Source organism: Pantoea sp. SIMBA_079 (assembly GCF_046940275.1).
Taxonomy (GTDB): domain Bacteria; phylum Pseudomonadota; class Gammaproteobacteria; order Enterobacterales; family Enterobacteriaceae; genus Pantoea; species Pantoea borealis.
Genome location: NZ_JAWRYR010000007.1, coordinates 1 through 115,343 on the forward strand (window position 1 = coordinate 1; position 115,343 = coordinate 115,343).

Genomic DNA, 115,343 nt, shown 5'->3' on the forward strand with positions numbered 1-115,343 from the left:
GCCTGCCGCCAGCGTTCAATCTGAGCCATGATCAAACTCTTCAATTTAAAGTTTGATTTGCTTAAACAAGTTAAGCGGTGCTCTGTGAATTAAACTTCGTAATGAATTACGTGTTCACTCAGCAAAGACTTGATATTTTTTAAAGCCCGTAGGCTTGTGATATCAATCCTGCGAGTGCCCACACAGATTGTCTGATAAATTGTTAAAGAGCGGTGCGTCCAGCGCCTTAAGCGTCTGTCGCGAGGTGGCGTATATTACGCTTTCCTCCTTCGGAGTCAACCACTTTTTTCAGCGTTTTTCTCCGGCGGGGTGAATCACTTCACGCCCTGCTGAGCCCGTCTGCGTTGCCGCTTTGCCGTCTCAGTGGTGGCGCATTATAGGGAGTTCTCGCCGGGTGACAAGCACTAATTTCAACTTTTTTATCACCCGGCTAATGTTTGTGCAAAACCGGCTATTTATGCCTGTTTAATGCGCGCCGGCAGCTCTGCCAGGCTATTTAATACCCAATCTGCTGCTGCCTCACCTTCAGCTGTCACCGCCTGGCCGCTGCGCACCAGCACGCGGGTGCCCACGCCAGCGGCCTGCCCTGCCAGCATATCTTCCAGCTTGTCACCTACCATATAAGAAGCGGCCATATCGATGTTCAGTTCCTGCTGTGCAGAGAGCAGCATGCCGGGCTGAGGTTTGCGACAGTCACAGTTCTGACGATAAGCGGGCACGGCGGCATCCGGCAGATGAGGACAATAGTAGATACCATCCAGATCAATATCGCGATCGGCCAGCGACCAGTCCATCCATTCGGTCAGCTGCATAAAGGTATCTTCCGTATACATCCCGCGGGCAATACCCGACTGGTTGGTCACCAGCACCAGCGCATAGCCCATCTTTTTCAGCGCCTGCAGCGCTTCAATGGTGCCTTCTATAAACTGAAAATTGTCGATCTCATGAACATAACCGTGATCAACATTCAAGGTGCCATCACGATCGAGAAAAATAGCCGGGACTGGGTTTGCCACGTAAATACTCCTGCTGCAATTAATAGTGCTAAGTATTGCATGATTGGGCATAGCGAGAGAATGGCAGATTGCATTACGTCGATTGATTTAGACGTCTGGATGCCTTACCATCCATTCAGCTTTCGTCCAGCTTTGCTGATCGAATATTGATACACCACGGACAACGTCAGACGATAATAATTAACTAATGATTAAACTCGAAAATATCACCAAAGTGTTCCAGCAGGGTTCACGCACAATACAGGCGCTTTCCGGCGTCAGCCTGCATGTGCCGGCGGGACAGATTTATGGCGTCATTGGTTCATCAGGCGCAGGCAAGAGTACGCTGATTCGCTGCGTTAATCTGCTTGAGCGCCCTACTTCCGGTCGCGTGCTGGTTGATGGTCAGGACCTCACTGCACTCTCCTCCGGTCAGCTGACGCTGGCACGCCGTCAGATCGGCATGATTTTTCAGCACTTCAATCTGATGAACTCACGTACGGTGGCAGGCAATGTGGCGCTGCCGCTGGAACTGGGTAACCTGTCACGCGAGCAGATTAAAGCACGCGTCAGCGAGCTGCTGGAACTGGTTGGTCTGAATGATAAGCATGACAGCTGGCCGGCTAACCTCTCTGGCGGGCAAAAGCAGCGCGTGGCTATTGCGCGTGCGCTGGCCAGTAACCCCAAAGTGCTGCTGTGCGACGAAGCCACCAGCGCGCTCGATCCGGCTACCACCCGTTCGATACTGGAGCTGCTGAAAGACATTAACCGCCGTCTCGGCATTACTATTCTGCTTATCACCCATGAGATGGATGTGGTTAAGCGCATCTGCGATCAGGTTGCCGTGATCAGTAATGGTGAACTGATTGAAAAAGACAGCGTCAGCGAAGTCTTTTCTCATCCGAAAACGCCGCTGGCACAACAATTTATTCAGTCGACGCTGCATCTGGATATTCCGGAAGATTATCAGGCGCGCATGCGTGCGCAGCCTGCCACGCAAACTGTGCCGCTGCTGCGCCTGGAATTCACCGGTAAATCTGTTGATGCACCGCTGCTGTCGGAAGCCGCGCGTCGCTTTAATGTAAATAACAACATTATCAGCGCGCAGATGGATTACGCAGGCGGAGTCAAGTTCGGCATCATGCTGGCAGAAATGGATGGCAGTGAAACAGATACGCAGGCCGCAATAAGCTGGCTGAAAGAACATCATGTGAAAGTAGAGGTATTAGGTTATGTCTGAAGCGATGCTGTGGTTACTGACGCGCGGCGTCTGGGAAACGCTGATGATGACCTTTGTCTCTGGCTTCTTCGGTTTTGTTATTGGCTTGCCGGTCGGTGTACTGCTGTATGTCACGCGGCCCGGCCAGATTCTGGCGAACAGTGCGCTTTACCGCGTACTCTCTGCTATCGTCAATATCTTCCGGTCAATCCCGTTCATTATATTACTGGTATGGATGATACCGTTTACCCGCGCGATTGTCGGCACCTCTATCGGACTGCAGGCAGCCATTGTCCCGCTGACCGTTGGCGCCGCGCCGTTTATTGCCCGTATGGTTGAAAACACCCTGCTGGAGCTGCCGACTGGCCTGATCGAAGCGTCCCGCGCAATGGGCGCCACGCCGCTGCAGATTGTCCGTAAGGTATTGCTGCCGGAAGCGATGCCGGGCCTGGTTAATGCAGCCACCATCACGCTCATTACGCTGGTTGGCTATTCTGCTATGGGTGGTGCCGTGGGTGCGGGTGGTCTGGGTCAGATTGGCTATCAGTATGGTTATATCGGGTATAACGCTACCGTAATGAATACTGTACTGGTGCTGCTGGTCGTGCTGGTATATCTCATTCAGTTCTGCGGCGATCGCATTGTTCGCGCGGTGTCGCATAAATAAGCCAATAACATCAATACTTCTCTATTAAGGAAAGGATATGTCTTTCACATTTAAAAAGATTGCCGCAGCAGGTGCTCTGATTGGTGCTATTGCTCTGGCCGGATGCGATCAGCAGGCGAAGGATCCCAACCATATCAAGGTGGGCGTGATTGTCGGTGCTGAACAGCAGGTTGCTGAGACTGCCGTTAAAGTGGCTAAAGATAAATATAATCTCGATGTCGAGCTGGTAACGTTCAATGATTACGTTTTACCCAATGAAGCCCTGAGCAAAGGAGACATTGACGTTAACGCTTTCCAGCATAAGCCCTATCTGGATCAGCAGATTAAAGATCGTGGCTATAAACTGGTACCGGTTGGCAACACCTTTGTTTACCCGATTGCCGGCTACTCTAAAAAGATCAAATCGCTGACCGAACTGCAGGATGGTGCGCAGATCGCCATCCCTAACGATCCGACCAACCTGGGTCGCTCTCTGCTGCTGCTGCAGAAAGCGGGCCTGATTAAGCTGAAAGAGGGTGTGGGTCTGCTGCCAACCTCACTGGATATTGTTGAAAACCCGAAGAACCTGAAAATTGTTGAGCTGGAAGCGCCACAGCTGCCGCGCTCACTTGACGATCAGCAGATTGCGCTGGCGGTTATCAACACAACGTATGCCAGCCAGATTGGTCTGACTCCGGCGAAAGATGGCATCTTTGTTGAAGATAAAGATTCTCCATACGTTAACCTGCTGGTAAGCCGTGAAGATAACAAAGACGCGGAGAACGTGAAAAAGTTTGTTGAAGCGTACCAGTCAGACGAAGTCGCTGAGTCCGCAAACAAAATCTTTAACGGCGGTGCGGTTAAAGGCTGGTAAGCCAGCGTATTTCTTCCCCTGAGGGCGGCGCTGGCCGCCCTTTCTATTTCTGCATGTGGCTGCTGACTTGTTATTTGCGGGCGTCCTTGTTTCAATAACGCCACTTTTATTACAGGAGGATGTTGCCATGCGTTTTTTACCGCTCTGCCTGTTGGCGTTGATGCTGACCGGGTGCGTTCGTGAATATCACCCGATAAGCAGTGCTCCGGTCCGTCCGCAGCAGTCATCCGCTCAGCCGCAGCGCAAGCCGGCCCCACGCCCGGCCCCGGTGAAAATCTATACCGACGCAACCGATCTGGTCAGCAATCCTTTCCGCGATCTGGGTGAAGTGTCTGGCGAAGATTGCCAGAGCAGCACGCAGGATTCGCCCCCCAACATCAATACCGCACGCAAACGTCTGCAGATTAAAGCGGCAGGCATGAAAGCCAACGCCGTGCTGCTGCACAAGTGTGAAATTGTGACCAGTACACCAGGCTGCTACCGCCAGGCGATCTGCCAGGGCTCAGCGCTGAAAGTTTCCGGTCAATGAGTGAGTTTGCCGTTACGCAGATTGGCGTGATCCGCTCTCCGTGGAAAGAGAAGTTTGCCGTGCCGCGCCAGCCAGGTCTGGTTCAGGATGGCAGCGGCGAACTGCATCTGCAGGCTCCGTATAACCAGCCGGAAGCCGTACGCGGTCTGGAAGCGTTCAGCCATATCTGGATCCTGTTTATGTTTCATCAGACGATGGCGGGTGGCTGGCGCCCCACTGTCCGTCCGCCACGCCTCGGCGGTAACGCGCGTATGGGCGTGTTTGCAACGCGATCAACATTTCGCCCTAACCCGGTGGGTATGTCACTGGTTGAGCTGAAAGGAATTCGCTGTGAGAAGTCGCAGGTTATTTTGCAGCTCGGCAGCCTTGATCTGGTAGATGGCACACCGGTCATTGATATCAAGCCCTACCTGCCGTTTGCCGAGGCGCTGCCCGACGCGCGCGCCGGTTATGCCCAGGCTGCACCTGAAGCAACCATGCCGGTGCGTTTTTCAGCAGTGGCACAGCAGCAGATTCAGCAGCAGGCGCATATGCCTCAGCTGCAGCGTTTTATCACAGACGTTCTGGCTCAGGATCCGCGTCCCGCCTATCGCAAAGGTGAATCGCTGGATCGTGAATATGCCGCCTGGCTACTCGATTTCAACGTGCGCTGGCGCATTGATGAAGCGGGTACTGAGGTCATTGCCGTGGATCCACGCTAAAACAGGCTTTTGAGCGCTGTTTCTCGCTGGTACACTAACGGCCAGCAACGATCTGCTCTTCTTCTTCCATATAACTGGAATCATAATTAATGCGTACTACTCAATATCTGCTCTCCACCCTTAAGGAGACGCCTTCCGATGCAGAAGTGATCAGCCATCAGCTGATGCTGCGTGCCGGGATGATCCGTAAACTGGCTTCCGGACTCTATACCTGGCTGCCGACCGGGGTTCGCGTGCTGCGAAAAGTTGAAAACATCGTGCGTGAAGAGATGAACAACGCCGGCGCAGTAGAAATCTCTATGCCGGTCGTTCAGCCGGCCGACCTGTGGGAAGAGAGCGGTCGCTGGGAGCAGTATGGCCCGGAGCTGCTGCGCATTAAAGATCGTCACGAACGTCCGTTTGTGCTGGGTCCGACGCACGAAGAGGTGATTACCGATCTGATCCGCAACGAGCTAAGTTCTTATAAGCAGCTGCCGCTGAATCTGTATCAGATTCAGACCAAGTTCCGCGATGAAGTGCGCCCGCGGTTTGGCGTGATGCGTTCGCGTGAATTCATCATGAAAGACGCATACTCCTTCCATACCTCGCAGGCGTCACTGCAGGAAACCTACGATGCGATGTACCGCGCCTACAGTCAGAGCTTTACCCGCATGGGTCTCGACTTCCGCGCTGTGCAGGCGGATACCGGATCTATCGGCGGCAGCGGCTCACATGAATTCCAGGTACTGGCGCAGAGCGGCGAAGATGATGTGATCTTCTCCAGCGAGTCAGACTACGCTGCGAATATTGAAAAAGCTGAAGCGCTGGCGCCGGCTGGCGAGCGTCCGGCGGCGACACAGCCGATGACGCAGTTTGCCACGCCGCATGCTAAAACCATCGCTGAACTGGTTGAGCAGCATCAGATCCCGGTTGAGAAAACCGTTAAGACGCTTATTGTGAAAGCGAGTGAAGAGAGCGGTCATCAGCTGGTCGCCCTGCTGGTGCGTGGCGATCACGAGCTGAATGAGATCAAAGCTGAACACCTTGATATCGTTGCTTCGCCGCTGGAAATGGGCAATGAAGACGCGATCCGTGCCGTAACAGGCGCAGGCTTTGGCTCTATCGGACCGGTCGGCCTGACTATTCCGGTGATTGCGGACCGTACCGTGGCCAAAATGAGCGACTTCTCAGCCGGTGCTAACATTGATGGCCAGCACTTTGCCGGCATCAACTGGGGCCGCGATCTGCCCGAAGCGCGGGTTGAGGATATTCGCAATGTGGTCGAGGGCGATCCGAGTCCGGATGGTAAAGGCGTGCTGCAGATCAAACGGGGTATCGAGGTGGGTCACATTTTCCAGCTTGGCACCAAATATTCTGATGCAATGAAAGCAGCCGTTCAGGGTGAAGATGGTCGCAACCAGATCATGACCATGGGTTGCTACGGTATCGGTATTACCCGCGTGGTGGCTGCGGCGATTGAGCAGAACCACGATGAGCGCGGCATTATCTGGCCTGCTGCCCTGGCGCCGTTTGAAGTCGCTATTCTGCCAATGAATATGCATAAATCTTTCCGGGTCCAGCAGCTGGCAGAATCGCTTTACAGCGAACTGCGCGCCCGGGGCATTGACGTTATCCTCGACGATCGTAAAGAGCGTCCGGGCGTTATGTTTGCTGATATGGAGCTGATTGGCGTGCCGCACACCATCGTGATTGGCGATCGCAATCTGGACAACGAAGAGGTTGAGTACAAGTCCCGCTCCGCAAGCGAGAAGCAGATGATCAAACAGCATGAGATCGTCAGCTTCCTGGCAAGCGCACTGAATAAGTAAAGGCAAACGCCTCCTGCGGGAGGCGTTTTTTATCGCACTTTGCCGCGCATCGCTTTTACGCTGCTGCGCCGTGATTTCCCCTCCAGCCGCCGCTCTTTTGACGCGCGCGTGGGCCGCGTCGCGCGGCGCGCTTTTTCCACTGTGGTTAACTCGCGGATCAGATTGATCAGACGCTGCAGCGCGGCCTCACGATTCATCTCCTGACTGCGATACTCCTGCGCTTTAATAATGACCACGCCTTCTGCCGTGATCAGATGATGACTGGCAGCAAGCAGCCGGGTTTTATAAAACTCCGGCAGCGATGAGGCACGGACATCAAACCGCAGATGAATGGCCGTCGAGGTTTTATTTACGTGTTGTCCCCCCGCCCCCTGGGCGCGGATAGCCGTCAGCTCTATTTCACTCTCCGGGATCTCAACCGTTCGTGACAGCATAATCATCTGCCACCTGCCGGTGCAGGTGACGTTCTGTACTGAATTTTCCTGTTCATCAACTTAACCTTTTGTGCGCCAGCCAGAGTCCGGCAGGCCGTGCCGGCCGCTGTTCTGCCGCTTTTCTTTATGTGTTTCCCCGCTTACCCCGGCTGATTTCCTGGAAACCCCTGTGTTATAGTCGCCAGGCAACCAGGGTATTTATGCTCTGCTGAGGAGGTGCATGTGCAAACGTATTGTGAGTTAGTTCGCCAGAAATATGCTGAAATCGGCAGCGGTGAGCTGGGATATGTGCCCGATGCGCTGATGTGCGCGCTGAAGGCACTCAATGATATTGCCGCTAATTCCGCGCTAAACTCTTCTGTCAGGGATCAGGCAGCCTATGCTGCTGCAAACTTATTGGTGAGCGACTATGTTGACAAATGAAGCTTATAAACCCATCAACTGCGATGACTACGACAACCTGGAACTCGCCTGTACCCGACACTGGATGCTGTCACTGCAGCTGAAAAATGGCGACCAGCTGAAGGCGAAAGCGCGGGATATGGTCTCGCGCAAAAACGTTGAGTATCTTGCGGTTGACCTCTCTGGTGAAACCCGCGAGCTGCGCCTCGATCACATTGCCAGCTTCAGCCATCCTGAACTCGGTACCGTGGTAGTCAGCGAAGACGAGTAGTCTCGTGGCGGGCGGACCCTCTCCGCCCGCGCTTCTTACGGCTTAAGACCGCTGTAGTAAGCCGCTATATCCTCAATATCGTTATCGCTCAGTCCCGCCACAAACGCTTTCATCACTTCTGCCTGACCGCCGCTGCGCTCACCTTTTTGATAAGCGCGCAGCGCATGCGCCAGATATGGCGCCTGCTGCCCGGCCAGATGAGGATAGAGCGGCACCGCGCTTTTACCCTCTGCGCCGTGACACGCCATACAGCGGGCCACTTTCTCCGCACCCGCGGCCGCATCCCCTTTAGCCCAGAGTGGCAGCGCGACAAAACATAGCACAGCCGTCAGCCAGTGCCTCATGATACCTTCTCCCCGTCAGGCTGATGCCAGATCGCCTGCCAGCCCCGATCGCTGCAGGCAGCGCCTTCATGGGTAACAAACAGACCCGGCGCACTAATCAGCGTATGGTCATAGTAGATCAATGGAATACGTTCCCGCTGCCAGGGCGGGATCGCCAGCTCCTGCCACAGTTTTTTCATTTCGCGCCCGCCCGCCCGTCCCAGCAGATGATAGTAGCCACGCGCCTGAAAGCGAACGTAGACCGTTTCATCCGCCGCGGGCAGGCGCAGCTCCGCGCGTGAGAAGTCAGCCCGCAGCTGACCCAGTCCGGCAGGCAGCAACAGCGGTCGGGTCAGCTGCGGCCAGCAGCACGTCTGATCGCGCAGCGACGGCTGTGGCGGTAACCAGTAAAGCGCGTCGCGATAACGGCGCAGCGTAAAATGTCCCAGCTGCAGCGCCGGCTGTGCATCAGCCCGGCTCGCAATAACCTCGGTATACATACGCTGCAGCGCCGCACGCGATGGCATCGCCCCGCCCTGCCCGGCGATCCAGCGCCGCAGCAGCGCATTACGCCGCGCGTCGCTCATGGTCTGCAGCGGCGGAAAATGCAGTGCACCCTGTGGGGTGATCAGCTGGCTCAGCTCCTGCTGCAGCAGCTCATCCAGCAGCTGCTCCTGCTCTGCACAGAGCGCGGCGCTGCGGGCGCTGGCAGCGCTGAAGTGCGGCCAGCGCTGATGCAGCAGTGGCAGAATCTGCTGACGCAAAAAGTTACGGTCGTAGCGGCTGTCGTGATTACTCTCATCCTCGATCCAGCTGAGCTGGTGCGCAGTCGCCCACTGCTCCAGCTGCTCACGGCTGAGGCTGAGCAGCGGACGCAGATGTTCATGCTCTCCCGCGGTACGCCGCGGTGGCATCGCCGCCAGCCCGGCCGGGCCGCTGCCGCGCTTGAGCGCCAGCAGCAGCGTTTCGCACTGATCGTCCAGATGCTGCGCGGTAAGCAGCTGTTCACCCGGCAGCAGCCGGGCGAACAGCGCCTGATAGCGCTCTCTGCGCGCTGACGCTTCCACGCCGCCCGCCCGGGCATCGACCGTCACCGGTAACACATCACAGCTTATATCCCAGCACTGACACTGCTGCTGGCAGTGTGCGGCCCACCGGTCGGCGTGCGGACTCAGTCCGTGATGCACGTGCAGCGCCCGCACGCTCAGCTGCGGATGCTGCTGCTGCCAGCAGACCAGCTGATGCAGCAGTACGGTGGAATCCAGCCCGCCGCTGAATGCCACCACATAGCGGCCAGCCGGATTCAGCAGCGCAGCAAGGTGGAAAAAAGACATAGTGCCGTTCCATCTGATGATGCCGCCTGATTGCGGCATCCTGCGGCGGCTATTTTACGCCTGGTAGAGCTCCAGCGGCAAACCATCCGGGTCAGTAAAAAAGGTGCAGGCTTTACCGGTCAGCGCATCGATACGCACGGGTTCGCAGGTCACGCCTTTCTCTGCCAGTGCCGCAACGGACTGCGCGACATCCTCTACGCAAAATGCCAGGTGGCGCAGGCCGCAGGCTTCAGGTGCGGTCACGCGCGGCGGCGGTGAGGGAAATGAGAATAGCTCGATGGTATAAACACCGTGCAGGCTGAGATCGCCTTTCCACGAATCGCGTTCAGCGCGGTAGTATTCACCCAGCAGGGAAAAGCCCAGCACATCGCAGTAGAACGCTTTGCTGCGCGGGTAGTCAGTGGCAATAATCGCAATGTGATGAATCTGTTTAATCTGCAGCATAGCGGCTCCGGAAAAATTTCTGAGCCGCCAAGCCTACGTGCCGGACGCCAGTGTGAACAGAGGCATTTATCCGAAGTTATGGCTGCGATACGTCACGCAGCACCCGTACCAGATAACGCCCATCCTCTGTCAGCGTGGCACCGTGAATATCCGTTTCAAAACCAGGGTAGTGCCGCCCGATGGTGCAGAGCATCAGCAGAAAGTCGAGCACGGCCCGGCTCTGCCCGGTAATCATCTCACCCGGCATCACCAGCGGCACGCCCGGCGGATAGGGCAGGATCATGTTGGCGGAGATGCGCCCCACCAGCTCGCGGATATCCACGGTTTCAACCTCGCCTTTCACCTGATGCTGGAATGCCTGATGCGGCGTCATCTTCATTTCAGGCAGCACATCAAAGGCCTTCAGCATCAGCCGCGGCAGATCGTGCTGCAGGATCAGCTGGTGGATCCCCTGCGCCAGCGTCTGGATCCGCATATTGCGATAGAAATCGGGATCTTCCGCATAGAGATCGGGCAGCATATTTTTCACGCGCAGATTGAGATCGTAGGCGCGCTTAAATTCGGTCAGGCCGCGCAGCAGGCTCATGGCGCGGGTTTTATCGATCCCGATACTGAACAGAAACAGAAGATTGTAAGGTCCGGTTTTCTCTACCACCACACCGCGCTGATCGAGAAATTTCGCCACCAGCGCCGCCGGGATCCCCTCTTCCGCCATCGCGCCCAGTTCGCTCATACCCGGTGTCAGGATCGTGACTTTAATGGGATCGAGATACATATGATCGCGATCGGCCTGCTGAAAGCCGTGCCACGCCTCTTCCCCCGGCTGAATCGGCCAGCATTCTGCCTCATCCACCTGCTCTGGCTGCCAGATATCAAAGAACCAGCCGTCTGACTCTTCACGCAGCCGCTGGATCTCGCGCCGGAAGTGCAGCGCGCGCTCAACCGAACGGTTGATTAACCGCTTGCCCGGATTACCGCGCAGCATCGCCGCAGCGGTTTCGATGGATGACACAATACCGTAGCTCGGCGAGGTCGTGGTGTGCATCATATAAGCTTCGTTGAACGTATCGTGGTCGTAGTCGCCTTTGATATGAATCAGCGAGGCCTGTGAAAACGCGGCCAGCAGCTTATGGGTGGATTGCGTTTCATAGATCACTTTGCCCGGGATACGTTCACCGCTCATCCCGCTTTTTCCGCTGTAGATGGGGTGGAAGTTGGTATAGGGCACCCAGGCAGAATCAAAGTGGATCGAAGGCACGTCCAGCGTCTGCTTGATATATTCGGTGTTATAGAGCAGTCCGTCATACGTTGAATTGGTGATCACCGCATGGACCGGCCAGCTGGCGCGCGGCGTGTTATCCACTTTATTCTGAATACTGTCCCGGGTAAATTCACGCTGCGGAATGCCGCCAAGAATACCCAGCGCATTGCGGGTCGGCTTGAGCCAGACAGGCACGATATCGCTCATCATCAGCAGATGGGTCAGCGATTTGTGACAGTTGCGGTCTATGAGCACCGTACTGCCTGCCGGGGCGGCATACATACCGACGATTTTATTTGAGGTTGAGGTGCCATTGGTCACCATATAGCTCTGCTCTGCCCCAAAGGTGCGGGCGATATACTCTTCGGCGTCGAGGTGCGGCCCGGTATGGTCGAGCAGCGAACCCAGTTCAGTAACAGAGATAGAGACGTCGGCTTTGAGCGTGTTGGCACCGAAAAAGTCATAAAACAGACTGCCGACCGGGCTTTTCTGGAAAGCGGTGCCGCCCATATGGCCTGGCGTGCAGAAGGTGTACTTGCCCTCTTTGACATACGTAAACAGCGCTTTGGTCAGCGGGGGTAAAATTTTATCGATGTACTCATCGGTGTACTGACGGATATGCAGTGCGATGTCATCCGCGGTGCTCAGCGCATATTCAAAAAACTGCAGCGCCATCCGCATTTCATTAACGCTGACATCCATCTGCGAATGGGTGTTGATAAAGGCGTAGAGCGGCAGTGATTCATTGAGCTGGTTGATGTCGCTGCAGAGCGCCATGCTGTATTCGTCCCAGTCAAATACGACGCCGCACACGCGCGGGTTGTGCTCAATCAGCTTCAGCAGGTCGCTGGCATTGCTGGGATAGACGGTGTGGAAGCCCTGCAGTTTCAGCGCGGCATCCAGTTCGCGGATCGGTTCATCTTTATAGAACGCGCCGTGCGGTCCCATGATCGCAATAATGTTCAATGCTCACCTCCTGTGGTCTTGTGGCACAGAGTAAGGATAGCGAAAAGTGACCGGAGAATGTTCCGGAATCGATGGGCAGACAGCGTGACCGCAAGCGGTACGCCGCCAGCAGGAAAATTCAGGTATAAAAAAAGCGGACCGGAGTCCGCTTTTTTGCTGCAGTGCTTACCTTACGCGTAACCGTAGTTCATCAGGCGCTGGTAGCGGCGATCGAGCAGCTCTTCCGTGCTCAGCCCGTCGAGATCGGCCAGATCGGCCAGCAGCTGCTGCTTCAGAGAAGCGGCCATATCGACCGGACGACGATGTGCGCCACCCAGCGGTTCAGGAACGATGGAATCAATCAGCTTCAGCTCCTGCAGACGCTCAGCAGTGATGCCCATCGCCTCTGCCGCCAGCGGCGCTTTGTCTGCGCTTTTCCACAGAATTGACGCACAGCCTTCCGGTGAGATCACCGAGTAGGTGCTGTACTGCAGCATGTTCACTTTGTCACCCACGCCAATCGCGAGTGCGCCACCGGAGCCGCCCTCACCAATCACGGTGCAGATCACCGGAATTTTCAGACCAGACATCTCACGCAGGTTACGGGCAATCGCTTCAGACTGACCGCGCTCTTCAGCGCCCACGCCCGGATAAGCACCCGGTGTGTCGATAAAGGTGATAAGTGGCATCTTAAAACGCTCTGCCATCTCCATCAGACGCAGCGCTTTACGATAGCCTTCTGGTGCAGGCATACCGAAATTACGGCGAATTTTCTCTTTGGTTTCACGTCCTTTCTGATGACCAATGATCATCACCGGACGACCATCCAGACGCGCGATACCACCGACAATCGCTTTGTCGTCTGCATAGGCGCGATCGCCTGCCAGCTCGTCAAAGTCGTCAAACGCGTTGCGCACGTAGTCCAGCGTATAAGGACGCAGCGGATGACGCGCCAGCTGCGCGACCTGCCATGCACCCAAATCGGAGAAGATTTTACGGGTCAGTTCAACGCTTTTCTCGCGAAGGCGCTGAATCTCTTCATCCAGATTAATATCGTGTTTCTCATCTGAACGGCCAATCGATTTCAGCGAATCGATCTTCGCTTCGAGTTCAGCGATCGGCTGTTCAAAATCCAGGTAATTAAGACTCATAATGTTCCTGTTTTAGTCAAACTCCAGTTCCACCTGCTCCGATCCTACTAACGACCGCAAATCGTTGAGTAAACGATCGCTGGGCGAAATACGCCACGCTGCACCAAAGCGCAGCTTCGCCCGCGCATCTGCTCTCTGATAATAGAGATGTACCGGAATGGTCCCGGAACGATGAGGTTCCAGAGACTGGCGGAGACGGTTTAAAAGCTGGTCATCAATTTGCCTGTCCGTCAGCGAGATAGCAAGTCCGCGCGCATATTTTTCCCGCGCTTCATCAATATCCATCACTTCCCTGGCGGTCATTTTAAGCCCGCCGCTGAAGTCATCAAAGCTGACCTGTCCGCTGACGATCAGGATACGGTCTTTCTCCAGCAGCTGCTGGTACTTATCTAACGCATCGGTAAATAGCATGACCTCCAGACGACCGGAACGATCGTCCAGAGTACAGATACCAATTCGGTTGCCGCGCTTGGTCACCATGACACGGGCGGCAATCACCAGCCCCGCAGCGATGGTCACCTTGCCACGTTCAGTCGGATGCATATCTTTCAGCCGCATCCCGCCGACGTAGCGCTCGATCTCTTTCAGATACTGATTAATCGGGTGCCCGGTGAGATAGAGCCCCAGCGTTTCACGTTCGCCATCCAGCTGCACCTGCTCTGGCCACGGCGTAATTGACGCATACGATTTCTCAACCTGCTCCGGCTCTTCCGCCAGCACGCCAAACATATCCGCCTGCCCAATCGCTTCTGCTTTCGCATGCTGGTCAGCGGCTTTCAGGGCATCGCCCAGGGCGCTCATCAGCGCCGCGCGATGGGGCCCGAGCCGGTCAAACGCGCCGGACATGATGAGCTTTTCCATCACCCGGCGATTGATTTTGCGCGTATCGGTACGGGCGCAGAGATCGAACAGCTCTTTAAAATAGCCGCCCTGATTACGCGCTTCCAGAATCGCTTCGATCGGGCCTTCACCGACGCCTTTAATCGCGCCAATGCCGTAGACAATTTCACCTTCATCGTTGACGTGGAACGGATAGAGGCCGGCATTGATATCAGGCGGCAATACTTTCAGCCCCATGCGCCAGCACTCATCCACCAGCCCGACCACTTTCTCGGTGTTATCCATATCGGCGGTCATCACCGCAGCCATAAACTCAGCCGGATAGTGCGCTTTCAGCCACAGCGTCTGGTAGGAGACCAGCGCATAGGCTGCGGAGTGTGATTTGTTGAAGCCGTAGCCGGCGAACTTCTCTACCAGGTCGAAGATTTTCATCGACAGTTCGCCGTTGATGCCCATGCTCTCAGCGCCATCTTTAAACACTGAGCGCTGCTTCGCCATCTCTTCTGGTTTCTTTTTACCCATCGCACGACGCAGCATGTCGGCGCCGCCGAGCGTATACCCCGCCAGCACCTGGGCGATCTGCATCACCTGTTCCTGGTAGAGAATGATGCCGTAAGTAGGCTCCAGTACCGGCTTCAGACTCTCATGCTGCCACTGGATGTCGGGATAGGAGAGCTCTTCACGGCCATGCTTACGGTCAATGAAGTTATCCACCATGCCGGACTGCAGCGGGCCGGGACGAAACAGCGCCACCAGGGCGATCATATCTTCAAAGCAGTCAGGCTTCAGGCGCTTGATCAGATCTTTCATGCCGCGCGATTCAAGCTGGAATACCGCCGTCGTCTCTGAGCGCTGCAGCATATCGAAGCTTTTTTTGTCATCCAGCGGAATCGCCGCAATGTCGATCGGCGGCAGCCCCTGCTTTTCACGGCGCGGGTTGATCATCTTCAGCGCCCAGTCGATGATGGTCAGCGTACGCAGGCCGAGGAAGTCAAACTTCACCAGCCCGGCATACTCCACATCATTTTTATCAAACTGGGTGACAGGGAACTGGCCGTTTTCGTCGCAGTAAAGCGGGGCAAAATCGGTGATTTTAGTCGGCGCAATAACCACGCCGCCGGCGTGCTTACCGGCGTTTCGTGTGACACCTTCCAGCTTGCGCGCCATGTCGATCAGCGCCCTGACCTCTTCATCAGCATCATAGATCTCAGGCAGCTGCGGCTCAGCCTGAAACGCTTTTTCCAGCGTCATGCCCGGATCGGGCGGCACCAGCTTGGAGATGCGATCGACAAAGCCATAGGGATGGCCCAGCACGCGCCCCACATCCCGGATCACCGCTTTCGCCGCCATGGTCCCGAAGGTGATGATCTGCGAAACCGCTTCCCGGCCATACATCTCGGCGACGTGATCGATCACCTGATCGCGCTTCTCCATGCAGAAGTCGACGTCAAAGTCAGGCATAGAGACACGTTCCGGATTCAGGAAGCGTTCAAACAGCAGGTCAAATTCCAGCGGATCGAGATCGGTGATCTTCAGCGCGTAGGCCACCAGCGAGCCGGCACCGGAACCGCGCCCCGGCCCGACCGGGATCCCGTTATCCTTTGACCACTGGATAAACTCCATCACGATCAGGAAGTAGCCCGGGAAGCCCATCTGGTTGATAACGTTAAGCTCAATCTCCAGACGCTCATCATACGCCGGACGCTTCTGCGCACGCAGCGCCGCATCCGGAAAAAGAAACGCGAGGCGCTCTTCAAGTCCTTCGCGTGATTTCACCACCAGAAACTCTTCGGTGGTCATCTCACCGGTCGGGAACTGCGGCAGAAAATATTCGCCGAGGCGGACGGTAACGTTACAGCGCTTAGCAATCTCTACGCTGTTTTCCAGCGCCTCCGGGATGTCCGAAAACAGCTCGCACATCTCCTCTTCACTGCGCATATATTGCTGAGGACTGTAGTGGCGCGGGCGTTTCGGATCGTCCAGCGTATAGCCGTCGTGGATCGCTACGCGGATTTCATGCGCATCGAAGTCCTCTTCATTGATGAAGCAGACTTCATTGGTTGCGACCACCGGTATCCCTTCCGCTATCGCCAGCTCAACGGCCGCATGCAGATAGCTCTCCTCATCGGCACGTCCGGTGCGGAGCAGTTCAAGATAGTAACGGTCGGGAAAGTGCTGCTGGTAAAAGCTCAGACACTGCGCCACCAGCGCGTTGTTGCCGCGCAGCAGGCTGCGCCCGACATCGCCGCGTCGTCCGCCTGACAGTACAATCAGCCCTTCGCCCAGCTCAATCAGCCAGTCGCGATCGAGGATAGGACCGGCAATGCCGTAGCCGCGCTGATAGGCGCGCGAAATCAGCAGCGTCAGATTCTGATAGCCGGTGTTATTCGCCGCCAGCAGCGTAAGCTGCGTAAGCTCATCGCCCATCAGCTCGCTGGCGACCTGAAAATCAGCGCCGATAATCGGTTTAACGCCGGCACCGTGGGCGCTGCCATAAAAGCGCACCAGCCCGCAAAGGTTGGTGTAGTCCGTGATCGCAATGGCCGGCATACCCAGCGCCGCGGCTTTTTTCACCAGCGGGCCGGTTTTCGCCAGGCCATCGACCATGGAGTAGTCGCTGTGCACGCGCAGATGTATAAAACGAGGTTCAGCCATATCGGTTTCCGGTTAAAACAGCGTCAGGCTTAATAAAGCGGCGCAGGTTGTACTGAGGCCTGCAGTTCAGCATCCAGCAACGCGTTGCGCACCGGCGCAAAACTGCGACGATGATGCGGCGTGGCACCAAACTGTTTGAGTTTCGCCATATGCAGCGCGGTAGGATAACCTTTGTGCTGCGCAAAGCCATATTGCGGAAAGAGGTGATCGAGCTCAGCCATTTCGCGATCGCGCGTCACTTTGGCAATGATCGATGCGGCGCTGATTTCCTGCACCAGACTGTCACCTTTGATCACCGCCTGCGCGGGCATCGCCAGTGCCGGACAGCGGTTGCCATCAATCAGCACAAAATCGGGCGTCAGGTGCAGTCCTGCTACTGCGCGCTGCATCGCCAGCAGGGTGGCATGCAGAATATTAAGCTGGTCGATCTCTTCTGGCTCAGCGCGGCCAAGGCTCCACGCCAGCGCCTTTTCGGTAATTTCATCATACAGCGCCAGACGGCGTTTTTCCGACAGCTTTTTTGAATCGGCCAGGCCGGCAATCGGGTTCGCAGGATCGAGGATCACCGCCGCCGTTACCACGGCACCGACCAGCGGACCGCGTCCTACTTCGTCCACGCCCGCAATACGCTGCGCATCAGGATAGATAAATTCAGCCATGGGCGATCTCCAGTACCGCATCCGCCGCCTGCTCATCGGCGTTCCAGCGGATCTGCTGATGCAGCTGAGTAAAGGTTTCCAGCAGCGCATTGCGCTCGGCACCGGCATGCAGCAGCGGCTCCAGCGCGGCGGCCAGCGTCTGCGGCTGGCACTCATCCTGCAGCAGCTCTTTAACCAGCTCACGACCCGCCAGCAGGTTAGGCAGCGAGACATAAGGCGTTTTAACCAGGCGCTTTGCCAGCCAGAACGTGAAGGGTTTCATACGATACCCCACGACCATCGGGCACTTTGCCAGCATACACTCCAGCGCCGCCGTGCCGGACGCCAGAATAGCCGCATCGCTGGCGATCATCGCCTGACGCCCTTTGCCATCCAGCAGGTGCATGGGCAGCTCAGGCGCAACCTCTGCTTTAATCTGTTCAAACTGTGCCCGCCGCTTTGCGTTAACCAGCGGAACCACAATTTCCAGCGCCGGGTAGCGCTGACGCAGCAGCTGCGCCGCACGCAGAAAATCAGCGCTCAGCATCTCAACTTCTGCTCCACGGCTGCCGGGCAGTAAACCCAGGCAGATCGCATCGTCTGCAATACCCAGCTCGCGACGTGCCGCCTGCTTGTCAGGCTGAAGCGGCATCGCATCGGCCATGGTATGGCCGATAAAACGGCACGGCACGTTAAAGCGATCGTAGAATGCTTTCTCGAATGGCAGAAACGCCAGCACCATATCGGTGTTGCGGCCAATCTTAAAGACACGTTTCTGACGCCATGCCCAGACGGAAGGGCTGACGTAGTGCACGGTACGAATACCGGCACGCTTCAGGTTGCCTTCCAGCGTGATGTTAAAGTCCGGCGCATCAATGCCCACAAACACGTCAGGACGAAGCGCGGTGAAGCGCTGCGTCAGGTCTTTGCGGATGGTCAGCAGGCGCCGCAGACGGCCCAGCACTTCGACAATGCCCATGACCGCCAGCTCTTCCATCTCATACCAGACTTCGCAGCCTTCTGCCTGCATCAGCGGGCCCGCCACGCCAACAAAGCGTGCATCAGGATGACGCGCTTTGAGCGCGCGGATCAGACCGGCACCAAGAATATCGCCGGAGGTTTCTCCGGCGACCAGGGCAATCGTTAAGGGACGCACTGACATGAATTAACGAATCAATCCACGGGTTGAACGGGCGAAGAAATCAAAGAACGGCTGGACTTCGCTGTGCTGCTGCGCCAGCGCCTCAATTTCAGGCTTTACCTCATCCAGCGTTTTACCGCTGCGATAGAGCAGCTTGTAAGCGTTGCGAATGGCATGCAGCGCCTCTTTGCTGAAGCCCCGACGCTTGAGACCTTCAATATTGACGCCAAACGGCGTGGCGTGGTTGCCCTGCGCAATAATGTATGGCGGTATATCCTGCGCCACGCCGGAACAACCGCCAACCATAACGTGAGCGCCGATAGTGCACCACTGATGCACGGCCGTCACGCCGCCGATGATCGCAAAATCATCAACGGTAACATGGCCGCCCAGCGTCACGTTGTTCGCCAGAATACAGCGGCTGCCAATTACGCAGTCGTGTGCAATGTGCGCATTCACCATCAGCAGGTTGTCGCTGCCAACTTTAGTCAGTCCGCCACCCTGCGTGGTGCCGCGATGAATGGTCACGCTCTCGCGGATCCGGTTGCGATCGCCAATTTCGGTGCGGGTAGGCTCACCCGCATATTTCAGATCCTGGTTTACCTCTCCAATAGAGACAAACTGATAGATCTGGTTCTCTTCGCCGATACGCGTATGGCCATTAACCACAACATGTGATTTCAGCACCGTACCAGCGCCAATTTCCACATCAGCACCCACGATACAGAATGGGCCGATATGAACATTTGCACCCAGTACAGCACCCTCTTCAACGATGGCGGTCGGATGGATGGTGGCGGTTGAATCAATCACTAATTATGCCTCCCGGCTACGGGCACACATCATGGTCGCTTCACAGACAATTTTACCATCCACTGTAGCAACGCCTTTAAAACGTGTCAGACCACGACGGGTTTTTTCGAAGGTGACTTCCATGATCATCTGGTCGCCTGGTACTACCGGACGCTTGAAGCGGGCTTCATCGATACCGGCGAAATAGTAGAGCTCGCCAGGTTCCAGCTTGCCGACGCTTTTAAACGCCAGAATACCGGTTGCCTGCGCCATCGCTTCTAAAATCAGAACGCCTGGGAAAATCGGTTTACCAGGGAAATGCCCCTGGAAAAACGGTTCATTAACAGAAACGTTCTTTACCGCACGCAGATATTTGTGCTCTTCAAAATCCAGCACGCGATCCACCAGCAAAAACGGATAACGGTGCGGCAGCAGTTCTAAAATCTCTTCGATTTTCAGAGTATGCGTTTCAGTAGTCAAAATACTCTTCCTGTCCTAAAAAATCTGATGGCAACAATAACACGGCCTGCACCGATCAAAATGATCTTTCGCAGGCCGCAAATCAGTTCGGTGGCGTACGCTTCCCTGCGCTACCTGCCGCCCTCTGCAAAACTGAAGGGCAAAAGCAGGCAGGCTGCATTGTTATGAAAGCGGGTCGCGCGGATGTGCTTAGCTGTTTTTATCAACTTTGCGTTCGATGGCTTTCAGGCGTTTGCTTATGTCATCGATATTCATCACCAGCGCTGCCGTTTTACGCCAGGCTTTGTTCGGTTGCAGTGGGATCCCTGAGGAGTAAACGCCCGGTTCTGTGATGGGACGCATTACCATGCCCATACCGGTTACGGTTACTTTGTCGCAGATCTCCATATGGCCGTTAATGACGCTGGCGCCGCCAATCATACAGTAACGTCCAATCTTCAGGCTACCGGCCATGATCACACCACCCGCAACGGCTGTATTGTCGCCAATTACAACGTTGTGGGCAATCTGACACTGGTTGTCTATGATAACACCATTGCCGATCAGAGTGTTATCCAGCGCACCGCGATCGATGGTAGTGCAGGCACCAATCTCTGTCCGGTCACCGATGATAACCGTACCAAGCTGAGGGATTTTTACCCAGTTACCACGATCGTTAGCATACCCGAAACCATCCGCGCCAATGACAGTGCCTGACTGAATCAGACAATCCTGACCGATCTGAATCTCATGATAAATCGTCACGTTGGCCCAGAGACGCGTGCCGCTGCCAATCCGGCTCTTTTTCCCGACAAAGCAGCCAGCGCCAATCACGACGTTATCACCCAGCTCAACGCCAGACTCAATAACCGCGTTCGCGCCTACCGAAACATTCTGTCCCAGCGAGGCGGAAGGATCGATCACCGCGCTGGGCGCGATATTCTGCGCGGGCTGCGGCGTGGTGTCCAGCAGTTGTGCCATGCGGGCATAGGTAAGATAAGGGTTTTTCACTACCAGGGCGGCAGTATTGCACCATTCCAGATCCGCTTCCGTCAGCACCACGGCTGACGCCTGAACGCTGGCGAGCTGCTCGCGGTAGCGGCTGTTGGCAAGAAAAGTGATTTGACCAGGGGTGGCGGATTGCATAGAAGCAATGCCGGAGATGACGATATCGCCATCTCCGTGCAATTCTGCATCCAACTGCTGGGCTAAATCAGCCAGTCGAATTGATGACATCAATTATTTAACCTGTTTCAGCACGTCAGCAGTAATGTCTTTCGCATTAGCGGCATACGCTACGGCGTTAGCATCAATCACGACATCGTAACCATCGCTGTCCGCCACTTTCTTCACGGCATCCTGAATGCGGCTCAGCAATTTGTTACGCTCTTCCATCTGGCGACGACGGTTATCCTGCTCGAAAGACTGGGCTTTGCTGGAGAACGCTTCGCGCTGTGACATGATGTCTTTTTCCATGCGGCTACGCTCGCTCGCCTTCATGGTAGAAGCATCACGCTGCAGTCTCTGCATTTTGGTCTGCAGATCGCGCTCCTGGCCCTGCAGCTCAGTTGCGCGGCCTTTGAACTCATTCTCAAGCTGTTTAGCAACGGTCGCACGTTGCGGTAACTGCTGGAAAATGCTGGACACGTTTACCACTGCAATTTTGTCAGCAGCCTGAACGCCAGCGGAAACCGCTAAAGCAAGACCCAGACCTGCGGCACACAACAACTTTTTCACTATAAACTCCTTACCATCAACGTTTGTGTCTGCGACACAGTGTTTGGCTTGCTTAGCGCTTACTGCGCTAAGCCATGCCGTACTTCGCTTCCGCTTCCCTGCTCAGAGCATTACCAGGTTTTACCGATGTTAAACTGGAACTGCTCTGCTTTGTCTCCCTCGACTTTCTTCACCGGCTGGGCATAGGAGAAGACCAGCGGGCCCAGTGGTGACATCCACTGCAGCGCCAGGCCTGCAGAGACGCGAATGTTGTTAGGATCGCTGTAGTCCGGAATATCTGCAGCACGTGTTGCCGCCGTGTTCTGCCAGTTGGTATCCCAGACGGTACCGGCGTCCACAAACAGTGAGGTGCGCACAGAGTTAGCGTACTTCTCACTCAGGAACGGCGTCGGCGTGATCAGCTCCAGGCTGGCAATCGCCATCGCGTTACCCCCCACCGCATCATCTGACTTACAGATCCCGTTTGGATCGGTCAGATTACATGAGGAGGAGCGATCGTTAAGATAAGCAGCTTTCGGACCAATGGTATTGGAACGGAAACCACGTACCGTGCTGGAGCCGCCGGCATAGAAGTTCTCATAGAACGGCATCTCTTTATCCCCGATGCCGTCACCATAGCCCACGCGGCCGCGACCCAGTACTACCCAGGTGCCATCACGGTTCAGCGGCACATACTGCTGGGTATCCAGCGTGGCTTTATAGAACGCGTTGTCTGAACCTGGAATCGTCACCTTACCGTTCAGGTTGGTGCGGTTACCACGCGTCGGGAAGAAGCCGCGATCCAGCGTATTGTAGGTCCAGCCATAGTTAAAGGTAAAATCATCCGCAGAGAAATCGCCTTTATTATTGAGTCCCTGAGGACGCCCGACCGAATCGAGGTAACGCCACATTGCTACCTGTGGGCGCATATTCGAAAGATCGTTATGCACGTAGCCTAAGCCGACGCGCAGTGTGTTGTTCTCATTAACCGGGAAGCCCAGCGTGCCATCAACACCGTAACTCTTGTTGGTGTAGTCTGACAGATCGGCATCGTCCGCTTTAAAGTCGTTGTAGAACAGGCGACCGCCCAGACTCACGCCGTCAACCGTGAAGTACGGATCGGTCAGTGAGAACTCAGCATAGGTCTGATAATCGTTTTTGGTACCGCTGATGCCAACGGTGTTACCGGTGCCGAGCCAGTTGTCCTGGGTAACACCCACCTGGAAGCTGACGCCGCTTTCAGTACCGTAGCCCACACCAAAGTTAAAGGTACCGGTGTTGCGCTCTTTAACTTTGTAGACCACATCAACCTGATCCGGTACGCCCGATACACGCTGCGTATCCACATCGACGGTTTCGAAATAACCGGTGCGGTTCAGACGCTCTTTACCCTGGTCAACCAGATCGCTGCCCAGCCATGCGCCTTCCATCTGACGCATTTCACGGCGCAGTACGGCATCTTTTGAAGTGTCATTGCCTTCAAAACGGACTTTACGCACGTAATAACGATTACCGGCATCAACGTTGATATGCAGCTTAACGGTTTTGTCAGCGTCGTTGATTTCCGGCTGCGTCATGACGCGCGGATAGGCATAGCCATAGCGACCCAGCAGCTTTTTGATATCATCTTCCATCTGCGTCACTTTAGTGCCGTTGTAAAGCTCACCGTTCGGGATTTTGGTCAGATGTTCAATTTCTGCTGAGTGGCCCGCCATGCTGCCGTTCACGATCACGCCAGCAATTTTATACTGGTCGCCTTCGTTGATGTTGACGGTGATGTAGATGCCTTTTTTATCCGGCGTCAGGCTGACCTGTGTAGAGTCGATGTTAAAGCGCGCATAACCGCGATCCAGATAGAAGCTGCGCAGCGTCTCAAGGTCGCCGGCCAGTTTCTGCTTCTGATATTTGCGATCGCCGACCACGTTCCACCACGGCACTTCATCACGCAGCTGGAAGCGGGAGATCAGTTCATCAGAGCTGAACGCTTTGTTGCCCACGATGTTGATCTGCTGAATTTTGGCAGAGACCCCTTCCTGGAAAACAAATTTCAGATCGACACGGTTACGCGGCAACGGTGTCGCAATCGCTTTTACGCTGGCGGTATATTTACCCACGCTGTAGTAAAAATCTTCCAGTCCCTTCTCGATTGAAGAGAGCGTGGTACGATCCAGCGCTTCACCTACGCGAATGCCTGACGCTTCGAGGTTCTGCTTCAGCTGATCCTCTTTCACCGCCTTGTTACCGGAGAAGGTGATGCTGGCAATAGTCGGACGCTCTTTCACCTGAACAATCAGGGTCGTTCCGTCACGTAAAACCTGCACATCTTCAAAATTGCCGGTGGCAAACAGTGAGCGAATAGTGTTTCTGATATCATCATCATTCACCGTATCACCGACGCGTACCGGCATGCTAAGCAGAGCCGCGCCGACGGCGACTCGCTGGAGACCTTCGAAATGAATGTCGTTCACCACGAAATCGTCTGCACCGTAAACGGTGGCGCTGCTAAACAGCAGCGACGCTATGAGCAACTTTTTCATCGCCATCGTTGTTATGCGTTTTCCTAACACATCCCGCACCTGTTTCCGTCCCAGACGTTACAGGCGAGAGAAATCATTGAAAAGTGCAAGTCCCATTAACAGCACCAGCAAAATTGAGCCGATGCGATAACTGAAGTCCTGAACTCGCTCAGACACCGGTCCCCCTTTGATCTTTTCGATCGCCAGAAAAAGCAGATGCCCACCATCTAAAACCGGTAATGGAAACAGGTTGATGATGCCCAGATTGACGCTAATCAGCGCCAGGAACATCAGATAGTAAATCACCCCGTACTCCGCTGATAAACCCGCACCCTGCGCAATCGAAATCGGGCCGCTCAGGTTATTCAGCTTTACATCACCTGTAATCAGCTTACCCAGCATTGACACCGTAAGCTTCATCAGCTGCCAGGTTTTGACCCCTGCCTCACCGATAGCGGCCACCGGTCCATACTGTTTCACCGTTTTATACGCGTCAGGCAGCGGCTGCACGCGCGGAATAACGCCTGCGAACCCCTCATCAGGCTTGCCCGGCTTCGCGGCTGGCGTCAGCGTCAGACGCTGCTGTTCACCCTTTCGCTCAACCTCAAGCTGCAGCGGTTTATCCGGATTATCCCGCACCAGGCTGGCAAAAGCCTGCCACTGCGTTAACGGCTGACCATCGACTTTAACGATCCTGTCGCCCGCTTGCAAACCGGCAGCGCTGGCGGGTGAATTAGCCTGTATTTCTGCCAGCGTGGTTTCAATCTGCGGCCCGCGTGGGCGAATGCCGAGCGCCACCACCGGATCCTGCTTATCTGGCTCAAACTGCCAGTCGCGCAGATCAACCCGCTTCTGCTGCGTGACGCTTTCGCCAAACTGAGACACTGTCAGCGTGGTACTCTCATCGCCGATTTTCCCAATCAGGGCCATGCGCACAGCATCCCAGTCAGGCGTTTCGATACCGTCAACTGCGTTAAGTTCCATGCCAGACTGAATTTGCGCTTCCGCCGCAACGGAGCCGCTCACAATTTCGCCAACCACCGGCCGTACGCCGGGCACGCCGTGCATAAAGACCAGCCAGTAAGCGAAAATAGCGAAGAGGAAATTGGCAACCGGACCTGCGGCGATGACAGCTGCACGCTGCAGCACAGTTTTGTTGTTAAACGCTTCGTGACGGCGCTCAGCGGGAACGCTCTCTACACGCTCATCCAGCATTTTGACGTAGCCGCCAAGCGGGATCAGCGCAATCACATACTCTGTCCCCTGCCGGTCAGTACGTCGCCAGAGGGCTTTACCGAAACCGATAGAAAAGCGCTCAACATAGATGCCACAGCGCCGCGCCACCCAGAAGTGGCCAAACTCATGCACGGTGATCAGCACGCCCAGTGCGACGATAAAAGCAGCAAAACTCCAGAGAATGCTTAACATAGTTGCTGCTCCTAGAGGGTATGAAACACCAGCAGCAGCAGGCAGGCAAACACCGGCACGGCTGCTGTCAGGCTATCGATACGATCGAGGATACCGCCGTGGCCGGGGATGAGATTTCCACTGTCTTTGATGCCCGCTTCACGCTTGAACATGCTTTCCGTGAGATCGCCCAGTACGGAGGCAAGCGTGGCAACAACGGCACAGGCAATCAGCGTACCCGGCGCCACCGTCAGCGGAGCCAGCAGCGCAAACAGCCAGGCGATGATAGCCGAGGAGAGCAGTCCGCCAAAGAAACCTTCCCAGGTTTTACCCGGTGAAACTTTAGGCGCCAGCTTGTTTTTGCCGAACAGACGACCAAACATATAGGCACCCGAGTCCGCGCCCCAGACCAGCAGCATAACGAACAGGAGCCACCAGGCGCCGGCAAAGTGATCGGTGTCGTAGTGATACTGGCGCAGGGCGATCATGCCCCAGAAAAACGGCACAATGGTCAGCACACCAAATAGCAGACGTAGCGGGCGCGAGCCGCGCCATAGCGCGGCAGAGGCGGGATAGAACAGCACCAGGAATAGCGCAACGATCCACCAGCCAAGTGCAGCCCAGAGCGAGCTTTCCAGCTGAGGCTGGTGCGCATCGTGTGAATAGGACGGTAAGGTAAACAGCATCGCTGACAGCAGCAGACCACAGAGCAGTGCCAGCCAGACGCGCTGCTGACGGGTAGCCATGCCAGCCAGCTGCCCCCACTCCCAGGCGGCAAGCATGCAGATAGCAATCGTGGTAATCGCGAAACCAGACAGCGGTAACCAGAATAGCGCAGCGATCACCAGCGGAATCAAAATAAACGCGGTGATCAGACGAGACTTCAGCAAAGGTTACCCCCAGGTAGCTCAGGCGCCGCCTGGTGCAGCGCCGCCATAGCGTCGCTCCCGCAGAGAGAATGCATTCAGTGCACCTTCAAAAACATGTTCATCAAAATCAGGCCAAAGAACATCGGTAAACCAGAACTCAGCATAGGCTATCTGCCACAGCAGGAAGTTGCTGATTCGATGCTCTCCCCCGGTCCTTATCACTAAATCCACCGGCGCCAGCTCCTGCATACAGAGGTAGGGAGCAAGGCTTTCTTCGGTTATCTGGTCAGGACGCAGTAGCCCTTCCTGAACCTGTTCGGCCAGTTTCCTGGCACCCTGGATAATATCCCAACGGCCACCATAGTTGGCAGCAATGTTGAGGGTCAGTCCATTATTTTGTTGAGTCAGTTCCTCGGCGCGGCGAATGCGTTCCTGAATACGACCAGAAAAACGACTGATATCACCAATAATGCGCAGACGCACATTATGTTTATGCAGGCTCTTTACTTCACTGTCGAGAGCCCAGATAAATAATTCCATCAACGCCGTCACTTCCTGCGGCGGTCGGCTCCAGTTTTCACTGCTGAACGCATAGAGCGTTAACGCTTCCAGCTTGTGACTGACCGCAAAGCTGACGGCACGGCGAACCGATTTTACCCCGGCTTTGTGGCCTGAAATACGCAGTTTGCCCTGATTTTTTGCCCAGCGACCATTACCATCCATAATGATGGCCACGTGACGTGGTGTGCAGTACGACCCGTCATCGATTGTATTGTGATTGTTGGACGACATAACGCGTAATAATTCCTTTCATCAGAAATGCTGTGTTTTCTGAATACATTGCGCCTGCGGCAAAGGCCGGCTCGTAAGCCGGATGACATCGAAACAATGTCGTGCCGTAAAACGCGAGCGACTATACCATTTTCAGCCAGAGCGAACAAATAGCGGGGCTATCAGCCAGCCAGAGAGACGCGTGACAGCAATGCCGTTGCACGCTGCCGCGCCAGCCGATCGATTTCCAGCACATCATCAATACTGGCGGGCTCCGGACAACTGAGCGTCCCCAGTACTTCGCTGTTGAGGGCGGCAATATCGGTAAAGCGAATCTGATGCTGCAGAAACGCTGCTACCGCGATTTCATTTGCTGCATTCAGCGTCGTCGTGGCCGCCTGCCCTGCAGTACACGCATCAATTGCCAGCTTCAGGCAGGGATAGCGCACGTAATCGGGTTCAGCAAACGTCAGTGCTTTCATTCGGATGAAATCAAGCGGCGTAACGCCAGCGGCGATGCGTGCAGGCCATGCCATGCTGTGAGCAATCGGTGTGCGCATATCAGGCGAGCCCAGCTGCGCCAGCACGCTGCCGTCACAATAACGCACCATAGAGTGGATCACCGACTGCGGGTGCAGGATGACCTCCATTTGCGCGTCAGTGGCGTTGAACAACCAGCGGGCTTCAATGTATTCAAGACCTTTATTCATCATAGTGGCCGAATCAACGGAGATTTTGCGCCCCATCGACCAGTTCGGATGCGCACAGGCCTGATCCGGCGACATTGTAGCCAGATCTGCCAGTGGCGTGTCACGAAAAGGACCACCCGATCCCGTAAGGAGAATCGAGTCGATCCCGTTCTCCCGCAGATCAGCGTACCCCAACTGATGCTGTATGGAAGCGGGCAAACTCTGAAAAATGGCATTATGCTCGCTATCAACCGGCAGCAGCTGCGCCTGATGCTGACGCACCGCCTCCATAAACAAGCGGCCGCATGTGACAAGTGACTCTTTGTTGGCCAGCAGTACGGTTTTCCCGGCATGAATTGCTGCCAGCGTCGGCTGCAGGCCCGATGCGCCGACAATCGCCGCCATCACCTGATCAACATCATCCAGCGCCGCCAGCTCGCAGGCTGCCTGAACGCCGGAGAGCACTTCGGTATCAACGTTGAGTGCTTTCAGTCGCTCACGCAGGTCGGCAGCGGCGGTCTCATCAGACATCGCTGCATAGCGCGGCCGGAACTGGTGACACTGCTCAGCCATCAGCGCGGCATTCTGCCCTGCTACCAGCGCAGTGACCTGATAAAGTTCAGGATTCGCGGCCACAACCGCCAGTGTACTGGTGCCAATTGAGCCGGTGGATCCCAGAAGGGTTAATCGCTTCATCATGCTATCCCTGTGAAGTCATCATGGGTGCCCGCAACGGCGCCAGGCACAATGTAAAACGCCGCCAGAGTGCATTCGGTACGAATACGGCTCTGAACGGCGTTTTATATCTGTTACAGGCAGGCAATCACCTGCCTCCAGCAGATACAGACCGGGCTGACAGACTCAGAAGTCCATCAGCTCCTTCTCTTTTTCAGCCAGCGCAGCATCAACGTGCTTGATGTGAAGGTCGGTCATTTTCTGGATTTCATCCTGTGAACGACGTTCGTCATCTTCGCTGATCTCTTTATCTTTCAGCAGCGCTTTAATCTTATCGTTGGCGTCACGGCGAACGTTACGCACGGAAACACGTCCCTGCTCTGCTTCGCCACGTACGATTTTGATCAGATCTTTACGACGCTCTTCTGTCAGCGCTGGCAGCGGAACACGGATATCGGTACCGGCTGAACTTGGATTCAGGCCGAGATCAGACGTCATGATCGCTTTTTCAACGGCCGGGCCCAGAGAGCGGTCAAACACGTTGATTTTCAGCGTACGGGAATCTTCTACCGTCACGCTGGCGAGCTGACGCAGTGGCGTAGGTGTACCATAATATTCCACCACAATGCCGTCGAGCAGTGAAGGTGAAGCACGGCCGGTACGCACTTTGCTGATGGTGCTTTTGAATGCTTCCACGCACTTATCCATGCGTGTGTCGGCATCTTTTTTAATATCGTTAATCACGTTAAAACCCTTGGATTCGGTTTGACCTGGCCATTTCCGCACGCGTCGGAACTGGTATCGATAAACATCGATCATCCTGCTACCTGCTGCTGACGCATAAGCCGCCTGCAACAGCGATTATGTCAGGTAGTGGCGCAGCGTCAGGCACTGCGCTATCAGAATATACCTTATTTTACCTTGCATCGGATATTAATGCGTAATCAGGGTGCCTTCTTTTTCACCCATCACCACGCGACGCAGTGCACCAGGCTTGTTCATATTGAAGACGCGAATCGGCAGCGCGTGGTCGCGCGCCAGCGTAAAGGCGGCCAGATCCATAACTTTAAGCTCTTTTTCCAGCACTTCAGCGTAGCTGAGCTGATCGTACAGCGTCGCGTCCGGGTTTTTAACCGGATCGGCTGAGTAGACGCCGTCTACTTTCGTCGCCTTCAATACGACGTCCGCTTCAATTTCAATGCCGCGCAGGCAGGCCGCAGAATCGGTGGTAAAGAACGGGTTGCCGGTACCCGCAGAGAAGATCACCACGCGGTTATTACGCAGCAGGCTGATCGCTTCGGCCCAGCTGTAGTTATCACAGACGCCGTTAAGCGGGATGGCAGACATCAGGCGTGCGTTCACATAGGCGCGGTGCAGCGCATCACGCATCGCCAGGCCGTTCATGACGGTCGCCAGCATGCCCATGTGGTCGCCGACTACGCGGTTCATGCCCGCCTGAGCCAGACCTGCGCCGCGGAACAGGTTGCCACCACCAATCACCACACCTACCTGGATGCCCAGCTCAACCAGCTCCTTCACCTCTTGCGCCATGCGGTCAAGCACGCTCGCGTCGATACCAAAACCTTCGGCACCCTGCAGGGCCTCGCCGCTCAGTTTCAGTAAGATACGTTGGTATACAGGTTTTGCGTTGGTCGCCATGGTCAATTCTTCCTGGAGGATAAGATGAATGAGAAGTTAAATCTGGTGAATCATCCGCTTAGCGCGTCAAAAAAGCTATTGGGATGAGACTGAAAATCACTGCGTCAAAACGCAGACAAAAAAGAACCGCCTCGCGGCGGTTCCGGTCATTCATTAAGACTGTTTGGACATTGCAGCCACTTCAGCTGCAAAGTCGGTTTCAACTTTCTCAATGCCTTCGCCCACTTCAAAGCGGATGAAGTTGATGACGTCTGCGCCTTTCTCTTTCAGCGCCTGACCAACAGTTTTGCTTGGGTCAATAACGAAAGCCTGACCAGTCAGAGAGACTTCGCCGGTGAATTTCTTCATGCGGCCTTCAACCATCTTCTCTGCGATCTCTTTTGGCTTACCAGACTGCATCGCGATATCCAGCTGTACCTGGTACTCTTTCTCAACCACGTCAGCAGAAACATCTTCTGGCTTAACGAATTCTGGCTTGCTCGCCGCAACGTGCATTGCGATCTGCTTGCTCAGCTCTTCATCAGCAGCAGTGGTAGAAACCAGAACGCCGATACGCGCGCCGTGCTGATAGCTGTTCAGCTGAGCACCTTCCAGTACTGCTACACGACGGATATTGATGTTCTCACCAATTTTAGCAACCAGTGCAACACGCTCTTCTTCGAACTGTGCTTTCAGCGCTTCAACGTCGGTGATTTTGCCGGCAGTTGCCGCATCCAGAACTTTGTCAGCAAACGCCTGGAAACCGCCATCTTTAGCAACGAAGTCAGTCTGGCAGTTAACTTCCAGAATCACGCCGTAGCCTTCAACGATTTTGGTTTTGATCACGCCATCAGCTGCAACGTTACCCGCTTTTTTCGCAGCTTTGATTGCGCCAGACTTACGCATGTTTTCAATTGCCAGCTCGATGTCGCCGTTCGCTTCAGTCAGCGCTTTTTTGCAGTCCATCATGCCTGCGCCAGTACGCTCACGCAGTTCTTTTACCAATGCAGCGGTAATTTCAGCCATTCCAGAATCCTCGGTTCGTTTCCGGGTGCGTGGGCACGCGCAGAAACCTGTTGCGGAAAATTTACTCTGCCCCGCCAGCCCGTAACAGGGAGCGCGACAGACGGAGATAAATAAAAGGGGCCTGTGCGGCCCCTTATACAGATAACATCTGATGTCTAAGGGCTCTCAGAAAGAGCAATCCTTATTAAGCGTTTTCTAAAGACGCGTCTTCAGCCTGCTCAGCCAGATCCTGTGAACGGCCTTCGCGCACGGTAGTGGCAACAGCAGTCAGGTACAGGCTTACAGCACGGATCGCATCGTCGTTACCAGGGATAACGAAATCAACGCCATCTGGATCAGAGTTGGTATCAACGATAGCAAATACCGGGATACCCAGGTTGTTTGCTTCTTTGATTGCGATGTGTTCGTGGTCAGCATCAACAACAAACAGCGCATCTGGCAGACCGCCCATGTCTTTGATACCACCCAGGCTGTTTTCCAGCTTGGCCAGCTCACGAGCACGCATCAGTGCTTCTTTCTTGGTCAGTTTGTCGAACGTGCCGTCCTGAGACTGAGTTTCCAGATCTTTCAGACGTTTGATTGACTGACGAACGGTTTTCCAGTTAGTCAGCATACCACCTAACCAGCGGTGGTTAACGAAGAACTGGTCGCAGCTCAGAGCTGACTCTTTTACCGCTTCAGCAGCAGCGCGCTTGGTACCAACGATCAGGATTTTACCTTTGCGAGAAGAGATCTTCTGCAGCTCAGCCAGAGCGTCGTTGAACATTGGTACAGTTTTCTCAAGGTTGATGATGTGAACCTTGTTACGTGCACCAAAAATGAATGGCTTCATTTTTGGGTTCCAGTAACGGGTCTGGTGACCGAAGTGAACACCAGCCTTGAGCATGTCGCGCATGGAAACAGTTGCCATGATTACCTCTAAAGTATGTTTGGGGTTGGGCCTCCATGTATCCCATACGACCGACCTCTTTCAAGGCACCCCGGCGTATGTGTCGATACATGTGTGTTTTAGTACACATAATGAGATTTATGCGCTTCCTGCCGTCTCGCATTCGTAAGGCAGCAGAGAATCGTCGGCGCGCTTTATACCATAACAGGTATAAATACGCCAGCGGTTGTTAGCGCAAAACGTGTGCGGCAATCCCGATTTGGCAGCCCATTTGCTGCCTGCTAACATGACTGCCACAGAACTCATTATTGTCGAAAATTTCGGCGATTGCGGAAAAATTCATGGCTATCTCAATTAAAACTCCTGACGAAATCGAAAAAATGCGCGTGGCGGGCCGTCTGGCCGCGGAAGTGCTGGAAATGATCGCCCCTCACGTTGTGCCGGGTGTGACCACCGGTGAGCTTGATCGCCTCTGCCACGAGCACATTACGCAGAAGCAGCAGGCGGTTTCTGCCTGTCTGGGCTATCACGGCTTCCCTAAATCGGTCTGCATCTCGGTAAACGAAGTGGTGTGCCACGGTATTCCCAGCGACGACCGCGTTCTGAAAGACGGCGATATCGTGAACGTCGATGTCACCGTCATCAAAGATGAGTATCACGGCGACACCTCAAAGATGTTTATCGTCGGCAAGCCCACTATCCTCGGCGAGCGCCTCTGCCGCGTGACGCAGGAGAGCCTCTATATCGCTCTGCGTCTCGTGAAGCCGGGCATCCGCCTGCGTGAGCTGGGACGTGCGATTCAGCAATACGTTGAGGCGCAGGATTTCTCTGTGGTGCGTGAATATTGCGGTCACGGGATCGGCAAAGGCTTTCATGAAGAGCCGCAGGTGCTGCACTATGACGCCGACGACAGCGGCGTGGTGCTGCAGGCCGGCATGACGTTTACCGTGGAGCCGATGGTCAACGCAGGCGATTACCGCATCCGCACTATGAAGGATGGCTGGACGGTGAAAACCAAAGATCGCAGCTTGTCCGCACAGTATGAGCATACTATTGTGGTGACGGAAACTGGCTGTGAGATTCTGACGCTGCGTGAGGATGACACCATTCCGGCGCGGCTGGAAAACGTATAATCCTCTCTCTGCTACACACCGAGCCGGCTTAATGCCGGCTTTTTAATGCGCGAAGGGGCATGTTGATGAGCGGTAACGTGACCGAGGCAGTACACAAAATTCTCACCGATTCACCTGCCGGCTGGGCCGACGACGCCCTGACGCGTGAGCAGCTGAAAGCCGCGCTGGAACAGTTTCAGCACGCGCTGAGCCTCGCCTTTGATGCCGGCAGCGATGTGGAGTCGCTGATCGATACGCGCACGCTATTTATCGATCGCCTGCTGCGACGACTGTGGCGTTTTTTTGGTTTCGATACGCTAAGCGATATGGCGCTGGTGGCGGTAGGCGGCTATGGCCGTGGCGAGCTGCATCCGCTGTCAGACATCGACATTCTGATCCTCAGTCGTCAGCCGCTCAATGAAGCAGCCGCGCAGCGCACCTCTGAACTGATCACGCTGATGTGGGACCTGCGGCTTGAAGTGGGACACAGCGTGCGCACGCTTGAGGAGTGCCTGCTCGAGGGGTTATCCGATCTCACCGTGGCGACCAACCTGATTGAGTCGCGTATGCTGACCGGCGACGTCGCGCTGTTTCTTGAACTGCAGAAAAATATTTTCAGCGAAGGCTTCTGGCCCTCGTCACGTTTTTTCGCCGCCAAAATTGAAGAGCAGCAGGAGCGTCATCAGCGCTACCACGGCACCAGTTACAATCTCGAACCCGATATCAAAAGCAGTCCGGGCGGCCTGCGCGATATTCATACGCTGCAGTGGGTGGCGCGTCGCCATTTTGGTGCCACCACGATGGATGAGATGATGGGCTTTGGCTTTCTGACCGAAGCGGAACGCAATGAAATCAACGAGTGTCAGGAATTTCTCTGGCGTATCCGTTTCGCGCTGCATCTGACGCTGCCGCGCTACGACAACCGCCTGCTTTTTGATCGGCAGCTGACCGTAGCGCATCGCCTCAGCTACTCCGGCGAAGGCAATGAGCCGGTTGAGCGCATGATGAAAGATTTCTACCGCGTAACGCGCCGCATCAGCGAGCTGAACCAGATGCTGCTGCAGCTGTTTGATGAAGCGATCCTTGCGCTGCCAGCGACCGAAAAGCCGCGCGCGCTGGATGATGATTTTCAGCTACGCGGCGATCTGATCGACCTGCGCGATCCGGATCTGTTTCAGCGCGAGCCGCAGGCCATTCTGCGCATGTTTTATGTCATGGTACGCAACGCCTCGATTAGCGGGATCTACTCCACCACCCTGCGCCAGCTGCGCCATGCGCGCCGCCATCTGCAGCAGCCGCTGTGCCAGATTGCTGAGGCGCGACGCACATTTATGGCGATTCTGCGCCATCCCGGCGCGGTTAAACGCGCGCTGCTGCCAATGCATCGTCATAGCGTACTCTCCGCCTATACGCCGCTATGGGGCAACGTGGTCGGGCAGATGCAGTTTGACCTGTTTCACGCCTATACGGTGGATGAGCACACGATTCGCGTGCTGCAGAAGCTGGAAAGTTTTGCCGATGAGAGCACCCGGCCAAAGCATCCGCTGTGTGTGGAACTCTGGCCCCGCCTGCCGCAGCCGGAGCTGCTGCTGATGGCAGCGCTGCTCCACGATATTGCCAAAGGCCGCAACGGCGATCACTCAATCCTGGGCGCGCAGGATGCGCTGGAGTTTGCTGAGCTGCACAACCTCAACTCCCGTGAAACCCAGTTAGTGGCCTGGCTGGTACGTCATCATCTGCTGATGTCAGTCACGGCTCAGCGCCGCGATATTCAGGACCCGACGGTGATCCAGCAGTTCGCCGAGGTAATGCAGAATGAGAACCGTCTGCGCTATCTCGTCTGCCTCACCGTCTCCGATATCTGCGCCACTAATGAGAGTTTGTGGAACAGCTGGAAGCAGAGCCTGCTGCGCGAGCTGTTTTTTGCTACCGAGAAGCAGCTGCGACGCGGCATGGAAAATAGCCCGGATCTGCGTGAGCGGGTGCGCCACCATCGTCTGCAGGCGCTGGCGCTGCTGCGCATGGAGAACCTTAATGAAGAGCGGCTGCACCATATCTGGAGCCGCTGCCGCGCCGACTATTTTCTGCGCCATACGCCTAATCAGCTGGCGTGGCATGCCCGTCATCTGATTGACCATGACCTCAGCCAGCCGCTGGTGCTGGTCAGCCCGCAGGCGACGCGCGGCGGCACGGAAATTTTTATCTGGAGCCCGGATCGCCCCTATCTGTTTGCTGCCGTAGCGGGTGAACTCGATCGCCGTAATCTGAGCGTGCACGATGCGCAGATTTTCACCAGCCGCGACGGCATGGCAATGGACACTTTTATCGTTCTTGAGCCGGATGGCAGCCCGCTGTCACCCGATCGCCACCCGCTGATTATTCAGGCATTGCAGCAGGCGATTACGCAGCAGGAGTGGGTGCCGCCGCGCACCCGACGCCAGTCTGCCCGCCTGAAACATTTCAGCGTGGATACCGAGGTGAAATTTTTGCCGACCCACACTGACCGGCGCAGTTATCTGGAGCTGATCGCGCTCGATCAGCCGGGTCTGCTGGCCCGGGTGGGCGAAGTGTTTGCCGATCTTGGCGTATCGCTGCACGGCGCGCGCATCAGCACCATTGGCGAACGGGTCGAGGATCTCTTTATCCTTGCCAACAGCGAACGGCGTGCGCTGAATGCAGAAATGCGTGATGTGTTACAACAACGGTTGACAGAGGCCCTTAATCCAAACGATAAAGTGTCCTGAATCACACTGCACAGATAAATTGAATCCTGTCCGGACACATCCGGGCATCCGTATGACAGACTCAGGAAATAGCTATGCAACAGTTACAGAGCGTTATTGAATCCGCCTTTGAGCGCCGTGCTGACATCACGCCCGCCAGCGTCGACAGTGCCACCCGTGATGCGATCAATCAGGTGATTGACCTGCTGGATAGCGGCGAGCTGCGCGTCTCTGAAAAAATCGATGGCGAATGGGTAACGCATCAGTGGCTGAAAAAAGCGGTGCTGCTGTCGTTTCGCATCAATGACAATCAGGTTATGGAAGGGGCTGAAACCCGCTTCTATGACAAAGTCCCGATGAAATTTGCCGGCTGGGATGACGCGCGTTTCAAAGCGGCAGGTTTCCGTGTAGTGCCGCCTGCGGCCGTGCGCCAGGGCGCTTATATTGCGCGTAACACCGTGCTGATGCCCTCTTACGTCAACATTGGGGCTTTTGTTGATGAAGGCACCATGGTTGATACCTGGGCCACCGTGGGCTCGTGTGCTCAGATTGGCAAAAACGTGCATCTTTCCGGCGGCGTGGGTATCGGCGGTGTGCTGGAGCCACTGCAGGCTAACCCGACCATCATTGAAGATAACTGCTTTATCGGCGCGCGCTCTGAAATCGTTGAGGGTGTGATTGTCGAAGAGGGCTCAGTGATCTCGATGGGCGTTTACATCGGGCAGAGCACTAAAATTTACGACCGTGAAACCGGTGAAGTGCACTATGGTCGCGTTCCGGCCGGTTCAGTGGTGGTCTCTGGCAACCTGCCGTCGAAAGATGGCAGCTACAGCCTCTACTGCGCGGTAATCGTGAAAAAAGTGGATGCTAAAACGCTGAGCAAAACGGGTATCAACGAACTGCTGCGTACCATCGATTAACCTCCCGGCGTTATTCTTCTTCTGATGACGGTACCGGAAACAGTACCGTCATTTTTTCTTTACAGCCTGCCTGATATAACCTGTTTTGCGCCGCAAATTAACTGGTGCGTTTACTTTTCAAACAGTTCATAATCCGCGCCAGTTAATGCCGGACGCGCACTGTCTGACCCGGTTTTTCGTCTAAAGTTTATAAGTATGCCGTAAGCGTTCCGGATCCAACCTGGAACGATTGATGACATGTCTGCGCGCTCACTCACTCTCAGAGGGAATTTAAACGCCATGTATGACAACCTGAAAAGCTTAGGTATCAGCAATCCTGAAGACATCGATCGTTACAGTCTGCGTCAGGAAGCGAACAATGACATCCTGAAAATCTATTTCCGCAAAGATAAAGGTGAGTTTTTCGCCAAGAGCGTGAAATTCAAATATCCGCGCCAGCGCAAAACCGTGGTGGCCGAGCATAACGGTCAGGGTTTCCGTGAAATTCAGGAGATCAGCCCCAACCTGCGGTATGTTATCGATGAGCTGGATCAGATTTGCCAGCGCGATCGGGTTGAAGTGGATCTGAAACGCAAGATCCTCGACGATCTGCGCCATCTGGAGAGCGTGGTTTCAAATAAGATCGCTGAAATTGAATCCGATCTCGATCAGCTGACCCGCAACAGTCGCTGATCGGTTTACTGACCGCTTTCAGGCCAGCGCAGCTGGCCTTTTTTATGCCTGTTCATCCAGCTGCAGCGCCACATACAGCAGCAGCCGATCGTCAAAATTACCGAGATCCAGCCCGGTCAGCTCTGAAATCCGGTTCAGGCGATACTCCAGCGTATTGCGATGAATAAACAGCGCGCGTGCCGTGGCGCCAGGCTGCACGTTATGGCTGAACCAGGCAAGCAGCGTTCGCCGCAATAAACCGTTGGTATCGATGCTTCTGAGTTTTTCCAGCGGGCGTGCCAGTTCACCGGCCTGCCAGCCGCCACGCAGGCTGTCGAGCAGTACCGGCAGCACCAGATCCTGATAAAAAAAACTGCGCTGCTCCGGCATACGCTGCTTACCCACTGACATAGTGGTGCGGGCTGTACGCCACGAGCGCGCAATGCCGCCCGGACCCGGAAAATAATTGCCCAGCGCAATCCGCATGCGCACCTGGCCGCTTTCTCGCATGCGCTGCAGCAGCTGGTCAACGCGCCGGCGGTGATCGTCGTGATCGTAACGGCCGTGAGCGTTCAGCGCGGGTTTCAGTACCACCATCTCCGTCAGTGATACAATGGCGATCAGGTTATCGCGATCCGGTGTGGTAAGCAGCGTTTGCAGCTGCTGCAGCTCTGACATTGCGCTGTCCACACCGAGCTGGCCGCTATCCACTTCCACCACCGCCACCACGCGTGGCTGGTTAAGATCGATGCCCAGCCGCTGCGCCCATTCGTTCAGGGTTGGCGAGAGCGTGTCACTGCGGATCAGGTTGAGCACCAGCTCTTCACGCAGGCGGCTATCCTGCGCCAGCAAATGCAGCAGCCGCGCCTGCTCCAGCATCATCTCTGCCGTCATGCAGACCAGTTCACCATAGTGCCGCAGGGCAGCAGGTTCCCCGGTCAGCCCGATAACACCCACAATACTGCCTTCAATACGCAACGGCAGGTTGATGCCAGGCCGCACGCCGTGCAGATGCTTGGCTACCGCTTCATCGATATCCACTACCCTGCCCTGCGACAGTACCAGCAGCGCGCCCTCATGCAGCTCGCCGATACGTTCACGGTCGCCGCTGCCGATGATGCGCCCGCGCGCGTCCATCACATTGACATTGCTGTCGATAATTTTCATGGTGCGCGCAACGATATCCTGCGCAAGACGCGCATCAAGATGAGAAGTTGCCATGGATCACTTCCTGAGCAAGAGGCAAACCGACAGAATACGCATCCTGATGGCTGCTGACATTGTGCAATTGCACATAGTGGCGAAGAGATTGCGGGAAATGTTACCGGGCGCACAAAAGAAAAAAGGCGAGCCGCAGCCCGCCCTGTTTATGCACCGGGAATTACTGCATCAGTAGATAAAGCGACGCGTCGCCGCGCAGAATGTTGAGCGCCAGTACAGGCGGTTTCGTGTCGAGGATTTTACGCAGTTCGCCCAGGTTGCTGATCGCCTGCTGGTTAACCCCGAGGATGATGTCACCTTTCTTCAGGCCGATACGCGCGGCCGCGCTGCCTGCTTTCACGCTGTCAACGCGCACGCCTTTATGGCCATTGCTCTCCACATTACTGAGATCGGCGCCTTCAATACCGGTGTAAATGGTCGCCGACTGTACTTTGTCTTTGGTACTCTGCTGCAGCTCAACTGTCACGCTCTGAGATTTACCCTCGCGCAGCAGACCCAGCTGCAGTTTGGTGCCCGTCGGCAGCGAGCCCACTTCGGCACGCAGGGCAGCAAAGCTGCTCAGCGGCTTGCCATTCAGTGAAACCACCACGTCGCCGGCTTTTACGCCTGCTTTTGCCGCCGCAGAACCTGGCAGTACCTGGCTGACAAAGGCGCCGCGCTGGGCATCAACCTTCATCGCTTTCGCCAGTTCTGAGTTCAGCTCGGTACCAAGGATCCCCAGCTCACCGCGTTTTACCTGACCAAACTCCACCATCTGCGCCGTCAGGTTTTTGACCATCGAGCTGGGAATAGCAAAGCCGATACCGATGTTACCGCCATCCGGTGCCAGAATAGCCGTGTTAATACCAATCAGCTCGCCGTTCAGATTAACCAGCGCGCCGCCCGAGTTACCGCGGTTAATGGCGGCGTCGGTCTGAATGAAGTTTTCATAATTTTCCACATTCAGGCCGCTGCGTCCCAGCGCAGAGACAATGCCGGAGGTCACGGTTTCACCCAGCCCATAGGGATTGCCAATGGCAACGGTGTAGTCGCCTACCCGCAGCGTATCGGAATCGGCCATTTTAATGGCGGTCAGGTTTTTAGCATCCTGCAGCTGGATCAGGGCAATATCAGACTGCGGATCTTTACCGATGATTTTAGCTTCATAGCGGCGACCATCGCTGAGCTGAACCTGAATTTTTGTGGCGTTATCCACTACGTGGTTATTGGTAACCACGTAGCCTTTTTCAGCGTTAATAATGACGCCGGAACCCAGCGCACGGAATGGCTGTTTTGGTGCATTGCCGGGTGCGCCCTCATCTGCACCGCCGCCCTGGCAGAGCGGCGATCCCTGAAACGGGGATCCATCCTGACAGAACGGTGAATTATCGCCAAAGAACTGCTGGAACTGCTGCGGCATACGCGGGGTGTTTACCGCCGTACTGCCCTCAACGTTGATGCTCACCACGGAAGGCATCACTTTTTCCAGCATGGGTGCCAGGCTTGGCAGCTGCTGACTGGAGGAGGAAGCCGTCTCAGCGGCAAACACTGCAGCAGGCGCGCACGCCATACTCAGACTCAGTGCCAGCGCACTCAGCATCAATCTGTTTTTTTTCATTCGTTTTTTCTCTCTGAAAGTTGCAGCCTGACCATTGCTGTGGCCGTCATAACGGAGATAAATTTTATACGCAAAAAAGACGATAAAGTTTTGCCTAAAGGTAAATATTTATGCGTCGTCTTTACAAAACTGGCCCTATTCTACTGCCATCATCCGGCGATATTCATCCCATGCGTAATTATCTGTCATGCCGCTGATATAATCCTGAATAAGACGAAAGCGATAATAGCGCTCCCACAACAGCCGCTGATATTTATGTTCTACAATGCGCGCACGCATCTGCTGCTGATATGCTTTTCGGTGTTTGCCGGAAAGTTTATGAAACAGGCGCGTTTCAATAGGATGATCCGCCAGATAATCGTCATTCATTAACGTAGTAAATTGCTCATAATCGAGCTGCATCAGCGACTGATAGATTTCCAGCAGACCTTTAATTACCCGGTAGCCCTGCAGCTCCAGCTGCTCTACCTCAGGATGATTGAATACCTGCTGGCGCGCCACGGTTTTAAACAGCTTCAGCAGGCGCCCTTCATCACCGTCATCTTCCAGCAGGGCGTGATTGAAATTGCCGGTAAAAATTGCCGGCAGGTTATCAACAAAGCGCCGCACGGCGTGACCCACCAGCAGATTCTGCACATTGACGCGCAGTGACATAAAAAACTGGTCGCTGATGCTGCGCCGTTTTTTCTGATTCGCCTCTTTCCAGGCTTCACCAATGGTGCGGCTAAATGCATCACCGGGAATAAGCGGCCCCCAGGCTTTGACCAGCGCGTGATAGAGCGTATCCACGGTAAATATCGCTTTTTCAACGGCGTCATCCAGATCGGCAATACAGTATGAAATATCATCAGCCGCCTCCATTATCCAGGTCAGCGGGTAGCGATGATGTTCTGCCAGATCGGTGGCGGCGCGCAGCTCTGCAATATATTCCCGTTCAGAGAGATAAAAGCCGGGTTTTTTCATCAATACGCTGAATTCAGCCGGCTTCTCCCCCTGCCACCAGGCAGGCGCGGTATATTTCAGAATGCAGGCGACCTGTGCATAGCTGAGGTTAAGCTGCAGCAGCGTATGGACCAGCCGAATCGCCTGCGCATTCCCCTCAAAATTGCACAGATCCTGACGAATCATTGCATTCAGTTCGCTAAAGTCAGCCTGCTGCTCGTCGCTGGCCACGCCGGCAACCAGCGGATCGACCAGTTCTGCCGGCAGATTATCTTCAAACCAGTCATTAATCGCCGCTTCGCCAAAATGACCAAACGGCGGGTTGCCGACGTCATGCAGCAGACAGGCCATCTCGACCAGCGTCTCCGCAGCGCCTTCAAAACCGTCCAGGCCATACAGCTCCAGCCCGCCGCCCTGCGTTTTCAGGGTATGCAGGATCTCTTTGGTGATGTAACGCCCGGTCTGCTGGACTTCCAGCGAATGGGTCAGCCGCGAGCGCACCGCTGCGTTACGCTCCAGCGGAAATACCTGGGTTTTCTGCTGCAGCCGGCGGATAGCGGCGGAGTTAATAATCCGGCCGCGATCGCTCTCAAAATGGCGGGTAATCGCGTATTCACCTTCCGGCGCTTTACGGCTGGTATAAGGGCGCGTGAAACCGATCTTCTTCCTGAAATTAATCGCCACCATAGCGGGCCCTCTTTTTGGTGAATTCATCGCTTTGAAGCCATGATAGACTATGCCTCAGTTTCCTCTTAAACATCTATAAACACAGCGAGATTCTTTATGAAAGCAGGCATTATTGGCGCGATGGAGCAGGAAGTTACCCTGCTGCGTGACAAAATTGAAAACCGTCAGACGCTGAAGCTGGCCGGCTGTGAGATCTATACCGGTACCCTGAATGGCGTTGAGGTTGCCCTGCTGAAATCAGGAATCGGGAAAACGGCTGCCGCGCTGGGCACAACCCTGCTGCTGCAGCTCTGCAAACCCGATCTGGTGATCAATACCGGCTCCGCGGGCGGCCTTGCGCCGACGCTGCAGGTCGGGGATATCGTGGTATCCGATGAAGTTCGCTACCACGATGCCGACGTCACGGCTTTTGGCTATGTGCCGGGCCAGATGGCAGGCTGCCCGGAAGCGTTTGTAGCGGACAGCCAGCTGGTTACGGCCGCAGAGCAGACGATCAGCGAGCTGCAGCTGAATGCCGTGCGCGGGCTGGTGGTCAGCGGTGACGCATTTATCAACGGTGCAGAACCTTTAGCCCGCATCCGCTCGCTGTTCCCGCAGGCGATCGCCGTGGAGATGGAAGCCACCGCCATTGGCCATGTCTGTCATCAGTTTAACGTGCCGTTTGTGGTGGTACGCGCAATCTCTGACGTGGCCGATAAAACATCCCACCTGAGTTTTGATGAGTTTCTCAGCGTGGCAGCCCGACAATCCTCCCTGATGACAGAACGCCTGCTGGCCCGGCTGACGCATGGCTAAGTGGCTGTTCACCGGGCTGCTGCTGCTCTGCAGCGGCCTGGTTTTTGCTGCTCCGCGCGTTATTACCCTCGCTCCGCATCTTACAGAAATGGCCTTTGCCGCCGGTATCACGCCGGTGGCGGTCAGCGCCTGGTCCGACTATCCATCCGCTGCCCGGACGCTGCCACAGGTGGCGAACTGGCAGGGCATCGGGATTGAGAAGGTGCTGCAACTGAAACCGGACGTGGTACTGGCGTGGCGTGGCGGTAATCCGGCCCGTCAGATTGAGCAGCTGCAGCATGCTGGCGTCAATGTGATATGGATTGATCCACAAAGCCTGGATGAGATGATTGATGCCGTGCAGTCGCTGGCGCGCTGGAGCCCGCAGCCGGAACAGGCTGTTTCAGCGGCGCAGGCGCTGCGGGCACAGGCGGCGGCATTGCGCCAGCGCTACCGGCACGCTGACCCGGTGGCGCTGTTTCTGCAGTTCGGGCAACAGCCTTTGTTTACCGCTTCACGAAATACGCTGCAAAATGAGATCGTTACGCTGTGCGGCGGGCAGAATATTTTTGCCGACAGCAGGGTAAGCTGGCCGCAGGTCAGCCGGGAACAGGTGCTGACACGGCAGCCGCAGGCGATTGTTATCGGCGGTGATACCGCTCAGGCCGCCAGCGTCCTCCGGTTCTGGCAGCCGCAGCTTAACGTACCGGTGATTGCCATCAACCCTGACTGGCTGAGCCGTCCCGGTCCGCGCCTGCTGCTGGCGGCGCAGCAGCTCTGCTCTGTTCTGCATCCGGTAAAAAAATAAGCGTAAACGCATAAAGTTCAGCCGGTATTTGTCGACAATTAAGAAAGCAGGCACGGCAGCCACGTAAGCTCTGTGCCCTTTTAGCGCAACGCGCTTTTGACTACACCAGGAATTAATCATGACCCGAGCTGTGCTGCTGGCCATCATGCTGGCGGGCGCTGCGTCCGCCACGGCGGCAGGCACCACCGGCTCGATTGCGGTGTCGCTGACTATCGTGTCACGCTGCACTGTCTCATCCGCCGGTGCACCCGGGCTGCCCGCCGCTGACTGCGGCGGCGGCAGCGGCGCTCAGCCGCGTATTTCCCGGCAGACGCTCACCGGCGATGCGCGCCGGCACGACACAACACAATTAGTCACTATTGAGTGGTAGGACTGGCTGCCGGAACGGCAGCCAGATCGGCATCAGATGCTGAAAGAGGAGCCACAGCCGCAGGTGGTTTTAGCATTGGGGTTGGTAACAATAAAGCGCGAACCTTCCAGACCTTCGGTGTAGTCCACCGATCCGCCCACCAGGTACTGCAGGCTCATCGGATCCACTACCAGCGATACGCCCTGCTTTTCGATGGTCATATCGCCATCGTTCATCTGGTCATCAAAGGTAAAACCGTACTGGAAGCCACTGCAACCGCCGCCGGTGATATAGACGCGCAGTTTCAGCGCCGGATTCTCTTCATCCGCAATCAGATTTTTTACTTTGTTGGCTGCTGCATCGGTAAACTGCAAAGGCAGCGCTGCTACGTCATCACTCATGTTTTACTCCGGGTAAACGTCCAGGTCAGAAAACAACCTTAATCACGCTATTATCTGCCAGCCGCCCGGTGCAATCAAGTAGCGCCCTTGACACTGTGTGCCCCTGAAATGAACTACAGTTTAAACCCTGAGTGCGCGAGGCCCCGGCTGCGCGCCGCGTGACGGTTCACCGTCGCGGCATCTTCCCGTAGAATGGCGGGAAGATTTTTTCCAAACAGCTGGAGCCGAACCATGAGTAAGTCAGAAAATCTGTACACCGAAGCGCAACGTCTTATTCCCGGCGGCGTGAACTCCCCGGTGCGCGCGTTTACCGGTGTTGGCGGCGTACCGCTGTTTATTGAACGCGCCGACGGTGCCTTTTTATATGACGCAGATGGTAAAGCCTATATCGACTATGTCGGTTCATGGGGCCCGATGGTACTGGGTCACAACAACGCGACCATTCGCAATGCGGTCATTGAGGCTGCTGCGCGTGGCCTGAGCTTTGGTGCGCCGACGGAAATGGAAGTAAAAATGGCGGAGCTGGTGTGCGAGCTGGTACCGAGCATGGATATGGTGCGTATGGTGAACTCCGGTACGGAAGCGACCATGAGCGCCATCCGTCTGGCACGCGGCTTCACCCATCGCGACAAAATTATTAAATTTGAAGGCTGCTACCACGGCCATGCCGACTGCCTGCTGGTTAAAGCGGGTTCCGGTGCGCTGACGCTGGGTCAGCCGAACTCTCCTGGCGTGCCGGCTGATTTTGCCCGCCATACCCTGACCTGCACCTATAACGATCTCGCCTCCGTGCGCGCGGCGTTTGAACAGTATCCGGACGATATCGCCTGTATTATTGTGGAACCGGTCGCCGGCAACATGAACTGTATTCCGCCACAGCCTGATTTCCTGCCGGGCCTGCGCGCGCTGTGCGATGAATTTGGCGCCCTGCTGATTATCGATGAGGTAATGACCGGTTTCCGCGTGGCGCTGGGCGGCGCCCAGGCCTACTACAACGTGACGCCTGACCTGACCTGTCTCGGTAAAATCATCGGCGGCGGCATGCCGGTCGGCGCATTTGGTGGCCGCCGTGACGTGATGGACGCGCTGGCACCCACCGGCCCGGTCTACCAGGCGGGCACGCTGTCAGGTAACCCGATTGCGATGGCAGCCGGCTTCGCCTGCCTGACACAGATCGCCCAGCCAGGCACGCACGCCACGCTGACCGAACGCACCACCCAGCTGGCTGAAGGCCTGCTGGCTGCCGCACAGGCAGAAAATATTCCGCTGGTGGTTAACCACGTGGGCGGCATGTTTGGTCTGTTCTTTACCGATGCTGCCAGCGTAACCTGCTACGCAGATGTCACCCGCTGTGACACAGAGCGTTTTAAGCGCTTCTTCCATCTGATGCTGGATGAGGGGATCTACCTGGCCCCATCCGCTTATGAGGCGGGCTTTATGTCGCTGGCGCATACGCCGGAAGATATTGAGCGCACCGTTGCTGCGGCACGGCGCTGCTTTGCGCAGCTGTAATGGTTGCTCTGAAGAGCGCCCTGCTCTGCCCTGACAGGCCATAACAAAAAGGTGCGCCGCGGCGCACCTTTTTTATATCACGCCCGGCGCAGCAGCCAGATGAAATAGGGGGCGCCAAAGAAGGTTGCCATCAGCCCTGCCGGGATCTGATCCGGAAACGCCAGCATTCTGCCGCACCAGTCAGCGACCAGCATCAGCCCGGCGCCGATCACGCCAGCCATCATCATCTGCGGCAGCGCGCGCCGGAAGCCGAGCATCCGCACAATATGCGGCGCCATCAGCCCGATAAAGCTCAGCGGTCCCACCGTCAGCGTTGCGGCAGCGGTCAGTGCGGCCGCCAGCAGCAGCAGCAGCAGCCTTGAGGCAGTCAGCGACATCCCCGCTGAACGGGCGGTTGCGCTGCCGAGCGGCAGCAGCGTCAGCCAGCGGCTTGCCAGGGGCGCCAGCGCAACCAGCACCAGAGCGATAGCCGCACTCTGCAGCGCCTGCGGCAGCGTAATGTTATAGGTGGAGCCCGAGACCCAGCTCAGCAGCCCCGCCATGCGCGGATCGCCACTCGCCATCAGCAGCATCAGCAGCGTCGCAAACGCGCTGTTCAGCGCCATCCCTGCGAGCAGCATACGCTGCGGTGAAAAGCCCCCCCGGCTGGCAACCAGCATAATCACGCCGAGCGTTAATGCGCCTCCGGCTATCCCTGCCGGCAGCAGCCACGCCAGCGCATCGCCTGGCACAAAAAACAGCATCAGCACGACGCCGCATGCCGCCCCGGAGCTGATACCCAGCACTTCCGGGCTGGCCATCGGGTTGCCGGTCAGACGCTGGATCAGCGTGCCCGCCACGCCCAGCATCAACCCCACCGCCAGCGCCGCCAGCACGCGTGGCGCGCGCCACGGCAGCAGCTGCTGCAGCATGTCACCGCTGACCCATGCCCAGCCTGTGGCGTTACGACCAAAACTGATCCCCGCAATCGTCAGCAGCAGCAGCACGGCCAGCCCCGTCAGCACCCAGTGCAGAACACGCTGACGCTCGGCCGGCACCCGATCGCCGCTGTTCATTTCCGGCGGCTGAGACCCGGCACGCAGTCGCGGCAGCAGCCACAGCAGCAGCAGCACGCCGGTCAGCGCCGTCGCCGTCCCGGTCGAAATCTCACGCCAGTACACCGTGAGCAACTGCACCGACTGATCGGCCAGCCACAGCAGCAGGGCGCCAATCAGCGGAGCCAGCAGAATGCGGCTGAGCAGCCGCCGCGCGCCCAGCATTTTTGCCAGCAGCGGCGCAAACAGGCCGATAAAACCGATAATGCCGGCAATGTTCACCAGCTGCGCGCTGAGCAGAATTGCCAGCGCAAGCGCGGCAACGCGCGCGACGGAAAGCGACAGGCCAAGATTTTTTGCCACGCTGTCATCCAGTCCCATCAGCGTCAGCGGACGCAGCAGCGCCAGCGTCAGCACAAACGCCAGCAGCAGCCGGGGCCAGAGCAGCGCCACGTTGTGCCCGTCCAGCTGATTAAGCGCCCCGGTACTCCAGAGGAACATATTCTGCAGCTGATCGTGATTAAAAATGGCAAAGACCTGATTAACCGCGCCGGCGTACAGGCTCAGAACCAGCCCGGCAAGGATCAGCGTCACCGGTGAAAGCCGTCTGCCCCACGCCACGCCAAACACCAGCACGCCGACCAGCAGCGCCCCGCCTGTCGCGGCAAACTGCTGCGTAAGCTCACCACCCGGCAGCTGCCACAGCGTGGCAACGGTAATGCCCAGCTGGGCGCCGGAAGAGATGCCGAGCGTGGCAGGCTCTGCCAGCGGATTACGCAGCACCTGCTGAAACAGCAGGCCCGCCAGCCCCAGTCCGGCACCGAGCAGCAGCGCCAGTGCCAGACGCGGCAGCAGACTGTAGTGAAATACCATCTGGTGAATTGCATCGGTATCGGGCGTGAAAAGCGCCTGCGGCCACTGCGCCAGCGGCAGCGTGTGCTGCAGGTTGATACCCGTCAGCAGCAGTGCGACAGCAAACAGCGCGCTCAGCAGCGCCGCGGGAAACAGAGAGATACGCATTAGCGGGACTCCAGCGCGCTTTCCAGCACGCGTACAAAACGCAGGGCGGCCAGCGTGGCGCCGTAATACCATACGGCCGGTACGCGCCGGAAGCGGCCTGCGCGTACAAACGGCAGCGCCTGCCACAGCGCGGTGCGGGTCACCTGCTGCATATCGCGTTGATTATCGTGGTCAAAGCAGAGCACTTCAACGTTGCCCACCTCTGCCAGCCGCTCCAGGCCAATCACCGCGCTGCCCCAGTAGCTGGTTTCTCCCTGCCAGGCGCTGGTAAGGCCGAGCCGCTGCATCACATCAAGAAACAGGCTGTTTTGTCCGAAGACAATGGCGTGCCGGCTGTCGAGCAGCGACATCAGCAGGATCGGGCGTCCGGCCCATCGCTGCAGGCGCGTCCTTGCTGCCGCCAGCTGCTGTTCTGTCTCCTGCAGATGCTGCTCCGCCTGCGCTTCGCGGCCAATGCGCGCACCCAGCTGCCGCAGCGAGCGTTGTGCGGCGCTGAACGGTTTACCGTCACCGCTGTGAAGCGAAAAACCCAGCGTCGGGGCGATGTGCTGCAGCGTTTCTGCTGTCGGACCAAAGCCGCTATAGTACAGAATCAGCGAGGGCTCCAGCTGCGTCATCAGCTCCAGATTAGGTTCACCACGCAGCCCGATATCAATCGTGCTGGCGGGCAGCGGCGGCTCGCCAACCCAGATGTTGTAGTTATGCACGTCGGCCACGCCGAGCGGCGCCACACCCAGCGCCATCAGCAGTTCAGCAGAGAGCCACTCCAGCGCCAGAATGCGTGAACAATCCGGCACGGCAGCAGGCAGCGGCGCGCACTGCATTAACGGTGAAAGCGCCAGCGCCGTCAGCAGACGACGACGGGTCAGTGAGATCATCCCTGCTCCTCAGCAAACAAAACTGACGGGTGCGCCGCCCTGCGGGTGCGGCAGTATGCCCATCGGAATGCCATAGATAGTGCCCAGCACGTCAGCCTGCATGATTGCCTCCGGCTCGCCTTCGGCAATAACCTCGCCCTGACGCAGCGCTACCAGCCGGTCGCAGTAGCGCGCCGCCATGTTGATATCGTGCAGGACGGCAATCACGGTGAGTCCGCGTTCGCGGCTCAGCCGCTGGATCAGTGCCAGCACCTCAACCTGATGCGCAATGTCCAGCGCCGACGTCGGCTCATCCAGCAGCAGACAGCGGCTGTTCTGCGCCACCATCATCGCCAGCCAGGCGCGCTGACGCTCGCCGCCGGAAAGGCTATCCACCAGGCGGCCGGCAAAGGGTTTCAGCCCCACCAGCGCAATCGCTTCTTCCACCCGGTTGCGATCTTCCGCACCGTAACGTCCCAGCGCACCGTGCCACGGGTAGCGCCCCATTGCGGTGAGTTCACGCACCGTCATGCCTTCGGCTGCGGGCAGCTGCTGGGGCAGATAAGCAACCTGACGCGCAAACGCTTTGCTGTTCCAGTGCGCCACCGGTTCGCCGTTCAGCAGCACTTCTCCTGCCGTCGCAGCATGGTGACGCCCCAGCATTTTCAGCAGGGTCGATTTTCCCGAGCCGTTATGGCCAATCAGTGCGGTGACTTTCCCCGGTGTAAACGTGAGCGACAGCGGCTGCAGCAGCGTACGCCCCGGCACGTGAAAGCTGGCATTCTCCAGCGCAAAAGTGGTTTCGGCGTAGTCCGGATGCAGCATGGTACTCCCTGGCTAACGGGCGCAGCGCGCCCGGATATCAGTTTCAGAAACGGAAGGTGGCGGTGCCAACGATACGGCGCTCAGCGCCCCAGTAGCAGGCGTAGTCGCGGTAGCAGCTGGCCACGTAGTCACGATTGAACAGGTTGTTGACGTTGACGCCCACAGTCGAACCCGGCAGGCCGAAGCGACCCAGATCGTACTTCAGCGCGGCGTCTACCGTGGTGTAAGCGGCGACATCGAAGTTCTGGTTCGCGTTGCTACCGCTGGCATACAACCCTTTGCTTTCACCGACGTAACGCACACCGGCACCGATAGTTACGCCCGATAGCGCCGTGTCATGGAAGGTGTAGTCGCCCCACAGCGATGCCATGTGCTTCGGCACTTGCACCGGCGTGCGGCCTTTCAGCAAGTTATCTTCGGTGTATTCCGCATCGGTGTAAGAGTAAGCCGCCGTCAGGTTGATGCTGGCGTTCACCGCGGCTTTCGCTTCCAGCTCCACGCCGCGTGAGCGAATTTCGCCGCTCTGCACGCTAAATTGCGGATTGTTGGGATCGGCCGTCAGGTTTTTGGTTTTGGTAAGCTGATACACAGCGGCCGTCATAACAATCGGACGATCTTTCGGCACGTATTTTACGCCTGCCTCATACTGCTTAGCGCGTGAAGGATCGAATGCCTGACCGTTCCCTGTCGCACCGGCATTCGGAATAAACGCTTCGCTGTAGCTGAAGTAAGGTGCGATACCGTTATCGAATACGTAGTTAAGCCCACCACGCCAGGTAAATGCCTGATCATTCTGACGGTCTACGGAATTTTCCACCCGGTCGGTAACGGAGTTCATCGCGTAATCGTAGCGGCCACCGAGCGTTAACACCCAGCGGTTCCATTCCATTTGATCCTGCGCATACAGGCCGGTCTGGCGCTGCTGATTTAAATGCTGATAAGGATTGGTATAAGGCGTATAGCTGTCATCACCATATTGCGGATTGAATGGGCTAAGGCCACTGGCGACACCAAACTGACCATCAATATCGTTACGGGCGCGCTGGAAATCAACGCCCAGCAGTAAGGTATGAGCTAAATCACCGGTAGCAAAGTTAGCCTGAGCCTGCGTATCAAACGCGAACTGGTTGAGTTTCTCTTTCGAGAATGCCGCATTACGGGTAATACGTTGATTATCAGGGTTATAACCAAAGCCATAAATGCTGCGGTAATCCGTACGCAGTTCGGCATAGCGCAGGTTCTGCCGTACCGTCCAGGTATCGCTGAAGCTATGCTCAACGCTGTACCCGACCATTTTGGTGTTGCGCGAAATCTTGTTGCTGTCTTCGCCTTCATCAAAATCGGTCGGCAGCTTGTAACTGCTGCCCTCCGGGCGGGTGATGCCCACCACCGTGCCTTCGCGCGGCAGCCAGCCGTAATAGCCGGTTTCCGGTTCATTCTGGAAGTAAGTCAGCAGGTCAAAACGCGTATTTTCGTCCGGACGCCAGCTGAACGAAGGCGCAATGGTGTAGCGCTTCTCTTTATTACGTGCCTGCTGCGCATCCGCGCTGCGTGCGAGACCGGTCAGACGATAGCTGTAGACGCCTGCGTCATCGAGCGCGCCGCCAAAATCGAAGCCGGTTGAGAACAGATTGTCGTTGCCCATCTGAAACTGCACTTCACGCAGCGTCTCCTGCGTAGGACGCTTGCTGACCAGCGCCACCACGCCGCCCGGATTACTTTTTCCATAGAGCACCGATACCGGGCCGCGCAGCAGCTCCGCACGCTCCAGGAAGTAGGGATCGAGGGCGAATTCTGAGTAGTTGTCGCCCTGCAGTTTCAGGCCATCCAGATACTGATTGGTATTGGTTTCGCTGAAGCCGCGAATCGAGAGTGCATCAATCACGTCAGAACTGCCGCGGTTACCGGTCAGTACGCCAGGGGTATAGTTGAATGCCCCTTTAACGCTGGTGACGGCATGCATCGCCATCTCTTCCTGCGTCACAACCGAAACCGACTGCGGGTTTTTCTCAATCGGCGTATCGGTTTTGGTGCCGGTGGCGCTCTGCTTCGCCGCAATGGTCGGGGCCGGGCCCCAGGCGCTCTCCTGCGCCACCGCGCCGGTATCGGCAGCGGTGACAACAACAGTCTCTTCTGCCAGCGCCTGCGCGCTCAGCGTACCCAGTGTTAACGCAATGAATAAAGCCAGCGGGCGACGAGGCGTCAGCACCGGCCGGAAAAAAGTAGTTCGCGCACTCATGAAGGAGTCTCTCAACAGATGAACAATGCGGGCGAATGAAAACGATAATGATTATCAGACGCAAAGATTCTAGGCGAAGCTGCGCGCGATCTGCAAGATGTAATCTGCGCTAACGGCCCGATCGCTGCCCGATTGCAGCAATTTTTGATCGCGGATAAAAATCAGAGACAAAAAAAGGGCGCCGGAGCGCCCTGTATGAAGAGATGACTTATTTACTGCCGAACATATCTTTGATCCAGCCCGCCACGCCGTCAGAATCCTTCTGTTCATTCTGCTGCTGAGGCTGCTGTTGCTGTTGCTGTTGCTGCTCAAGCTGCTGTTGCTGCTGCTGCTGGAACACCTGCTGCTGCTCCATCTGCTGCTGGCAGAGCGCGGCCGGATCCAGCGTCCAGACAGGCAGTGAACGCCAGGTGCTGCTGCCGGATCCGCATACGAAATTACCTGCCGAATCAACGTTCATCTGCGTGATATCTTCCGGCGGCGTCAGCACCAGCGGCATCGGTGCCTGATTATCGAGATAGCGACGGTAGATCTGCATTGCGCCGCTGGAGCCATAAAGTTTCGACGTCTGGTTGTTATCACGTCCGACCCAGGTAATCGCCACTTCTTTGCCATCAACACCGGCAAACCAGCTGTCGATCAGATCGTTGGTGGTGCCGGTTTTGCCCGCCAGATGTGCTTTAGGATAGCGCGCGCCCAGCGCATGCGCGGTACCGCGTTCCGCCACCTGCTGCATGGTATAGAGCGTCAGATAGGCCGCCTGAGCAGGCTCCACGCGCTGTGCCTGCGGGAAGCTCTGGAACAGCACCGAGCCATCTTCGGCAATCACCGAACGCACCGCTGACAGATCAGCGCGGTTGCCGCCGCTGGCGATTGACTGGAACGCCTGCGCCACTTCCACCGGCGTCAGGTTCAGCGCCCCCAGCAGCATCGCCGGCACCGGGTGCAGCTGATCTTTCGATACCCCCAGTTTATTCCAGGTATCCACTACCGCATCCAGTCCCAGCGTCATACCGAGATTAACGGTTGGTACGTTCATGGAGTTAGTCAGCGCATCCACCAGCATCACTTTGCCGCTGAAACGACGATCGTCGTTCATCGGCTTCCAGACGCTGCCGTTAGGCTGCTTCAGCGCAATCGGTTCATCCGCGATCCAGCTGTTCAGCCGGTAGCTGTTAGGCTGACTCAGTGCGGTAAGATAGGTAGCCGGTTTGGCCAGCGAGCCAATAGAGCGGCGCGCCTGCAGCGCACGGTTATAGCCGGCAAACTGCGGATCGGAACCGCCCACCATGGCACGTACTTCACCGCTGAAACGGTCTACCACTACCATAGCGGTTTCCAGATCTTTCAGCCCGCGCTGTTTTTTCAGCGTCGGAATGCCCTCTTCTACCGCCTTTTCCGCCGCGTCCTGTGAAACCGGATCGAGCGTAGTGAAAATTTTCACGCCCGAGAGATCTTTTACCTTATCGCCCAGCTTCGCCTGCAGTTCATTACGCACCATCTGCATAAAGGCGGGCTGCGGGGTGATCACGCCGCCTTTCGGCTGGACGCCCAGCGGACGCGCCGAGAGCATGTCATACAGCTCCTGGTCGATCACCTGCTGCTGCTGTAACAGACGCAGCACCAGATTACGTCGCTCCAGTGCCAGCTTTGGATTACGCCACGGGTTGTAGAGCGAGGCTCCTTTTACCATTCCTACCAGCATCGCCTGCTGATCGAGGCTGAGCTCATCAACCGGACGCCCGAAATAGTAGAGGCTGGCCAGCGGGAAGCCGCGGATCTGATCGTTACCGGCCTGGCCGAGATAGACCTCATTGAGATAAAGCTCAAGGATGCGATCTTTGCTGTAACGCGCATCCATGATCACTGCCATATAGGCTTCGCGCGCTTTACGCCATAGTGAACGCTCATTGGTCAGGAACAGGTTTTTTACCAGCTGCTGCGTCAGCGTACTGCCGCCCTGCACCGCTTTTCCGGCGGTGATGTTGGCGAGAAACGCACGGCCAATTGAGTAAGGGCTGATCCCGTCATGCTCATAGAAGTGACGATCTTCGGTCGCGATCAGCGTATCAACCAGCAGATCCGGGAAGCCGGCACGCGGCACAAACAGACGCTGTTCGCCGTTAGGCGACTGCAGCATGGTGATCAGGCGCGGATCGAGACGGAAGAAGCCGAAGTCGCGTCCGGTATCGAGATTTTTAATGCCGGACAGCTCATCATTACTGAAGGTCAGACGCGCGTTAATCTGTCCCTCTTTACTGTCCGGAAAATCAAACGGCCGGCGCAGCAGATCGATGGTGTTACCTTTGACGCTGAACTCACCCGGACGCGTAATGCGCGACACTTCGCGATACTGCGTGCCTTCCAGCAGCGCAATCATCTCTTTCTTATCATAGGCCATGCCAGGCTCAAGGCTGACCATGCGTCCGTAGACGGCGGCAGGCAGCTGCCAGACTTTGCCATCAATACGGCTGCGGATCTCGGAGTCGAGATAGACACCCCAGGCCGCCATCACGACAACAACGATCAGGAAGAGCTTGATCAGCCAGCCTAACCAGCGGCGTTTGCCGCGCTGCGGACCTTTCCCTCTTCCTTTACTTTTCGGTGGCACCGGAGCGCTCTCCTCATAATCATCATCAATATCAGTTTGCCCGATGTGACCATCAGGCTCTTTGCGGGTCCCGCGCCGCGCGGTCGTGCGCGGCGGCTTTGGCGCTTTTCCTTTGCGCCCAATAGGTTCGCGATCGTTCCCAGACATACTCTTTTCTCTCCAGGCATAGCGGTGGCTGCGGCCGTTACTCTAACTGCTTTCTCCCGCGGCGCATGGCAGAACCCTCTGAATTCGATCCACAGGATTACGGGGAAAACTTTTTGGTGCGCCTTGTTGGCAGGGCGCTGGCCGGATCGTCCGGCCATGGGTGTTTGGGATAGCGCCCTTTCATCTCTTTCTGCACCTCGGGATACGCCCCGCGCCAGAACGCCGCCAGATCGCGGGTGATCTGCAGCGGACGATGCGCCGGTGACAGTAGCTCCAGCACCAGCGGTACGCGGCCGTCGGCGATAGCCGGATTCTGCGCCTCGCCAAACATCTCCTGCAGGCGAACGGCCAGCGCGGGCGGGTTCTCTGCATGATAGCGGATCGGCAGGCGGCTTCCGGTCGGCACAGTGTAGTGAGTTGGCAACGCACTATCCAGCCGCTGACGTTGCGACCATGTCAGCAAATGTAATAATGCCCGGCTGAGGCTGATGCCCTGCAGCCCTTTCAAATCGCGCACGCCCGTCATCTCAGGCAGTAACCAGCTTTCCAGTGTATCAAGCAATGCCATATCGTCCAGCGGTGGCCACTGCTCTTCCGGCAGCCACTGTTTCGCGCACTGCAGGCGCAGGCGTAGCTGCTCCGCTTCCGGTGTCCAGCCCAGTACAGACAGGCCCTTTTCGCGTATCCAGCGCAGCATGGCGGGATGCAGAATGTCCGGCTCTGGTCGCGCCTGCGGCTGCGCGCTGAGCACCAGCGCGCCCAGCAGTTCGCGCTTCCAGGCGCGCAGCGTGCCCCTCTCCTCATCCCACTCCACGTCCACCCGGCGGGTAACGAGCTGCGGCAGCGCGACACGCAACGCCGCCAGATCCACCGGCAGCGCCAGCAGCATCCGTGCCTCCGCCGCACCGGCTCCCTGCAGCAGTGCGGGCGCAATCAGCGCAGGATAACGACTGAGGCCGTGATCCTCATCCAGCATGGCGCCCAGACCGTTTGCCAGCTGATAGCGGGCGCTCTCGCCGCGCCGCTGCGCAATGCGATCGGCAAAACCTGCCGCCAGCAGCGCCGGTATGCGGTCGGCATCAACCCGTCCGTCAGTGGCATGCAAACGCTGCTGCCACTGCCGCGCCCGTCGCTGCCACTGCGGCTGGGGGTGGTTCAGCGCGTCGCGTAAATCGGCACTGCCGCCGCGCGGCGGATCTTCGAGAATAGCCACCAGCAGCGCCGCGCTGGCAATGGCATCGCTCTCTTCACCTGCGGCACAGAGGATGGCTGCAAGACGCGGATCGCTGCCGAGCCGGGCCATTTTCCGGCCGGTGGCGTTAAGCCGTCCGGCGCCGTCAAGTGCACCCAGCTGGTACAGCAGCGCATCGGCTGCCTGCAGGTTGCGTGCCGGCGGCAGGTCAAGCCACTGCAGCTGCGTGACCGCGCTACAGCCCCACTGCAGCAGCTCCAGCCGCAGGCCGGCCAGATCGCTGCTGAGCATTTCTGCATCGCTCTGCGTCGGCGCACGCAGCGCCTGCTCCTGCGGCAGCAGATGCAGGCAGATACCCGGCTCAAGCCGTCCGGCGCGGCCGGCGCGCTGTGTCATCGACGCCTGACTGATACGCTGCGTTTGCAGCCGGGTGACGCCGCTGCGGGCATCAAACTGCGCGACGCGCTCCAGCGCGCTATCGACCACCAGACGGATACCCTCAATGGTCAGGCTGGTCTCCGCGATATTCGTGGCGAGCACCACCTTACGGCGGCCTGTCGCGGCAGGCAGAATGGCGCGCCGCTGCGCCTCCAGCGGCAGCGCGCCGTAGAGCGGCGCCAGATCGATGTCGTCCCCTACCCGAGCGCTCAGCTCCCGCCTGACACGCTCAATCTCCGCCACGCCTGGCAGAAACAGCAGCAGCGAGCCATGCTCCTCGCGCAGCAGCTGTGCAACCTCGCGCGCCACGGCTTCGTCAAAACGCGTCTGCGGATTAAGGCTGGCATAGCGGCGCGCTACCGGATAACTGCGCCCGGCCGAAACAATGGCAGGCGCAGCGGGCAGCAGTGCCTGCAGACGCTGATTATCCAGCGTGGCAGACATCAGCAGCAGCTTCAGGTCATCGCGCAGTCCCTGCTGCACATCCAGCAGCAGCGCCAGCGCCAGATCGGCCTGCAGACTGCGCTCGTGAAACTCATCGAGGATCACCAGCGCTACGCCCTCCAGCATGGGATCGCGCTGCAGCATACGCGTCAGGATCCCCTCAGTGACCACCTCAAGCCGGGTATGCGCGCCGACGCAGCTCTCACCGCGCAGCCGGAAACCCACGGTTTCACCCGGCTGCTCGCCGAGCTGCTCCGCCAGCCGCTGTGCCACATTACGCGCTGCCAGACGACGCGGCTCCAGCATAATAATGCGCCCCGAAAGCGACGCCTGTTGCAGCAGCTGCAGCGGCAGCCAGGTCGATTTCCCTGCGCCGGTGGGGGCTGCCAGCAGCACCTGCGGCGAACTCTCCAGGGCTGTCAGCAGTGCAGGCAATACCTCGCTGACCGGTAATTCACTCACGCTCTTCTCCTGCTCTGCCTGTGCTAATATGGCGCGCATTGTACACCACCCGGCGCAGATTACCGGAGCACGCTTATGACCACGCAACGCCTCTTTTTTGCTCTTGAACTGCCTGCTTCGCTTCAGCAGCAGCTGGTGCAGTGGCGGGCGGATAATTTTGCCGCTGATGCCGGTACGCCGGTTGAAGCAGCCAACCTGCACCTGACGCTGGCGTTTTTAGGTGAAGTGAGTGGCGAGACGCAGAACCGGCTGCAACAGCTCGCCGCACGTATCAGCCAGCCCGCTTTTACGCTTGACCTGGATGATGCCGGACACTGGCCGCGCCCTGGCGTAGTATGGCTTGGCTGTCAGCGCGCGCCGCGTGGCCTGCTGCAACTGGCGGCACTGCTGCGCGCTCAGGCCGCACGACACGGCTGCGTGCAGAGCGCACAGCCTTTTCATCCGCATGTCACCCTGCTGCGTCACGCCACGCAGCGTATTGCGCTGCCGCCGCGCGGCTTTCACTGGCAGACCGAGGCGACCCGATTCGCCCTCTGTTCATCGCTCTTTTCCCGCGGCCGTACGCGCTATAAAACCCTGGCGCGCTGGCCGCTGACTTCAGTCTGAGGATCCGCAATGCAGTTTACCCCGCCGCTCAGGCCGGCTCGCCTGGTAGCACGCTACAAGCGCTTTCTGGCTGACATCGTGACGCCTGACGGCACCCTGCTGACCATCCACTGCGCTAACACCGGTGCCATGACCGGCTGCGCCACGCCGGGCGACACGGTGTGGTACTCCACATCAGCCAGCACGACGCGCAAATACCCGCATAGCTGGGAGCTGACAGAGACGCAGATGGGCCACTGGATCTGCGTCAATACGCTACGCGCTAATCAGCTGGTGCAGGAGGCGCTGCAGCAGCAACGTATTCCGGAATTATCCGGTTACACCCACTGCCGCAGCGAAGTGAAATATGGCACGGAAAAAAGCCGAATTGACTTCCTTCTTCAGGCAGAGGGCAGATCAAACTGCTATATTGAAGTCAAATCCGTCACCCTTTTACAGAATGGTAAAGGCTATTTTCCGGATGCGGTGACGGCCCGTGGACAGAAGCATCTGCGCGAACTCAGTGCAATCGCAGCAGAAGGTCATCGGGCCGTTTTGTTGTTTGCTGTTCTGCACACGGGGATTGAGGACGTTTCCCCGGCGCGCCATATCGACGCGCACTATGCAGAACTACTGGTACAGGCACAGCGCCGTGGCGTAGAAGTGTTCGCGTATCAGGCCACGCTTTCTCCTGAACAGATGCGGCTCTCACGACCGCTGCCGCTGCCGCTGCCGCTGGCAGCCTGCGCTGAGCTGTCATAATAGTGGCGATAAACTGTGTCAGGATGGAGCCGGAGGCGCGCTAAATACGCTTTTACTCACAGGCTTGTCAAGGTGTGTTCAGGAATAATTGCCAACCTTGATTGCTTCTGCTATTTATAGCGGCCTGTTTTTTTCCCTGATGGGAATCGATAAACCCAGAGCAGACAGGCCAGCCGTACGGCAATCCTGCCGGGCAGTCTGAATCGCAACGGGTAGTGCGTGTTATCCAGGAGAAACAACATGCAAGAAGGGCAAAACCGTAAAACATCGTCCCTGAGTATCCTCGCCATCGCAGGTGTGGAGCCGTATCAGGAGAAACCGGGCGAAGAGTACATGAACGACGCCCAGCTAGGTCACTTCCGCAAGATCCTGGAAGCCTGGCGCAACCAACTCAGGGATGAAGTAGACCGTACTGTGTCACACATGCAGGACGAAGCTGCTAATTTCCCCGATCCGGTTGACCGTGCCGCGCAGGAAGAGGAGTTCAGCCTGGAACTGCGTAACCGCGATCGCGAGCGTAAGCTGATTAAGAAGATCGAAAAGACGCTGAAAAAAGTGGAAGATGACGACTTCGGCTACTGCGAATCCTGCGGTGTTGAAATCGGTATTCGCCGTCTGGAAGCGCGTCCGACTGCCGATCTTTGCATTGACTGCAAAACGCTGGCTGAGATCCGCGAGAAGCAGATGGCTGGCTGATGTCCATCCGCCTGTTCTCACCGCACAGCAGGGAAAAGCAACGCTTCCCCGCCGTGCGGTGTATCTTCTGATGACCCCCTCTGCTATGTCCTCCTGTACCGGTCGCTTCGCCCCTTCGCCCTCCGGCGATCTTCATTTTGGTTCCCTGATTGCTGCTCTGGGCAGTTACCTCAGCGCGCGCGCGCAGCAGGGCCGCTGGCTGGTCCGTATTGAAGATATCGATCCGCCGCGTGAAGTCCCGGGTGCAGCCACGCGCATTCTGCAGCAGCTGGAACATTACGGGCTGGAGTGGGATGGCGATGTCATGTGGCAGTCGCAACGGCATGAGGCGTATCGGGCGGCGCTGGCCTGGCTAAGGACACACCGCCAGAGTTATTTCTGCACCTGCAGCCGCCGGCGTATTCAGCAGCTGGGGGGGTATTATGATGGTCACTGTCGCGACCGCCAGCTGCCGCCGGATAACGCGGCACTGCGCCTGCGCCAGCATGCGCCGGTCTGGCATTTTACCGACCGGCTGCGCGGGGAACTGCTGGCGGATCGTCAGCTGGCAGAAGAGGATTTTATTATCCATCGCCGGGACGGGCTGTTCGCCTATAACCTGGCGGTAGTGGTCGACGATCATGATCAGGGCGTTACTGAAATTGTGCGCGGCGCTGATTTAATCGCCCCGACGGTGCGCCAGATTGCACTCTATCAGCAGTTAGGCTGGTCGCCGCCGGCATACCTGCATCTGCCGCTGGCAATCACCGCGGACGGCAATAAACTCTCCAAGCAGAACCACGCCCCTGCCCTGCCCGCAGGCGATCCGCGTCCGCTGCTGGTGCAGGCGCTGCGTTTTCTCGGGCAGCCGGTAGCGGAAGGCTGGCAGGATAGCCCGCTGGCGTCGCTGCTGAGCCAGGCCGTTACGCACTGGTCACCGGCGCAGATCCCGTTACATGACGCGCTGAAGCCGGATGAAATGACAACGCCATTCCTAAATGGTTCGCAACAGGCTATGATTAGCCGCTGATTTTATTACCACCCATTTTTTGTCACTGTCGAGGTGTCCCATTTTTACCCGAGTCGCTAATTTTTGCCGGAGAGTCCTCAAGCGTGACGAGGAGGTGCCTGAAGAGGTGGAAGCTGAAAACCAGATGACCATCATTCCCCGGGAAAACCATAACATCTCACGCAAAGATATCAGCGAAAACGCCCTTAAGGTGCTCTATCGCCTGAATAAAGCGGGCTTTGAAGCTTACCTGGTCGGCGGCGGCGTACGCGACCTGCTGCTGGGTAAAAAGCCGAAAGATTTCGACGTGACGACCAACGCCACGCCAGAGCAGATGCGCAAACTGTTCCGTAACTGCCGTCTGGTTGGCCGCCGCTTCCGTCTGGCGCACGTGATGTTTGGGCCGGAAGTGATCGAGGTGGCGACCTTCCGCGGCCATCATCAGGAAGAGAGCGACGACGATCGCAACAGCTCGCAGCGCGGCCAGAACGGCATGCTGCTGCGCGACAATATTTTCGGCAGCATCGAAGACGATGCGCAGCGCCGCGATCTCACCATCAACAGCCTCTACTACAGCGTGGCGGATTTCACGGTCCGTGATTATGTGGGTGGCCTGCAGGATCTGCAGGAGGGCGTGGTACGCCTGATTGGCGATCCGGAAACGCGCTACCGCGAAGATCCGGTACGCATGCTGCGCGTGGTGCGCTTTGCCGCCAAACTTAATATGCAGATTGCACCGGCAACCGCCGAGCCGATCCCGCGTCTGGCAACGCTGCTGAATGACGTGCCCCCTGCCCGCCTGTTTGAAGAAGCGCTGAAGCTGCTGCAGGCTGGCTACGGCTATCGCACCTGGCAGATGCTGTGTGAATATCAGCTCTTCCAGCCGCTGTTCCCGACGCTGGCGCGTCATTTTACCGAACAGGGCGACAGCATGATGGAGCGCATGGTGGCGCAGGTGCTGAAAAACACCGATACCCGCCTGCACAACGACTTGCGTGTCAATCCGGCGTTTCTGTTTGCCGCTATGTTCTGGTACCCGCAGCTGGAATCCGCTGAGCGTATCGCTCAGGAGAGCGGCCTGACCTACTACGACGCTTTTGCGCTGTCCATGAACGATACGCTGGATGAAGCGTGTCGCGCACTGGCGATCCCGAAACGCATTACCACCCTGGTCCGCGATATCTGGCAGCTGCAGCTGCGTATATCGCGTCGCCACGGTAAACGCGCGTGGAAACTGATGGAGCATCCGAAGTTCCGCGCCGCTTACGATCTGCTGGCGCTGCGTGCCGATGTGGAAAAGAACCCGGAGCTGCAGCGTCTTACTCAGTGGTGGGGTGAATTCCAGGCGGCCGTTCCGGTCCAGCAGAAAACCATGCTGAACACGCTGGGCGACGATCCGCAGCCGCGTCGTAAACCGCGCCGTCCGCGCCGTCGCTCTGCCGGTCCGCGCCGTGAGCAGGATAACAGCAGCAGCGCATCATGACTCGCGTCTACCTTGCTCTGGGCAGTAACCTTGCCGATCCGCTGCATCAGATTGATGCAGCGCTCGCCGCGCTGGATACGCTGCCGGACACGACCCGCGTGGCGACCTCATCGTTCTATCGCACGCCACCCTATGGCCCGGCCGACCAGCCCGACTACCTGAACGCGGTGGTCGCGCTTGACACCCAGCTGCTGCCCGAAACGCTGCTGGATCACACTCAGCATATTGAGCTGGAGCATGGCCGCGTACGCAAAGCCGAGCGCTGGGGGCCGCGTACGCTGGATATCGATATCATGCTGTTTGGCAATCAGGTTATTCATACCCCGCGTTTAACCGTACCGCACTATGATATGCACAACCGTGCATTTATGCTGCTGCCGCTGCTGGAGGTTGCGCCTGGTCTGCGCCTGCCCGATGGCCGGCCACTGAGCGGCGTGCTCGCCACGCTGGACTGCAGTGAAATCACGCTCTGGTCCGTCTGAACCGCGATAATTTCCTGCCGGTCATATCCGCCCTGCAATCAATCCAGTACACTGCGCGCATCAGAAACGCCGGAGATTGCGATGAAACCAACCACTATCTCTCATCTGCGCCAGCTGAAAGCCAGCGGGCGCCGCTTTGCCACCCTGACTGCTTATGATTTCAGCTTTGCCCGCCTGTTTGCCGATGAAGGCATTCAGGTGATGCTGATTGGCGATTCGCTGGGTATGACGGTACAGGGTCATGATTCCACGCTGCCGGTGACGGTCGCCGATATCGCCTATCATACCGCCGCCGTACGTCGGGGTGCACCGCAGGCGCTGGTCATGGCTGACCTGCCGTTTATGAGCTATGCCACCCCGGAGCAGACTTTTACCAGTGCCGCACAGCTGATGCGCGCCGGTGCCAATATGGTCAAGCTGGAAGGCGGAGCCTGGCTGGCAGAGAGCGTACGCCTGTTAACCGAGCGCGCCGTGCCGGTCTGCGGCCATCTTGGCCTGACGCCGCAGTCGGTCAATATCTTTGGCGGTTATAAAGTGCAGGGCCGGGATGAGGCGGGCGCTGAACGTCTGCTGTCAGACGCTCTGGCACTGGAAGCGGCTGGCGCACAGCTGATGGTGCTGGAGTGCGTTCCGGTTGCGCTGGCGGCGCGCATCACCCAGGCGCTGACCATCCCGGTGATCGGCATCGGTGCAGGCAATGTCACCGATGGTCAGATTCTGGTGATGCATGACGCCTTCGGTATCACCGGCGGCCACATTCCAAAATTCGCCAAAAATTTCCTCGCCGAAACCGGCGACATTCGCGCGGCAATTCGCCAGTATATTGCCGACGTTGAGGCAGGCGCCTATCCTGCCGCCGAACACAGCTTCTTCTGAATCCGGAGATTTATCGTGTTGATCATTGAAACGCTGCCGATGCTGCGCCGGGAGATCCGTCGCTGGCGCCAGGCGGGCAAACGTATCGCCCTGGTGCCCACGATGGGCAATCTGCATGATGGCCATCTGACGCTGGTCGATGAAGCCCGCCAGCGGGCTGACGTAGTTGTGGTCTCGGTGTTTGTTAACCCGATGCAGTTTGACCGCGCGGATGACCTTGCACGCTATCCGCGCACGCTGCAGGACGATTGCGAAAAGCTTAACCGTCACGGTGTGGATGTGGTGTTTGCGCCGGCCCCGCAGGCGATCTATCCGCAGGGTACAGAGAACCAGACGTTTGTTGAGGTGCCGGTGCTCTCCACGCTGCTGGAGGGCGCCAGCCGGCCGGGCCACTTCCGCGGTGTCGCCACGGTTGTCAGCAAACTCTTTAACCTCGTGCAGCCTGATGTCGCCTGTTTTGGCGAAAAGGATTTTCAGCAGCTGGCGATCATACGCAGACTGGTCGCAGATATGGGCTTTGATATCGACATTGTCGGCGTGCCCACGGTGCGGGCTAAAGATGGGCTGGCACTGAGTTCGCGCAATGGCTACCTTACTGCCGATGAACGCAGGCTGGCACCGGGTCTGAGCCAGGTGATGCGCAGTATGGCGGAGCGTCTCAGCAACGGCGAACGCCACATTGATGAGATTATTGAGCAGGCAAATACGGCGCTGCAGGAAAAGGGGTTTCGTCCTGACGGAGTGGCAATCTGCGATGCCGACACGCTGCAGCCGCTGACGGTGGAGAGCCAGCGCGCGGTGATCCTGATGGCCGCCTGGCTCGGCAATGCGCGTCTGATTGATAACCAGCAAGTGGATCTGATGGCGTAAGCCGTCGTTTAAATAGCAGCTTAAGGGTATACCGTGATGATTCGTACTGTTCTGCAGGGCAAACTGCACCGCGTTAAAGTGACGCAGGCCGATCTGCACTATGAAGGCTCCTGCGCGATCGATCAGGATTTTCTCGATGCCGCCGGCATTCTGCAATATGAAGCGATCGATATTTACAACGTGACCAACGGCCAGCGTTTCTCCACCTACGCCATAGCCGCCGAGCGGGGATCAAAAATTATCTCCGTAAACGGTGCCGCCGCGCGCTGCGCCTGTGCCGGAGACATCATGATTATCTGTTCTTACGTGCAGGTAGAGGATGAGGTGGCGCGCAGCTGGCAGCCAAAGGTGGCCTATTTTGAGGGCGATAATGAGATGAAACGTCTTGCCCGGGCGCTGCCGGTTCAGGTCGCGTAGCGTTCAGCCCGATTGCGCTGAGCGGCCAGAAACACCAGGGGCGCCCTTCCGGCGCCCCTGTTTATTATCCGCTTGCTGAATGACATTCAGGTGCGTAAGCCGCGACCGCGCTGGATCAGCGTATACACCAGCACATAGAACACGACGATAAACGCCATCAGTACCGACAGCGTAAACACCAGCGGCACATCGTTGATGCCGAGGAAGCCGTACCGGAAGCCGCTGATCATATACACCACCGGATTCAGCTTCGATACTGCCTGCCAGAATGGCGGCAGCAGCGCCAGTGAATAGAAGACGCCACCCAGGTAAGTCAGCGGCGTCAGCACAAAGGTCGGGATCAGGCTGATATCATCAAAAGTACGGGCAAACACCGCATTCAGCAGACCCGCCAGCGAAAACAGCACCGCGGTCAGCAGCAGGGTGATGGCGACCATCGGCCAGGAGAAAACGTGGAACGGCACAAAAAACAGCGACACCGCCGTTACCAGGATCCCTACGCAGACGCCACGCGCCACGCCGCCGCCGACATAGCCGGCAATGATGATATGGGTCGGCACCGGTGCTACCAGCAACTCCTCAATATTGCGCTGAAATTTGGCGCTGAAAAAGGAGGAGGCGACGTTAGCATAGGCGTTGGTGATCACCGACATCATAATCAGGCCCGGCACGATAAACTGCATATAGCTGAAGCCGTGCATGTCACCAATGCGTGAACCAATCAGGTTACCGAAAATAATAAAGTAGAGCGTCATGGTGATCACCGGCGGCACCAGCGTCTGGATCCAGATGCGGGCAAACCGGTTAATCTCTTTGCTCCAGATACTCTTTAACGCCACCCAATAAAGATGCGTCATGCTCTGCCTCCTGCTTTACCCTGTGTCAGTCCCACAAACAGCTCTTCCAGCCGGTTCGCCTTGTTGCGCATGCTCAGTACCTGCACGCCCTGCGCGCTCAGCTGACTGAATACGCTGTTAAGTCCCTGCTCACGCATCACTTCCACCTCCAGCGTCGAGGTATCAACCAGACGATACTGGAAGCCCTCCAGATGCGGCAGCGCGCTGCGCGGAGCAAGATCGAGAATAAAGGTTTCCGATTTGAGTTTAGAGAGCAGGCCTTTCATAGAGGTATTCTCCACCAGCTCGCCGCTCTGAATGATGCCGATATTACGACACAGCATCTCCGCCTCTTCCAGATAGTGCGTGGTGAGGATAATCGTGGTGCCTTTCGCATTCAGCTCTTTCAGAAACACCCACATTGAGCGGCGCAGTTCAATATCCACGCCGGCCGTTGGTTCATCCAGAATCAGCAGCTTGGGCTCATGCATCAGCGCACGCGCGATCATCAGGCGGCGCTTCATGCCGCCTGAAAGCATGCGGGCACGCTCATTGCGTTTGCCCCACAGATCGAGCTGGTTGAGATACTTTTCTGCACGCTTGTTCGCGTCTGCCCGCTCCACGCCGTAATAGCCCGCCTGATTTACGACGATCTGCATCACGGTTTCAAACGGGTTAAAGTTGAACTCCTGCGGCACCAGCCCGAGCTGACGCTTGGCATTGACCACATCTTTTTGCAGGTCGTAACCAAATACCCGAACGCTGCCGCCGGATTTATTAACCAGCGAGCTGATAATACCAATGGTGGTTGATTTACCGGCCCCGTTTGGCCCCAGCAGAGCGTAAAAGTCGCCTGCCTCTACGTTCAGATCGAGACCTTTCAGCGCCTGTACGCCGCCGGGATAGGTCTTGGTCAGCCCGGAAAGTTCCAGTGCATAAGTCATTGCGAGTCCATATCCTGTTGTTGTGACATCAAAGCCTGATGAAAATGATAGTGCGCCCGCGCCAGACGTGCGGTGAATTCAGCAGAATTTGTGTTGAAATCAGACGCGGTGCGCCTGCGGGGAGCGCATGACGCGCTATATTGTGCAGAAAAGTGCATCAGGCCCGCAAGTCAGTCACTTACGGGCGGCTGATTCTATCCCGGAACGGCCGAAATGACCCAGGTAGATTGTGCGGTTATGCGTCCAGCATGGTGACTTTGCCGATGTAAGGCAGATGACGATAGCGCTGCGCGTAGTCAATGCCAAAGCCCACGACAAACTCATCGGGAATGGTAAAGCCGACATATTCAACCGGCACCTCAACTTCACGACGCTCGGGTTTGTCCAGCAGCGTGCAGATGGCCAGTGATTTTGGCTCACGCAGGCGCAGGATCTCACGCACTTTACTCAGCGTGTTGCCGGAGTCGATGATATCTTCCACGATCAGCACATCTTTACCGCGAATATCTTCATCGAGGTCTTTCAGAATTTTGACATCACGTGACGACGACATGCCGCTGCCGTAGCTGGAGGCGGTCATAAAGTCGACCTCATGCGGGACGTCAATTTCCCGGCACAGATCGGCCATAAACATAAAGGAGCCGCGCAGCAGACCAACCAGCACCATCTCGCTGCCGCTGTCGCGGTAGGCTTCACTGATCTGTTTGCCCAGCTCGGCAATACGGGTTGCAATCTCCTCCCGGGAGATCATCACATCAACGGTGTGTTTCATTGCGTTCGCCTGGTTAAGGTTTTCAGAAAGCTCCGCAGTCTATCACAATGCGCCTGATGGCTAACGGCGCACACAAAACGCAAACGATTACGTAGCAAAATTTCCCGCGATGGCATTAACTCTATAGCAGGGTTTACGCGCTTTATCCTGATCCAGCCGGAGCTGCTATGACGAACTCTCCCAGCAACAAAACACCTTCCGATCGGCGCGCGCTGCATCCGGAAACGCAGATGCTTAATTATGGCTACGATCCGCGGCTGTCAGAGGGCGCGGTAAAACCGCCGGTGTTTCTTACCTCAACCTTTGTCTTTAACAGCGCCGAAGAGGGCAAAGATTTTTTTGATTATGCAGCGGGCCGCCGTCAGCCGCCTGATGGCCAGAGCGGCGGGCTGGTCTATTCACGCTTTAACCATCCCAATAGCGAAATCGTTGAAGATCGCCTGGCGATTTATGAAGGCGCTGAGAGTGCGGTGCTCTTCTCTTCCGGTATGTCAGCCATTGCCACTACGCTGCTTGCATTTGCGCGGCCGGGCGAGGTGATCCTGCATTCGCAGCCGCTGTATGGTGGCACAGAAACGCTGCTGAGCAAGACGCTGCACGATATGGAAATTAAAGCCGTGGGGTTCAGCGAGGGTACGGATGAAGAGAGGGTTTATGAAGCGGCGAAGCTGGCGTGGCAGCGCGGCCGGGTTGCCCTGATCCTGATCGAAACGCCAGCCAACCCTACCAACAGCCTGGTGGATATCCGGCTTATTGCGCAGGTGGCTGATGTGATTGCGCAGCAGCAGGGTTCACGTCCGGTGATCGCCTGCGATAACACGCTGCTGGGGCCACTGTTTCAGCATCCGCTGCAGCACGGCGCTGATATCTCGCTCTATTCGCTGACAAAATATGTGGGCGGCCATTCCGACCTTATCGCCGGTGCCGCGCTGGGCAGCCGGGCACTGATGAGCCGCGTGCGCGCACTGCGCAGCGCGATCGGCACGCAGCTCGACCCGCACTCCAGCTGGATGATTGGCCGTTCGCTGGAGACGCTGGCGCTGCGTATGGAGAAAGCCGCTGCAAACGCGGAACGGGTCGCCGCCTTCCTGCGCGACAGGCCCCGGGTGGCGGCGCTGTTCTGGCTGCCCTATCTCGATACGCAGAGTGCGGCAGGTGAAACGTACCGGCGCCAGTGCAGCGGTGCCGGTTCGACCTTCTCTTTTGATATTCAGGGCGGCGAGCCTGCGGCTTTCCGCTTTCTCAATGCGCTGACGCTGTTTAAGCTGGCAGTGAGCCTGGGGGGCACCGAGTCGCTGGCCAGCCATCCGGCCAGCACCACCCATTCCGGCGTCCCGCAGGCCGTACGCCAGCGCATTGGCATCAGCGACGCCACGGTACGTCTGTCGATAGGGATTGAGCATCCGGATGACCTGATTGCGGATATCCGCCAGGCGCTGGCGGCGGCGGACAGCTGACGGCAATCGGCATATATCCTGCGCCTGCGTTCGTCTGAAGCCGTTATGCCACCGTGAATCCCAGCATCATGCCGGTATCTTCGTGCTCCAGCAGATGGCAGTGCGCCATGTAGGCATGCTCTGTACTGGCAGCATAGTCGAAACGCACCACGACTTCGCTCCGCCAGCCGTTAACGTTAACCATATCTTTCCAGCCGGCGCGATGCGCGGCAGGCGGCTTGCCATTTTCTGACAGGATGCGGAACTGGGCGCCGTGAATATGGAACGGATGCAGCATCGCATCGCCTTCGCCTGAAATCGTCCACTTCTCGGTTTTGCCCAGCGGCACGGCAAACATCGGCTTCTGCATGTTAAACGCCTCGCCGTTGATCTTATTGCCGTTATGGAAATCATACGCGGCAGCGCCGTGCGCACCGTGATCCATCGGCATCGCGCCATGTTCACTATGCTCCATCGGCATGGCATCGTGTCCGTTATGCGTTTCTGCCGCGCCGTGGTCTGCCGCGCCCCCCATCGCCTGATGGCCATAACGATCCATCAGCGCCTGCATACCCTGCTTATCCAGCTGCGGATCCATCATCAGCTGCAGCCAGCGGTTCTGTACGCCGTCACTGGCAGGCAGCGGCGGCAGATCCACCAGCGTGTCCGGCAGCGTCCCGCTCGCCATAATGCGCAGCGGCAGGATCTGCACCAGCGGCAGTGGCCGATCAAACGGCGGCAGCGTCATCCCCATCTGCGTCACCGGCAGCGTGACGATATCAAAAGGCTGGCCGTCAGAGGTATCGATCAGCACCTCAAAGCGCTCGCCCGGCAGCAGGGACAGCGATGTCACCTGTACCGGTTCAGCAAGCAGTCCGCCATCGCTGCCCACCACATAGACTGGCCGTTTATCGCTGGCGGCGATCTCCAGCGAGCGGGCATTGCAGCCGTTAAGCAGCCGCAGGCGCAGCCAGCCGCGCGGCACGGCGTGCTGCGGGTACTGTACACCGTTGGTCAGCATCATATCGCCAAACCAGCCTACCGCCGCGCGCATCACATCCAGCTGATAATCGATATGCGTGCCGGCGCTGTTAAGCTGTTTATCCTGGAAAATCAGCGGTACGTCATCCGCTCCCCACTGCATCGGCAGACGCAGCTTGCCGGACGCGTCATCCTCCAGCAGCACCAGTCCGGCTAATCCCTGCGCCACCTGATGACCGGTTTTGCCGTGCAGATGCGGATGAAACCAGCAGGTCGCCGCTGGCTGATCGGGGGTAAAGCTCACCTGACGCGTGGCACCGGGCGCGATAATCGCCTGCGGGCCACCATCCACGTCGCCCGGGATCGCCAGGCCGTGCCAGTGCACGGTGGTCGCCTCCGGCAGCCGGTTATGAATATTGACCGTGACGCGCTTCTCCCGCTGCAGGCGCAGAACCGGTCCGAGCAGGCTGCCGTTATAGCCCCAGGTCGGCACCGCTTTACCCTGCCACTGCGTGCTGCCCGTCATGGCAGTAAGGCTGTAGTGACCACGCGCGTCAGGCTCCAGCAGCGCAGGGATCGGCAGCAGCGGCCGGGTAGCCGCCATCAGTGAACGACTCCATAACGGCAGGGCGCCTGACGCGCTGAGCGCCGCGGTCAGTTTGAGAAAAGTGCGACGTTGCATACGCATATCCTTGTGATAATGAGATCCCCAGCCTAAACCCTGCCCCTGCAGGAGGGTCAAGCGCCGGGCAGCAAAATGTTAACCCGCCATCTGCGGGGGTAAAAGAAGCGGAATCCGGACGGTAACTGTGCTAACGTCAATGGATTGTCCTTTGCTGAGAACCATTATGACAAAAAGCATTAAGATCCTGCTGCTGGCGGGACTCTTTGGCTTCTCCACCAGCAGTTTTGCACTGAGCGAGTCTGAAGCGGAAGATCTGGCTGACCTGACGGCGGTCTTTGTCTATCTGAAGAACGACTGCGGCTATCAGGCACTGCCTGATGCACAGATCCGCAAAGCGCTGGTATTTTTTGCCCAGCAGAACCGCTGGGATTTAAGCAACTACAGCAGCTATAACATGAAAGCGCTGGGTGAAGAGAGCTACAAAGATCTGAGTGGCATTGCGATCAACAATGATAAAAAGTGCAAATCGCTGGCGCGTGATTCACTGAGCCTGCTGGCCTACGTCAAGTAACGGGGCGTCATGCGGGCTGTGCGGGTTATCTGCCCGCTATAAACTGCCGGTAAGCGGCGATGACCGCCAGAAAGTCCTCCACGCCGCAGAACGAGAGACTCTCTTCATCGTAGTAGGCCATGCCCTCTTCCAGTCCCTCATCCTCCAGCGCCAGCTGATTAGCGCGGATCATCACCTCTTCCTCGTCCAGCCACAGCGTGTACTCATGTCCGATGCGCTGCCACTGCTGATGGGTGCCTTTTACCGCGCGCGCGGCAGCTTCCACCTCATCCAGCAGGCCGGGGTTATCCCTGACTTCCTCATTAAACCAGTGGCCTACCGCTTCGTGATCCATCGACATGCGCACTCTGACCTGGCCGGTGAGATCGCGTAAAAATTCATACTCCATCGTGTTACCTCATACCAGTCGCGCGCCGGGCAGCACATTGATTGCATTCTGAACGCAGCGCGCGTAATAAAGTGGGATCGCGCTCGCATTATGCCGGGAGTGCAGCAGGGAAAAAAGGCATAAAAAAAGGGGATGATTTGCATCATCCCCTGGTCTGTCCGTCGCGTTATACGGCGGTCTGGAAAATCACGCTGTCCGCTTTCTCAGTATATTGACCCAGCTGGTCAAAGTTGAGGTAGCGATAGGTGTCATCGGCCGTTTTATCCACCTGTACCATAAACTGCTGATACTCGTCCGGCGTTGGCAGTTTGCCAAGCAGCGAAGCGACGGCAGCCAGCTCGGCTGATGCCAGGAAGACGTTGGCGCCGTTACCCAGACGGTTCGGGAAGTTACGGGTCGACGTGGAAACCACCGTCGCGCCGTCCTGCACGCGTGCCTGGTTACCCATGCAGAGCGAACAGCCCGGGATCTCAATACGCGCACCGCTTTTGCCAAAGACGCTGTAGTAGCCCTCTTCCGTCAGCTGAGCCGCATCCATCTTGGTTGGCGGAGCCACCCACAGACGCGTCGGCAGCTGGCCCTTATGCGCGTCCAGCAGCTTACCGGCCGCACGGAAGTGACCGATATTGGTCATGCAGGAGCCGATAAACACTTCGTCAATCTTCTCGCCCTGCACGTCAGAGAGCCAGCGCGCATCATCCGGATCGTTTGGTGCGCACAGAATCGGCTCTTTGATATCCGCCAGATCGATCTCGATCACCGCAGCGTATTCCGCGTCTGCATCGCCTTCCAGCAGTTGCGGATCGGCCAGCCATTTCTGCATGCCCTCAACGCGACGCTCCAGCGTACGGCGATCGCCGTAACCTTCCGAGATCATCCACTTCAGCAGAACGATGTTGGAGTTCAGGTACTCGATAATCGGCGCTTTATCCAGCTTGATCGTACAACCGGCAGCAGAACGTTCAGCAGAGGCATCAGACAGCTCAAACGCCTGCTCAACTTTCAGATCCGGCAGACCTTCAATTTCCAGAATACGGCCGGAGAAGATGTTTTTCTTGCCCTTCTTCTCTACCGTCAGCAGACCCTGCTTAATTGCGTACAGCGGGATAGCGTGCACCAGATCGCGCAGCGTGATGCCCGGCTGCATGGCGCCCTTAAAGCGCACCAGTACGGATTCCGGCATATCCAGCGGCATGACGCCGGTCGCAGCAGCAAACGCCACCAGACCGGACCCTGCCGGGAAGGAGATGCCAATCGGGAAGCGGGTGTGTGAATCACCGCCGGTGCCGACGGTATCCGGCAGCAGCATACGGTTCAGCCAGCTGTGGATGATACCATCTCCCGGACGCAGTGAGACGCCACCGCGGTTCATGATGAAGTCCGGCAGCGTATGGTGCGTGGTCACATCGACCGGCTTTGGATAAGCCGCCGTGTGGCAGAAAGATTGCATCACCAGATCGGCGGAGAAGCCCAGACACGCCAGATCTTTCAGCTCGTCGCGCGTCATCGGACCGGTGGTATCCTGTGAGCCCACAGAGGTCATCTTCGGCTCGCAGTAAGCGCCCGGACGAATACCTTCGACGCCACAGGCGCGGCCCACCATCTTCTGCGCCAGCGAATAGCCGCGCGTGCTGGAGGCGATATCTTTCGCCTGCACAAAGACGTCGCTTGCCGGCAGGCCGAGTGACTCGCGTGCTTTTGTCGTCAGACCACGACCGATAATCAGCGGAATACGGCCGCCGGCGCGGACTTCATCCAGCAGCACGTCAGTCTTCAGTTCAAAGGTCGCCAGCAGTTCACCGGTTTCGTGATTGCGTACTTCGCCTTTATACGGGTAAACGTCAATCACATCGCCCATGTTGAGGCGTTCAACATCCAGTTCGATCGGCAGCGCGCCGGCATCTTCCATGGTGTTGAAGAAAATCGGGGCAATTTTACCGCCGAGGCAGAGACCACCGCCCTTTTTGTTTGGCACGTACGGGATATCTTCACCCATAAACCACAGCACCGAGTTGGTGGCGGATTTACGTGATGAGCCGGTACCGACGACGTCGCCGACATAAGTCAGCGGGAAGCCTTTCTGCTGCAGCGCCTGAATCTGTTTGATCGGGCCGATATTGCCCGCTTCATCTGGCTCAATGCCATCACGCGGGTTTTTCAGCATTGCCAGCGCATGCAGTGGAATATCCGGGCGTGACCACGCATCCGGCGCCGGAGAGAGGTCGTCGGTGTTGGTTTCGCCGGTCACTTTAAACACGGTGGTGGTGATTTTTCCAGCCAGTTTAGGACGCTTCAGGAACCACTCGGCATCAGCCCAGGATTGCAGAATTTTTTTCGCGTGGGCATTACCCGCTTTGGCTTTCTCTTCCACATCGTAGAAGTTGTCGAACATCAGCAGCGTATGGGACAGCGCTTCAGCGGCAATCGGTGCCAGCGCCTCATCGTCGAGCGCTTCAATCAGCGCGTGGATGTTATAGCCACCCTGCATGGTGCCCAGCAGTTCAACAGCTTTCTCGCGCGTAACCAGAGGAGAGTGGGCTTCGCCCGTTGCGACAGCAGCCAGGAAACCGGCTTTAACATAGGCGGCTTCATCAACGCCTGGCGGGACGCGGTTAACCAGCAGGTCAACCAGAAATTCTTCTTCACCCGCAGGCGGGCTTTTCAGCAGTTCAACCAGCGCGGCCATCTGGGAAGCATCTAACGGCTTAGGTACGATTCCCTGGGCAGCACGCTCGGCAACGTGCTTACGGTATTCTTCTAGCACGACGTTCTCCTCGCTCTCATTGTATAGCTTTCCGGTACACCTTGATGCTGTTAAACAGTAGGGTGAGGTGCCCGGTTCTGCGTCGGCCAGCATAGCAGGATTTCGCCTGATTGTTAATCTGTTTACAAAAAAGCAACATCCAGCCGGTTTCCGGCATAATGCTCCGGATAAACCCGATCGGACGGAAACAAAACCGGCAGGCGCACAGTGGGCTGTTTTCGGATCATAACTTTTAGCGTGGCAGAGAATGACCTCGCTAACGTCTGGTTATGCTTACGGCGGCAACAGCAAAAAAAAACGGCCCCCGCAGGAGCCGTTGATAGCAGAAGCGAAACTTACTTCTTCTTCGCTTTTGCGTTTGGCAGATCGGTGATGCTGCCTTCAAAGATTTCAGCCGCAAGGCCGACTGACTCATGCAGCGTCGGGTGCGCATGGATGGTCAGCGCGATATCTTCGGCATCACAACCCATCTCGATCGCCAGACCGATTTCACCCAGCAGCTCGCCGCCGTTGGTGCCGACTACAGCACCACCGATAACGCGATGCGTCTCTTTGTCAAAAATCAGCTTGGTCATACCGTCAGCGCAGTCGGAAGCGATAGCACGGCCGGAGGCCGCCCACGGGAAGGTAGAGACTTCGTAGCTGATGCCCTTCTCTTTGGCTTCTTTCTCGGTCAGACCTACCCACGCAACTTCCGGCTCGGTATAGGCGATTGATGGGATCACTTTCGGATCGAAGTAGTGCTTCAGACCAGAGATGACCTCAGCGGCAACGTGGCCTTCATGCACGCCTTTGTGCGCCAGCATAGGCTGACCCACGATATCGCCGATAGCGTAGATGTGCGGCACGTTGGTGCGCATCTGCTTATCCACACGGATAAAGCCGCGCTCATCCACTTCCACGCCCGCTTTACCGGCGTCGAGGCCTTTACCGTTTGGTACACGGCCAATGGCAACCAGTACCGCGTCATAGCGCTGCGCCTCGGCAGGCGCTTTTTTGCCTTCCATCGATACGTAGATACCGTCATCTTTCGCATCAACCGCGGTGACTTTGGTTTCCAGCATCAGATTGAATTTCTTGCTGATACGCTTGGTAAAGACTTTAACCACGTCTTTATCCGCTGCCGGGATCACCTGGTCAAACATCTCAACCACGTCAATCTCTGAACCCAGCGCATGGTAAACGGTCGCCATCTCCAGACCGATGATGCCGCCGCCCATGACCAGCAGACGCTTCGGCACTTCGCGCAGCTCCAGCGCTGACGTAGAGTCCCAGACGCGCGGATCGTGATGCGGGATAAACGGCAGCTCGATAGGACGTGAGCCTGCGGCGATGATCGCGTTATCGAAGTTGATGGTGGTTGCGCCACCCTCACCTTCAACCACCAGAGTATTAGCGCCGGTGAATTTGCCCAGACCGTTAACAACTTTGACCTTACGGCCTTTGGCCATACCAGCCAGGCCACCGGTCAGCTGGTTGATCACCTTCTCTTTCCAGGTGCGGATCTTGTTAATGTCTGTCTGTGGCTGACCAAACACGATGCCGTGCTCTTCCAGCGCTTTCGCTTCTTCAATCACTTTCGCGACGTGCAGCAGCGCTTTTGACGGGATACAGCCTACGTTCAGACAAACACCGCCGAGGGTGTTGTAGCGCTCAACCAGAACGGTCTCCAGACCTAAGTCAGCGCAACGGAAGGCTGCAGAGTAACCTGCAGGACCTGCCCCAAGTACCACGACTTGAGTTTTAATCTCTGTACTCATCATGACCTCTTGTTAGATTGCCGGCGGTCAGAGCGACCCTTTCCCAGGCTCATGCTACCCTGTCGCCACCGGGACATTTCACCGCGAGAGTTTACAGAATTGTTAATAAACTGCCAACCGCGGTAACAACTGAATGCTTACAACAAGGCCGGCATTTGCCGGCCTTGATTAACTTCACATCACCAGACGGCGAATATCAGACAGCATATTGTTGATGATGGTGATGAAACGCGCACCATCAGCACCGTCGATCACGCGGTGGTCAAACGAGAGCGAGATCGGCATCATCAAACGCGGTGCGAACTCTTTACCGTTCCATACCGGCTCCATGGCCGACTTGGAGACGCCAAGGATCGCCACTTCCGGCGCATTGACGATAGGCGCGAAGTGCGTCGTGCCCAGGCCGCCAAGGCTGGAGATGGTGAAACAGCCGCCCTGCATATCGCTGGCGGTCAGCTTGCCATCACGCGCTTTCTTCGAGGTTGCCATCAGCTCACGCGAGAGTTCAGTGATGCCTTTCTTATTCACATCCTTGAACACCGGAACCACCAGACCATTTGGCGTATCTACCGCCACGCCGATGTTGATGTATTTCTTCAGCGTCAGTTTCTGACCATCTTCAGACAGCGAGCTGTTGAAACGTGGCATCTGCTCCAGCGCCGCCGCGACCGCTTTCATGATGAACACCACCGGGGTGAACTTCACATCCAGCTTGCGCTTCTCGGCTTCGGCGTTCTGCTGCTTGCGGAACGCTTCCAGATCGGTGATATCGGTTTTATCAAAGTGCGTAACGTGCGGGATCATGACCCAGTTACGGCTCAGGTTAGCACCAGAGATTTTCTGGATACGGCCCAGCTCCACTTCTTCCACTTCACCAAACTTGCTGAAGTCCACTTTCGGCCACGGCAGCATGCCTGGCAGACCGCCGCCTGCAGCAGCTGCTGGCGCAGCCTCAGCGCGTTTCACCGCCTCTTTCACGTAAGTCTGCACATCCTCTTTCAGGATGCGACCCTTACGGCCGGTGCCTTTCACCTTCGCCAGATTCACGCCAAACTCGCGCGCCAGACGACGGATCACCGGCGTAGCGTGCACGTAAGCGTCATTCTCAGCGAAGTCATTTTTCGCTTCTGCTTTGGCTGGCGCAGGTGCTGCAGCCGGTTTAGCCTCTGCTTTCGCCGGCGCGGAGGCCGCTTCCGGTTTGGCTGCCGGTGCCGGCGATGGCGCGCCGCCTTCCACTTCAAAGATCATGATCAGTGAGCCGGTACTGACTTTGTCGCCAGTGGCTACTTTCAGCTCTTTCACCGTACCGGCAAACGGTGCCGGTACTTCCATAGAGGCTTTATCGCCTTCAACCACAATCAGCGACTGTTCAGCGGTGACTTTGTCACCCGCTTTCACCAGTACCTCGGTCACTTCAACTTCGTCACCGCCGATATCCGGTACGTTTACCTCTTTCGCGCCTGCCGCTGCAGCCGGGGCGGAGGTCGCCTCTTCTTTCATCTGTGGTTTCGCGTCGGCCGCCGGCGCATCGCCTTCTGCGTCAAAGATCATAATCAGTGAACCGGTGTTCACTTTATCGCCGGTAGCGATTTTGATCTCTTTCACTACACCCGCAAACGGCGCAGGCACTTCCATTGAGGCTTTGTCACCTTCAACGGTGATCAGCGACTGCTCTGCTTCAACCTTGTCGCCCACTTTAACCAGGATTTCTGTGACTTCGACTTCATCACCACCGATATCCGGTACGTTAACCTCTTTGCTGGCGGTTGCCGTTGCAGCAGCAGGAGCCGGCGCGACTTCTGCTTTTTTCTCTTCGGCAGCCGGTGCAGCTTCTGCCGCACCTTCAGCGTCAAACACCATAATCAGCGAGCCGGTATTCACTTTGTCACCGACGGCGATTTTGATCTCTTTAACCACGCCCGCCTGCGGTGAAGGCACTTCCATTGAAGCTTTATCGCCTTCCACAGAGATCAGCGACTGCTCAGCGTCAACGCTGTCGCCCACCTTCACCAGAATTTCGGTGACTTCAACTTCGTCCGACCCGATATCCGGTACGTTAATTTCGATAGCCATTACTCTTTACCTCTTAAGCCAGACGCGGGTTAACTTTATCAGCGTCGATATCGAATTTAGCGATAGCGTCCGCTACCACCTGCTTCTCGATTTCACCGCGTTTAGCCAGCTCACCCAGCGCAGCCACAACCACATATGATGCATCCACTTCGAAGTGATGACGCAGATTTTCACGGCTGTCAGAACGACCGAAGCCATCGGTACCCAGCACGCGGTAGTCGCTGGCTGGCACATAGCTGCGAACCTGTTCTGCGAACAGCTTCATGTAGTCAGTTGACGCAACGGCCGGCGCATCATTCATCACCTGAGCGATGTAAGGCACGCGTGGCGTTTCTGTCGGATGCAGCATGTTCCAGCGCTCGCAATCCTGACCGTCTCGCGCCAGCTCGGTGAACGAGGTTACGCTATAGACATCAGAGCCGATACCGTACTCTTTCGCCAGAATCTGTGCCGCTTCGCGCACGTGACGCAGGATAGAACCTGAGCCCAGCAGCTGCACTTTACCTTTCTTGCCTTCTACTTCTTCCAGCTTGTAGATACCCTTGCGGATACCCTCTTCCGCACCCTGCGGCATCGCCGGCATGTGGTAGTTTTCGTTCAGCGTGGTGATGTAGTAGTAGATGTTTTCCTGCGCTTCACCATACATACGCACCAGACCATCCTGCATGATCACGGCCACTTCATACGCGTATGACGGATCGTAGGAGATGCAGTTAGGGATGGTCAGCGACTGAATATGGCTGTGGCCATCTTCATGCTGCAGGCCTTCGCCGTTCAGCGTCGTACGGCCTGACGTCCCCCCGACCAGGAAGCCACGCGCCTGCTGATCGCCCGCCAGCCACATCAGATCGCCAATGCGCTGGAAGCCAAACATCGAGTAGTAGATGTAGAACGGGATCATCGGCAGGTTGTTGGTGCTGTAAGAGGTCGCCGCCGCCAGCCAGGATGAACCTGCGCCCAGCTCGTTGATCCCTTCCTGCAGAATCTGGCCTTTCTCATCTTCTTTATAGTAAGCAACCTGCTCACGGTCCTGCGGCGTATACTGCTGGCCGTTCGGGCTGTAGATACCGATCTGACGGAACAGGCCTTCCATACCAAAAGTACGGGCTTCATCCGCGAGGATCGGCACCAGACGATCTTTGATCGACTTGTTCTTCAGCATCACGTTCAGCGCGCGCACGAAAGCGATCGTGGTAGAGATCTCTTTGCTCTGCTCTTCCAGCAGAGGTTTGAACTCTTCCAGCGTCGGCATTTCCAGCTTCTCAGTGAACTCTGCCTGACGGGTCGGCAGATAGCCACCCAGCTTCTCACGCTGGCCGTGCAGGTAGTTGTACTCTTCTGAGCCTTTCTCGAAGGTGACGTAAGGCAGCTCTTCGATTTTTTCATCAGCCACTGGCACATTGAAGCGATCGCGGATGTAGCGTACGCCATCCATGTTCATCTTCTTGACCTGATGGGCAATGTTTTTTCCTTCCGCCGTATCACCCATACCGTAACCTTTAATGGTATGAGCCAGAATCAGCGTTGGCTGGCCTTTGGTCTCCTGCGCTTTTTTCAGAGCAGCGTAGATTTTCTTCGGATCGTGGCCGCCCCGGTTCAGCGCGAAAATTTCGTCGTCAGACCACTCTTTTACCAGCTCAGCAGTCTCCGGATATTTGCCGAAGAAGTGCTCACGCACATAGGCACCGTCGCGTGATTTAAAGGTCTGGTAGTCACCGTCAACGGTTTCATTCATCAGCTGAATCAGTTTGCCGCTGGTATCTTTCTTCAGCAGCTCATCCCAGCGTCCGCCCCAGATCACTTTGATCACGTTCCAGCCAGCACCGGCAAAGATGCCTTCCAGCTCGTTGATGATCTTACCGTTACCGGTGACCGGGCCATCCAGACGCTGCAGGTTGCAGTTGATGATGAACACCAGGTTATCCAGCTTCTCGCGGGTCGCGATAGTAATGGCACCTTTAGATTCCGGCTCATCCATCTCACCATCACCGAGGAAGGCGTATACCGTCTGACCAGACGTATCTTTCAGGCCGCGATGCTCAAGGTATTTCAGGAACTTCGCCTGATAGATAGCGTTCAGCGGGCCCAGGCCCATTGAAACGGTCGGGAACTGCCAGAAGTCCGGCATCAGCTTCGGATGCGGATAAGATGACAGGCCGTTGCCGTGCACTTCCTGACGGAAGTTGTTCATCTGCTCTTCAGTCAGGCGCCCTTCAAGGAACGCACGCGAGTAAATGCCTGGAGAAATATGACCCTGGAAGTAGACCAGATCGCCGCCATCTTTTTCGCTGCGTGCACGGAAGAAGTGGTTAAAGCACACTTCATAGATCGTGGCAGAGCTCTGGAAAGAAGAGAGGTGTCCCCCCAGCTCCAGATCTTTTTTCGACGCACGCAGAACTGAAACAATGGCGTTCCAGCGAATTGCGGAACGGATACGACGTTCGAGAGAGGTGTTACCCGGATAGTCCGGCTCATCTTCTGTCGCAATGGTGTTGATATAGTTACTGATCGCTGCAGCAGCACCGCCGCCGCCAGCTACTTTCACACCACCTTTGCGGGCTGCGCTCAGAACCTGATCAATCAGATACTGCGCACGCTCAACACCTTCTTCACGGATGACCGATTCGATCGCCTGTAGCCAGTCACGAGTTTCGATCGGATCCACGTCATTCTGTAAACGTTCTGACATGGGGGGTATTCCTTATCTGTGTCTAATACGTTGAATTATCAGGAGCCTGTCTGCTTGTGTTGTGTTTCAGGTTCACAGCACAAGAAGACAGGCCCGTCGTTTATGTCGCACGTTCGTTGCCGTACGTTATTCCTTGCGTTGCTGTAAACGACGCAGGGAGCGTTCACGACGGCTCTGCTCCCGACTTCTGTCCAGCAAGATTTCCTCTATGAACGCCAGATGACGATGCGAGGCTTCACGGGCCTGTTCCGGCTCGCGTGCCACAATCGCCGCAAAAATACTGGCGCGATGCTCGCTCACTTTCGCCAGCATTTCGCGGCGAGCGTAAAGCAATTCGAAATTCTGACGTACGTTTTGTTCCAGCATCGGGCTCATGGAGCGCAGCAGGTGCAGCAGCACCACATTATGCGCCGCTTCCGTGACCGCAATCTGATACTTCATGACGGCATCCGCCTCAGCGTCGAGATCGCCGCTCTCCTGCGCCTGCTGAATCTGAAGATGGCAGTCGCGAATACGCTGCAGATCTTCATCGGTGCCGCGCAGTGCTGCGTAGTAGGCCGCCACACCTTCCAGCGCATGACGGGTTTCCAGCAGATCAAACTGAGATTCCGGATGCTGGGCCAGTAGCCCGACCAGGGGGTCGCTTAAGCTCTGCCAGAGATTCTGCTGCACAAATGTGCCGCCACCCTGGCGACGCAGCAGTAAACCTTTGGCTTCCAGACTCTGAATCGCTTCGCGCAGCGATGGACGTGAGACATCAAACTGTTTGGCCAGTTCGCGCTCGGGGAGCAGTTTCTCACCCGGCTGAAGGGTCCCTTCCATAATCAGGGATTCCAGCTGCTGCTCTATCGCATCGGAGAGCTTGGGCTGGCGAATTTTACTATAAGCCATCTTCCCTTCTTATAAGCCAAACGTCTGGAGTAAATTGGTAATACCAATTGAAAAATGGTGTCCGTAAAGTAACAAAGTATTCACCTTGTGTCTATATGGCCACTCTCTTACTTCCAGCCCGTTGCAGGCCTGAACCCAGGCAGCACGCCTTAAGCCGCCGTAGTAACAGGAAAAAGAAACAACTGCGCGAAGTTGTTAACAGATTTCACTTTTACCAAACCTTACACTGCAAAAGCGGTTGCTGCTCTTATACGCCATAAGCGAAAGCTATTCGTGTTTAAGCATTATTCATGACAGAAATAGCGCAAGGGAAACCACAGAGTAAATCGCTGCTTTTTCCATCACTCCTTAGCACAAAAAGCAAAAGCAGGTGCAAAGTCGCGCGCTTATCACTATTCTGGTCGCCTGAATAGCGTCTCGCTACAGAGAGTCAGTCTGAATTCGTAAAGAAAAGATTACACGCAGTATCACAGCCTTAAGTGCGGGCACTGCAGGCGCACAATAACAATACAAAGAGGTTTGTATGGAACAACAGCATGGCGAAGCGCTGCACCGCGGCCTGAAGAATCGCCATATCCAGCTGATCGCGCTGGGCGGTGCCGTCGGCACCGGCCTGTTTCTGGGAAGCGCATCGGTTATTAAATCTGCCGGTCCGGCGGTGATCCTGGGGTATGCCATTGCCGGATTTATCGCCTTTTTAATTATGCGCCAGCTGGGTGAAATGGTGGTTGAAGAGCCGGTTGCCGGCAGCTTTAGCCATTTTGCCTATAAATACTGGGGCAATTTTGCCGGCTTCGCCTCAGGCTGGAACTACTGGGTGCTCTATGTGCTGGTTGCGATGGCAGAACTCAGCGCCGTCGGTAAATATATTCAGTTCTGGTATCCGGAGTTTCCGGCCTGGGCCAGCGCCGCTATTTTCTTTGTCGTCATCAATGCCATTAACCTGACCAACGTCAAAGTGTTTGGTGAGATGGAGTTCTGGTTCGCGATCATTAAAGTCGTGGCCGTTATCGGCATGATCCTGTTTGGCGGCTGGCTGCTGTTCAGCGGCAACGCCGGTCCGCAGGCATCTGTCCGTAACCTGTGGGATCAGGGGGGCTTTCTGCCGCACGGCATGACCGGTCTGGTGATGATGATGGCGATTATCATGTTCTCCTTTGGTGGCCTTGAACTGGTGGGTATTACTGCTGCAGAAGCGGATAACCCGGAAGAGAGCATTCCTAAAGCCACCAATCAGGTGCTGTGGCGCATTCTGATTTTCTATATTGGCTCACTGGCGGTACTGCTGTCGCTGCTGCCCTGGACCCGCGTTACGGCAGATACCAGTCCGTTTGTCCTGATTTTCCATGAGCTGGGTGATGCGCTGGTCGCTAACGCCCTGAACGTCGTGATCCTGACTGCAGCGCTCTCGGTCTACAACAGCTGTGTTTACTGTAACAGCCGTATGCTGTTTGGCCTGGCCCAGCAGGGTAATGCGCCAAAAGCGCTGCTGAAGGTTGATCGCCGCGGCGTACCGGTCGCCACTATTATGGTTTCGGCGGTTGCTACCGCCCTGTGCGTGTTGATCAACTATCTGATGCCGGGAGAAGCCTTTGGCATTCTGATGTCACTGGTGGTGTCGGCTCTGGTCATCAACTGGGCAATGATTAGCCTGGCGCATATGAAATTCCGCCGTAAGAAAGATCAGCAGGGTGTTACCACGCGCTTCCGGGCGGTGCTCTATCCGGCGGGTAACTGGCTCTGTCTGCTGTTTATGGCCGCCGTGCTGGTGATCATGGCGATGACACCCGGAATGGCGATTTCAGTCTGGCTGATTCCGGTCTGGCTGGTTATTCTGGCGGTGGGTTACGCCGTTAAAAACAGAACGCAGAAAGCCTGATAGTCCCGCGTGCCCGGTTTATCTGACCGGGCACCTCTGCCGATCGCCTTCACACTTTTTCCCCTGCACCCGTTTTGTCCATCTACGCGACTCATTGTTGATCATCCCTGCCTGCCATTTGCGCTGATACTTTTCGCTCCACTTGTCGCAGGAGACGACGATGAAAAGTGCTGCACTCTCATTCAGAGAAAAACTGGGATATGGCATGGGCGATGCCGGCTGTAACATGATTGGTGGCGCGATCATGCTGTTTCTTAACTACTTCTACACCGATGTTTTTGGCCTGGCACCGGCGCTGGTCGGCGTGCTGCTGCTTTCAGTACGCGTACTGGATGCGGTGACAGACCCCATTATGGGCGCTTTAGCGGACCGGACTCAGAGCCGCTGGGGCCGCTTCCGTCCCTGGCTGCTCTGGGTCTCGGTGCCGTATGTGCTGTTCAGCGTACTGATGTTTACTACGCCAGACTGGAGCTATGAAAACAAAGTTATCTGGGCCTTTGTGACCTATTTCCTGATGTCGCTGACCTATACGGCTATCAATATTCCCTACTGTTCGCTGGGCGGTGTCATCACCAGCGATCCGGGCGAACGCGTGTCCTGTCAGTCTTATCGTTTCGTGATGGTGGGGGTTGCCACGCTGATCCTCTCACTCTCACTGCTGCCTATGGCAGAGTGGTTTGGCGGTGACAACAAAGCGCGCGGTTATCAGCTGGCGATGAGCGTGCTGGCGCTGATTGGCCTGGCGATGTTTCTGTTCTGTTTTGCTAATGTCCGTGAACGTATCCGGCCTGCAGTGCCGACACATGACGATCTGAAGAAAGACCTGCGCGATATATGGAAAAACGATCAGTGGGTACGCATTCTGCTGCTGACCTTCTGCAACGTCTGTCCCGGCTTTATCCGCATGGCGGCCACCATGTATTACGTGACCTGGGTAATGGGCCAGTCGACGCATTTTGCCACGCTATTTATCAGCCTGGGCGTAATTGGCATGATGGCTGGCAGCACGCTGGCTAAATATCTCACCGATCGCTGGTGTAAGCTGAAAGTCTTTTTCTGGACCAATATCGCGCTGGCGCTCTTTTCCTGTGGATTTTACTGGATCGATCCACACGCCACCATCACGGTAGTGGTGGCCTATTTCCTGCTGAATATTCTGCATCAGATCCCCTCGCCGCTGCACTGGTCGCTCATGGCCGATGTGGATGACTATGGCGAGTGGAAAACCGGCAAGCGTATTACCGGCATGAGCTTTTCCGGCAACCTCTTTTTTCTCAAGGTCGGGCTGGCGGTTGCCGGTGCCATGGTCGGCTTTCTGCTGTCGGTTTACGGCTATGACGCCGGCGCAAAACAGCAGTCCGCCACCGCCGTCAACGGCATTATGCTGCTCTTCACCGTGATACCCGGTATCGGCTATCTGATCACTGCCGGCGTGGTGCGCCTGATGAAAGTGGATCGCAAGCTGATGCGTACTATTCAGGATGACCTGGCGCTGCGCCGCGCTAACTTTCGCGATTTGTCTGCCCCATCCCCGGCCGCAACCACTCAACCCGGAGAAGTCAAATGACCTGGCCTAACCCTTTTATTACACAGCGCGCCGACCCCTTTATTCTGCGGCACGGCGCTGGCTACTACTTTATCGCCTCAGTACCGGAATATGATCGGCTGGAGCTGCGTCACGCCACCACGCTCGCAGGACTGCGTGAGGCGCCCGCCGTTACCGTCTGGCGCAAGCCGGACCAGGGTGAATACAGTGAGCTGATCTGGGCACCTGAGCTGCACCACATTAATGGTCAGTGGGTCATCTACTTCGCGGCGGCGCCGAGCCGTGAGATTAAAGAGGGGCTGTTTCAGCATCGTATGTATGCGCTGGTCTGCGATGAAGCCGATCCGCTGACCGGCTACTGGCAGCCCTGTCGCCGGATTGAAACGCAATTCGATAGCTTTGCGCTGGATGCCACGCACTTTGTCCATCAGGGTAAAAACTGGTACCTCTGGGCACAAAAAGATCCCGCGATTCCCGGTAATTCCAATCTTTATCTGGCTGAGCTGCTGAATCCCTGGACGCTGAAAGGTACGCCGGTGATGCTGAGCCGGCCTGAATATGAGTGGGAGTGTGCCGGATTCAGCGTTAATGAAGGACCGGCGGCGATCCGTCACGGTAACCGGCTGTTTGTGACCTACTCCGCCAGCGCGACCGATGAAAACTACTGTCTGGGTATGCTGAGTATCGATGTGCAGGCCGATCCGCGCGATCGCATCGCCTGGCAGAAGTCAGCACGGCCGGTGTTTACTACCAGCTGGGAGAATCAGCAGTATGGTCCGGGACACAACAGTTTTACGACGGATGAAGCGGGACGCGACGTGCTGGTTTATCACGCCCGCAACTACACGGAAATCGAGGGCGATCCGCTGTGGGATCCCAATCGCCATACGCGCCTGAAATATTTCAGCTGGCGCGAGGATGGCACGCCCGATTTCGGCGTGCCGCCGGCGGATCACACCAGCGTGCCGTAGATAGTCAGGAGCGCGACCACCACCACCAGCACCAGCGAGGTGCGTTTTGCCAGCGCCACCGCCACGCGAGGGGTGGCGACCTTATCCGTGTGCGGATCGCGCGCCAGCGAGAATTGCGCCAGGCTGGTCAGCACCTGATACTGAGAACGACGGAGATCGCTCAGAGAGGCAAACCACGCGGGCAGCGCGCGCTCGCCGTGCCCCAGCAGCGCATAAGCCACGCCCGCCAGCCGCACCGGGATCCAGTCCAGCACGTGCAGCAGCGCATCAACGCCTGAGGCAGCGCGCGCCTGGTCTGATGCGTGTCGTGCCAGCCAGCTCTGCCAGGCGCGCAGAAAAGCGTACCCCACCAGCAGCACCGGTCCCCCGACCACAAACCAGAACAGCGGAGCAAGATAGAAACGGAAGTTGATCCAGATAAGTGCGTTCTGCAGCTCGCGCAGAAACTCGCGCTCGCTGCAGTTTGCCGGCACGCCATGGATCAGCGTCAGCTCTGCGGCCATCGCCTGATGTGCGGCCTCATCATCACGGCTGGCAGCCTGCAGGTAGTTATGGTAGTGCTGTCGCGCAGAACCGGCGCCGATACAGAGCAGCCCGGTCACAATCCAGAACAGCAGCTGCAGCAGCCCGAACAGCAGGCCGTGCAGGCTCCAGACCACCAGCCACACCAGCAGCATCGCCACTGCGGTCATAAGAAGCGTGCGCAGCAGCGAAAAGTGCTGCCGGCCACGAAACAACGGCGTCAGCCGGTGATCCAGCTGCCAGTGTTCGCCCATTTTAAACAGGCGTTCCCATCCCAGAACAAGTAACAAACTAAACAACGTCATAATGGCTCCTGCGGTGTCAGGCATTCTCCTGAGTAATACCCTGTTTATAGCGCGACCAGTCAAACGCCGGGCCCGGATCGGTTTTACGCCCGGGTGCGATATCGCTATGTCCGGTAATGCGATCGGCGCTCAGTGGATAGTGCTGCTGCAGCAGCGCGGTGACCTGCTGCAGCATGGCGTACTGGGCGTCGGTGTAGGGCAGCGTGTCGGTGCCTTCCAGCTCGATGCCAATAGAAAAGTCGTTGCAGTTCTCCCGCCCGCTGAACACAGACACGCCCGCATGCCAGGCGCGCTCATTCAGTGAGACATACTGTACCAGCTCACCGTCGCGCCGGATCAGACAGTGTGCTGCCACGCGCAGCTGCGCAATATCAGCAAAATAGGGATGTGCATCGGCAGGCAGCGAGCCGGTAAATAGACGATCAATCCACGGTCCGCCAAACTCCCCCGGCGGCAAACTGATATTATGGATCACCAGCAGCGACGGTACCTCATGGTCGGGACGTGCATTAAAATGTGGCGAGGGCACCTTACGGGCGCTGCTGATCCAGCCCTGTTCCAGTTTCATCTCTGTAATCCTTAGCAAAATCAGGCCGAGAATATCACGATTCAGAGCAGGGGTTAGCGTCTTCGTGCGATAGCGCGCCTTATCCTCCCCCGGCCTTTGCCGTTGCTCCTGCAAAATAAGCCAGCGTGATAGCGCATCAGATGGCCCTCTGCTGCCCGGGTGTGTGAGCCCGCCCGGCAACAGAGCTGCCGCTTGCTGCAACAGATAAAAATGGCTGCGCACCACTCTCCGGTTATCAGGCAATACGCTTTCGTCATCCGTTTGTGCTGCTTATCGTAGCGCCTCAGCGAAAACGGAGCCCTGCTATGGAAAAACAACGCGGTTTTACCCTGATTGAACTGATGATCGTCATCGGCATCGTCGCTATCCTCAGTGCGATTGGCCTGCCTGCTTACCAGAGTTACCTGCAGCGTGCAGCACTGACTGACATGCTGCAAACCATGTTGCCGTATAAAACGGCGGTTGAACTTTGCGCTATTGAGCGCGGTAGCCCGGCGCAGTGTCAGGCGGGTGAACACGGCATTCCGGCTGCGAAAGGCTCGCGCTATGTCGCCTCTCTCGCCGTTACCAATGGTGTCATTGCGCTTACCGGGCAGGAGAGCCTGAACGGGCTGAGCGTGGAGATGCAGCCGGTCTGGGATGTGGCTGAAGGCATGCTGCACTGGCAGCGCAGCTGTACCAGCACCAGCAGCGCCCTGCGTGATAACTGCCTGAATCAGTTCCGCTTTGCGGACAAGGACGGGACTAATGGCTGAGCACGATCCGGCACTGCTGGCGCTGTGCGCCCGCTACCAGGCGCGGCTGCTGCAGCACGATGACACCCGACTGCGTGTGGCCGTTACCGACTCTCCCCACCCGCAGCTGCTGGAGGCGCTGCAGTTCGCCTGCCAGTGTCAGGTAGAGATCGAGTGCTGGCCTGCTGCCCGCATGGAACAGACGTTGCACCAGCCGGTATCAGATGCCCGGCTGCCTGAGCAGCGCAGCGCCGCTTCAGCAACCGAAGCGGTAAACCAGATTCTGCATCAGGCCATACAGCGACGCGCCTCCGATGTGCATATTGAGCCTCAGCCGCAGGGATTACGTATCCGGCTGCGCATTGACGGTGTGTTACATAACCTGCCGCGCTTACCAGAGGTGCAGCCTGCTGCCGTGCTGGCGCGGCTGAAAGTGCTCGCCGGGCTGGATATTGCGGAGCGCCGTCTGCCACAGGATGGGCAGTTTACCCACGAGATAAACGGCAGCGGCGCGGCCTTTCGCCTCGCCACGCTGCCGGTCAGTCACGGTGAAAAAGCCGTTGTGCGTTTACTGCAGAGTGAAGGCAGTGCGATTGCGCTGGATAAGCTTGGTATGCCGCTGGCCCAGCTGCGCCTGCTGAAACAGGCGCTGGCTAAGCCGCAGGGGTTGATCCTGGTGACCGGCCCGACCGGCAGCGGCAAAACCTTCACGCTCTACAGCAGCCTCAGCGCACTGAACGTGCCGGAAAAAAATATCTGCAGCGTGGAGGACCCGATAGAGATCCCGCTGACCGGCATCAACCAGACTCAGGTGCGTCCCCGCAGCGGCCTCGACTTTAATCGCGTACTGCGTGCCCTGCTGCGCCAGGATCCGGATGTGATCATGGTCGGTGAAATCCGCGACAGTGAAACGGCCAGCATTGCGGTTAAAGCCGCCCAGACCGGGCATCTGGTTCTCTCCACGCTGCATACTAACTCTACCGCTGAAACGCTGACGCGCCTCAGACAAATGGATATTCCCGGTTATCTGCTGGGGCCGGCGCTGCAGCTGGTGATAGCACAGCGCCTGGTCCGCCGGCTATGCCTGCACTGCCGCCAGCCAGCGCAGGCTGTCGCTCATCTCCCGCCCGCACTCTGGCCCGGCACTCTGCAGACCTGGCGCGCCCCAGGCTGCGACCACTGTTTCTCCGGCTACTATGGTCGCCTCGCGCTGTTTGAAATTTTGCCGGTTAACAGCAGGCTGCAGAATGCCATCTCTTCAGATATGCCGCTGGAGCATGTCCTGATGCTCGCCGGTGAACAGGGAATGAAAACGCTGCTGAGCGCGGGTCTGGAAGCGGTAAGCCGGGGAGACACATCATTTGAAGAGATGCAGCGCGTGGTAGGTCTGGACAATGGCTAAACGTTATCACTTCAGCTGGCAGGCGCTGGACACCATGGGCGAGTTGCAGACAGGGGAGTCGCTGCTGCGCGATCGGGCTGCCCTGCTGCATCAGCTCGCCGATCGCGGCATGCTGATTGTTAGCTGGCAACGCGGCCGCTGCTGGCGCAGACGTGACTGGAAATGGCAGCAAAAAATTGAGCTGATGCATCAGCTGGCTACGCTGCTAAAAGCGGGATTACCCCTGGCTGAAAGTCTGATGCTGCTGGCGCAGGGGCACCCGCATGCCGGATGGCGCGTGGTGCTTACAGGCCTGCAGCAGCAGGTGCTGGCCGGAGAGGCGTTTTCGCAGGCTCTGCGTACGTGGCCTGACCTTTTCCCGCCCCTGTTTTCCGCACTGATGCAGGTAGGCGAGGCCACCGGACAGCTCGACAGCTGCTGTCTGCGGCTGGCGCAGCAGCAGGCAAAGCAGCGTCAGCTGCGCCAGAAAGTCGGCAAAGCCCTGCGCTATCCGATCTTTATTCTGCTGGTGGCGCTGGCGGTCAGTGCCGGCATGCTGTTATTTGTACTGCCGGAGTTTATTGCCGTCTATGCCAGCTTTGATGCACCACTGCCCGCCTTTACCGCAGGCGTTGTGGCGCTGTCAGAGGGCATGCAGCAGACCGCACTGCCGTTGTTACTGGTTGCTGCCGGCTGTGCGATTGCAGCACGGCAGATTGCACGGCGCTCCGATCGCTGGCAGCGACGCTTACAGCATTTTATCCTGCGCCTGCCGCTGATCGCCCCGCTCTGGCGTGGTGCGCAGCTCAGCCAGATTTATGCCATTTTACAGCTGACGCAGCAGGCAGGACTTACGCTGCTGCACAGTCTGCAGACAGTAGAAATGACGCTGACGGCGCGGGTGTGGCGCGAAGCGATTGTAGCGCTACAGGCGCATATCGCTGCCGGTGCGCCGCTGCACCAGGCGCTGCAGCAGCATACGCTGTTTACACCGCTCTGTGCCCAGCTGACAGGCGCCGGTGAAGAGGCTGGCGCGCTTGATATCATGCTGGCCCGGCTGGCAGAGTGGCATGAAACGGAAACCTCAAACCGGGCAGAGGCGCTGGCTGCTGCGCTTGAACCGGCGATGATGCTGGTGATCGGGGCGATCGTTGGCACGCTGGTGATCGCCATGTATCTGCCGGTGTTTGGTCTGGGAGAGGTCATACGCTAGCGGGCGCCTGCTGCGCCCGCACAGAGGGTTTATCGTGTGAACACGCGGTTCTCCTGCTCTGCCACACGGATAAACGTTGTACGCTTGGTCAGCTCTTTCAGACGTTCAGCGCCAACGTAGGTACAGGCTGAACGCAGGCCTCCCAGAATGTCTTTGATGGTCTCTGCCACCGGTCCGCGCAGCGGCAGGCGTACGGTTTTGCCTTCTGCTGCCCGGTATTGCGCTACGCCACCCACGTGGCGCTTCATCGCCGATTCAGAACTCATGCCGTAAAACAGCATAAACTGCTCGCCCTGCTCCTCCACAAGCGTGCCTTCACACTCATCATGCGCCGCCAGCATACCGCCCAGCATGACAAAGTCAGCCCCGCCGCCAAACGCTTTGGCAATATCACCCGGCACGGAACAGCCGCCGTCACTGACAATCTGTCCGCCCAGACCGTGCGCGGCATCGGCGCACTCAATCACCGCTGACAGCTGCGGATAACCTACGCCGGTTTTCACGCGGGTCGTGCAGACCGATCCCGGGCCGATACCCACTTTAACAATATCCGCACCTGACAGAATCAGCTCTTCTACCATCTCTCCCGTCACGACGTTACCGGCACAGATGGTTTTATCCGGAAAGCGTTCACGCGCGCGCTGCAGAAATGCCACAAAGTGCTCTGAATAACCGTTCGCCACGTCGATGCAGATAAACTTCAGCTGCGGCGACAGGGCGAGAATCGCATTCAGTTTAGTGAAATCCGCTTCTGAGGTCCCGGTTGAAACCATGACGTAATTCAGCACGGACGCGGGCACGCGCTGGATAAACGCCTGCCATGCATCAATACTATAGTGTTTATGAACCGCAGTAAGTACTTCAAAACCGGCCAGCGCTTCTGCCATGGTGAACGTGCCAACGGTATCCATGTTTGCTGCGATAACCGGTACCCCATGCCACTCCAGAGCGGAGTGCTTAAAGGTGAAGGTGCGTGCCAGTTCAACATCAGAACGGCTTTTGAGCGTCGAGCGTTTCGGGCGGATTAACACATCTTTGAAGCCCAGTTTGATATCTTCTTCAATACGCATAGCAGAGGGTCCTGGTTAGTGAAAACGAACCGCAGTTCGGGTAGCGCTCACGGCTCCAGTGTCGTTATCATACGCGCCATAACGGCGGTGGCAAGGGTGCGAATTTCACTTTACTTACGCTACAATCCTGTAAATCTGACCGATCGCTAAGAATGTGATCCTTTTCTCATTTTTGAGAGACTGCCGCCCTCTGATGCGCTGAATACCGGGAGAAAAATATGCTGTTTACCGTTGCGCTAACCGGAGGCATTGGTAGTGGTAAAAGCACTGTCGCTAACGCTTTTGCCGCTCTGGGCGTAGAGATCATTGATGCTGATGTGATCGCCCGCGAGGTAGTAGAGCCGGGTACACCAGCATTACAGGCGATTGTAAAACGCCATGGCGAATCCATTCTGACGGCAGAAGGCACGCTTTATCGCGCCCGGCTGCGGGAGATTATTTTTCAGCAGCCGCAGGAAAAAAACTGGCTTAATCAGCTGCTGCACCCGCTGATTAATGCCCGCACCCAGCAGCTCAGGGCACAGGCGTCATCCTCTTATGTGCTGTGGGTGGTCCCCCTGCTGATTGAAAACAATCTGCAACGACAGGCCGATCGCGTGCTGGTGGTCGATGTTGATGAGGCTGTTCAGCTGCAGCGTACGCGTCAGCGCGACGGCGTGTCGCTGAGCCAGGCACAACGTATTCTTGCCGCGCAGGTGAGCCGCGAACAGCGCCTCGCCTGCGCCGATGATATTATTGATAATAGCGGCACACCTGAACAGGTGCTGCCGCGGGTTGCTGAACTTCACCAGCGTTATTTGCGCCTGGCTGCAACCGGACGGGATTGAGATAATGAGTACAGTTGTTCTGTTTGAGCATCCGCTGAATGAGAAGATGCGCACCTGGCTGCGCGTCGAGTTTTTACTCAATCAGCTGCATGAAACGGTACCGGTAAACCATTCCGTTGCCGCACTGGGCGTATTTCGCATTCTTGCTGACCTGCTGGATATTTTTGAGCGCGGCGATATGCGGACTGAGTTGCTCAAGGAGCTGGAGCGTCAGCAGCAAAAACTGCGCGCCTGGCTGGATGTTCCCGGCGTGGATGAGCAGACGGTAAGCCAGCTCAGCAACCGCCTTAAACAGCTCTCTGCTGAACTGCTGAACGCACCGCGCATGGGCCAGCATCTGCGTGACGATCGGCTGATATCGCTGGTGCGTCAGCGTCTCAGTATCCCCGGCGGCTGCTGCAGTTTCGATTTGCCCGGATTGCACATCTGGCTGCACCAGGAGCAGGCGCTGCGTGATACGCAGGTAGCTGGCTGGCTGGCCTCGCTTGAGCCGCTGCTCAACAGCCTGACGATGATCCTTGATCTTATCCGTCAGTCTGGCGTATTTCGTCATCAGACCAGCCTGAATGGCTTTTATCAGGACAATGCTGAAGGCGCAGACCTGCTGCGGCTGCGGCTGACGCTGGAAGATGCGCTCTATCCGCAGATTTCAGGTCATAAAAGCCGCTACGCTATTCGTTTTTTGCCGCTGGATAGCGAACAGGGCGTGGTGCCTGCCCGCCTGAATTTTGAACTGGCCTGCTGTTAGAGGATATTATGCCGGAAGAGATGATTACCGTACCCTGCCCGAACTGCGGCAGAGATGTGATGTGGGATGAGCTGAGCCCGTGGCGTCCGTTCTGCAGCAAACGCTGTCAGCTGATTGATCTTGGTGAATGGGCCGCAGAGGAAAAACGCATTCCCAGCAGTGGCGACCAGACCGACAGCGATGAGTGGAGTGAAGAGCAGCAGTAAAGCAGCAGGGGCATGATGCCCCTGTTTCAGAGTTCGTCGGCCACCAGACGGGCAATCAGCGCATGGTTTGCAGCCGGAAACTCCTCTGCAATAAGATCGCGCTGCGCCACCCAGCGCTGTGGCTGTCCCTCGCGTCCCCACGGCTCACCCTGCCACGCTTCCACCAGAAAAAAATGCAGCGTGACGCGCAGATCATCATACGCGTGGTCAGCCTGACCGATTGCGGTTGCACGGGTCACCTCAATACCGGTTTCCTCCATCAGCTCACGCTTCAGCGCCTGTTCCGCGCTTTCATTCTGTTCAATCTTTCCGCCGGGGAATTCCCATTTGTTTGCCATATAAGAGCTGGCTGCGCGCTGCGCAAGGAAGATCTGGCGGCTGGCATTACGGATAATGCCGACTGCAACCTGCAGGTGCTTCATAGAGTTGATCCCGCTTTATTAGTAAAGAGCGCAGAGTGTAAAACAGCGCAGCGCGGATGTTAATAACCCGGCCTGAACAGCGTCACAGCGCCAAAAAAAAGGAGCCCGCAGGCTCCTTTTCAGGGTCAGGCCAGACGGCCGTGACACTGCTTATACTTTTTGCCCGAACCACACGGGCAGGGATCGTTACGCCCTGTTTTACGCTCACCGCCCTGCGCTGCCAGCGCCTCGGCGGCGGCGGTTTCATCATCCACATGGCTCAGCTGCTGCTGCTGTGCCAGGCGTTCAGCTTCTTCGCGACGCTGCTGCTCCATCGCTTCAACCTCTTCCGGCATCCGTACCTGAACTTTGCTCAGCGTGCTGATCACTTCATACTTCAGTGACTCCAGCATCGCCGCAAACATGGCAAAGGATTCACGCTTGTATTCCTGCTTGGGATCTTTCTGGGCATAGCCGCGCAGGTGGATACCCTGGCGCAGATAGTCCATCGCCGCCAGATGCTCTTTCCACAGCGAATCCAGCGTTTGCAGCATCACGCCTTTTTCAAAGTTGCGCATCATTTCGGTGCCCACAACCTCTTCTTTCGCCGCATAGCTTTCACGTGCGCGGGTCATGATACGTTCACGCAGCGTCTCTTCATGCAGATCCGGTTCTTTGTCCAGCCACTCAGCAACCGGCAGATCGAGATCGAAATCGTTACGCAGGCGCTCTTCCAGCCCCGGTACATCCCACATTTCTTCCAGCGACTGCGGCGGAATATAGGTGTCGATTGTCGCCTTGAACACATCCTCACGAATGCTGTTGATGGTGTCAGAGACGTCAGAGACATCCAGCAGTTCATTACGCTGACTGTAGATAGCACGACGCTGGTCGTTTGCAACGTCATCATACTCCAGCAGCTGCTTGCGGATATCGAAGTTGCGGCTCTCAACCTTGCGCTGCGCGTTAGCAATCGCTTTGGTCACCCACGGATGTTCAATCGCTTCGCCCGGCTTCATGCCGAGTTTGCGCATCATGTTTGAAACGCGATCGGAGGCGAAGATACGCATCAGCGCATCTTCCATAGAGAGGTAGAAGCGAGAGGAGCCGGCATCGCCCTGACGACCGGCACGGCCGCGCAGCTGGTTATCGATACGACGCGATTCATGACGCTCAGTACCGATAATATGCAGACCGCCTGAGGCCAGTACGGCATCGTGACGCAGTTTCCACGCCTCTTTAATCGCCTGCACCTGCTCTTCAGACGGCGCTTCCAGCGCAGCCACTTCAGCCTGCCAGCTGCCGCCCAGCACGATGTCGGTACCACGACCCGCCATGTTGGTCGCGATAGTCACCGCTCCCGGCTGGCCTGCCTGTGACACGATATCGGCTTCGCTGGCGTGGAACTTGGCGTTCAGCACGCTGTGCTTAATCCCGGCACGCGTCAGTTCGTTAGAGACCACTTCTGATTTTTCAATCGAAATGGTCCCCACCAGCACCGGCTGGCCTTTTGCCGTACAGGTGCGAATATCTTCGATAATGGCATCGATCTTCTCTTTCTCGGTCATGTAGACCAGATCGGCCATGTCTTTACGCACCATCGGACGGTTGGTTGGCACCACGATAGTGTCGAGTTTGTAGATGGAGCTGAATTCAAATGCTTCCGTGTCCGCCGTCCCGGTCATACCGGCCAGCTTCTCATAGAGGCGGAAGTAGTTCTGGAAGGTGATGGACGCCAGCGTCTGGTTCTCATTCTGGATATCTGCGCCTTCTTTAGCTTCAATAGCCTGATGCAAACCATCAGACCAGCGGCGCCCCTGCATGGTACGTCCGGTGTGCTCATCAACAATGATGACCTCACCCTCTTTAACGATATAGTCAACGTCCCGGGTGAACAGCGCGTGCGCCCGCAGCGCGGCGGTAACGTGATGCATCAGCATAATGTTGGTTGGCGAGTAGAGTGATTCACCCTCCTCCATAATGCCCTGGCTGACCAGCAGCTCTTCAACCTTGACCAGACCGCGTTCGGTCATGTGCGCCTGACGCGCTTTTTCATCAACCCAGAAGTCGCCTTCGCCCTGGAAATTATCAGAATCTTCTTTTTCCTGACGGACCAGGTGCGGGATGATCTTATTTACTTTGATGTAGAGATCGGAGCTGTCTTCTGCCGGACCAGAGATGATCAGCGGCGTACGCGCTTCATCAATCAGAATGGAGTCAACTTCATCCACCAGCGCATAGTGCAGTTTACGCTGTACGCGCTCTTCTGGACTGAATGCCATGTTGTCGCGCAGGTAGTCAAAGCCATATTCGTTATTGGTGCCGTACGTGATATCAGCCGCGTAAGCTTCACGTTTGGCAACCGCAGGCATGCCAGGCAGGTTAATACCGATGCTCAGGCCCAGGAATTCAAACAGCGCGCGGTTGTTCTCCGCATCACGTTGTGCCAGGTAGTCATTGACGGTCACAACATGCACGCCTTTACCGCTCAGCGCGTTCAGGTAGGCGGGCAGCGTAGCGGTCAGCGTTTTACCTTCACCGGTACGCATCTCCGCGATGCAACGCTCATTCAGCACCATGCCGCCAATCAGCTGCACGTCAAAGTGGCGCATACCAAAGACGCGCTTACTCGCTTCGCGTACGGTGGCGAACGCTTCCGGGATCAGGCTCTCCAGCGCTTCACCCTTCTCCAGACGGGCGCGGAATTCATTGGTTTTGGCCTTCAGCTCATCGTCTGACAGTTTGATGAACTCAGGTTCCATCTTATTGATGACATCTACCGCTTTGCGCATGCGGCGCAGTGTACGATCGTTACTGCTGCCAAATACTTTCGTTAACAGTTTGATTAACATGTTTAATTATTCTCTTATCAGCCGGTCTATCGCGGCCGGTTAACTCTTAAAAAGGGGGAAAAGGAGTGTAATCAGGCAACGAAAGGTCCGGCGCGGATACCATTGCTGGTAGCCTGCCAGTCGGCAGCGGCATGCGCCATCGGAGGATGATAACAGGCGTCCAGCAGAGTCAGATGCGCGGGCTGAGGCTGTACAGGCGATGTCAGCAGCGCCTGCAGCGAATCAATCAGTGCCAGCTTCTGTACAGCCAGCGGCAGCGCAATCTCAGCTTCGGCTTCAGTAACCGGAGACAGGCTGAATGAGAGATGGCGGATCACCGTGCGGATAGCGTGCTGATGCCAGTAATCGACATTAGCGCCAGGCCGGCGGGCGCTCTCCTGCAGCCGGATCAGGTGATCAAAATGAACCACATTGCCGGTAAACAGACTGCTGACAGGAGAATCGTTAGCGGAAGGCTCGGCATTTTGCGCGCAGGCAGGCAGGCCAAGACTGGCCGCCACCATCCCCAGCAGGAGATGTGGCCAGAAATAGCGCCTGCCTAATTGTCGCCAGCGTGAAAAAATTCCGATCACAATCCGTCCGCAACGTTAATAACACATCCGTGCGGCTGACATGCTGTCAGCCCGCTTATATGAGCGCCAGATAATAGCACTTATGTACGGCTTCCACAGCAGAGATCAGGCGGCTTACAGCGGATTTCACGCTTTTCGTTCAGCATTTCATCAGACAGGACAGCATTTTGCGGGCGGGCTTCCACGCCATCAGACAGGCGAAAAAAAACGGCGGATACCGCTGACCGGAGAGAGTGTCAGGGTATCCGCCGTTTTTATTACAGGCTGTTAAGCCAGTACTAAATTAGGTGCTTTAAATGCCAGCGGCAGCTCAGCTTCATCTTCGAAGGTGGCCCATTCCCAGGCTTCCTGTTTCGCCAGAACAGCCTGCAGCAGCTTGTTGTTCAATGCATGACCTGATTTAAACGCCGAAAAGGCGCCAATCACGTTGTGACCACACATAAACAGGTCGCCGATAGCATCCAGCATTTTGTGCCGGACAAACTCATCTTCAAAGCGCAGGCCATCTTCGTTCAGCACGCGGAAATCATCAAGACCTATCGCACAATCTAAACTACCGCCCAGGCACAGGCCTTTAGACTGCAGATATTCGATTTCACGCATAAAGCCAAAGGTGCGCGCACGGCTGATCTGGCGGACAAACGCCTCAGCCGAGAAGTTGAGCTGGTAACGCTGCGAGCTTGAATCGATAGCCGGATGTTTGAAATCGATAGTGAAATCGAGCGAGAAACCGTTATAAGGTTTGATCTCAGCCCACTTATCACCATCTTCTACCCGTACCGCCTGCTTAACGCGCACAAATTTTTTCGCGCTGTTAAGTTCTTCCACGCCCGCGTCCATCAGCAGATAGACAAAAGGTGCGGCGCTGCCATCCATAATTGGAATTTCCGGCGCATCGACTTCCACAATAATGTTATCGATACCCAGACCCGCCAGCGCGGCGTTCAGGTGTTCAACTGTTGAAATACGTACGCCTTCATCGTTCACCAGGCAGGTACTCAGCATGGTGTCGCGCACGTATTTTGCATCAGCCGGAAAATCAACCGGTGGATTCAAGTCAGTGCGACGATAGATGACCCCGGTGTTAGCCGACGCAGGGCGTAAAGTCAGCGTGACTTTCTTGCCGGTATGTAAACCGACACCAGTCGCCTGAACAATACGTTTTAATGTCCTTTGTTTGATCATCGCATTATCTCGCAATATTACCATCCGACCGCCAGTATAAATTACCAGCGGGCGAAGACTTTAGCACAAAGAGCGGGAAATCCCAATTATCAGCTTATTCTTAATCTGCCTGTTTACGCAGGAATGCTGGAATATCAAGATAGTCAGGCTCTTTACCGGAAGCGGCCGGCTGCTCATTCACAACTTTAGCTGCTGGCTTCTGCTCCTGCGGCAGCGGCGCCATGCCGTGCTGCTGATAGCGGTGGTCCATAACCGGCTGTGAAGCAGGTTTATTGGTCACCAGGGTGATTTCCGGACGCTTATCCATACCGATGCCGGTGGCCACCACGGTGACACGCAGCTCGTCGTTCATCTCTGGATCCAGTGACGTACCGATAACCACGGTCGCATTGTCAGAAGCGAAGGCGCGGATGGTGTTACCCACGGTTTCAAACTCATCCAGACGCAGATCGAAGCCGGCGGTGATGTTAACCAGCACACCACGCGCGCCAGAGAGATCGATATCTTCCAGCAGCGGACTGGAAATCGCCATTTCAGCGGCTTCTTCAGCACGATCTTCACCGCACGCCACGCCAGAACCCATCATGGCGTAACCCATTTCTGACATCACGGTACGCACGTCTGCAAAGTCGACGTTCATCAGGCCCGGACGGGTAATCAGTTCTGCAATACCCTGCACCGCACCTTTCAGTACATCGTTTGCCGCGCCAAAAGCGTCCAGCAGTGAGATACCGCGACCCAGTACTTTAAGCAATTTGTCATTCGGGATGGTGATCAGGGAGTCAACGTGTTTGGACAGCTCAGCAATACCCTGCTCAGCAAACGCCATACGTTTTTTGCCTTCAAAATTGAACGGCTTGGTCACGACGGCAACGGTCAGGATACCGAGATCTTTCGCCACTTCAGCGACAACAGGTGCCGCACCGGTACCGGTACCGCCTCCCATACCGGCTGCGATAAACACCATGTCTGCCCCATCCAGCGCAGAACGCAGTGCTTCGCGATCTTCTTCCGCTGAGGTACGACCGACTTCCGGGTTAGCCCCTGCGCCAAGACCTTTGGTGATATTGGTCCCGATCTGGATCGTCTGGCCGACCGCTGTCTTACGTAACGCCTGAGCGTCCGTGTTTACAGCAAAGAATTCCACACCTTCGATACGCTCGCGCACCATGTGCTCTACGGCGTTGCCACCGCCACCGCCGACGCCGATGACTTTAATCACCGCGTCATTGGTTAATTCCATAGGTTCAAACATGATTTCTCTCCGTTATGTGCCTGTTCGCCTGGAGATCATAAACATTGCCAGCATGATCTCCTTTTATCAAAATTAAAACTCTTTCTTCAGCCAGCTGTTGATTCGTTTAAACCAGTTGCCAACCGAAGCACGTTTTTCTGTTTCTGCATCACCGTTCAGGTGTGACTCTTTACCATAGTGCAGCAGGCCGACCGCCGTAGAGTAATATGACTCCTGAGCGTAATCGGTCAGGCCGGTAATGTTCAGCGGCTGGCCAATACGCACCTGCGTATGAAATACACGCTGTGCGCAGGCTGCCAGACCTTCAATTTGCGCCGCGCCGCCGGTTAATACAATACCGGCAGCAAGATGATGCTTCACACCCTGCTGGCGCAGCTGTTCCTGCAGTTGCAGAATCTCGTCGTTCACCAGATTCAGCAGTTCGGTGTAGCGCGGCTCAATGACTTCAGCCAGCGTCTGACGCTGCAGGCTGCGCGGCGGGCGTCCACCTACGCTTGGCACTTCTACATTCTCATCTTTGCCGACAATCGATCCCAGCGCACAGCCGTGGCGGACTTTGATCGCTTCGGCGTCAGTAGGCGGTGTACCAAACGCGTAGGCGATGTCGCTGGTCACAACGTTCCCGGCATAGGGGATAACTTTGGTGTGACGCAGTGCGCCGCCGGTGTATACCGCGATATCCATTGTACCGCCACCGATGTCGACAACACAGACGCCCAGCTCACGTTCATCTTCGGTCAGGACAGAAAAGCTGGAAGCCAGTCCGGCAAAAATCAATTGGTCAACTTTAAGCCCGCATCGTTCAACTGCTTTCACGATATTTTTCGCCATATCGTTATGACAGGTGATTAAATGTACTTTGGCCTGCATACGGACACCGGATAAGCCCACCGGGTTCTTGATGCCCTCCTGGTAATCAATGGCGTATTCCTGCGGAATAACATGCAGAATGCGATGCTCATCGCGTACACGCACCGATTTAGCCGTATGGACAACGTTTTCCACATCATCCTGAGTCACTTCCTCTTCGGAAATCGGAACCATCCCGATTTCGTTCTGACAGCTGATGTGTTTGCCCGATAAAGCCAGGTAGACTGACGAAATCTGGCAATCTGCCATCAGTTCCGCCTGATCGATAGCGCGCTGTACGCACTTCACCACCGACTCCAGATCGTTTACGCCGCCTTTGTCCATACCGCGCGACGGGCAGCTGCCCACCCCGATAATATTGACCATACCATCGGGCAGAATTTCTCCAACCAGGGCGGCAACCTTCGCGGTGCCAATTTCAAGTCCTACTACCAGTTTTCTGTCCGTTGCCTTGATCATTATGGTTTAGCCTGTGCCTGGTTCTGTTGCTGATTACTGTCCTGTGGCTCAATCGGTGCCGGAACCCAGCCTACTGCGGCGCCAGAGTCATAGCGTAGATCAACATAATCAACACGCTTGCTTTCATTCTGGCCCTGCAGCTGCAGCTCCGGATAGAGCTCAATAAAACGGTTCAGACGCTTCATGGTATCGCTCCGCCCCAGTTCGATTCGGATATCGTCCCCGGTGACCAGCTGCCATGAGCGACGCGCCGTCATCGACGCGACCTTCAGGGTAAACTTGCTGGCCTGGAGCACATCCCGCAGGGAGTGATAGCCCGCCAGCACCTCTTTTTCACTGCCTTCCGGTCCATAGAGCATCGGCAGATTTTCTTTGCCGACATGGCTGGCCGGAACGCTGAAGGAGACGCCATCGGCATCTACCATGTGCGAGTCGTTCCAGCGTGCAACCGGAACATACTCCACCAGATTTATCTTCAGCTCATCAGGCCACTGCTTACGCACGCTGACCTGTTTAATCCAGGGTAATCGTTCAATCTGCTGCTGAATGATGTCCACATTCTGCGACATAAAGGTCCCGGGGGCACCCAGTGACAGAATCGCCTGGCGAATATCGTCATGCGTGGTGTAATGGGTTTGCCCCGTTACCACCAGCCTCGATAGCGGCAGACGTGAAGCGTCATTCATCCACTTCAGCACCACCAGACCACCGGCTATCATGGTGCCCAGCACCAGCAGCAGAAACACAATGCCAAACAGCCGTGCGCCGTTGCTGCGCCCGGTGCGGGCTCGCTCCTGAGGTTCGCGATTGCGTACGCGTAGCGCTGCCTGAGACATATCAGTCAGCCAGCGCCAGAATGCGCGTCACCAGCTGCGGGAAACTGTAACCCGCCTGCCGCGCTGCCATCGGGACCAGACTATGGCTGGTCATGCCCGGCGACGTATTCACCTCCAGCAGCTGAAAATCGCCTTTGCTGTCGGTCATGACATCCACACGCCCCCAGCCGCTGCAGCCCAGCGACTGCCAGGCAGCCAGCACCAGCTTTTGCAGTTCCGCTTCTTTTTCCGCACTCAGACCACTGGGACAGAAGTACTGAGTATCGTCAGAAATGTATTTTGCTTCATAGTCATAGAAAGCGCTGGCTGTTTTAATTTTAATGGATGGCAGGATTTCTTCCCCGACAATTGCCACGGTATATTCATCACCGCTTAAAAAAGCTTCAATCAGCACATCATTGTCATGGCGAAATGCTTCATCCAGCGCCGCTGGCAGGCTGTCAGCGTCGTCAACCCGGCTGATACCTACGCTGGAGCCTTCACAGCTCGGCTTAACAAACAGCGGTAAACCCAGCGCCCCGATAGCGTTCACGGTCTGCGCATCGATCCCCTGCTGATACTGTTCACGGGTCAGCCAGACAAATTTGCCTGACGGCAGTCCCCTGCCCTGCCAGAGCAGCTTGGTTCGCAGTTTATCCATGGTGATAGCAGAGGCCATCACGCCACTGCCCGTATAGGGCAGCTGCATAAAGTCCAGCACGCCCTGCAGCGTGCCATCTTCACCACCGCGCCCGTGCAGCGCGATAAAGGCTTTGGTAAACCCCTGCTGTTTCAGCGTCAGTACCGATACATCACGGGTATCCACACCGTGCGCATCAATACCCATTTCCTGCAGGCCAGCCAGCACCGCGCTGCCTGACTTTAGTGACACCTCGCGCTCTGCTGAGGTGCCGCCCATTAATACGGCGACTTTATCAGCCATGACGCGCCTCCTGACCCGGTACAGTCTGCAGCTGATTATCAGCCAGCCGGCGTGCAATTTTGCCGATATTCCCCGCGCCCTGCACAATCACTAAATCATCACCTGATAGCAGGGGGGCCAGCGCATCCGGCAGTGCGTCATGCTCAGCCACCAGAATCGGGTCGACTTTGCCGCGACTGCGGATCGCCCGGCACAGAGAGCGGCTGTCGGCGCCCGGAATCGGTGCCTCTCCGGCCGGATAAACCTCCAGCATTAGCAGCACATCCACCTGGGAGAGCACATTGGCAAAATCGTCAAACAGATCGCGGGTGCGGGTATAGCGGTGCGGCTGGAAAACCATCATCAGCTTTTTATCCGGCCAGCCAGCGCGCGCGGCCTTAATGGTGACATCCACTTCGGTGGGGTGATGACCGTAATCGTCAACCAGCATTGCGCTGCCCGGCTTGCCGTTTACGGCAGCCGTATCAAACTCACCCAGCACGTCAAACCGGCGTCCGGTGCCCTGGAAGCTCTCCAGCGCCGCAAGAATGGCCTCATCCTCAATGCCCTCTTCGCTGGCGACCGCTACGGCCGCCGCGGCGTTAAGAGCATTATGGCGGCCAGGCGCATTCAGGGTGACCTGCAGCAGCGGCTTATCGTGACGGCGCAGAGTAAAATGTCCCTGCGCACCGCGCTGCTCATAGTTCTCTACCCGCACATCCGCATCATCGCTGAAGCCGTACGTGGTAATCTGGCGACCCACGCGCGGGATCAGGTCGCGGATCACGACATCATCCACGCAAAGCACCGCGCGGCCATAAAACGGCAGGTTGTGCAGGAAATTGATAAAAGTCTGTTTCAGGTTCTCAAAATCGCCCTGATAAGTATCCATATGATCCGCTTCGATGTTGGTCACAATCGCCACCATCGGCTGCAGATGCAGGAAAGAGGCGTCGCTCTCGTCCGCCTCAGCAATCAGGTAACGGCTGGTCCCCAGCCGCGCATGCGTGCCTGCCGCTTTCACCAGGCCGCCGTTAACAAAGGTCGGATCCAGCCCGCCTTCCGCATAGATACTGGTGACCATCGCGGTAGTCGTGGTTTTACCGTGCGTACCGGCAATGGCGATGCCGTGGCGGAAACGCATCAGCTCTGCCAGCATCTCTGCGCGACGGATCACCGGAATACGCTGCTCGCGGGCAGCCACCAGCTCCGGATTATCCTGCGCCACCGCGGTTGAAACCACGACCACGCTCGCGTCGGTGACGTTCTCCGGACGATGGTTAAAATAGATAGTCGCCCCCAGCGAAGCGAGATGCTGGGTCACCGGATTGGGCGCCAGATCGGATCCGCTGATGTGATACCCTTCATTCGCCAACACTTCGGCAATACCGCCCATGCCGGCACCGCCGATGCCAACAAAGTGGATGTGCCGGACGCGTCGCATCTCGGGCACAATTGAACGCAGTTTTGCCAGTTGTTGTGTATTCATCGCTCTCTGTTACCTGTTTTCCTGTTCGCACCCGTATACGGATGCAGGCCTATTCATCAGGCCCGAAAATTTACTTTGCAGCGCGCGCCACTTCACGGGCAACGCGTTCGGTGGCATCCGGGATCGCAACCTGACGGGCCTGTTCAGCCATGGTCAGCAGCGTCGCGCGGTCCCACTGGCGCAGCGTCTCCGCTACCCCTTCCGCAGTGAACTGCGGCTGCTCAAAAATTTTGGCCGCGCCCGCGTTTTCCAGCGGCAGCGCATTCCAGTATTGCTGGCGATCTTTATGCTGAAACGGCACGAAAATAGCCGGCAGACCTGCCGCCGCAATTTCGCTGACCGTCAGCGCACCCGAACGACACACCACCACGTCCGCCCAGGCGTAGGCAGCGGCCATATCGTCGATAAACTCGGTGACCTTATGCTGTGGCTGACCCGCAGCCTGATACGCCTGCTGCACTATCGCCTGGCCGCCTCTGCCAGTCTGATGCCAGAGGGTAATGGCATCGCCCAGTTCGGCAGCAACCTGGGGCAGCGTCTGATTCAGGATCCGTGCGCCCTGACTGCCGCCAACAACCAGCACCCGCAGCGGGCCGCTGCGATCGCGCAGGCGTTCAGCCGGCGACGGCAGCGCCAGCACATCGGTACGCACCGGGTTACCGACGATATCCGCCGCCGGAAACGCACCGGGAAACGCCTGCATCACTTTAGTAGCAATTTTTGCCAGCCATTTGTTGGTGAGTCCCGCGATACCGTTCTGCTCGTGAAGCACCACCGGGATACCGCAGCTCCATGCCGCCAGACCACCCGGCCCGGAGACATAGCCACCCATGCCCAGCACCACGTCGGGCTGCCACTGTTTCATGATGCGGCGGGCCTGCCGCCAGGCGTTGATAATACGCACCGGGGCCAGCAGCAGCGCTTTGATGCCTTTGCCACGCAGCCCGCTGATGCGAATGAAGTCGATCTCAATGCCGTGTTTCGGCACCAGTTCCGCTTCCATCCGGTCAGCCGTTCCCAGCCAGCGTACCTGCCAGCCCTGCTCCATCAGATGATGTGCCACGGCCAGGCCGGGAAACACGTGTCCGCCGGTTCCGCCAGCCATGACCATCAGCCGTTTGCTACTCATCGGGCACCTCGGGTAAACGCCTGCGCTTTCGCCAGGCGCGTTTCATAATCGATACGCAGTAAAAATACGATGGCGGTCGACATAATAATCAGACTCGAGCCCCCGTAACTGATCAGCGGCAGCGTCAGGCCTTTTGTCGGCAGCATACCGGCTGCCGCACCGACATTAACCAGCGCCTGGAAGCTAAACCAGACGCCAATTGAACAGGCGAGAAAGCCGGAAAAGCGCTGGTCAAGTTCAAGGGCGCGACGGCCGATCGACATCGCGCGAAAAGCGACGAAGAATACCATTAACAGGGCTAAAACCACACCGACATAACCGAGCTCTTCGCCGATTATCGAGAAGATAAAATCGGTGTGCGCCTCCGGCAGATACTCCAGCTTTTGCACGGAATTCCCCAGCCCCTGCCCCCAGAATTCACCGCGGCCAAACGCCATCAGCGACTGCGTCAGCTGATAGCCGCTGCCAAACGGATCTTCCCAGGGATTCCAGAACGAGGTGACGCGGCGCATACGATAGGGTTCGGCGATAATCAGCAGCACCACGGCAAAGATACCGGAGCCGATAATCGCAAGGAATTGCCACAGTTTGGCGCCCGCGAGGAACAGCATCGCCAGCGTGGTCACAAACAGCACCACCACGGTCCCCAGATCCGGCTGGGCCAGCAGCAGTACGGCGAGGATCACCATCACGCCCATCGGCTTACAGAAACCCCAGAAGTTATTACGCACCTCTTCCACTTTACGCACCAGATAACTGGCGAGATAGCAGAACAGCGAGAGCTTTGAGAGTTCCGCAGGCTGAATACGCAGCGGCCCCAGCGCAATCCAGCGCGATGCACCGTTAACCGAGCTGCCCACGACCAGTACAATCAGCAGCATCAGCACCGACGCTACCAGCATGGCGTTGCTGTAGCGCTGCCAGAAATCCATCGGAATACGCAGGGTAACCAGCGCCATACCGAGTGCCAGCAGGATATAAAACGCATCGCGCTTGGCAAAATAGAAGGGATCGTCGTTCAGACGCTGTCCTACCGGCATGGAGGCAGACGTCACCATGACAAACCCGATAATGGCCAGACCAAACGTCAGCCATAAAAGCGTGCGATCGTAAAGCACCACCGGCGCATCGTCGCCGTCGCGCGCGCCCATGACCCAGTCGCGCAGACGCACGGACAGGAAACTGGCAAGGGCAGTTCCGGGTATACGCATCAGCCTGACTCCTTCGCCAGCTGCGCGAAGAGATCGCCGCGCTGCTCAAAATTACGAAACTGATCGAGGCTGGCACAGGCGGGCGAAAGCAGCACCATGTCACCAGCCTGAGCCGCCGCGGCAATCTGTGCGACCGCCTGCTGCAGCGTTTCGGTTCGTGTCGCCACTTCTGGTCGCAGTGCGGCCAGCGCATCGCCATCGCGGCCAAAGCAGAACAAACGGACATTGTCGCCCTGCAGATAACGCGCAAGCGGAGAGAAATCCGCGCCTTTACCATCGCCGCCGAGCAGCAGCCAGAGCGTACCCGCTACCTGCAGCCCCTGCAGCGCCGCTTCGGTACTGCCAACGTTGGTGGCTTTGGAGTCGTTGATCCAGCGCACTCCGCGCGCTTCATGCACTAACTGGAAGCGGTGCGGCAGACCGCTATAGGTCGTCAGCGCTTTCAGGCTTGACGCGCGCGGGATAGCCACTGCATCCGCCAGCGCCAGCGCAGCCAGCGCATTGGTGTAATTGTGCTGCCCCACCAGCTTCATCTCAGCGGTGTTCAGGATCTTTTCGCCGCGAGCGCGCAGCCAGGTGCTGCCCTGCTGCCGGGTCAGATGATAATCGCCCAGGTCGACGCCAAAGCTGATACAGCGCCGATCGGCACCGCGGACCGGCATGGTCAGGCCATCATCGGCATTGACGACACAAATTGCTGCGTTTTCATAAATACGTAACTTGGCGGCGCGATACTGCTGCATACCCAGCGGATAGCGATCCATATGATCTTCGGTCACGTTGAGGATCGTAGCCGCCGCCGCTTTCAGACTGTGTGTTGTTTCCAGCTGAAAGCTGGAGAGCTCAAGAACATAGAGCTGCGCGGGCGATTTCAGCAGCGTCAGCGCCGGCAGGCCAATGTTGCCCCCGACGCCCACAGCCCAGCCCGCTGCACGGGCCATTTCGCCCACCAGCGTCGTGACCGTGCTTTTACCGTTGGAGCCGGTGATGGCTACCACCGGCGCCTGCGCTTCGCGGCAGAAAAGCTCAATATCTCCCACAATCTCAATTCCGGCGTCCGCTGCTTCGCTCAGTGCCGGATGCGCCAGCGCAATGCCGGGGCTGGCCACAATCAGATCGGCGGCCATCAGCCAGTCGCTGTTGATACTGCCGGTATGACACGCCACCTGCGCCGGCAGCTTATCCTGGCCGGGTGGTGAGACGCGGGTATCCATAACGCGCGGCGTCACGCCCTGCCCCAGGAAGAAATCGACACAGGAGAGGCCGGTAATACCCAGCCCGATAATGACAACGTTTCTGCCCCGATAGTCAGCCATGATTAACGCACCTTCAGCGTAGCCAGGCCAATCAGCACCAGCATCAGCGAAATAATCCAGAAGCGCACGATAACGCGCGGCTCCGGCCAGCCCTTGAGTTCATAGTGGTGATGAATAGGCGCCATGCGGAAAATACGCTGGCCGCGCAGTTTAAAGGAGCCGACCTGCAGGATCACCGACAGCGTTTCAACCACAAACACGCCACCCATAATCACCAGCAGAAACTCCTGACGCAGCAGCACCGCCAGCGTGCCCAGCGCGCCGCCCAGCGCCAGTGACCCTACGTCACCCATGAAAACCTGCGCCGGATAGGTGTTAAACCACAGGAAACCGAGCCCGGCCCCGACGATCGCAGTACAGACAATCACCAGTTCGCCGGCATGGCGCAGATAGGGAATGTGCAGATACTCAGCAAACTTCACGTTGCCGGTTGCCCAGGCGACCAGCGCAAAGCCAGCGGCGACAAACACCGTTGGCATAATCGCCAGGCCATCGAGACCATCGGTAAGGTTCACGGCGTTACCGGTGCCCACAATAACGAAGTAGGCCAGCACCACATAAAACAGTCCCAGCTGCGGCATCACATCTTTAAAGAAGGGTACGACCAGCTGGGTAGCAGGCGTATCTTTGCCGGCCACAAACAGCGCAAATGCCACACCCAGTGAGATCACCGACATCCAGAAATATTTCCAGCGCGCGATGAGTCCTTTGGTATCTTTGCGCACCACTTTACGGTAGTCGTCAACAAAGCCAATGGCGCCAAAGCCCAGCAGTACCACCAGTACACACCAGACATAGGGATTAGAGGGATAGGCCCACATCAGTACGGAGATCGTGATTGACGTCAGGATCATAATGCCGCCCATGGTCGGCGTGCCGCGTTTGCTGAAATGCGACTCCGGGCCATCATTACGTACCACCTGACCAATCTGCAGCTTCTGCAGCCAGGCGATCAGGCGCGGTCCCATCCATAATGAGATAAACAGAGCGGTCAGCAGGCTGACAATGGCGCGAAACGTCAGATAGGAAAAGACGTTAAAACCGGAATAAAATGCGACCAGATGTTCGGCCAGCCAGACTAGCATGTTCCTTTCTCCTTCAGTCCCTGTACTACCTGCTCCATGGCGGCACTACGTGAACCTTTAACTAAAATAGTGATCTCAGGATGCTGCGCGAGCAGCGCCTGCAGATGCGCGATCAGTGCGGCTTTGCTGGCAAAATGCTGTCCTTTGCCGCTGCTGTCGCTGATAAAATGGCTGAGCTGCCCCGTACTGAGCACGGCGTCCACGCCAGCAGCGAGTGCTGCGGCACCCACCTGACGGTGGCACGCTTCCGCTTCGTCACCCAGCTCACCCATGTCCCCCACCACCATAACGCGGAAGCCTGGCATCTCACCCAGCACCTGCGCAGCGGCCGTCATCGATCCCACGTTCGCGTTATAGCTGTCATCCAGCAGCAGCTGTGTTGCCGAGAGACGAACCGGGAACAGACGTCCCGGCACCGGCTGCAGCGTTTTCAGGCCAGCCTGAATAGCCGTCAGTGGCGCATCTACCGACAGGGCCAGCGCCGCAGCGGCCAGCGCATTAGCGATATTGTGGCGGCCCGGCAGCGGCAGTTCGATAGCGATCTCTCCGCGCGGCGTGTGCAGCGTAAAGCAGGTCACGTCAGGTCGCAGTACGATATCGCTGGCGCGAAACTCCGCGTCCGTCAGCGGTTGCGGTGAAAAGTGCCACAGCGTTCTGCCGGCAAAATAGGGCTGCCAGTTAGGGAGATCGTGACTGTCCGCGTTCACAATGGCCGTGCCGTGCAGCGGCAAACCGGCAAAAATTTCGCCTTTCGCTTTCGCCACGCCTGCCAGTGAACCAAAGCCTTCGAGGTGAGCCGCCGCCAGGTTGTTGACCAGCGCGGTCTCCGGCTGCACCAGCGCGGTGGTATAGGCTATTTCACCCTGGTGGTTAGCGCCCAGTTCAATGACTGCGTACTGATGTGCCGGCGTCAGGCGCAGCAGCGTCATCGGCACGCCGTAGTCGTTGTTCAGGTTACCGGCAGTGTAGAGCGTTTCACCGCACTGGCGTAAAATCGCCGCCGTCATCTCTTTCACTGAGGTTTTACCCGAGGAGCCGGTCAGCGCAACAACGCGCGCAGTTGACTGCTGGCGTACCCAGGCACCAAGCTGGCCGAACGCAATGCGCGTGTCAGCCACCACCACCTGTGGCAGCGCAACCGGTAACGGCCGGCTGACCAGCAGCGCCTGCGCACCGCTGTTCATCGCCTGTTCAGCAAAATCGTGCGCATCAAAACGCTCACCCACCAGCGCCACAAACAGGCAGCCTGGCGTGACTTTACGGGTGTCAGTGGTGACTTCATGCAGGGTTGCATCGCTGCCGTGCAGCGTGCCGCCGCTGATGTCAGCCAGCGTTTGCAGCGTAATCGGGATCATGCCATTACTCCCAGCAGTCGGGCGACCGTATCGCGGTCCGAGTAGTCGAGACGACGATTGCCAATAATCTGATAATCCTCATGTCCCTTACCGGCGACGAGCACGATATCGTCAGCTTTCGCCTGCATCACGGCACTGGTCACCGCCTGTGCCCGGCCTGGCACCACGCGCGCGCGGCCAGGATCAAGCAGCCCGGTCAGAATATCGTCCACAATCGCGGCGGGTTCTTCGCTGCGCGGGTTGTCATCGGTGATCACCACAACGTCAGCAAACTGTTCAGCAATCGCCCCCATCAGCGGACGTTTGCCTTTGTCGCGATCGCCGCCGCAGCCGAAGACGCACCAGAGCTGGCCCTTACAGTGCAGACGCGCCGCTTCCAGCGCTTTCTCCAGCGCATCCGGAGTATGCGCATAATCCACCACAACGGTGGCTTTGCCCGGTGCGCTGAATACTTCCATGCGGCCGCATACCGGCTGCAGTTCTGCAGCGGTTGCCACTAAGGTTTCCAGCGGATAGTCCATGGTCAGCAGCGTAGCCAGCGCCAGCAGCAGATTGCTGACGTTAAAGGCGCCCATCAGGCGGCTGTTGAACGTGCCTTCACCCCAGCTGGAGCTGAAGCGCACGCGTGCACCATTGTCGTGGTACGTAACCTCAGTGGCATTGAGCCAGCGCCCGTGCCAGCTGGCTGGCAGGTTATTTTCCATGGTCACGGCGACCGCATCGGGCAATTGCTGCAGCCAGCGGTAGCCGGTCTCATCATCAGCATTGATGATTGCGTCACCAATCTGATGTTCAGAAAAGAGCAGCCACTTGGCTGACTCATAGCTTTGCATGTCGCCATGGTAGTCGAGATGATCGCGGCTCAGGTTGGTAAACACCGCAGCAGCAAACGGTAATGCCGCTACGCGGTGCTGTACCAGGCCGTGCGACGAGACTTCCATCGCCGCCAGGGTAGCGCCCTGCCCGACTAAGTCGTGCAGAATATGCTGAACCTCAACCGCCGATCCGGTGGTGTTCTCTGCTGGCAGCAGCTGGCCATACAGACCATTACCCACGGTGCCCATAACTGCGCCCGTCTCGCCCAGCAGATTAGCCCACTGCGCGATCAGCTGGGTGGTCGTGGTCTTGCCGTTTGTTCCGGTCACGCCTGCCAGCTTCAGCTTGTTGCCCGGCTGTTGATAAAAACGCCCCGCCAGCGCCGAGAGGCGCTGCGGCAGCTGCGCCAGATAGATCACCGGCACGCCGTGTATTTCACGGATATCGCCGTCGCTGGCTTCGCCTTCCGCTTCGGCAATCACAGCAGCAACGCCCTGCGCAATGGCCTGCGGGATAAAGCGCCGGCCATCTGCATGATGGCCCGCTACGGCGATAAACAGATCGCCGGCCGCCGCCGCGCGGCTGTCCAGCGTCATGTCACGAAGGGGACGCGCCGGCGCGCCAGCCACCCAGGGGGCCAGTAAGTCGCGCAGGTTACGATCTGTCACTTGATGCCTCATTTCTGTTCTTCACTAATTCGTTTTTGTCCACGACAGGCAGTGCATCCGGCTCAATATTCATGGTGCGTAATACGCCGCCCATAATGGCGCCAAACACCGGCGCAGAGACTGCACCGCCATAATATTTACCGGCCTGCGGATCGTTAATCACCACGACCAGCGCAAAACGCGGCTGGCTGGCGGGCGCCACACCGGCGGTGTAGGCGATATATTTATTGACGTAGCGGCCATCGGGACCCACTTTTTTCGCGGTGCCGGTTTTAATCGCAATGCGATATCCTTTGATAGCGGCTTTTACACCACCACCGCCAGGCAGCGCCACGCTCTCCATCATATGCATCACCGTTCTGACCAGGTTCTCCGGAAAGACGCGCTCACCCGCAACTGGCGGATCCACTTTGGTAATGGAGAGGGGACGATTGATGCCATAGCTGCCAATCGTTGCGTAGACTCGCGCTAACTGTAACGGCGTTACCATTAGCCCGTAGCCGAAAGAGAAGGTGGCCCTCTCTATGTCAGACCACCGTTGTTTTTGAGGGTATAAGCCACTGCTTTCCCCGACCAGCCCCAAATTGGTCGGTTTTCCCAGTCCAAAGCGCGCGTAAGTCTCTACCAGCGCTGAGGAGGGCATCGCTAACGCCAGACGTGAAACTCCGACGTTACTCGACTTCTGCAAGACCCCGGTCAGGGTCAGTTCGTTATAGCGTGCCACGTCTTTGATCTCATGACCGTTTACGCGGTACGGCACGGTATTCAGTACGCTGTTCTCTTTCACCACCCCACGCTGCAGCGCGGTCATCACCACCATGGGTTTCACCGTTGAACCGGGCTCAAAAATATCGGTGATGGCGCGGTTACGCATGACATCTTTTGGCGTATTGCTGAGGTTATTCGGGTTGTAAGCAGGGCTGTTTGCCATTGCCAGCACTTCACCGGTGCTGACATCAACCAGCACCGCCGTGCCCGACTCCGCTTTGTTAAAGGCGACCGCGTTGTTGAGTTCGCGATACACCAGCGCCTGCAGCCGCTCATCAATACTCAGCGTCAGATTGTGTGCGGCACGGCTGTCGACCGACGAGATATCTTCAATCACGCGCCCGAAGCGATCTTTACGCACCGTACGCTCGCCTGGCGCACCCGTCAGCCATTTATCGAAGCTTTTCTCAATCCCTTCGATGCCCTGTCCGTCAATGTTGGTGAAACCAATCAGATGCGCAGTGACCTGACCGGCCGGATAGTAGCGGCGCGACTCCTGACGCAGATAAATACCCGGCAGCTTCAGTTTTTTCACATAGTCGCCAATGGCCGGGTTAACCTGACGCGCCAGATAGATGAAGCGCCCTTTGGGATTAGCGTTGATGCGTGCGGCCAGCTGATCCAGCGGGATCGACAGCGCATCTGAGAGCGCTTTCCAGCGGCTGTCCAGGGTAACGCCGCCGTGACCAATCAGCTCTTTGGGATCGGCCCAGATAGCATTGACCGGCACGCTGACGGCCAGCGGACGTCCGGCGCGGTCGCTGATCATGCCACGCGCTGTCGGTACTTCCTGCACGCGCAGCGAGCGCAGATCGCCCTCTTTAACCAGCCGATCGGGCTTGATTACCTGCAGCCAGGCGACGCGCGACAGCAGCCCACCCAGCGCCAGTAAAATACAGCCGCACAGCAAAGCAAAACGCCAGCTTACAAAGCTGGCCTTATCTTCCTGTTTTTTTAACTTCAGCGTTTTGCCTGCGCCGCTCATTGAGGTCTGCGATTCCTTATTTCTGCACCACAATATTTTCCTGAGAAGGATCAACGTGCCGCAGCTGCAGCTTATCGGTTGCGATCCGCTCTACCCGGCTGTGATCGCCAAGCGCGTTCTCTTCCAGAATCAGGTTACGCCATTCGATATCCAGCGCATCACGCTCCAGCACCAGCTGTTCGCGCTGCGCCGTTAACAGGCGCGTTTTATGTGTTGTGGTCACGACCAGTACAGAAGAGACCAGTACGGCAATCAATAACAACACCGGGATCTTGCCAAAGCGCAGCAAGTCTCCGCCGATCACGCCGGGCAGACTGTGCCGCTCATTGCCAATCATGGCGCGGTCCTTTCAGCAATACGCAGCACCGAGCTGCGCGCACGCGGGTTTTCCCGCACTTCTGCTTCACCCGGGATCAGTTTGCCCAGCGTTTTCAGCTCGCGTCCGCCCAGCGCTTTCAGCTGGCTTTCCGTCATCGGAATACCCGCCGGAACCTGCGGACCGCGGCTTTGATCGCGCATAAAACGTTTCACCAGGCGATCTTCAAGAGAATGGAAGCTGATGATGGATAAACGGCCGCCCGGTGCCAGAACAGAAAGCGCGCCTTTAAGAGCGGTATCAATCTCTTCCAGCTCGCTGTTAATCCAGATACGAATAGCCTGAAAGCTGCGCGTAGCCGGGTGCTTAAATTTGTCTTTGACCGGGGTTGCTGCGGCAATGACGTCAGCCAGCTCTTTGGTGCGCGTCATCGGTTGTTCCCGATTACGCTCTGTGATGGCACGTGCAATACGCTTTGCGAAACGCTCTTCACCGTATGTTTTCAGCACAAAGGCGATATCAGCTTCTTCTGCGTGCAGCAGCCACTCAGCAGCAGAGTGACCTCGCGTGGGATCCATGCGCATATCCAGCGGACCGTCGCGCATAAACGAGAAGCCGCGTTCGGCGTCGTCCAGCTGCGGCGAAGAGACGCCCAGATCAAGCAGGACGCCACTGATTTTCCCGGTTAGCCCGCGCGCGTCGACATAATCTGCCAGCGCTGAAAAAGGGCCGTGCACAATGGAAAAGCGTGGATCGTTGATCTCAGCGGCCGCCGCAATTGCCTGCGGATCGCGATCGATGGCCAGCAGCTGTCCATTCTCGCCAAGCTGCGAAAGGATCAGGCGTGAGTGGCCACCGCGACCAAAGGTGCCGTCAATGTAAATGCCGTCTTCCCTGATATTAAGGCCGTTTACCGCCTCATCCAGCAGCACCGTGGTATGTTTAAAATTTTCCTGCATAGCTATAGCGATAAGTCCTGCAACCGCTCAGATAAAGGTTCCTGAGCTGAATGTTCTGCGTCAATATCATCCCTGACTTGTTGATACCAGGTCTGTTCATCCCACAATTCAAACTTGTTGAACTGCCCAACCAGCATCACTTCTTTTTTCAGTCCTGCGTGCTGCCTCAAGGTATTTGCCAGCAGCAACCGGCCTGCACTATCCATCTGGCATTCGCTGGCATGTCCAAGCAGCAGACGCTGTACGCGTCGTTCTGCCGGATTCATGCTCGATAAGCGAGCCAGTTTTTTCTCAATGATTTCCCATTCGGGCAGGGTATAAAGCAGCAGGCAGGGCTGGTGCAGGTCGATAGTAGAGACCATCTGACCCTGAGACTCTGCGATCAGTAATTCGCGATAGCGCACCGGAACCGCTAACCGCCCTTTACTGTCGAGATTGACTAACGTTGCCCCGCGGAACATGCCAGCCTGACTCCTCAGCTACCGTTTTCACCACTTTATCCCACTTTTTACCACGAAACGAGTTTACGGAGCCGATGAAAACATTGTCAAGCCGCAACGGCAGGTGAATATCACTCTTTACATCCCGGAAAAATAAGCGGAAAGCGAAATAAAAAAGCGCGCGGAATGGCAAAGCAAAATTAAACCGATGAATAACAGTATAAAAATATCTGCTCACTTCAAATATGATTAAATTTGATTCAGATTTGGCTTAAGTACGCCAGAGCAGGGTTATGCGACAGCGGCGGCATTTTAGGGGATTTCTGAAAGGAAGCCCAGCGCAAGCGCCTGTTGATGGGGATCAAAAATGACTAACTTTTACCCAGCAAGATTAAATTGATCTCTGTTTTGTGATAATTAATGGCTGTTATTTACGCTTTTTTACGTCGGATAATTAATTGCCCGCCAGATACTGAATAAAATGGCGGGCATTATCATGCCCGCTGACTCATTTTGTCAGACGGCTTAATTGCCCGCGATGAAATAAGTTACGGCGAATACGCGTTAACCCGGGTTTAGGTTTACGTGGTTC

At 57.0% G+C, this 115,343-nt stretch carries 102 protein-coding genes (1 of these 102 running past the window's edge); 36 read left to right on the forward strand and 66 right to left on the reverse strand.

The window, feature by feature from the left end:
• Window positions 1-455 precede the first annotated feature (455 nt).
• Window positions 456-1,016 (reverse strand): D-glycero-beta-D-manno-heptose 1,7-bisphosphate 7-phosphatase, encoded by a 561-nt coding sequence (gene gmhB, locus SB719_RS10990; protein ID WP_292975652.1) that lies wholly within the window; start codon window positions 1,014-1,016, stop codon window positions 456-458.
• A 187-nt stretch (window positions 1,017-1,203) separates the two neighbouring features.
• On the opposite strand from gmhB, the gene metN reads away from it, so the two are divergent.
• The 6 genes from metN (at window position 1,204) to proS (ending at window position 6,772) form a co-directional block, all read left to right on the forward strand.
• Window positions 1,204-2,235: a methionine ABC transporter ATP-binding protein MetN gene (metN, locus tag SB719_RS10995; protein ID WP_292975649.1), complete on the forward strand. Its 1,032-nt coding sequence runs from the start codon at window positions 1,204-1,206 to the stop codon at window positions 2,233-2,235.
• Window positions 2,228-2,881 (forward strand): methionine ABC transporter permease MetI, encoded by a 654-nt coding sequence (locus SB719_RS11000; RefSeq protein WP_065650068.1) that lies wholly within the window; start codon window positions 2,228-2,230, stop codon window positions 2,879-2,881. The genes metN and SB719_RS11000 overlap by 8 nt, the downstream gene beginning before the upstream one ends.
• Window positions 2,882-2,918: 37 nt before the next feature.
• Complete coding sequence (locus tag SB719_RS11005; RefSeq protein WP_065650069.1) at window positions 2,919-3,734, forward strand: MetQ/NlpA family lipoprotein; 816 nt, start codon at window positions 2,919-2,921, stop codon at window positions 3,732-3,734.
• A gap of 127 nt (window positions 3,735-3,861) precedes the next feature.
• Window positions 3,862-4,263, forward strand: a complete 402-nt coding sequence (rcsF, locus tag SB719_RS11010; protein ID WP_065650070.1) for an Rcs stress response system protein RcsF — start codon at window positions 3,862-3,864, stop codon at window positions 4,261-4,263.
• A complete protein-coding gene (tsaA, locus tag SB719_RS11015) occupies window positions 4,260-4,964 on the forward strand; it encodes a tRNA (N6-threonylcarbamoyladenosine(37)-N6)-methyltransferase TrmO (protein WP_412159229.1) in 705 nt (234 codons plus the stop codon). Before rcsF ends, tsaA begins: the two co-directional genes overlap by 4 nt.
• 89 nt (window positions 4,965-5,053) lie before the next feature.
• Window positions 5,054-6,772: a proline--tRNA ligase gene (gene proS / locus SB719_RS11020; RefSeq protein WP_292975639.1), complete on the forward strand. Its 1,719-nt coding sequence runs from the start codon at window positions 5,054-5,056 to the stop codon at window positions 6,770-6,772.
• A gap of 29 nt (window positions 6,773-6,801) precedes the next feature.
• On the opposite strand, the gene arfB is transcribed toward proS, so the two are convergent.
• Entirely contained in the window at window positions 6,802-7,212 is a 411-nt protein-coding gene (gene arfB / locus SB719_RS11025) for an alternative ribosome rescue aminoacyl-tRNA hydrolase ArfB (protein WP_039382771.1), read from the reverse strand.
• 216 nt (window positions 7,213-7,428) lie between these two features.
• Between arfB and SB719_RS11030 the strand changes: the two genes are divergently transcribed.
• Together SB719_RS11030 and rof are read left to right on the forward strand one after the other, a co-directional pair.
• Window positions 7,429-7,629, forward strand: coding sequence for a YaeP family protein (locus SB719_RS11030; protein ID WP_065650073.1), 201 nt, complete (start codon window positions 7,429-7,431; stop codon window positions 7,627-7,629).
• Window positions 7,616-7,879, forward strand: coding sequence for a Rho-binding antiterminator (gene rof / locus SB719_RS11035; RefSeq protein WP_039382769.1), 264 nt, complete (start codon window positions 7,616-7,618; stop codon window positions 7,877-7,879). Before SB719_RS11030 ends, rof begins: the two co-directional genes overlap by 14 nt.
• A 35-nt stretch (window positions 7,880-7,914) precedes the next feature.
• On the opposite strand, the gene SB719_RS11040 is transcribed toward rof, so the two are convergent.
• From SB719_RS11040 to rpsB, 21 genes are all read right to left on the reverse strand, one after another.
• Window positions 7,915-8,223 (reverse strand): c-type cytochrome, encoded by a 309-nt coding sequence (locus SB719_RS11040; RefSeq protein ID WP_292975633.1) that lies wholly within the window; start codon window positions 8,221-8,223, stop codon window positions 7,915-7,917.
• Window positions 8,220-9,536 carry a tRNA lysidine(34) synthetase TilS gene (gene tilS / locus SB719_RS11045; protein ID WP_412159230.1) on the reverse strand — a complete coding sequence of 439 codons (1,317 nt, stop codon included), beginning with the start codon at window positions 9,534-9,536 and terminating at the stop codon, window positions 8,220-8,222. The genes SB719_RS11040 and tilS overlap by 4 nt, the downstream gene beginning before the upstream one ends.
• Before the next feature lie 54 nt (window positions 9,537-9,590).
• Window positions 9,591-9,980 carry a VOC family protein gene (locus tag SB719_RS11050; protein WP_304235068.1) on the reverse strand — a complete coding sequence of 130 codons (390 nt, stop codon included), beginning with the start codon at window positions 9,978-9,980 and terminating at the stop codon, window positions 9,591-9,593.
• Window positions 9,981-10,056: 76 nt separating this feature from the next.
• The gene (locus SB719_RS11055; RefSeq protein WP_313066611.1) at window positions 10,057-12,207 is read right to left on the reverse strand and encodes a lysine decarboxylase LdcC; all 2,151 of its coding nucleotides are present in this window, start codon (window positions 12,205-12,207) and stop codon (window positions 10,057-10,059) included.
• Window positions 12,208-12,377: 170 nt separating this feature from the next.
• Window positions 12,378-13,337, reverse strand: a complete 960-nt coding sequence (gene accA, locus SB719_RS11060; RefSeq protein ID WP_065650078.1) for an acetyl-CoA carboxylase carboxyl transferase subunit alpha — start codon at window positions 13,335-13,337, stop codon at window positions 12,378-12,380.
• A 12-nt stretch (window positions 13,338-13,349) separates the two neighbouring features.
• Window positions 13,350-16,832: a DNA polymerase III subunit alpha gene (dnaE, locus tag SB719_RS11065; RefSeq protein ID WP_065650079.1), complete on the reverse strand. Its 3,483-nt coding sequence runs from the start codon at window positions 16,830-16,832 to the stop codon at window positions 13,350-13,352.
• 29 nt (window positions 16,833-16,861) lie between these two features.
• A complete protein-coding gene (gene rnhB / locus SB719_RS11070) occupies window positions 16,862-17,491 on the reverse strand; it encodes a ribonuclease HII (protein WP_065650080.1) in 630 nt (209 codons plus the stop codon).
• On the reverse strand, window positions 17,484-18,632 hold the full coding sequence (lpxB, locus tag SB719_RS11075; protein ID WP_065650081.1) for a lipid-A-disaccharide synthase: 1,149 nt from the start codon (window positions 18,630-18,632) through the stop codon (window positions 17,484-17,486). Before lpxB ends, rnhB begins: the two co-directional genes overlap by 8 nt.
• 3 nt (window positions 18,633-18,635) lie before the next feature.
• Entirely contained in the window at window positions 18,636-19,424 is a 789-nt protein-coding gene (gene lpxA, locus SB719_RS11080) for an acyl-ACP--UDP-N-acetylglucosamine O-acyltransferase (protein ID WP_039382744.1), read from the reverse strand.
• Window positions 19,425-19,427: 3 nt separating this feature from the next.
• Window positions 19,428-19,883 (reverse strand): 3-hydroxyacyl-ACP dehydratase FabZ, encoded by a 456-nt coding sequence (gene fabZ / locus SB719_RS11085; RefSeq protein WP_007893924.1) that lies wholly within the window; start codon window positions 19,881-19,883, stop codon window positions 19,428-19,430.
• A gap of 189 nt (window positions 19,884-20,072) precedes the next feature.
• Entirely contained in the window at window positions 20,073-21,098 is a 1,026-nt protein-coding gene (gene lpxD / locus SB719_RS11090) for a UDP-3-O-(3-hydroxymyristoyl)glucosamine N-acyltransferase (protein WP_039382740.1), read from the reverse strand.
• A 3-nt stretch (window positions 21,099-21,101) separates the two neighbouring features.
• On the reverse strand, window positions 21,102-21,599 hold the full coding sequence (gene skp / locus SB719_RS11095; RefSeq protein ID WP_065650082.1) for a molecular chaperone Skp: 498 nt from the start codon (window positions 21,597-21,599) through the stop codon (window positions 21,102-21,104).
• A 110-nt stretch (window positions 21,600-21,709) separates the two neighbouring features.
• Window positions 21,710-24,121, reverse strand: a complete 2,412-nt coding sequence (gene bamA / locus SB719_RS11100) for an outer membrane protein assembly factor BamA (protein ID WP_065650083.1) — start codon at window positions 24,119-24,121, stop codon at window positions 21,710-21,712.
• A 51-nt stretch (window positions 24,122-24,172) separates the two neighbouring features.
• A complete protein-coding gene (gene rseP / locus SB719_RS11105) occupies window positions 24,173-25,522 on the reverse strand; it encodes a sigma E protease regulator RseP (RefSeq protein WP_065650084.1) in 1,350 nt (449 codons plus the stop codon).
• 11 nt (window positions 25,523-25,533) lie between these two features.
• Window positions 25,534-26,391, reverse strand: a complete 858-nt coding sequence (gene cdsA, locus SB719_RS11110; RefSeq protein ID WP_293005692.1) for a phosphatidate cytidylyltransferase — start codon at window positions 26,389-26,391, stop codon at window positions 25,534-25,536.
• An 18-nt stretch (window positions 26,392-26,409) separates the two neighbouring features.
• Window positions 26,410-27,162 (reverse strand): (2E,6E)-farnesyl-diphosphate-specific ditrans,polycis-undecaprenyl-diphosphate synthase, encoded by a 753-nt coding sequence (gene ispU, locus SB719_RS11115; protein WP_065650086.1) that lies wholly within the window; start codon window positions 27,160-27,162, stop codon window positions 26,410-26,412.
• Between the two features lie 161 nt (window positions 27,163-27,323).
• Window positions 27,324-28,526, reverse strand: a complete 1,203-nt coding sequence (gene ispC / locus SB719_RS11120) for a 1-deoxy-D-xylulose-5-phosphate reductoisomerase (protein WP_412159231.1) — start codon at window positions 28,524-28,526, stop codon at window positions 27,324-27,326.
• 165 nt (window positions 28,527-28,691) lie between these two features.
• Window positions 28,692-29,249: a ribosome recycling factor gene (gene frr / locus SB719_RS11125; protein WP_065650507.1), complete on the reverse strand. Its 558-nt coding sequence runs from the start codon at window positions 29,247-29,249 to the stop codon at window positions 28,692-28,694.
• A 189-nt stretch (window positions 29,250-29,438) separates the two neighbouring features.
• A complete protein-coding gene (pyrH, locus tag SB719_RS11130; RefSeq protein ID WP_039382729.1) occupies window positions 29,439-30,164 on the reverse strand; it encodes a UMP kinase in 726 nt (241 codons plus the stop codon).
• Between the two features lie 153 nt (window positions 30,165-30,317).
• Complete coding sequence (gene tsf, locus SB719_RS11135) at window positions 30,318-31,169, reverse strand: translation elongation factor Ts (RefSeq protein WP_065650088.1); 852 nt, start codon at window positions 31,167-31,169, stop codon at window positions 30,318-30,320.
• A 184-nt stretch (window positions 31,170-31,353) separates the two neighbouring features.
• Window positions 31,354-32,079 carry a 30S ribosomal protein S2 gene (gene rpsB, locus SB719_RS11140; protein ID WP_039382724.1) on the reverse strand — a complete coding sequence of 242 codons (726 nt, stop codon included), beginning with the start codon at window positions 32,077-32,079 and terminating at the stop codon, window positions 31,354-31,356.
• A gap of 320 nt (window positions 32,080-32,399) precedes the next feature.
• Here rpsB and map point away from each other — a divergent pair, with 320 nt between their 5' ends.
• The 4 genes from map to SB719_RS11160 all read left to right on the forward strand — a co-directional run bounded on the left by map (window position 32,400) and on the right by SB719_RS11160 (window position 37,485).
• A complete protein-coding gene (gene map, locus SB719_RS11145) occupies window positions 32,400-33,191 on the forward strand; it encodes a type I methionyl aminopeptidase (protein WP_065650089.1) in 792 nt (263 codons plus the stop codon).
• 65 nt (window positions 33,192-33,256) lie between these two features.
• The gene (gene glnD, locus SB719_RS11150; protein ID WP_292975578.1) at window positions 33,257-35,914 is read left to right on the forward strand and encodes a bifunctional uridylyltransferase/uridylyl-removing protein GlnD; all 2,658 of its coding nucleotides are present in this window, start codon (window positions 33,257-33,259) and stop codon (window positions 35,912-35,914) included.
• 74 nt (window positions 35,915-35,988) lie between these two features.
• Window positions 35,989-36,813, forward strand: coding sequence for a 2,3,4,5-tetrahydropyridine-2,6-dicarboxylate N-succinyltransferase (gene dapD / locus SB719_RS11155; RefSeq protein WP_065650091.1), 825 nt, complete (start codon window positions 35,989-35,991; stop codon window positions 36,811-36,813).
• Between the two features lie 279 nt (window positions 36,814-37,092).
• Window positions 37,093-37,485, forward strand: coding sequence for a DUF3461 family protein (locus tag SB719_RS11160; RefSeq protein ID WP_065650092.1), 393 nt, complete (start codon window positions 37,093-37,095; stop codon window positions 37,483-37,485).
• A gap of 42 nt (window positions 37,486-37,527) precedes the next feature.
• On the opposite strand, the gene SB719_RS11165 is transcribed toward SB719_RS11160, so the two are convergent.
• From SB719_RS11165 to dgt, 3 genes are all read right to left on the reverse strand, one after another.
• Complete coding sequence (locus tag SB719_RS11165) at window positions 37,528-38,685, reverse strand: CdaR family transcriptional regulator (RefSeq protein WP_065650093.1); 1,158 nt, start codon at window positions 38,683-38,685, stop codon at window positions 37,528-37,530.
• 160 nt (window positions 38,686-38,845) lie between these two features.
• The gene (gene degP, locus SB719_RS11170) at window positions 38,846-40,282 is read right to left on the reverse strand and encodes a serine endoprotease DegP (RefSeq protein ID WP_065650094.1); all 1,437 of its coding nucleotides are present in this window, start codon (window positions 40,280-40,282) and stop codon (window positions 38,846-38,848) included.
• Window positions 40,283-40,417: 135 nt separating this feature from the next.
• Window positions 40,418-41,911 (reverse strand): dGTPase, encoded by a 1,494-nt coding sequence (gene dgt, locus SB719_RS11175; protein ID WP_412159232.1) that lies wholly within the window; start codon window positions 41,909-41,911, stop codon window positions 40,418-40,420.
• 96 nt (window positions 41,912-42,007) lie between these two features.
• Here dgt and mtnN point away from each other — a divergent pair, with 96 nt between their 5' ends.
• The 3 genes from mtnN to SB719_RS11190 all read left to right on the forward strand — a co-directional run bounded on the left by mtnN (window position 42,008) and on the right by SB719_RS11190 (window position 43,863).
• On the forward strand, window positions 42,008-42,706 hold the full coding sequence (gene mtnN, locus SB719_RS11180) for a 5'-methylthioadenosine/S-adenosylhomocysteine nucleosidase (RefSeq protein ID WP_065650096.1): 699 nt from the start codon (window positions 42,008-42,010) through the stop codon (window positions 42,704-42,706).
• Entirely contained in the window at window positions 42,699-43,493 is a 795-nt protein-coding gene (btuF, locus tag SB719_RS11185; RefSeq protein ID WP_314687348.1) for a vitamin B12 ABC transporter substrate-binding protein BtuF, read from the forward strand. Before mtnN ends, btuF begins: the two co-directional genes overlap by 8 nt.
• A gap of 118 nt (window positions 43,494-43,611) precedes the next feature.
• Window positions 43,612-43,863, forward strand: a complete 252-nt coding sequence (locus SB719_RS11190; RefSeq protein WP_065650098.1) for a hypothetical protein — start codon at window positions 43,612-43,614, stop codon at window positions 43,861-43,863.
• A gap of 32 nt (window positions 43,864-43,895) precedes the next feature.
• Here SB719_RS11190 and erpA read toward each other — a convergent pair whose 3' ends face one another.
• Entirely contained in the window at window positions 43,896-44,243 is a 348-nt protein-coding gene (erpA, locus tag SB719_RS11195) for an iron-sulfur cluster insertion protein ErpA (protein WP_039382693.1), read from the reverse strand.
• 231 nt (window positions 44,244-44,474) lie between these two features.
• Here erpA and hemL point away from each other — a divergent pair, with 231 nt between their 5' ends.
• Window positions 44,475-45,755: a glutamate-1-semialdehyde 2,1-aminomutase gene (hemL, locus tag SB719_RS11200; RefSeq protein WP_065650099.1), complete on the forward strand. Its 1,281-nt coding sequence runs from the start codon at window positions 44,475-44,477 to the stop codon at window positions 45,753-45,755.
• 77 nt (window positions 45,756-45,832) lie between these two features.
• On the opposite strand, the gene fhuB is transcribed toward hemL, so the two are convergent.
• The 6 genes from fhuB to hrpB all read right to left on the reverse strand — a co-directional run bounded on the left by fhuB (window position 45,833) and on the right by hrpB (window position 57,063).
• Window positions 45,833-47,809: a Fe(3+)-hydroxamate ABC transporter permease FhuB gene (gene fhuB, locus SB719_RS11205; protein WP_314687352.1), complete on the reverse strand. Its 1,977-nt coding sequence runs from the start codon at window positions 47,807-47,809 to the stop codon at window positions 45,833-45,835.
• The gene (fhuD, locus tag SB719_RS11210; protein ID WP_412159233.1) at window positions 47,809-48,687 is read right to left on the reverse strand and encodes a Fe(3+)-hydroxamate ABC transporter substrate-binding protein FhuD; all 879 of its coding nucleotides are present in this window, start codon (window positions 48,685-48,687) and stop codon (window positions 47,809-47,811) included. Before fhuD ends, fhuB begins: the two co-directional genes overlap by 1 nt.
• Window positions 48,688-48,696: 9 nt before the next feature.
• A complete protein-coding gene (fhuC, locus tag SB719_RS11215) occupies window positions 48,697-49,491 on the reverse strand; it encodes a Fe3+-hydroxamate ABC transporter ATP-binding protein FhuC (protein ID WP_304235105.1) in 795 nt (264 codons plus the stop codon).
• Window positions 49,492-49,534: 43 nt separating this feature from the next.
• The gene (gene fhuA, locus SB719_RS11220; RefSeq protein WP_412159234.1) at window positions 49,535-51,730 is read right to left on the reverse strand and encodes a ferrichrome porin FhuA; all 2,196 of its coding nucleotides are present in this window, start codon (window positions 51,728-51,730) and stop codon (window positions 49,535-49,537) included.
• Between the two features lie 208 nt (window positions 51,731-51,938).
• Window positions 51,939-54,488: a bifunctional glycosyl transferase/transpeptidase gene (mrcB, locus tag SB719_RS11225; protein ID WP_412159235.1), complete on the reverse strand. Its 2,550-nt coding sequence runs from the start codon at window positions 54,486-54,488 to the stop codon at window positions 51,939-51,941.
• A 97-nt stretch (window positions 54,489-54,585) separates the two neighbouring features.
• The gene (gene hrpB, locus SB719_RS11230; RefSeq protein WP_412159236.1) at window positions 54,586-57,063 is read right to left on the reverse strand and encodes an ATP-dependent helicase HrpB; all 2,478 of its coding nucleotides are present in this window, start codon (window positions 57,061-57,063) and stop codon (window positions 54,586-54,588) included.
• A gap of 36 nt (window positions 57,064-57,099) precedes the next feature.
• On the opposite strand from hrpB, the gene thpR reads away from it, so the two are divergent.
• The 9 genes from thpR (at window position 57,100) to panD (ending at window position 64,183) form a co-directional block, all read left to right on the forward strand.
• Window positions 57,100-57,630 (forward strand): RNA 2',3'-cyclic phosphodiesterase, encoded by a 531-nt coding sequence (gene thpR, locus SB719_RS11235; protein WP_304235112.1) that lies wholly within the window; start codon window positions 57,100-57,102, stop codon window positions 57,628-57,630.
• A gap of 9 nt (window positions 57,631-57,639) precedes the next feature.
• On the forward strand, window positions 57,640-58,371 hold the full coding sequence (gene sfsA, locus SB719_RS11240; RefSeq protein ID WP_304235114.1) for a DNA/RNA nuclease SfsA: 732 nt from the start codon (window positions 57,640-57,642) through the stop codon (window positions 58,369-58,371).
• Window positions 58,372-58,611: 240 nt separating this feature from the next.
• Window positions 58,612-59,067 carry an RNA polymerase-binding protein DksA gene (gene dksA, locus SB719_RS11245; protein ID WP_039382663.1) on the forward strand — a complete coding sequence of 152 codons (456 nt, stop codon included), beginning with the start codon at window positions 58,612-58,614 and terminating at the stop codon, window positions 59,065-59,067.
• Between the two features lie 70 nt (window positions 59,068-59,137).
• Window positions 59,138-60,076, forward strand: a complete 939-nt coding sequence (gluQRS, locus tag SB719_RS11250; protein ID WP_412159237.1) for a tRNA glutamyl-Q(34) synthetase GluQRS — start codon at window positions 59,138-59,140, stop codon at window positions 60,074-60,076.
• Between the two features lie 40 nt (window positions 60,077-60,116).
• Entirely contained in the window at window positions 60,117-61,538 is a 1,422-nt protein-coding gene (gene pcnB / locus SB719_RS11255) for a polynucleotide adenylyltransferase PcnB (RefSeq protein ID WP_304235154.1), read from the forward strand.
• Window positions 61,535-62,020 (forward strand): 2-amino-4-hydroxy-6-hydroxymethyldihydropteridine diphosphokinase, encoded by a 486-nt coding sequence (gene folK / locus SB719_RS11260; RefSeq protein WP_292975532.1) that lies wholly within the window; start codon window positions 61,535-61,537, stop codon window positions 62,018-62,020. The genes pcnB and folK overlap by 4 nt, the downstream gene beginning before the upstream one ends.
• An 81-nt stretch (window positions 62,021-62,101) precedes the next feature.
• Window positions 62,102-62,896 carry a 3-methyl-2-oxobutanoate hydroxymethyltransferase gene (gene panB, locus SB719_RS11265; RefSeq protein WP_412159238.1) on the forward strand — a complete coding sequence of 265 codons (795 nt, stop codon included), beginning with the start codon at window positions 62,102-62,104 and terminating at the stop codon, window positions 62,894-62,896.
• A 15-nt stretch (window positions 62,897-62,911) separates the two neighbouring features.
• Window positions 62,912-63,766, forward strand: a complete 855-nt coding sequence (panC, locus tag SB719_RS11270; protein ID WP_065650110.1) for a pantoate--beta-alanine ligase — start codon at window positions 62,912-62,914, stop codon at window positions 63,764-63,766.
• A gap of 36 nt (window positions 63,767-63,802) precedes the next feature.
• Complete coding sequence (gene panD / locus SB719_RS11275) at window positions 63,803-64,183, forward strand: aspartate 1-decarboxylase (RefSeq protein WP_039382649.1); 381 nt, start codon at window positions 63,803-63,805, stop codon at window positions 64,181-64,183.
• Window positions 64,184-64,269: 86 nt separating this feature from the next.
• Here panD and SB719_RS11280 read toward each other — a convergent pair whose 3' ends face one another.
• The 3 genes from SB719_RS11280 to hpt all read right to left on the reverse strand — a co-directional run bounded on the left by SB719_RS11280 (window position 64,270) and on the right by hpt (window position 66,735).
• Complete coding sequence (locus SB719_RS11280) at window positions 64,270-65,040, reverse strand: ABC transporter permease (protein ID WP_065650111.1); 771 nt, start codon at window positions 65,038-65,040, stop codon at window positions 64,270-64,272.
• Window positions 65,037-65,963 carry an ABC transporter ATP-binding protein gene (locus SB719_RS11285; RefSeq protein WP_065650112.1) on the reverse strand — a complete coding sequence of 309 codons (927 nt, stop codon included), beginning with the start codon at window positions 65,961-65,963 and terminating at the stop codon, window positions 65,037-65,039. The genes SB719_RS11280 and SB719_RS11285 overlap by 4 nt, the downstream gene beginning before the upstream one ends.
• A 235-nt stretch (window positions 65,964-66,198) precedes the next feature.
• Entirely contained in the window at window positions 66,199-66,735 is a 537-nt protein-coding gene (hpt, locus tag SB719_RS11290) for a hypoxanthine phosphoribosyltransferase (protein WP_039382640.1), read from the reverse strand.
• Between the two features lie 167 nt (window positions 66,736-66,902).
• Here hpt and SB719_RS11295 point away from each other — a divergent pair, with 167 nt between their 5' ends.
• On the forward strand, window positions 66,903-68,192 hold the full coding sequence (locus SB719_RS11295; RefSeq protein WP_412159239.1) for a cystathionine gamma-synthase family protein: 1,290 nt from the start codon (window positions 66,903-66,905) through the stop codon (window positions 68,190-68,192).
• Window positions 68,193-68,235: 43 nt separating this feature from the next.
• Here the strand turns inward: SB719_RS11295 and cueO are convergent, their stop codons facing one another.
• Window positions 68,236-69,834, reverse strand: a complete 1,599-nt coding sequence (gene cueO / locus SB719_RS11300) for a multicopper oxidase CueO (RefSeq protein WP_314688398.1) — start codon at window positions 69,832-69,834, stop codon at window positions 68,236-68,238.
• A 166-nt stretch (window positions 69,835-70,000) separates the two neighbouring features.
• Between cueO and SB719_RS11305 the strand changes: the two genes are divergently transcribed.
• Window positions 70,001-70,348 (forward strand): YacC family pilotin-like protein, encoded by a 348-nt coding sequence (locus SB719_RS11305; protein ID WP_039382635.1) that lies wholly within the window; start codon window positions 70,001-70,003, stop codon window positions 70,346-70,348.
• Between the two features lie 25 nt (window positions 70,349-70,373).
• Here the strand turns inward: SB719_RS11305 and yacL are convergent, their stop codons facing one another.
• From yacL to pdhR, 6 genes are all read right to left on the reverse strand, one after another.
• On the reverse strand, window positions 70,374-70,736 hold the full coding sequence (gene yacL, locus SB719_RS11310) for a protein YacL (RefSeq protein ID WP_065650115.1): 363 nt from the start codon (window positions 70,734-70,736) through the stop codon (window positions 70,374-70,376).
• A gap of 166 nt (window positions 70,737-70,902) precedes the next feature.
• A complete protein-coding gene (acnB, locus tag SB719_RS11315; RefSeq protein WP_412159240.1) occupies window positions 70,903-73,500 on the reverse strand; it encodes a bifunctional aconitate hydratase 2/2-methylisocitrate dehydratase in 2,598 nt (865 codons plus the stop codon).
• A gap of 335 nt (window positions 73,501-73,835) precedes the next feature.
• Window positions 73,836-75,260 carry a dihydrolipoyl dehydrogenase gene (gene lpdA / locus SB719_RS11320; protein ID WP_039385712.1) on the reverse strand — a complete coding sequence of 475 codons (1,425 nt, stop codon included), beginning with the start codon at window positions 75,258-75,260 and terminating at the stop codon, window positions 73,836-73,838.
• Between the two features lie 174 nt (window positions 75,261-75,434).
• Window positions 75,435-77,333: a pyruvate dehydrogenase complex dihydrolipoyllysine-residue acetyltransferase gene (aceF, locus tag SB719_RS11325; RefSeq protein ID WP_412159241.1), complete on the reverse strand. Its 1,899-nt coding sequence runs from the start codon at window positions 77,331-77,333 to the stop codon at window positions 75,435-75,437.
• 13 nt (window positions 77,334-77,346) lie between these two features.
• A complete protein-coding gene (gene aceE / locus SB719_RS11330) occupies window positions 77,347-80,022 on the reverse strand; it encodes a pyruvate dehydrogenase (acetyl-transferring), homodimeric type (RefSeq protein WP_065650118.1) in 2,676 nt (891 codons plus the stop codon).
• A 126-nt stretch (window positions 80,023-80,148) separates the two neighbouring features.
• Window positions 80,149-80,913: a pyruvate dehydrogenase complex transcriptional repressor PdhR gene (gene pdhR / locus SB719_RS11335; protein ID WP_039382625.1), complete on the reverse strand. Its 765-nt coding sequence runs from the start codon at window positions 80,911-80,913 to the stop codon at window positions 80,149-80,151.
• Between the two features lie 523 nt (window positions 80,914-81,436).
• Between pdhR and aroP the strand changes: the two genes are divergently transcribed.
• From aroP to SB719_RS11350, 3 genes are all read left to right on the forward strand, one after another.
• Complete coding sequence (aroP, locus tag SB719_RS11340; protein ID WP_304235126.1) at window positions 81,437-82,792, forward strand: aromatic amino acid transporter AroP; 1,356 nt, start codon at window positions 81,437-81,439, stop codon at window positions 82,790-82,792.
• A 160-nt stretch (window positions 82,793-82,952) separates the two neighbouring features.
• Entirely contained in the window at window positions 82,953-84,359 is a 1,407-nt protein-coding gene (locus SB719_RS11345) for a glycoside-pentoside-hexuronide (GPH):cation symporter (protein ID WP_065650120.1), read from the forward strand.
• On the forward strand, window positions 84,356-85,309 hold the full coding sequence (locus SB719_RS11350; protein ID WP_412159242.1) for a family 43 glycosylhydrolase: 954 nt from the start codon (window positions 84,356-84,358) through the stop codon (window positions 85,307-85,309). The genes SB719_RS11345 and SB719_RS11350 overlap by 4 nt, the downstream gene beginning before the upstream one ends.
• On the opposite strand, the gene ampE is transcribed toward SB719_RS11350, so the two are convergent.
• The gene (ampE, locus tag SB719_RS11355) at window positions 85,291-86,136 is read right to left on the reverse strand and encodes a beta-lactamase regulator AmpE (protein ID WP_065650122.1); all 846 of its coding nucleotides are present in this window, start codon (window positions 86,134-86,136) and stop codon (window positions 85,291-85,293) included. The two genes, SB719_RS11350 and ampE, sit on opposite strands and share 19 nt — an antisense overlap.
• A 16-nt stretch (window positions 86,137-86,152) precedes the next feature.
• Window positions 86,153-86,704, reverse strand: coding sequence for a 1,6-anhydro-N-acetylmuramyl-L-alanine amidase AmpD (gene ampD, locus SB719_RS11360; RefSeq protein ID WP_065650123.1), 552 nt, complete (start codon window positions 86,702-86,704; stop codon window positions 86,153-86,155).
• A 305-nt stretch (window positions 86,705-87,009) separates the two neighbouring features.
• On the opposite strand from ampD, the gene ppdD reads away from it, so the two are divergent.
• Genes ppdD through hofC form a run of 3 tightly spaced genes read left to right on the forward strand, consistent with a single transcriptional unit; the run spans window position 87,010 to window position 90,032 of the window.
• The gene (ppdD, locus tag SB719_RS11365) at window positions 87,010-87,459 is read left to right on the forward strand and encodes a prepilin peptidase-dependent pilin (RefSeq protein WP_304235128.1); all 450 of its coding nucleotides are present in this window, start codon (window positions 87,010-87,012) and stop codon (window positions 87,457-87,459) included.
• Window positions 87,452-88,840 (forward strand): type II secretion system protein GspE, encoded by a 1,389-nt coding sequence (gene gspE, locus SB719_RS11370; RefSeq protein WP_412159243.1) that lies wholly within the window; start codon window positions 87,452-87,454, stop codon window positions 88,838-88,840. Before ppdD ends, gspE begins: the two co-directional genes overlap by 8 nt.
• Window positions 88,833-90,032, forward strand: coding sequence for a protein transport protein HofC (hofC, locus tag SB719_RS11375; protein ID WP_065650126.1), 1,200 nt, complete (start codon window positions 88,833-88,835; stop codon window positions 90,030-90,032). The genes gspE and hofC overlap by 8 nt, the downstream gene beginning before the upstream one ends.
• Before the next feature lie 29 nt (window positions 90,033-90,061).
• Here the strand turns inward: hofC and SB719_RS11380 are convergent, their stop codons facing one another.
• Window positions 90,062-91,102, reverse strand: a complete 1,041-nt coding sequence (locus tag SB719_RS11380; RefSeq protein WP_304235131.1) for a GMP reductase — start codon at window positions 91,100-91,102, stop codon at window positions 90,062-90,064.
• Between the two features lie 218 nt (window positions 91,103-91,320).
• On the opposite strand from SB719_RS11380, the gene coaE reads away from it, so the two are divergent.
• Genes coaE through yacG form a run of 3 tightly spaced genes read left to right on the forward strand, consistent with a single transcriptional unit; the run spans window position 91,321 to window position 92,883 of the window.
• Window positions 91,321-91,929 carry a dephospho-CoA kinase gene (gene coaE, locus SB719_RS11385; protein ID WP_039382604.1) on the forward strand — a complete coding sequence of 203 codons (609 nt, stop codon included), beginning with the start codon at window positions 91,321-91,323 and terminating at the stop codon, window positions 91,927-91,929.
• Window positions 91,930-91,933: 4 nt separating this feature from the next.
• Window positions 91,934-92,677 carry a cell division protein ZapD gene (zapD, locus tag SB719_RS11390; RefSeq protein ID WP_412159244.1) on the forward strand — a complete coding sequence of 248 codons (744 nt, stop codon included), beginning with the start codon at window positions 91,934-91,936 and terminating at the stop codon, window positions 92,675-92,677.
• 8 nt (window positions 92,678-92,685) lie between these two features.
• The gene (gene yacG, locus SB719_RS11395; protein WP_039382601.1) at window positions 92,686-92,883 is read left to right on the forward strand and encodes a DNA gyrase inhibitor YacG; all 198 of its coding nucleotides are present in this window, start codon (window positions 92,686-92,688) and stop codon (window positions 92,881-92,883) included.
• A 26-nt stretch (window positions 92,884-92,909) separates the two neighbouring features.
• Here the strand turns inward: yacG and mutT are convergent, their stop codons facing one another.
• The 20 genes from mutT to cra all read right to left on the reverse strand — a co-directional run.
• Window positions 92,910-93,305, reverse strand: coding sequence for an 8-oxo-dGTP diphosphatase MutT (gene mutT / locus SB719_RS11400; protein WP_039382599.1), 396 nt, complete (start codon window positions 93,303-93,305; stop codon window positions 92,910-92,912).
• Window positions 93,306-93,430: 125 nt separating this feature from the next.
• Window positions 93,431-96,136, reverse strand: a complete 2,706-nt coding sequence (gene secA, locus SB719_RS11405; RefSeq protein WP_293005655.1) for a preprotein translocase subunit SecA — start codon at window positions 96,134-96,136, stop codon at window positions 93,431-93,433.
• Between the two features lie 71 nt (window positions 96,137-96,207).
• On the reverse strand, window positions 96,208-96,708 hold the full coding sequence (gene secM / locus SB719_RS11410; RefSeq protein ID WP_065650131.1) for a secA translation cis-regulator SecM: 501 nt from the start codon (window positions 96,706-96,708) through the stop codon (window positions 96,208-96,210).
• A gap of 267 nt (window positions 96,709-96,975) precedes the next feature.
• Window positions 96,976-97,893, reverse strand: a complete 918-nt coding sequence (gene lpxC / locus SB719_RS11415) for a UDP-3-O-acyl-N-acetylglucosamine deacetylase (protein WP_039382593.1) — start codon at window positions 97,891-97,893, stop codon at window positions 96,976-96,978.
• Window positions 97,894-97,993: 100 nt separating this feature from the next.
• A complete protein-coding gene (ftsZ, locus tag SB719_RS11420) occupies window positions 97,994-99,148 on the reverse strand; it encodes a cell division protein FtsZ (protein ID WP_039382590.1) in 1,155 nt (384 codons plus the stop codon).
• Window positions 99,149-99,220: 72 nt separating this feature from the next.
• On the reverse strand, window positions 99,221-100,477 hold the full coding sequence (gene ftsA / locus SB719_RS11425) for a cell division protein FtsA (protein ID WP_039382588.1): 1,257 nt from the start codon (window positions 100,475-100,477) through the stop codon (window positions 99,221-99,223).
• Window positions 100,477-101,313: a cell division protein FtsQ gene (gene ftsQ / locus SB719_RS11430; RefSeq protein ID WP_065650133.1), complete on the reverse strand. Its 837-nt coding sequence runs from the start codon at window positions 101,311-101,313 to the stop codon at window positions 100,477-100,479. The genes ftsA and ftsQ overlap by 1 nt, the downstream gene beginning before the upstream one ends.
• Window position 101,314: 1 nt before the next feature.
• Window positions 101,315-102,235 (reverse strand): D-alanine--D-alanine ligase, encoded by a 921-nt coding sequence (locus SB719_RS11435; RefSeq protein ID WP_412159245.1) that lies wholly within the window; start codon window positions 102,233-102,235, stop codon window positions 101,315-101,317.
• Window positions 102,228-103,703, reverse strand: coding sequence for a UDP-N-acetylmuramate--L-alanine ligase (murC, locus tag SB719_RS11440; RefSeq protein ID WP_065650135.1), 1,476 nt, complete (start codon window positions 103,701-103,703; stop codon window positions 102,228-102,230). The genes SB719_RS11435 and murC overlap by 8 nt, the downstream gene beginning before the upstream one ends.
• 70 nt (window positions 103,704-103,773) lie before the next feature.
• Entirely contained in the window at window positions 103,774-104,832 is a 1,059-nt protein-coding gene (murG, locus tag SB719_RS11445; protein ID WP_304235142.1) for an undecaprenyldiphospho-muramoylpentapeptide beta-N-acetylglucosaminyltransferase, read from the reverse strand.
• A complete protein-coding gene (gene ftsW / locus SB719_RS11450) occupies window positions 104,829-106,043 on the reverse strand; it encodes a cell division protein FtsW (RefSeq protein WP_065650137.1) in 1,215 nt (404 codons plus the stop codon). The genes murG and ftsW overlap by 4 nt, the downstream gene beginning before the upstream one ends.
• Window positions 106,043-107,359: a UDP-N-acetylmuramoyl-L-alanine--D-glutamate ligase gene (gene murD, locus SB719_RS11455; protein WP_304235144.1), complete on the reverse strand. Its 1,317-nt coding sequence runs from the start codon at window positions 107,357-107,359 to the stop codon at window positions 106,043-106,045. Before murD ends, ftsW begins: the two co-directional genes overlap by 1 nt.
• A gap of 2 nt (window positions 107,360-107,361) precedes the next feature.
• Window positions 107,362-108,444, reverse strand: a complete 1,083-nt coding sequence (gene mraY / locus SB719_RS11460) for a phospho-N-acetylmuramoyl-pentapeptide-transferase (protein WP_039382574.1) — start codon at window positions 108,442-108,444, stop codon at window positions 107,362-107,364.
• A complete protein-coding gene (gene murF, locus SB719_RS11465; RefSeq protein ID WP_304235146.1) occupies window positions 108,438-109,799 on the reverse strand; it encodes a UDP-N-acetylmuramoyl-tripeptide--D-alanyl-D-alanine ligase in 1,362 nt (453 codons plus the stop codon). Before murF ends, mraY begins: the two co-directional genes overlap by 7 nt.
• Entirely contained in the window at window positions 109,796-111,283 is a 1,488-nt protein-coding gene (gene murE / locus SB719_RS11470; protein WP_304235147.1) for a UDP-N-acetylmuramoyl-L-alanyl-D-glutamate--2,6-diaminopimelate ligase, read from the reverse strand. Before murE ends, murF begins: the two co-directional genes overlap by 4 nt.
• A complete protein-coding gene (locus SB719_RS11475; RefSeq protein WP_065650141.1) occupies window positions 111,270-113,036 on the reverse strand; it encodes a peptidoglycan glycosyltransferase FtsI in 1,767 nt (588 codons plus the stop codon). Before SB719_RS11475 ends, murE begins: the two co-directional genes overlap by 14 nt.
• Window positions 113,037-113,052: 16 nt before the next feature.
• Window positions 113,053-113,373, reverse strand: a complete 321-nt coding sequence (gene ftsL / locus SB719_RS11480; RefSeq protein ID WP_039382567.1) for a cell division protein FtsL — start codon at window positions 113,371-113,373, stop codon at window positions 113,053-113,055.
• Window positions 113,370-114,311, reverse strand: a complete 942-nt coding sequence (gene rsmH / locus SB719_RS11485) for a 16S rRNA (cytosine(1402)-N(4))-methyltransferase RsmH (RefSeq protein WP_065650142.1) — start codon at window positions 114,309-114,311, stop codon at window positions 113,370-113,372. Before rsmH ends, ftsL begins: the two co-directional genes overlap by 4 nt.
• A 2-nt stretch (window positions 114,312-114,313) precedes the next feature.
• Window positions 114,314-114,772 (reverse strand): division/cell wall cluster transcriptional repressor MraZ, encoded by a 459-nt coding sequence (gene mraZ / locus SB719_RS11490; protein ID WP_065650143.1) that lies wholly within the window; start codon window positions 114,770-114,772, stop codon window positions 114,314-114,316.
• A 487-nt stretch (window positions 114,773-115,259) separates the two neighbouring features.
• Window positions 115,260-115,343: the 3' end of a catabolite repressor/activator gene (cra, locus tag SB719_RS11495; protein ID WP_065650144.1), read on the reverse strand. It continues 927 nt past the right edge of the window; 84 of the gene's 1,011 nt are visible here — the last part of the coding sequence; the start codon falls outside the window, past its right edge; it ends in the stop codon at window positions 115,260-115,262.

Bases quoted from the DNA above. Each gene is read 5' to 3' on its own strand.
- rseP (WP_065650084.1), bottom strand. From the start codon at position 25,522: ATGTTAAGCATTCTCTGGAGTTTTGCTGCTTTTATCGTCGCACTGGGC.
- ftsQ (WP_065650133.1), bottom strand. From the start codon at position 101,313: ATGTCTCAGGCAGCGCTACGCGTACGCAATCGCGAACCTCAGGAGCGA.
- mutT (WP_039382599.1), bottom strand. From the start codon at position 93,305: ATGAAGCACCTGCAGGTTGCAGTCGGCATTATCCGTAATGCCAGCCGC.
- SB719_RS11285 (WP_065650112.1), bottom strand. From the start codon at position 65,963: ATGACTTATGCACTGGAACTTTCCGGGCTGACCAAGACCTATCCCGGC.
- cueO (WP_314688398.1), bottom strand. From the start codon at position 69,834: ATGCAACGTCGCACTTTTCTCAAACTGACCGCGGCGCTCAGCGCGTCA.
- ispU (WP_065650086.1), bottom strand. From the start codon at position 27,162: ATGTCGTCCAACAATCACAATACAATCGATGACGGGTCGTACTGCACA.
- rnhB (WP_065650080.1), bottom strand. From the start codon at position 17,491: ATGGCTGAATTTATCTATCCTGATGCGCAGCGTATTGCGGGCGTGGAC.
- SB719_RS11050 (WP_304235068.1), bottom strand. From the start codon at position 9,980: ATGCTGCAGATTAAACAGATTCATCACATTGCGATTATTGCCACTGAC.
- ftsW (WP_065650137.1), bottom strand. From the start codon at position 106,043: ATGCGTATACCCGGAACTGCCCTTGCCAGTTTCCTGTCCGTGCGTCTG.
- tsaA (WP_412159229.1), top strand. From the start codon at position 4,260: ATGAGTGAGTTTGCCGTTACGCAGATTGGCGTGATCCGCTCTCCGTGG.
- folK (WP_292975532.1), top strand. From the start codon at position 61,535: ATGACTCGCGTCTACCTTGCTCTGGGCAGTAACCTTGCCGATCCGCTG.
- SB719_RS11160 (WP_065650092.1), top strand. From the start codon at position 37,093: ATGTATGACAACCTGAAAAGCTTAGGTATCAGCAATCCTGAAGACATC.
- SB719_RS11350 (WP_412159242.1), top strand. From the start codon at position 84,356: ATGACCTGGCCTAACCCTTTTATTACACAGCGCGCCGACCCCTTTATT.
- panD (WP_039382649.1), top strand. From the start codon at position 63,803: ATGATTCGTACTGTTCTGCAGGGCAAACTGCACCGCGTTAAAGTGACG.
- murG (WP_304235142.1), bottom strand. From the start codon at position 104,832: ATGAGTAGCAAACGGCTGATGGTCATGGCTGGCGGAACCGGCGGACAC.
- mraY (WP_039382574.1), bottom strand. From the start codon at position 108,444: ATGCTAGTCTGGCTGGCCGAACATCTGGTCGCATTTTATTCCGGTTTT.
- rcsF (WP_065650070.1), top strand. From the start codon at position 3,862: ATGCGTTTTTTACCGCTCTGCCTGTTGGCGTTGATGCTGACCGGGTGC.
- aceE (WP_065650118.1), bottom strand. From the start codon at position 80,022: ATGTCAGAACGTTTACAGAATGACGTGGATCCGATCGAAACTCGTGAC.
- fhuB (WP_314687352.1), bottom strand. From the start codon at position 47,809: ATGCGTATCTCTCTGTTTCCCGCGGCGCTGCTGAGCGCGCTGTTTGCT.
- hofC (WP_065650126.1), top strand. From the start codon at position 88,833: ATGGCTAAACGTTATCACTTCAGCTGGCAGGCGCTGGACACCATGGGC.
- ftsL (WP_039382567.1), bottom strand. From the start codon at position 113,373: ATGATTGGCAATGAGCGGCACAGTCTGCCCGGCGTGATCGGCGGAGAC.
- SB719_RS11005 (WP_065650069.1), top strand. From the start codon at position 2,919: ATGTCTTTCACATTTAAAAAGATTGCCGCAGCAGGTGCTCTGATTGGT.
- arfB (WP_039382771.1), bottom strand. From the start codon at position 7,212: ATGATTATGCTGTCACGAACGGTTGAGATCCCGGAGAGTGAAATAGAG.
- proS (WP_292975639.1), top strand. From the start codon at position 5,054: ATGCGTACTACTCAATATCTGCTCTCCACCCTTAAGGAGACGCCTTCC.
- SB719_RS11475 (WP_065650141.1), bottom strand. From the start codon at position 113,036: ATGAGCGGCGCAGGCAAAACGCTGAAGTTAAAAAAACAGGAAGATAAG.
- pyrH (WP_039382729.1), bottom strand. From the start codon at position 30,164: ATGGCGACCAACGCAAAACCTGTATACCAACGTATCTTACTGAAACTG.
- ampE (WP_065650122.1), bottom strand. From the start codon at position 86,136: ATGACGTTGTTTAGTTTGTTACTTGTTCTGGGATGGGAACGCCTGTTT.
- ispC (WP_412159231.1), bottom strand. From the start codon at position 28,526: ATGAAGCGATTAACCCTTCTGGGATCCACCGGCTCAATTGGCACCAGT.
- degP (WP_065650094.1), bottom strand. From the start codon at position 40,282: ATGAAAAAAAACAGATTGATGCTGAGTGCGCTGGCACTGAGTCTGAGT.
- SB719_RS11280 (WP_065650111.1), bottom strand. From the start codon at position 65,040: ATGACGCATCTTTATTGGGTGGCGTTAAAGAGTATCTGGAGCAAAGAG.
- coaE (WP_039382604.1), top strand. From the start codon at position 91,321: ATGCTGTTTACCGTTGCGCTAACCGGAGGCATTGGTAGTGGTAAAAGC.
- hrpB (WP_412159236.1), bottom strand. From the start codon at position 57,063: ATGCGCGCCATATTAGCACAGGCAGAGCAGGAGAAGAGCGTGAGTGAA.
- murD (WP_304235144.1), bottom strand. From the start codon at position 107,359: ATGGCTGACTATCGGGGCAGAAACGTTGTCATTATCGGGCTGGGTATT.
- ppdD (WP_304235128.1), top strand. From the start codon at position 87,010: ATGGAAAAACAACGCGGTTTTACCCTGATTGAACTGATGATCGTCATC.
- yacL (WP_065650115.1), bottom strand. From the start codon at position 70,736: ATGGAGTATGAATTTTTACGCGATCTCACCGGCCAGGTCAGAGTGCGC.
- rsmH (WP_065650142.1), bottom strand. From the start codon at position 114,311: ATGCAGGAAAATTTTAAACATACCACGGTGCTGCTGGATGAGGCGGTA.
- hemL (WP_065650099.1), top strand. From the start codon at position 44,475: ATGAGTAAGTCAGAAAATCTGTACACCGAAGCGCAACGTCTTATTCCC.
- panB (WP_412159238.1), top strand. From the start codon at position 62,102: ATGAAACCAACCACTATCTCTCATCTGCGCCAGCTGAAAGCCAGCGGG.
- lpxD (WP_039382740.1), bottom strand. From the start codon at position 21,098: ATGTCATCAATTCGACTGGCTGATTTAGCCCAGCAGTTGGATGCAGAA.
- secA (WP_293005655.1), bottom strand. From the start codon at position 96,136: ATGTTAATCAAACTGTTAACGAAAGTATTTGGCAGCAGTAACGATCGT.
- erpA (WP_039382693.1), bottom strand. From the start codon at position 44,243: ATGAGTGATGACGTAGCAGCGCTGCCTTTGCAGTTTACCGATGCAGCA.
- SB719_RS11040 (WP_292975633.1), bottom strand. From the start codon at position 8,223: ATGAGGCACTGGCTGACGGCTGTGCTATGTTTTGTCGCGCTGCCACTC.
- zapD (WP_412159244.1), top strand. From the start codon at position 91,934: ATGAGTACAGTTGTTCTGTTTGAGCATCCGCTGAATGAGAAGATGCGC.
- SB719_RS11165 (WP_065650093.1), bottom strand. From the start codon at position 38,685: ATGGCAACTTCTCATCTTGATGCGCGTCTTGCGCAGGATATCGTTGCG.
- dapD (WP_065650091.1), top strand. From the start codon at position 35,989: ATGCAACAGTTACAGAGCGTTATTGAATCCGCCTTTGAGCGCCGTGCT.
- ftsZ (WP_039382590.1), bottom strand. From the start codon at position 99,148: ATGTTTGAACCTATGGAATTAACCAATGACGCGGTGATTAAAGTCATC.
- aroP (WP_304235126.1), top strand. From the start codon at position 81,437: ATGGAACAACAGCATGGCGAAGCGCTGCACCGCGGCCTGAAGAATCGC.
- SB719_RS11345 (WP_065650120.1), top strand. From the start codon at position 82,953: ATGAAAAGTGCTGCACTCTCATTCAGAGAAAAACTGGGATATGGCATG.
- bamA (WP_065650083.1), bottom strand. From the start codon at position 24,121: ATGGCGATGAAAAAGTTGCTCATAGCGTCGCTGCTGTTTAGCAGCGCC.
- SB719_RS11295 (WP_412159239.1), top strand. From the start codon at position 66,903: ATGACGAACTCTCCCAGCAACAAAACACCTTCCGATCGGCGCGCGCTG.
- lpxB (WP_065650081.1), bottom strand. From the start codon at position 18,632: ATGTCAGTGCGTCCCTTAACGATTGCCCTGGTCGCCGGAGAAACCTCC.
- mtnN (WP_065650096.1), top strand. From the start codon at position 42,008: ATGAAAGCAGGCATTATTGGCGCGATGGAGCAGGAAGTTACCCTGCTG.
- metN (WP_292975649.1), top strand. From the start codon at position 1,204: ATGATTAAACTCGAAAATATCACCAAAGTGTTCCAGCAGGGTTCACGC.
- lpdA (WP_039385712.1), bottom strand. From the start codon at position 75,260: ATGAGTACAGAGATTAAAACTCAAGTCGTGGTACTTGGGGCAGGTCCT.
- rpsB (WP_039382724.1), bottom strand. From the start codon at position 32,079: ATGGCAACTGTTTCCATGCGCGACATGCTCAAGGCTGGTGTTCACTTC.
- map (WP_065650089.1), top strand. From the start codon at position 32,400: ATGGCTATCTCAATTAAAACTCCTGACGAAATCGAAAAAATGCGCGTG.
- rof (WP_039382769.1), top strand. From the start codon at position 7,616: ATGTTGACAAATGAAGCTTATAAACCCATCAACTGCGATGACTACGAC.
- fhuD (WP_412159233.1), bottom strand. From the start codon at position 48,687: ATGATCTCACTGACCCGTCGTCGTCTGCTGACGGCGCTGGCGCTTTCA.
- dnaE (WP_065650079.1), bottom strand. From the start codon at position 16,832: ATGGCTGAACCTCGTTTTATACATCTGCGCGTGCACAGCGACTACTCC.
- btuF (WP_314687348.1), top strand. From the start codon at position 42,699: ATGGCTAAGTGGCTGTTCACCGGGCTGCTGCTGCTCTGCAGCGGCCTG.
- aceF (WP_412159241.1), bottom strand. From the start codon at position 77,333: ATGGCTATCGAAATTAACGTACCGGATATCGGGTCGGACGAAGTTGAA.
- fhuA (WP_412159234.1), bottom strand. From the start codon at position 51,730: ATGAGTGCGCGAACTACTTTTTTCCGGCCGGTGCTGACGCCTCGTCGC.
- murC (WP_065650135.1), bottom strand. From the start codon at position 103,703: ATGAATACACAACAACTGGCAAAACTGCGTTCAATTGTGCCCGAGATG.
- yacG (WP_039382601.1), top strand. From the start codon at position 92,686: ATGCCGGAAGAGATGATTACCGTACCCTGCCCGAACTGCGGCAGAGAT.
- SB719_RS11435 (WP_412159245.1), bottom strand. From the start codon at position 102,235: ATGGCTGATAAAGTCGCCGTATTAATGGGCGGCACCTCAGCAGAGCGC.
- murF (WP_304235146.1), bottom strand. From the start codon at position 109,799: ATGATCCCGATTACGCTGCAAACGCTGGCTGACATCAGCGGCGGCACG.
- mrcB (WP_412159235.1), bottom strand. From the start codon at position 54,488: ATGTCTGGGAACGATCGCGAACCTATTGGGCGCAAAGGAAAAGCGCCA.
- SB719_RS11000 (WP_065650068.1), top strand. From the start codon at position 2,228: ATGTCTGAAGCGATGCTGTGGTTACTGACGCGCGGCGTCTGGGAAACG.
- SB719_RS11305 (WP_039382635.1), top strand. From the start codon at position 70,001: ATGACAAAAAGCATTAAGATCCTGCTGCTGGCGGGACTCTTTGGCTTC.
- ftsA (WP_039382588.1), bottom strand. From the start codon at position 100,477: ATGATCAAGGCAACGGACAGAAAACTGGTAGTAGGACTTGAAATTGGC.
- fhuC (WP_304235105.1), bottom strand. From the start codon at position 49,491: ATGCTGCATCCGGACTACGCCGAAACCACTTTTGCGCTGGAGAATGCC.
- tsf (WP_065650088.1), bottom strand. From the start codon at position 31,169: ATGGCTGAAATTACCGCTGCATTGGTAAAAGAACTGCGTGAGCGTACT.
- tilS (WP_412159230.1), bottom strand. From the start codon at position 9,536: ATGTCTTTTTTCCACCTTGCTGCGCTGCTGAATCCGGCTGGCCGCTAT.
- glnD (WP_292975578.1), top strand. From the start codon at position 33,257: ATGAGCGGTAACGTGACCGAGGCAGTACACAAAATTCTCACCGATTCA.
- thpR (WP_304235112.1), top strand. From the start codon at position 57,100: ATGACCACGCAACGCCTCTTTTTTGCTCTTGAACTGCCTGCTTCGCTT.
- dksA (WP_039382663.1), top strand. From the start codon at position 58,612: ATGCAAGAAGGGCAAAACCGTAAAACATCGTCCCTGAGTATCCTCGCC.
- mraZ (WP_065650143.1), bottom strand. From the start codon at position 114,772: ATGTTCCGCGGGGCAACGTTAGTCAATCTCGACAGTAAAGGGCGGTTA.
- ampD (WP_065650123.1), bottom strand. From the start codon at position 86,704: ATGAAACTGGAACAGGGCTGGATCAGCAGCGCCCGTAAGGTGCCCTCG.
- accA (WP_065650078.1), bottom strand. From the start codon at position 13,337: ATGAGTCTTAATTACCTGGATTTTGAACAGCCGATCGCTGAACTCGAA.
- dgt (WP_412159232.1), bottom strand. From the start codon at position 41,911: ATGGTGGCGATTAATTTCAGGAAGAAGATCGGTTTCACGCGCCCTTAT.
- lpxC (WP_039382593.1), bottom strand. From the start codon at position 97,893: ATGATCAAACAAAGGACATTAAAACGTATTGTTCAGGCGACTGGTGTC.
- hpt (WP_039382640.1), bottom strand. From the start codon at position 66,735: ATGAAACACACCGTTGATGTGATGATCTCCCGGGAGGAGATTGCAACC.
- SB719_RS11190 (WP_065650098.1), top strand. From the start codon at position 43,612: ATGACCCGAGCTGTGCTGCTGGCCATCATGCTGGCGGGCGCTGCGTCC.
- gluQRS (WP_412159237.1), top strand. From the start codon at position 59,138: ATGACCCCCTCTGCTATGTCCTCCTGTACCGGTCGCTTCGCCCCTTCG.
- SB719_RS11380 (WP_304235131.1), bottom strand. From the start codon at position 91,102: ATGCGTATTGAAGAAGATATCAAACTGGGCTTCAAAGATGTGTTAATC.
- sfsA (WP_304235114.1), top strand. From the start codon at position 57,640: ATGCAGTTTACCCCGCCGCTCAGGCCGGCTCGCCTGGTAGCACGCTAC.
- pdhR (WP_039382625.1), bottom strand. From the start codon at position 80,913: ATGGCTTATAGTAAAATTCGCCAGCCCAAGCTCTCCGATGCGATAGAG.
- gspE (WP_412159243.1), top strand. From the start codon at position 87,452: ATGGCTGAGCACGATCCGGCACTGCTGGCGCTGTGCGCCCGCTACCAG.